Below are 113408 nucleotides of genomic sequence, written 5' to 3' on the forward strand. Positions count from 1 at the left end.
CGAGCCGCGCCCGACCAGACTCCGCCTTGGGCCAGATCAGACCGTCACCCCTGGGCCACTTCAAGTTGACATAGCCAAGATGGGCACCATCACCCCATACGAAACGGTGAAGGGTCGCCGGTACCGAGTGCGCTATCGGAAACCGGATCTTTCCGAGGCGCAGAAGCGCGGCTTCACGACGATGCGGGAGGCGGAGCTGTACCTGTCGATGGTGACGGTATCGAAGTCGAAGGGCGAGTACGTCGATCCGTCCACGTCCCGTGTTCCGGTGCAGATGTTCGCGGACAGTTGGTTGCGGTCCAAGCAGCCACCGATGACGAAGCCGTCGTATTACATGACGCTCGAGCGGGCGTGGAAGAACCACGTGGCCCCGGTGTGGGCTGACCGGGAGATCTGGTCGATCCGGCGCTCGGAAGTGCAGGATTGGGTGTCCGACCTGGCGACACGGAAGTCTCGTACGGTCGTCCTGCGCTGCCTCGGAATTCTCGCCGGCATTCTCGATGTCGCGATCGACGATCGCCGCCTCTCGAGCAATCCGGCCCGGCATATCCGCAGCCTTCCTCGGAAAGGGCCGGGCAAGCGCCGCGTGTACCTCACGCATGACCAGGTGGCGACGCTGTCTGCGTGCTCGGCGCATCCGACGCTCGTGCTGACGCTGGCGTATACCGGCCTGCGCTGGGGCGAGGCGACGGGACTGCGCGTGCGCAGCGTGAACCGGCTTCGTCGGCGCTTCGTCATCGAGGAGAACGCGGTGATGATTGCCTACGAGATCCACGTCGGCACGCCCAAGACACACGAGAAGCGCTCGGTCCCCTACCCCGAGCGTCTGGCCGCGATGATCGAGCAGGCGTGCGCCGGCAAGGGGCCCGAGGGGCTGCTGTTCGGCGACGGGACCAACCACATGCGCAACTCGGGTGCGCAGGGCTGGTTCGCGAACGCGGTCCGCCGGGCGCAGGAGATCGATCCGTCGATCCCGCGGCTCACCCCGCACGATCTTCGGCACACCGCCGCCTCGCTCGCGATCAGCTCGGGCGCCAACGTGAAGGCCGTGCAGCGGATGCTCGGGCACGCCTCGGCGGCGATGACGCTCGACACCTACGCCGATCTCTTCGACGACGATCTGGATGCCGTCGCGACCCGACTGAACGCCGCGATGCCGCTGATCGCGCTGCAGACAGGCCCACAGACTCGCTACTCTCGACCGAAATCAGCGCAGTGAGCAGATTGCTCAATTTCTCCGTCGAGGCCACGATGCCCCATGCACGCGATTTTGGCGTCCTGAGACGCCCGATGAAGCCCCTTGTCGGACCTTGTCGCCGACCGATTTTTTGGCTCATAGGAGATTCAAATGCGGCCAAAAAGCGGCCAAAAATGAGTTTTCTGTGGTCTGACCACGGAAAAAAGTCCTGGTCAGAGCCAAAAAGAGACTGTGCCCCTGGAGGGACTCGAACCCCCAACCGTTTGCTTAGGACGCAACTGCTCTTCCATTGAGCTACAGAGGCTGGCTCGACCAGTCTACCCAGCCGAAACGATGTCCTCGGTCGCGACGACGCGGGCGAAGTCGCCCTCCTGCAACACGAGGGCCGTCGTCGCCATGAGCTCGGCCGCGGTGCGCCGCACCGTACCGACCCCGGCGATGTGCGCCTCGAGATCGAAGGTCCTGGTCGCGTCGAGCACGACCGTGGTGTGGTACCCGAGATTGCCGGCCAACCGCGCAGTCGTCTCCACGCACATATTGGTCTGGATGCCGCAGAGCACGACCTCGTCGATAGAAGACACCCGCAACCACGCATCCAGATCCGGAGTCCCGTGGAACGCGGAGTTGACCGACTTCGTCACGAACAGCGCAGGGTCGACCGCCGCGACGAAATCCATGAGCGCGTTGCCCTGGTGCGTCGGGTGCAGCGGCGAGACCGCCGACCGGGAGTCATGACGCACGACGACGATCGGTTCGCCGTCGCGCTCCCACGCCGCGATGAGGCGCGCGATGTTCGCTTCGCACTCGGCATTGGCCGTCGGCCCCCAGAATGCGTCGTCCTCGAAACCGCGTTGCACGTCGATCACGATCAGGGCTCGGGTCATGAGCTCAGCCTAGGCCGCAAGCGCCAGATACGGCTCCCACCGCGGGTCGCTGCGCTCGGTTCCGCGCACGGTCCAGGCGGTGTTGTGCGGCGGGCGCGGTGCGAACCGCAGCTCCCACCCCATCTCCTGCGGCGTGCGGTCGCTCTTGACGTTGTTGCAGCGCAGGCAGCACGCGACGAGGTTCTCCCACGAGTCCGCTCCCCCGCGCGAGCGCGGCAGGATGTGGTCGATCGTCGAAGCGGCCTTGCCGCAGTACCCGCATCGGTGATTGTCCCGACGCAGGACCCCGCGTCTGGTGACGGGCACCCGTCTGCTCGACGGCACGCGGACGTAGCGACTCAGGATGATCACGACCGGGCGATCGAATCTGCCGTGGCTCGCCCAGACGGGATCCCCTTCGACGTGTTCGATCACGGTCGCCTTCTCGTTCATCACGAGCACGAGCGCTCGCTTGAAGGACACCACCGCAAGCGGCTCGTAGCCGGCGTTCAGAACCAGTGTGCGCATCATCTTCCTCTCGATACGCCGGGACGGCTTCCCGGCACTCTCGACTCACACGAGGCCGCACGGGCGGAGGAATTCTGTACGCAGGGACGAGAAAAGGCGCCGTCTCTAGAGACAGCGCCTTTCGCGCACGGCTGCACCGTGGCATCCCTGCGGGCAATGCCGAAGCACCAGAAGGCCGAGCGCATCCATGGTTCGGATGCTCGGTATTCGGTCCATCAGCGACTCCCGCCTGTGCGACAACGGGATCAGGCTAACCCATCGACCTGGGTGCGGGCGAAACAGCCGGTGAACGGGGGACGGCGTGTCGAGGAAGGATCAGGCCGGAGCGCCGTTGGCGTTCAGCCAGCCGATCGGCTCGACCAGGCTGCCGCCGATCCGCACCTCGAAGTGGAGGTGGTTCGCGGTCGAGCGTCCGGTGCTGCCCATGAACCCGATCAGCTGACCGGCCTGCACGGTCTGGCCCGCCTGGACCTGACGCGAACCGTAGATCATGTGACCGTAGAGCGTGGAGACCTGCTGACCGCCGAGGACGTGGTCGATCACGACGCCGACCCCGTAGCCGTAGTAGCTGTCGGTGGAGATGCGCACCGTGCCCGCAGCCGCGGCGTACAGCGGCGTGCGGGCGTCGCCGACCATGTCGGCGCCGTTGTGGCTGCCGCTGAGCGTGCGGCTGACGTAGTAGCCGCCGCCGACGGGGTTGCGGACCTCGCCGGATCCGGGAGCTACAAGAGGGATACCTGCTGTACTCACTCCGCCGCCACCGCCACGAGAGGCAGCGGCCTTCGCCGCGGCTTCGGCACGGGCTGCGGCCGCTTCTTCGGCCTTCTTCTGTGCGATCTCGTCCGGTGTGGTGGCCGAGTAGTTGCCGCGATCCATCGGAGCGGCCGTCGCTTCGGATGCCACGACGAGCGACTGCGCGTCATCCATGGCGACCTGCTGGAGCGTGGTGGCGACCTCGGCGGTCGGCGTGGTCGACGCGTACGCCGGCAGAGCGACAGCGGCGACGAGGGCTCCGACGGCGCCGAAGATGGCGATCGAGCGCAACGGCTTCTTCACGGACAGCTTGCGCCCGCTTCGACCCGCGCCACGACGGGCGGGGGTGCGATCTTCAGATGTCTTCTCGGGCGATTCGATGTCTGTGGCCAAGATCAGTGATCCTCCTGCGCCTCGCGCTCGGGTCGCGCTGGCTCGTCGGCACTCTGCTATCGGGGCACGTTTAGCTTCGGGCTTGTGCGATCGTCTCCCGCGAAGACGACGAGCCGGTGAGGCGATCTTCGCGGTCATCGCCCCCGGGCTTCCTTCGCGGGCGACTTGACCGAGGTTACCGGAAGATAACGATTCTGTCACCCTGCCAACCTGGCAATCCTCCGAAGGCGGATGCCGCGGCATCGGGATCCGCGAAGATCAGGCCTCGTCGCGCACGAGGAAGATGTGCGCCGCGAGTTCGACGGGAAGTTCGAGACCCTGGTCGTTGCCGTCCATCTCGATCAGCACGTAGCCCTCGTTGTAGCGGTAGCGACCGCGCGCGCCGGGAACGACGCCGGCATCGCGCAGCTGCTGCAGCAGTTCTGGATCGACCTGCGCGGGCTCCGCGAGGCGACGCACCGTGCCCTCCGTGGACTCCTCCGCGGCGTTCAGCTTCTGCACGAGACCGATGACGCCCTCATCGAACGTCCGTGCGGGCAGGTCGCCGAGCTGGTCGAGACCGGGAATCGGGTTGCCGTAGGGCGACTCGGTGGGGTGCCCGAGCAGTTCGACGAGGCGGCGCTCGACCTGCTCGCTCATCACGTGCTCCCAGCGGCACGCCTCGTCGTGGACGTACGCCCAGTCCAGACCGATCACATCGGAGAGCAGGCGCTCGGCCAGCCGGTGCTTGCGCATCACGTCGACGGCCTTGCGGCGCCCGGCATCCGTCAGCTCGAGAGTGCGGTCCTCGGAGACGACGACGAGACCGTCGCGCTCCATGCGTCCGACCGTCTGCGAGACCGTCGGGCCGGAGTGGCCGAGGCGCTCGGAGATGCGCGCGCGCAGCGGAACGATGTTCTCCTCCTCGAGTTCGAGGATGGTGCGGAGATACATCTCCGTGGTGTCGATCAGGTCGGTCATCTGCCCCTCCGAAGTTTCTTAGGCAAGCCTACATTCCTGCGCGGACATCAGCCCCGTCACGCGGGGAAACGCCCGCGCACGTCAGGCCTAGAATCGACGCATGGCGATCGAGATTCCCCGTGACCTCCTGCCCGTCGACGGCCGCTTCGGCTGCGGTCCGTCCAAGGTGCGCCCCGCGCAGCTCGAGGCCCTGGTCGCCTCCGGCGGCTCGATCCTGGGCACCTCGCACCGACAAGCTCCCGTCAAGAACCTCGTCGGCAGCGTCCGCGAGCAGCTCGCGACCCTGTTCCGCGTTCCGGACGGATACGAGATCATCGTCGGCAACGGCGGATCGACGGCGTTCTGGGATGCCGCGGCATTCGGCCTGATCCAGAACCGCTCGCAGAATCTCGTCTTCGGCGAGTTCGGCGGGAAGTTCGCCAAGGCCGCCGCCGCACCGTGGCTGCAGGCACCGGATGTCCGCAACGCCGAGCCGGGCTCGCGCACGGCCGCTGAGATCGTGGACGGCATCGACGTCTACGCGTGGCCGCACAATGAGACCTCCACCGGCGTCTCCGCCCCGATCGAGCGCGTCTCCGCGGAGGGCGCCCTCACCGTCATCGACGCGACGAGCGCCGCCGGAGGCATCGATTTCGACGCCGCGCAGGCCGACGTGTACTACTTCGCCCCGCAGAAGAACCTCGGCTCGGACGGCGGGCTGTGGTTCGCGGCTGTCTCGCCCGCCGCGATCGAACGGATCGAGCGCATCGCAGCATCCGATCGCTACATCCCCGAATTCCTCAGCCTGAAGAACGCCGTCGACAACTCGCGTCTGAACCAGACGCTGAACACCCCGGCGCTGACGACGCTCCTGCTGCTCGACGACCAGCTGCGCTGGATCAACGGCAACGGCGGACTCGCCTGGGCCGGAGCCCGCACTGCCGAGTCCTCGCAGGCGCTCTACGACTGGGCCGAGGCGTCCGACGTCGCGACGCCCTACGTCACCGACGCCGCGCACCGTTCCCCCGTCGTCGCGACGATCGACTTCGCCGACAGCGTCGACGCGGCCGCGATCGCGAAGACGCTGCGCGCGAACGGCATCGTCGACACCGAGCCGTACCGCAAGCTCGGCCGCAACCAGCTGCGCGTCGCGACGTTCGTCTCGATCGAGCCCGACGACGTGCGTCAGCTCATCCGTTCGATCGACTACGTGCTCGCGAACTCCGAGGCATAGGCCCCGACGAGAACTGCCCCGCATCTCTTCCGAGAGGCGGGGCAGTTCTGTGTACACAGTGCGTGACGCGCGTCACTCCTCTTCGTCGGAGTCGCCGTCCGTCTCGCCCTCGGACTCGTCATCCTCGGACTCGTCATCCTCGGTATCCTCGTCCTCGTCCTCGGCCTCTTCCTGGGCCTCGTCGTCTTCGTCGTCCGCAGCCGAGTCGTCGAGTTCGTCGATGTCGACGCCGTCCAGATCGCCGGCGTGCAGTCTCGGCGAGACGACCGCGTCTTCCTCGTCGTCGTCCTCATCGCCGTCGAAGTCCTCGTCCTCCGACTCGGCATCCTCGTCCTCGTCGTCGACGTCCTCTTCCGCGTCGTCCGCGACGACCGCATCGGATGCCTCGGCCGCCGCCTGCTCGGCGAGCTCGGCCTGGTGCGCGCGGTACTCAGCGAGGCGCTCGGCCCACGGAACCCAGTCCGGAGCCAGCAGCGCCCCGTCACCGGGGAGCAGTTCGACCTCGAGCACCGTCGGCTCCGCGCCGTCGACGACCGCGACCGTCACAGTCCAGTACCAGCCCGGATAGCCGCCGAGCCGATTCTCGAACCGGAGAGACACCGAACCGTCCTCCTCGGCCGTGTAACCGGCCGCAGGGCCGACGGCCGATGCGGGCGTGATCTCGTGCAGCGCGGCGAGCGCGAGATCACGGGCGTCGATCAGACGCGCATCGGGCTCAGGCATCGAGGTCATCAGCCACCTTGCGCAGCACTGCCGCGATCTTGCGACCATGACTGGAGGAGGGATAGCGGCCGCGGCGCAGGTCGCCGCCGATGCCGTCGAGGAGCTTCACGAGGTCCTCGATGATGATCGCCATGTCGTCGGCCGGCTTGCGCTTGGCCTTCGCCAGGCTCGCCGGGGCCTCGAGCACGCGCACCGAGAGCGCCTGCAGTCCGCGCTTGCCGTCGGCGACGCCGAACTCGACCCGGCTGCCCGGCTTCACTGCGGCGCCCGTCGGCAGGGCGGAGGCGTGCAGGAAGACGTCCTGGCCGTCATCGCTGGCGATGAAGCCGAACCCCTTCTCATCGTCGTAGAACCTGACCTTGCCGGTGGGCATGGAGAACCTCGCTGTGTTGCTGACGGAAACTTCGGGTGCGTCCACGCGCACCTGTCTCCAGCCTACCGGGGAACGAGGGACTAGGCTGAGACGGATGAGCACGCAGAGTTCCGGGTCGGACATCACGATCCGCGCAGTGGATCGGATCCTCGCCTTCACCGCGCTCGCACTGGCCGCGCTCTCGGTCATCTGCTTCTTCGCGATCATCATCGGCACCGCCGTCGGCATGAGCCACGAGGACTTCGCGAACGGCGCATGGCCCGTGGTCGCCGCCGTACCGCAATGGGGTCTCCCCGTCGCGTTCATCCTCATCCTGACGCTCTTGATCATGAGCTTCGTCCGGAAGGGACGCGCGAACAAGCGCTCCTGACGATGAGCACGCACGCCCGCCCGCTCGCCGTGTGGCTGGCCGCTGCCGCGGATGCGGAGCTCGAACTGCTGTTCGCCGGACGCGGCGTGCGCCCTGATGCGACATGGAACGACTTCTTCGACGCCGCCGAGGCGCTGCTCGACCCCGGCTCTGTGGAGCGCGCGATCTCCGCACTCCCCCTGGGGGATGCCGCCGCTCTCGCCCGCGCCGCCTCTGGTGAGGATGCCGGGCCGAACCGCGATCGCCTCACCGCCCTTGCGCTGCTCGATCAGGACGGCATGCCCTTCGCCCCGGTGGCCGATGCGCTCACGGATCGAGGGCTCGCCGCCGTCGCCGACAGTGCAGAACCGGAGTCCGCCTCGGATGAGGCCGCCGCCCGCGCCGCCGAGCGCGCCTTCGCGACGGTCGCGCGACTCGCCGACCTGCTGCTCGCCGCTCGCGAGTCGCCGCTGGCGCTGCTCGCCACCGGGCTGCTCGCCGCGGGCGAGAAGAAGCGTCTCGCCGAGGCCGGTGTCGACAGCGAGCATGCGGACGATCTGCGCGCTCTCGCCGCGGACGCCGCCCTCGTTCGCACCCAGGAGCGGCGCGTGGTCCCCACCGCCGCAGGCGAGGAATGGCTCCGGCTCGGGTTCGCGGACCGCTGGACGCGCCTGGCCATGGCCTTCCGCGCGGCGCTGCCCGCCGGCATCCGTTCGGGCGACGGATGGGTCCCGCCGTCCGCCTGGGTCAGTGCGTACCCGTGGGATGCCGGATGGCCCGTCGCCGAGCAGCACCTGCGGCGACGCGCCCATCTGCTCGGGCTGATCGCGGACGACGGCACGGAGCCCGTCTGGGCGGAGCGTCTTCGCCACGGTGAGGATGCCGATCCGGAACCGCTCACCCGGTCGGTGCCGGTGGAAGTCGACCGCGTTTTCCTGCAGAACGATCTCACGGCGATCGCACCCGGACCGCTCGTGCCCTCCCTGGACGTGCGCCTGCGCAGCATGGTCGAGCGCGACTCCGCACAGTCCTCGTCCTACCGGTTCACACCGGAATCGATCACGCGCGGCCTCGTCGAGGGCGAGACCGAGGCATCGATCCTCGAGTTCCTCGGTGCGCTCTCGCTGACAGGGATGCCGCAGCCGCTCGCCTACCTGGTCGCGCAGACCGCGCAGCGTCATGGCCTGGTCCGCGTGTGGACGTCCGATCACGGCACAACGGTCACGAGCAGCGATCCGCACCTCATCGAGACCATGAACGTCGATCGCGCGCTCCGCCCGCTGGCACTGACCGTCGAGGACGGCATGCTCATCTCTCGAGTGCGCGCAGAGACGGTCTACTGGGCCCTCGCCGATGCGCGCTATCCGGCGACCCTCGTGGATGCCGAGGGACAGCCGGTGTCCACGCAGCGCGCCCCGATGCCCGCCGAGTCGCCGACGCAGAGCACTCCGTCCTACGCGCCGCTCATCGCCCGGCTGCGCGAGCATCAGGGGCCGGATGCCGATGCCGCCTGGCTCGACCGCGAACTCGAAGCCGCCGTCCGCCAGCGCGCGGTCGTCGTGGTCGAGGTCGGCATGCCCGACGGCTCATCCCGCGAGCTGACGCTCGAGGCCAGCGGCCTCGGCGGCGGGCGGCTGCGCGGCCGCGACCGGGCCGCCGATGTCGAGCGGACCCTGCCCGTCTCCAGCATCCGATCCGCGCGCATCGTCGATGCCGGCGACCGCTGACGCCACGCCACCCGGAGCCGGGCGCAGTAGACTGGTCAGCTATGTCTGATGGCCCCCTGATCGTCCAGAGCGATCGCACAGTCCTGCTCGAGGTCGCGCACCCGGATGCCGAGAGCGCACGCCACGAGCTGGCCATCTTCACCGAGCTGGAGCGGGCGCCGGAGCACATCCACACCTACCGCATCACGCGCCTCGGGCTGTGGAACGCCCGTGCGGCCGGCCACACCGCCGAGGACATGCTGGACACGCTCGACCGCTGGTCGCGCTTCCCCGTGCCGCCTTCGGTGGCCGTCGACCTCAAGGAGACGGTGAACCGCTACGGTCGGCTGACGATCGAGCGCGATGACGAGGGAACCCTGATCCTCCGTTCGATCGACCCGGCCGTGCTCACGCAGGTCGCGAGCAACAAGCGCATTCAACCGCTCTTGGTCGGGCACCCCACTCCGGACACTTACGTCGTCGACGCGTGGGCGCGCGGACAGATCAAGCAGGAGCTGCTGAAGATCGGCTGGCCTGCCGAGGACCTCGCCGGCTACACGCCGGGCACCCCGCACGAGATCGATCTGGCCGAGGACGGCTGGCACATCCGTCCGTATCAGCAGGATGCCGTCGATGCCTTCTCGAAGGACGGCTCCGGCGTCGTGGTGCTGCCGTGCGGCGCGGGCAAGACGATCGTCGGCGCCGGAGCGATGGCCGCTACGAAGACGACGACGCTCATCCTCGTGACGAACACCGTCTCGGCACGCCAGTGGCGCGACGAGCTCCTCAAGCGCACATCGCTGACCCCGGAGGAGATCGGCGAATACTCCGGCCAGGCCAAAGAGGTCAAGCCGGTCACGATCGCGACCTACCAGATCCTCACCGCCAAGCGGAAGGGCGAGTACGCTCACCTCGCGCTGCTGGATGCCCTGGACTGGGGCCTGATCGTCTACGACGAGGTGCACCTGCTCCCCGCCCCGGTGTTCAAGCTCACGGCCGACCTGCAGGCGCGGCGCCGCATCGGTCTGACGGCAACGCTGGTGCGCGAGGACGGACGCGAAGGCGACGTGTTCAGCCTGATCGGTCCCAAGCGGTTCGACGCACCGTGGAAGCAGATCGAAGCGCAGGGGTTCATCTCCCCCGCCGCCTGCTACGAGGTGCGCGTCGACCTGCCGCCGAGCGATCGCCTGGAGTACGCCGCCGCGACCGACGACGACCGCTACCGACTGGCCGCGTCCGCGCCGGCGAAGATCGACGCGGTGCGCGAACTGATCGCCAAGCACCCCGGCGAGCAGATCCTCGTGATCGGTCAGTATCTGGACCAGCTCGAGACGCTCGCCGAGGCACTGAACGCCCCGCAGATCACCGGCGCCACCCCTGTCGATGAGCGCGAGGAGCTGTACCGCGCGTTCCGCGAGGGCGACATCTCGCTGCTCGTCGTCTCGAAGGTCGCCAACTTCTCGATCGACCTCCCCGAGGCTTCCGTCGCCATCCAGGTCTCCGGATCGTTCGGATCCCGGCAGGAGGAGGCGCAGCGTCTGGGGCGTCTCCTGCGACCGAAGCAGTCCGGTCACACGGCGAGCTTCTACACGCTGATCGCCCGGGACACGGTCGATCAGGACTACGCGCAGAACCGGCAGCGCTTCCTCGCGGAACAGGGCTACAGCTATACGATCCTCGACGCCGACGAGCTCGCCGCAGCCTGATCGACGCGCCCCGTTCGTCGGGGATGCGCTGGCCGGTGAACCGCCGCTCCGGCAGATAGTCAGCATCTGCATCGATGAAGTCACCATAATGGGGGCATGACTGATGCGCGCATCCTGGTCGTCGATGACGAGCCGAACATCCGTGACCTGCTGTCCACGGGTCTGAGCTTCGCCGGATTCCAGGTGAAGACCGTCGGGAACGGAGCCGCCACGATCTCGGCGGTCCTCGAGGAGGAGCCCGACCTCATCATCCTCGACGTCATGCTCCCTGACATGAACGGCTTCAGCGTCACCAAGCGCCTGCGCGGTGCCGGCTTCACGGCGCCGATCCTCTTCCTAACCGCCAAGGACGACACGCAGGACAAGATCGAAGGCCTCAACGCCGGCGGCGACGACTACGTCACGAAGCCGTTCGCCCTCGACGAGATCGTGGCCCGTGCGCAGGCGATCCTGCGACGCACGATGCAGGCCGACGAGGAGTCGATCATCCGCGCCGGCGAGCTATCGATGGACCAGGACACTCACGACGTGTATGTCGGCAAGGTGCCGATCGAGCTCAGCCCGACCGAGTTCAAGCTGCTCCGCTACCTCATGCTCAACCCCAACCGTGTGCTCTCGAAGGCGCAGATCCTCGATCATGTGTGGGAGTACGACTTCAACGGGGATGCCGGGATCGTGGAGAGCTACATCTCGTACCTGCGCCGCAAGATCGACCCGCACACCGAGGAATCGCTCATCCAGACCAAGCGCGGCTTCGGCTACATGCTGAAGGTCGGCGGCAAGTCCGCCTGAGCGCCGCTCGCCGCACGCCGTTCACAGGAGGGACCGCATGGCGCACAAGCCCGACGCGGTCACCAGCTGGTGGCGGCGCATCAGCCTGCGGGCGAAGGTCACCGGCGTCACGGTCGCGGTGCTCGCGCTCGGCCTGCTCGTCGCCGGTATCGGCACGGTGCCGATCATGCGCACGGCGCTGATCGGCAACATCAACGCACAGCTGCAACCGCTGGCCGGCACGGATATGGCCGACCGCTTCTTCGATGTGTCCTCGGACGGCGACGGCGGGCTCGTGCTCAACGCGCGGGATGACGCGGTTCGCAGCGAGGCCTTCGTCGCGTTCTACGACGCCGCGGGGAACTTCGTCGCGCAGGCGGGCGGTGCCCAGGATGCGGTGGCGCCGAACTTCCCCGATACCTACTCGCTCGCTCAGGCGAAGGTCGATGAGGACGCGATTCCGCTCGAGTTGACCAGCGCCGACGGCTCAGCGCAGTTCAACGGGGCGGTGAGCACGAAGCAGGGTCCCGACGGGATCGTCTACGTGCAGTATGTCGCACTGCCGCTCGAAGAGGTCGACCGCATCATCGGGCTCTACTTCGGGGTGTACACGACCGTCGCCCTGTTCACGATCCTCATCGCGGCTCTGCTGATCCGCGGCCTGGTCACCCTGACGTTCCGTCGTCTCGGCCATGTCGAGGCCACCGCCATGGAGATCGCCTCCGGCGATTTCAGCCAGCGCATGACGGACCTCGAGCCGACCACGGAGGTGGGCCGGCTCAACCTCGCGATCAACACCATGCTCGATCGCCTCGACCGCTCGATCGCCGACCGTGACCGCACGGTGCAGCACATGCGCCGCTTCATCGGCGACGCAAGCCATGAGCTGCGCACCCCGCTCGTGAGCGTGCGCGGCTACGCCGAGCTGTATCGGATGGGAGCCATCCGCGGCGAGGAGGACACCGCGCGCGCGATGGAGCGGATCGAGAAGGAGGCGATCCGGATGGGCGTGCTCGTCGAGGATCTCCTCGCCCTTGCCCGTCTGGACGAGGAGCGCGAACCCGAGATCACTCCCCTGGACCTGCGCCCGATCGCGAGGGATGCCGCACTGGATGTTCGTGCCGCGGCCCCGGGGCGCACCATCACCGTGGTCGATACGACGGCCGACCAGCCCCCGCTCAGAGCCCCCACCGTGCCGGTGCCGATCGATCCGCATCGTCCACCCCAGGCACCCCGCGGTCGTGCAGGCGCGACGCTGGCCAGGCTCCGGCGGCGATCGCGCACGCCGCAGGTCGAGCCGGTCTCCGAGATCGACTTCAGCGAGGTCATCGACAACCCGGTGAGCACGCCGCCGATCGTGCTCGGCGAGGAGAACAAGGTCCGCCAGGTCGTGGCCAACCTGCTGGGCAACGCCCGCCGCTTCTCGAGCGAGGAATCGCCGATCGAGATCGTCGTCGGCGCCGACCGGGTGGCGGGAGTCGGCACGATCTCGATCGCCGATCACGGCGAGGGCGTCCCCGAGCAGATCCGCGAGCAGATCTTCCAGCGGTTCTGGCGGGCCGACACCTCGCGCGCCCGCGAGACCGGCGGCTCAGGCCTCGGGCTGGCGATCGTGGCGTCCATCGTCGAGGCGCTGCACGGGAAGGTCTCGGTGTCCGAGACGCCAGGCGGAGGAGCCACCTTCACGGTCACCCTGCCACTCGCACCGGCCAGAGCGATCCCGGAGCATCTGCTCCAGGACACGCAGCCGATCGAGCCGCTCCAGCTCTGACGCACCCGCCCTGCACAGGCCCGCCCGGACGGCGGGTTCTGCACGGCGGCCGTGGATGCCGTCCGCGCGAGCGGCGCCCGTCACTGCTGGAGACCTACTCTCGAAGCTCCCGGCGGGCGACGTCGGGCAACGAAAGGAGTCCCCATGTCCGTCTTCAGCGTCGATACCGAAGCCGTCAACACCGTCACCGCCGCCACGCGCGGCACCGTCGAGCGTCTGCAGGCCGAGTCGACGGCGCTCACCGCACAGCTGACGCAGCTGCAGTCCTCGTGGACCGGCAACGCATCGGCCGCATTCCAGTCCTGCGGCGAGCAGTGGCGCGCCGCGCAGATGCAGGTCGAGCAGGTGCTGGCGTCGATCAGCATCGCGCTCGGCAACGCCTCGCGCAACTACGACGACGCCGACGCGTACTCCGCGAGCCTGTTCCGCTGATCCCCCCGCTGCGGAACGCAGAAACGCCCCGGCCGAAGCCGGGGCGTTTCTGTGTGAACCGCGAGGTTCTGAACCTGTCTGGACTCAGAAGTCCATGCCACCCGTCGGGTCGCCGGCCGGAGCCGCGACCTTCTCGGGCTTGTCGGCGACGACAACCTCGGTCGTGAGGAACAGACCGGCGATCGATGCGGCGTTCTGCAGAGCAGAGCGCGTCACCTTGGCCGGGTCGATGATGCCCGCTGCGAACATCTCGACGTACTCACCCGTGGCGGCGTTGAGGCCCTGACCCGTGGGCAGCTCCGCGACCTTGGCCGCGACGACGCCCGGCTCGAGACCGGCGTTGAGGGCGATCTGCTTCAGCGGAGCCGAGATGGCCACGCGAACGATGTTCGCGCCGGTTGCCTCGTCGCCGTCGAGCTCGAGAGCATCCAGAGCCTTGGTGCCGGCCTGGATCAGCGCGACGCCACCGCCGGGGACGATTCCCTCTTCGACGGCTGCCTTCGCGTTGCGAACGGCGTCCTCGATGCGGTGCTTGCGCTCCTTGAGCTCGACCTCGGTCGCCGCACCCGCCTTGATGACGGCGACGCCGCCCGCGAGCTTGGCGAGGCGCTCCTGGAGCTTCTCACGGTCGTAGTCGCTGTCGGTGTTCTCGATCTCGCGACGGATCTGGGTCACGCGACCCTCGATCTGGTCGGACTCGCCGGCACCCTCGACGATGGTGGTCTCGTCCTTGGTGATGATGACCTTGCGAGCACGGCCGAGCAGGTCGAGCGTCGTGTTCTCGAGCTTGAGACCAACCTCTTCGGTGATGACCTGACCACCGGTGAGGATCGCGATGTCCTGCAGCTGCGCCTTGCGACGGTCGCCGAAGCCGGGAGCCTTGACGGCAGCCGACTTGAAGATGCCGCGGATCTTGTTGAGCACGAGAGTCGCGAGAGCTTCGCCCTCGACGTCCTCGGCGATGATGACGAGCTCCTTGCCGTCCTGGATCACCTTGTCGACGACGGGGAGAAGATCCTTGATGTTCGAGATCTTCGAGTTCGCGATGAGGATGTAGGGCTCCTCGAACACGGCTTCCTGGCGGTCTGCGTCGGTGACGAAGTACGGGTTCAGGTAGCCCTTGTCGAAGCGCATGCCCTCGGTGAGCTCGAGCTCGGTGCCGAAGGTCTGCGACTCCTCGACGGTGACGACACCCTCCTTGCCGACCTTGTCGATCGCCTCGGCGATGAGCTCGCCGATCGAGGGGTCCGCAGCCGAGATGGACGCGGTGGCCGCGATCTCCGCCTTGGACTCGATCTCCTTGGCGCTGGAGAGGAGCTCTTCGGTGATGGCCGCGACAGCCTTCTCGATGCCCTTCTTGAGCGAGATCGGGTCGGCGCCGGCTGCGACGTTGCGCAGACCCTCGCGGACCAGAGCCTGAGCGAGGACGGTCGCGGTGGTGGTTCCGTCACCTGCGACGTCATCGGTCTTCTTGGCGACCTCCTTGACGAGCTCCGCGCCGATCTTCTCGTACGGGTCGTCCAGCTCGATCTCCTTGGCGATGGACACACCGTCGTTCGTGATCGTGGGGGCGCCCCACTTCTTCTCGAGCACGACGTTGCGACCACGCGGGCCGAGGGTCACCTTGACAGCGTCGGCGAGGATGTTCAGGCCGCGCTCGAGACCGCGACGGGCCTCCTCATCGAAAGCGATGATCTTTGCCATGAGTTTTGTCGTCCCTCCTGGACGTATACGTTCGGTTTAGCACTCGGAGTGATCGAGTGCTAACGCCCATTCTGGCACTCGACCACATCGAGTGCAAGCCGCGTACGCGCAGAGAGAAACACGTGCCGACCGGGAACCGGTGCGGCACCATGACCACCTACTCGGCGGGCGCTTCGCCGGTCCGATCGAGGCCGATGACGACGGTCAGCTGGGCCTGCCCCGTATCGTTCATCGCGGCGTAGTAATCGCTCTGCTCGACGACGGCGCCGCCGATGAGACCAGCGAGTCCTGTCGCGGCATCCGCATCGGCCTCGTCCACGTAGTAGACGGTGGTGTCGGCGAAATCGTCCGATGCACCGTCGACCGCGAACACGAGGTCGGCGTTGTACCCGGCGGTGATCAGCTCCTCGCGCATCTGGTCGTCCAGGCCATCGTCCGGCGTCGCGTTCAGGATCATCACCGAGTACGAGGTGTCCACGATCCCGGTGTCCTCGGGAACGGGCGCCACCGAAGCCTCGGGGGTCGGGAACAGCACGATGCGCCCCATGACGACGAGGGCGACGAAGATGCCGACGACGAGCAGGACGAGCGCGGCGACGACAGCCCAGAGCAGGACCATCCACCCGTTGCTTCCGGGGTTCTCGGCGCGGTGGGCTCCTACGCGGCCGGACGTGCGGGGGACATCGTCGAAACGATCACGAGCGGGCTTGGACACCCCTCGATGCTAGGGCATGCATCTCGGCATCCTCCGAAGCGACGTTCAGGATGCCGCGGCCGACGCTCTCAGCCGACGAAGCCCTGCATGCGCACGGTGCGCTGCGCGCCGCGGGCGTCCCGGATCCGACGCAGCCGCCGCACCAGGAGCGGGTCGTGCGCGAGCGCCTGCTCGGTGTCGATGAGTCGCCAGAGCAGCTGGTAGTAGCGCGCGGGGCTCATGCCGAGCTGCGTCCGGATCGCCTCTTCCTTCGATCCGCTGTGCCGCGGCCAGGAGACCTCGACCGCGAGAATCGCGCGGTCGCGGTCCGTCAGATCTCCGAGCATGCCCGAAGCCTACGCCGGGAGCGCCTCCGCTCCGGGGAGCCACTCCCGGTGTTCCGCATCCGCGCGCGCCGACCGCGTCCAGGCGCGTCAGAATAGAACATGACGACTCAGGAGGTCCGGATGTCATACAGCGTGAACAAGTCCGATGAGCAGTGGCGTGCCGAGCTCGGCGACCAGCAGTACGCCGTGCTCCGCGAAGCGGCCACGGAGCGCGCCTGGACGGGCGAGCTGCTCGACGAGGAGCGCGCGGGCCTGTACACCTGCGGCGCGTGCGGCGTCGAGCTGTTCAAGAGCGGCACGAAGTTCGACTCCGGCTGCGGATGGCCGAGCTTCTACGAGTCCATCCGCCCGGATGCCGTCGAGCTCATCGAGGACACGACCCTGGGCATGGTGCGCACCGAGGTGCGCTGCGCGAACTGCGGGTCGCACCTCGGCCACGTCTTCCCCGACGGCTTCGGCACACCGACCGGTGACCGCTACTGCATGAACTCGCTGGCGCTGAACTTCACGCCCGCGCCGCCCGACGCTCCGAAGAACCCGCAGTCGTGAGCGCGCTCGACGCCGTCCTCGCCCGGCAGTCCTGGTCGAAGGTCACGGACGCGGCACCGACCCACGCGGAGCTGCTGCCCCTCGTCGCCGCTGCCGGACGCGTCGCCGACCACTCCTCGCTGCGCCCGTGGCGGCTGATCGAGCTGCGCGGGGCCGACCGCGAGGTACTCGGCGCTGCCATAGCGAAGGCGGAGGGCGACAAGCATCCGTCGTCCAAGCCGCTGCGCGCGCCGCTGGTGATCGCGATCGTGGCCAGCTATCGCCGGAGCGAGAAGGTGCCGCGCTGGGAGCAGGAGGCCGTCGCCTCCGGCGTCGCGCACACGCTGAGTCTGCTTCTGGATGAGGCGGGGTGGGGCGTCATCTGGCGCACCGGTCATTACACGCGCGCGAAGGCGGTCGCGAAGGCGCACGGGCTGAAGAAGAACGAGGAACTGCTCGGCTGGCTCTATGTCGGCGGCAAGCCGACGAAGAAGCCGGGACGCCGCAAGCCCGTGGATGCCGGAGCCCTGCTGACCCGGATGCCGGCCGCGAAGACCAAGAAGAAGTAGCTCAGCGTCGGCGCTTGCCCAGGAGCGCGACGAGAACGCTCGTGACGGCGACCGCCACCATCGCGATGGTCTGCCAGAGGGCCGGGCCTGCGTCGGCGGGCCAGATCGCGTCGATGACCACCGCCGTCACGAGCTGTCCGAGCACGGATCCGAGCCCCAGCAGCAGCACCCCGGTCTGCGCGACCAGTCGCGCGCCGAGGAAGATGTACGAGACGCCGAGGAGTCCGCCCAGGTACATCCACGGTTCGGCGGGAAGCGGGTTCGGCGGTCCGTTGAGGACGACGCTGACGCCGGCGCCGATCGCGAGCACGATCGTCCCCGCGATGAAGCTCATCATGGTGGCGGCCACCGGCGATTCGACACGCTGCGCGAGACGACCGTTCGCCGCCTGCTGCCAGGCGATGCCGACACCGGCGGCAAAGGGCAGCAGCAGCATCCACAGCGGGGCCGAGGCGAGCACGTCGCCGCCGAGCGAGATGCCGACGGCGAGCAGCGCGAGCGCTCCCCCGGCCACGCGGCCCATGGTGACCGCCACGACGCCGGCCGGTCCGAACCCGATCCGGTCGAGGATCAGTCCGTGCAGCGTCTGGCCTGCCACGACGCCGACGGTGAACAGCGACACCCCGAGGACAGCGGCGGTCAGGCCCTGGGTCGTCACAGTCAGAGCACCGCAGGCGCCGCCCAGCAGCATCCATACCGGGACAGTCCGTGATCGGATGCCGAACCAGAGCCGCGCCATCCCGGCTCGCCCGGCGGGGAGCGCAGCGACCAGGACCGCCAGCAGCAGCAGGCCGGAGGAGAACGAGACGAGTCCCGCGACGACCCCGTCGCCGAGGCGGACGCCGAGCACGCCGTTGATGCGGGCCTGGATCGCGGTCATCGCTCCGATCGAGACCGCGCCGCCGATCGCGACGAAGGCGGGGATTCGACGACTGCGGGACACTTCTGTCACGCTACCCGACCGGATGTCGGTGGCCGGGGATACGCTTGCGGCATGTGCGCGAGCTACGGACTCGATCCCCGCTTCACCGATGCCGAGCTGCTGGCCGAGGCGGATGCCGACATCCTCGACGGCCTGCGGGAGTGGGCCGAGCGCAATGCCGGCGAGACGCTGCGGCCGACCGGCAAGAACCTGCGCAACCTGAACCCGATCGTTCTGGCACAGGACGGTGATGCGACGCTCGAACCCGCGTGGTGGGGGTTCCTCGTGAACGGCGAACCGGCGAAGTTCCCGTCGATCAATACGCGCTCCGAGCGTCTGCAGGATCAGCCGGGCAAGGCTCGGTCACGGGCGATCGTGCCGTCGACCGGATGGTTCGAGCTGCAGAAGCCCGATCGGGTGTGGCACGAGTTCGGGCTCGACACCGGAGCGCTGTTCGGCATGGCCGCCGTGACGCAGCGCGGCCGGACGGCGGACGGCGAATGGTTCACGTGCTTCTCGATCGTCATGCGCCCGGCACCGGAGCACCTGGTAGACATCCACGATCGGATGCCGGTGCTGATCCCGACCGACTACGCGCACGAGTGGCTGCTGGGCGAAGGCGGGCGCGAGGTGATCGACGAGGCGCTGGGGGCCGCGGCATCCCTGGACGACCGCGTCATCGCGACCCCGCGCAGCAACGACAAGGGCGCCGCGGAGAAACTGTTCTGATGGATGACGAGACGCTGTTGCAGACCGCCCAGGCGCGCGCGGACGAGCTGCCGGGTGCCGGCCTCGAGCATCCGTTCGGGCCGGAGTGGGATGTCTTCAAGGTCCGCGGCAAGGTCTTCATGCTGCAGACGCTCTACTCGGGCCGCGCCATGGTGACGCTGAAGTCGCACCCCGAGGATGCCGAGGCGCTGTGCGCGACCTTCGCCGACATCGCGCCGGGATATCACATGAACAAGAAGCACTGGATCTCGGTGACACCCGGCCCGTCCATCGAACCGGGGCTCGTGGAAGAGCTCGTGACGGAGTCCTACCGACTCGTGGTCGAGAAGCTCCCCCGCACTCAGCGCCCGGTCGATCCGGAACTGTTCGGCGTCACGTCACCTCACCAGGCGTAGGCCTCCGGAGCCTGGCCACCAGGACCGGGGAAGATCTCGTCGAGAGCGGCCAGGTCCTCTGCACCGAGCTTGATCTCCAGAGCGGTCACGGCGGACTCCAGCTGTTCGATCGTGCGCGGGCCGATGATCGGGCCGGTGACACCGGGCTGGTGCAGCAGCCAGGCGAGACCCAGCGCGGCCGGCTTCCAGCCGCGTTCCTGGGCGAAGCGCTCGTACGCCTCGACCTGATCCTGGTGCGCGGCCCTCGTCTCCGCCGCACGTCCGGTGTTCGATCGGGCGTTCGCATCAGACGATCCGCCGCTGAGCAGGCCGCCGCTGAGCGGCGACCAGGGCAGGATTCCCAGGCCGTAGTTCCGGGCCGCAGGGATCACTTCGAGCTCGATGGAGCGGTGCGCGAGGTTGTACAGGGACTGCTCGCTGACGAGGCCGAGGAAGTGACGCTGGCGCGCGATCTCATTCGCCTGCGCGATATTCCAGGCGGCGAAGTTCGAGCTGCCCGTGTAGACGACCTCGCCCTTCGAGACGAGCAGCTCCATGGACTGCCACAGCTCCTCCCACGGAATGTGGCGGTCGATGTGGTGGAACTGGTAGAGGTCGATCCGGTCGGTCTGCAGGCGGTGAAGCGAGCCGGCGGCTTCACGGCGCACCTGCCAGGCCGAGGAACCGCGGGCGTTCACGACGTCGCCGCCCACCATCGGCGAGTGCACCTTCGTGGCGAGCACGATGTCGTCGCGCACCCCAGGGCGGGCGGCGAACCAGCGCCCGACGATCTCCTCGGTCGCTCCGCGCCCCGCGCTGCCTCCGTAGGCGTTGGCGGTGTCGAAGAAGTTCACGCCCAGCTCGAGCGCACGATCCATGATCGCGAACGAGTCCTCTTCCGAGGTCCGATCGCCGAAGTTCATCGTCCCGAGGACGATGCGCGAGACCTGCGTGCCGGTGCGTCCGAGATACGTGTAGTCCATGCGAGACATCCTGGCACGCGAGCGCGGAGGTGAGGGCGGAATGGAGCCGACTGCGGGGTTCGAACCCGCGACATCCTGTTTACAAGACAGGTGCTCTACCAGCTGAGCTAAGTCGGCGAACGGCGCCGAGGCGCCGCATCAGAGAGTCTATGACACCGCACCGACCGGTCGACGACGGGTCGGCGGGTGATCACTCAGCGGGTGTTTCGGTGGGCGTCTCGGTCGCCGCGGGCGCCTCGGTCGTGGGCGTCGGCGTGGGCGTCGCTGTCTCGGCGGCTTCGTAGTAGGCGTCGCTGGACACCGTGAGCACGAACTGCGAGAACTCGGCCGGGTCGTTCAGCGATCCGACATACGCCTGACCGTTCACGACGACCATGGGCGCGGCGCTCAGGGCGAGGTCCTCGGATCCCGGCAGCGGGCCTTCCAGCGCGCGAGCCGTTGCGGCCTTCGCCCAGGAGACGAAGTCCTGGTCCTCGATGCACGCGCGCACCTTCTTGCCGGCGTCGACGCCGACCGCTCCGGCGAGATCAGCGAGCTCGACGTCAGAGCGACCGTCGCTGTCAACTTCGGGCTGCCCCACGAGGAGCTCGTGGTTGAACGCGTAGAACTGCGTCGGAGAGTACTCCGCGACGCACGCCGCAGCGGCTGCTGCGCGCAGCGAGTACTTTGTGCCGTTGGAGTTGGCGGTGAGCAGCGAGACTGGGTGGTACGTGACCGTCGCTGCGCCCTCGGTGATCCAGCCGGACAATTGGAGCGCATTGGCGCGCTCGAACTCACCGGCCCCCGGCGAGAGGTAGTCGACGTAGATGTGGATGTCGACGGCACCGGCCGCGGTCGGCTCTGGCGTCGGAGTCGCCTCTTCACCGGCCTCGGTCGGCTCGACGGACGGAGTCGCGGGGATCTCGGCGCTGCTGACCGTGGCACCCGTGATCTCGTGGACGACGACGCCGTCATCGTCCAGTCCGCCCGGATTCAACGTGGGCTCGGAGACCGACGAACCGACCGCCATCGCGACGGCGGTGCCCACGGCACCGACGGCGACGACAGCCACGAGTCCGATGATGACGCGACGCACGATGCGCGCGCGGGACTGCTTGGCATTGACCTGCTGGGCCTTCTCCCGAACCGCCTCGCGGGTGTTGCGTGCGGCGGGGACGTTCGGCGTTTCGTCGCTCGACATCGTTCCTCTTGAAAGTCTGCGGGGACGGGTTCCCCCATGGCCGCGTATGCGCAGCACTGACATCGATGCTAACGAGGCAGGCTGGGAAATACCCAGATGCGGCAACTCATGGCATACTGAACTCGGCCCAAAGGTGGGCCACGGTGGGTGTACCCACCGCTTCCATCACAACGGATCGTCCGGCACGTACCTGCCGGTGAAGGAGAAATGCAATGGCATCTGTCACGTTCGATGACGCCACCCGCCTGTACCCCGGCGGAACCCGTCCCGCTGTCGACAAGCTGAACCTCGAGGTCGCTGATGGCGAGTTCCTCGTCCTCGTCGGCCCCTCCGGTTGCGGTAAGTCCACGTCGCTGCGCATGCTCGCCGGCCTCGAAGAGGTCAACGCCGGGCGCATCCTCATCGGCGACCGCGACGTCACCGACGTCCCGCCGAAGGATCGCGACATCGCGATGGTCTTCCAGAACTACGCGCTCTACCCGCACATGACGGTCGCCGAGAACATGGGCTTCGCGCTCAAGATCGCCGGCGTCGGCAAGGAAGAGCGCGCTTCCCGCGTGCTCGAGGCTGCCAAGCTGCTCGACCTCGAGGAGTACCTGACCCGCAAGCCGAAGGCCCTCTCGGGTGGTCAGCGTCAGCGCGTCGCCATGGGTCGCGCCATCGTGCGCCAGCCGCAGGTGTTCCTCATGGACGAGCCGCTGTCGAACCTCGACGCCAAGCTCCGCGTCCAGACCCGTACGCAGATCGCGTCGCTGCAGCGTCGTCTCGGTGTCACCACGGTCTACGTCACGCACGACCAGACCGAGGCGCTCACCATGGGTGACCGCATCGCCGTGCTCAAGGACGGCCTCCTGCAGCAGGTCGGCTCGCCGCGCGACCTGTACGAGAGCCCGAACAACGTGTTCGTCGCCGGCTTCATCGGCTCCCCCGCCATGAACCTGTTCACCTCGAACCTCGCCGACGGCGGCGTGCAGTTCGGCTCCGAGGTCGTTCCGCTCGACCGTGACACGGTCGGCCGTGCGCACGGCAGCGAGATCACGATCGGCGTTCGCCCCGAGGACATCACCGTCGGCCCCGCCGATGGCAAGGGTCTCTCGGTCACGGTCGACCTCGTCGAGGAGCTCGGTGCTGACGGCTACCTGTACGGACACACCGACATCAACGGCAAGCGCACCGACATCGTCGCGCGCGTCGACGGCCGCAGCCACCCGAACGCGGGCGAGACGGTCACGCTGGCTGCGAACCCCGGCCACGTGCACGCCTTCGACATCGAGTCGGGCGAGCGTCTGAACGACAAGCCGATCGTCTCGGCGGCGTAAGCACACCACGCACGCGGCGCGGGCTGACCTTCTGGTCGCCCGCGCCGCGTCGTTTTCCCCGACCGCAGTCACACGAGGAGCACCATGCAGGATGCACTGCGCATCACCGCGAGCGCCGTCGATCCGGGCCTGCTCGGCCTGCCGTGGTCGACGTCCTTGGCGAAGTGGCCGTCGGAGCACATCGTCTCGCTGCCCAAGGGGCTCTCCCGTCACCTGGTGCGCTTCGCCGATCTCTCCGGACGCGTCGTCGCGGTCAAGGAGACCACCGCCGAGATGGCGCGGCGCGAGTACGAGATGCTCGGGAGCCTCGCCAGGCTCGATGTGCCCTGCGTGGCGCGGGTCGCGGTCATCGACGGCAGGACGGACGCCGAGGGCGAGATGCTCCCGGCAGCGCTGGTCACGTCGCACCTGCGCTTCTCGATGCCCTACCGCGCCCTGTTCACGCGCGTGCTGCGCCCAGACACCGCCACGCGCCTCGTCGACGCGCTGGCGCTGCTGCTCGTCCGGCTCCACAACGTCGGCTTCTACTGGGGCGACGTCTCACTGTCGAACACCCTCTTCCGACGGGACGCCGGGGCGTTCGCCGCGTATCTGGTGGACGCCGAGACGGGCGAGCTCCACGAGGAAGGTCTCACCGACGGCCAGCGCGCATACGACCTCGACCTCGCACGAACGAACATCGCCGGCGAGATCATGGATCTCGCCGCAGGCGGACGGCTCGAGCACGGAGTGGATGCCGTGGCGATCGCGGACGGCATCGTCTCGTCCTACCGTGCGCTGTGGGATGCCCTCACCGCCCACGAGTCGTTCTCGGCGAACGAGACCTGGCGGATCACCGAGCGCGTCGAGAGCCTGAACGCCCTCGGTTTCGACATCGACGAGATGTCGATGTCGACCACCGCGGACGGCACGCTGGTCGAGATCCAGCCGAAGGTCGTGGATGCCGGTCACCACCAGCGTCGACTCATCCGCCTCACCGGACTCGACGTCGAGGAGAACCAGGCGCGACGTCTGCTGAACGACCTGGACGAGTTCCGCGCCCGGTCGAAGAAGCAGTGGGCCGACGAGGAGATGTACGCGCACGAGTGGCTCACGCGCGTGTTCGAGCCGGTCGTGCGAGCGATCCCCTACGACCTGCGCGCGAAGCTCGAGCCCGCAGAGGTGTTCCATCAGGTGCTCGAGCACCGCTGGTACCTCTCACAGGCGCAGGGTCGTTCGGTCCCACTCGCCGAGGTGCTGACGAGTTACATCAACGAGGTGCTGCGTCATCGGCGCGACGAGGCCACCATCATGGGACCGCCCACCGAGACGACGGCGATCCCGGTGGTCACCGACGCTGTCCCCGTGTCGGACGACACCGCTGCGCTCGACTGGCGCGACCTGGTCTGACGTTGCTGCTCCAGCCGCTCCGGCAGTTCATCGAACAACGCCTTCGTGGGGAGGGGCCCCGCGCCCGAAGGCTCGAGGCGGCGCGCAGCGACGTCTCGAGCGGGCGTGGGGATCAGTAGCCGACGGTGAACCGCTCGCGGTGGTGGTTGCCCTGCTCGATCTCATCGACCACGGCGATCGCGAAGTCCGCGCCGGAGATGAAGGATTTCCCGTCGGCGTCGCGCACGAGGACATCGCCGCCATCGCGGTAGTGACCGGTCCGCTCCCCCTCGATCCACGGCCCGAACACCTCGGCGGGGTGGATGAAGAACCAGTCGAGACCGGCATCCGTGCTCTCCAGCAGGGCGAGCGAATCGATGCCGACCTGCGCCTCGTGCTTGTACTCCTCGGGGAAGTCCTGATCGAACAGCCGGGGGCCGCCCGGCGCCACCAGGCTGCCGCCCGCTCCGCCGACGACGCCGAGACGCGTCGGCGTTCCGCTGAGCTTCGCGGCCAGTCCCTGCAGCGCACCGAGGACGGCCTCCGACATGTCGCCGCGGGGCGAGAGCGCCGACACCACGGCATCCGCACCGTCGAAGACGTGGCCGAGAGCGTCGATGTCGAGCACGGAGCCCTGCACGGCCAGCGCCCCGTCGACCGGATTCGTCGGCGCCGTGCGCGACACCGAGATGACCTCGTGTCCGCGGCTCACCGCCTCCTGGACGATGTGGCGTCCGGCGTAGCCGGTTCCTCCGATGACGACGATGCGTGCCATGTGCTTCCCTCTCCTACTTCAGCGCGTTTCGTACGGTCGAGACCTGGTACAGCGCGACCGAGGTCGCGATGCCGGCGTTCAGCGATTCCGTCGCGGTCGAGATCGGGATCGAGACGATCTGGTCGCAGGTCTCGGTGACCAGGCGCGACAGCCCCTTGCCCTCCGAGCCGACGACGATCACGACCGGACGATCGGCGAGCTCGAGCTGCGGTAGCGAGACGTCGCCGTCGCCGTCGAGGCCGAGCACGAAGACGCCCTGCTTCTTGAACTCCTTGAGCTGCGTCGTGAGGTTCGTCGCCAGCGCGACAGGGATGCGTGCTGCGGCGCCGGCGCTCGTCTTCCACGCGGCGGAGTTCACGCCGGCCGATCGGCGCTGCGGCAGGATGATGCCCTGCCCGCCGAACGCCGCCGTCGAGCGGATGATGGCGCCGAGGTTGCGCGGGTCGGTCACGCCGTCCAGCGCCACGAACAGCGGGACCTCGTCGCGGGCGATGACCTGCTCGAGCAGGTCCTGCGGGTGCGCGTACTCGTACGGCGGCACCTTGAGCGCCACGCCCTGGTGCACACCGTCGAAACCGGCCATGCGGTCCAGTTCCTGCCGGGTGACCTCGAGCATCGGGATGTCGCGGTTCTTGGCGAGGGAGAGCATCTCCTTCACACGGTCGTCCATCTCGACGCGCTGCGCGATGTACAGCGCGGTGGCCGGGATCTTCGTGCGCAGCGCCTCGAGCACGGAGTTGCGCCCGGTGACCGTCTCGGTGTCTGCGGTGTTGTCCTTCGACCGAGCAGAGCGGTTGGGGTTGCCGCCGGAGGTCTGCCGCTTGCCCGCGACGCCTGGACGCCCCTTTCCGCCCGCTGCCGCGTAGCGCTCGGCCGCGGCCTTGCGCTTACCGGCGACGTGCCAGGCGCGGTCCTCGGCCTTCGGCGTCGGTCCGCGGCCTTCCAGCGCCTTGCGGCCGAGGCCGCCTGTGCCCTTGGTCGGGCCCTTCTTCTTACCCTTGCCCGCTGAGGGGTTGCCTGGCTTAGCCATCGATACTCCAATGTGTTCCGTCCGGAGTGTCCTCCAGAGTGATGCCTGCGGCCGCGATCGCATCACGGATGCGATCCGCTGCGGCCCAATCCTTGTCGGCACGCGCCTGCGTGCGCTGATCGATCATGGTGCGCACGAGGGCATCCAGGGCGGATGCTTCGCCTCCTGCGCCCTTCGTCTGCTGCTGCGCGCGCGGGTCGATGCCGAGCACATCGAGCATCGCCAGCACCGCACCGAGCGAGGCGCGCGCTGCCTCGGCATCGCGGGCGTCCAGTGCCGTGTTGCCGACGCGCACCGTTTCGTGCACGACGGCGAGCGCCTGAGGGATGCCGAGGTCGTCGTCCATGGCACGCGCGAAGGAGTCGGGGATCCCGCCGTCGAGCGCCGCATCATCGCCGACGACGCGTCCAGCGCGCTCGACGAACGAGCGGATCCGCCCGAGCGCCGCTTCGGCCTCGGCCCAGGAGGCCTCAGTGAGGTCGAGGCTCGAACGGTAGTGCGCTGCCGCGAGCGCGTAGCGCACCACGAGCGGGTCATGGGCGGCGAGGACGTCGGCGGCGAGCGTGAAGTTGCCCAGCGACTTCGACATCTTCTGCCCGTTCACGGTCACCAGGCCGTTGTGCACCCAGTACCGCGCGAAGCCGTCGCCCGCTGCAGTGGACTGCGCGAGCTCGTTCTCGTGATGCGGGAAGCGCAGATCCAGGCCTCCGCCGTGGATGTCGAACTCCGATCCGAGGTAGCGCTTCGACATGGCGGAGCACTCGATATGCCAGCCGGGGCGCCCCGCGCCCCACGGCGACTGCCATTCGGCCCCGGCGGGCTCGTCCGGCTTGGCGCCCTTCCAGAGAGCGAAGTCCTGCGGGTTGCGCTTGCCGCGGGGGTCCGCGTCCTCGGCGGCCTCCATCGCATCGACCGACTGCCTCGTCAGCGCGCCGTACTCCGGCCACGAGCGCACGTCGAAGTACACGTCGCCCGATCCGTCGGCGGCCGCGTACGCGTGCTCGCGCTCGATCAGCGTCCGGATCAGTTCCTGCATCTGCGGGATCGAACCGGTCGCACGGGGTTCGTAGGTCGGCAGCCGGATGCCGATGCCGGCGTACGCCGCCGCGAACTCCTGCTCCATCCGGTACGCCAGCGCCCACCACGGCTCGGTGTCCGTGTCGTTGGCGAGCACCTTGTCGTCGATGTCGGTGACGTTGCGCACAAGGGTGACGCGCCCGTAGCGGTATTCCAGCCAGCGCCGCAGGATGTCATAGCTCAGCGCACTGCGCACATGCCCGATGTGTGGGCCGGACTGCACCGTGGGTCCGCACACGTACATCGTGATGTTCTCGGGGTCGAGAGGCACGAAGTCGCGCAGCTGCTGTGCGCGGGTGTCGTAGAGGCGGAGTGTCACCGCACCAGCCTACCGGGGCGGTGCTGAACGGCCGCCTGGCTGCGACGAATCACGAACACTGTGACGAATCACGGACAAAGCGCACGAAATCGTCCGCGATTCGTCATCGGATTCGTGATCCGTCCGGCACGAGAACGGCGATCGCGGTCACGGAGATGCCCTCGCCTCGGCCGGCGAACCCGAGGCCGTCCGTCGTCGTCGCAGACACCGTCACCCGCGCTCCCCCGAGCGCATCTGACAGCACCTGCTCCGCCGCGGCGCGACGCGCGCTGAACCGGGGCCGGTTCCCCTGGAACTGCGCGGACACATTGCCGATGCGCCACCCCGCGTCCGTCACCAGCTCGTGCGTACGGGCGAGGAACACCTCGGCATGCGCGCCGGCGTATTCCGGATGCGAGGTACCGAAGTGCTGACCGATGTCGCCGAGGCCGGCCGCCCCGAGCAGCGCATCCACGATCGCGTGCGCGACGGCATCCCCATCGGAATGTCCCGAGAGGGCCGGCTCTCCCGGCCATTCGAGCCCGGCGAGCCAGAGGTTCCCCTCGCCCCCGAACGCGTGCACGTCCGTGCCGATTCCGACCACAGGGATAGCCGGAGCGGATGCCGTCATGAGCAGGTGTCGCGCGCGTTCGAGGTCGGCGGGGGTCGTGATCTTGAAGGCGCGCTCCGATCCGGCGATGTGGCGCACCTCGTGCCCCGCTGCGGCGTACAGCGCCGCGTCGTCGGTGTACTCGGCGTCCGAGGCGAGAGCGGTCGAATAGGCGGCTTCGAGAGGCAGCCGCGGGAATCCCTGGGGCGTCTGAGCGGCGGCGAGTTCGGAACGATCGACCGCACCGACGACGGATGCGCCGTCGACGCGCTTCAGCGTGTCGATCACCGGCAGGACCGGAAGGACTCCGCTGCTGCCTGCGACCGCGCGCGCGACCGCATCGATCTGAGCCGCCGGAGTCAGCGCCCTCGCGGCGTCGTGCACGAGCACCGTGGTGATCCCGCCCCACAGAGCACGGAGCCCGGCCGCGACGGAGAGCTGCCGGGTGGCGCCGCCCGTGACGACCCTGCCGAGATCGGCGCGATCGCCGGCTGCTGTCTGCAGCTCGGTCTCGACCTCGCCCTCGAAGCCGGGCGGCGCGACGACGATCACCTGCATGGGCGACGCCGCGAACACGCCGTCGAGCGCGTGGCGCAGGATCGAACGCCCGTCGATGCCGACGAGCGCCTTCGGCGCCCCAGCGCTCAGGCGCGTTCCGGATCCCGCCGCGACGACGATGATGGCGGTCTCGGGCACGGGCAGCACAGTCACGCTCTCACGTTACCGGCGCAGACGAGAAAAGGCGGATGCCGGAGCATCCGCCTTTCCCGGAGAACATCCGCTCAGGAAGCGAGCACCTCGTCGAGGAGGGTGCCGGCCTTGTCCTCGTCGATCTTCTCGGCGAGCGCGAGCTCGGAGATGAGGATCTGGCGAGCCTTCGCCAGCATGCGCTTCTCCCCGGCCGACAGGCCGCGGTCCTGATCGCGGCGCCACAGGTCGCGCACGACCTCGCTGACCTTGATCACGTCGCCCGACGCGAGCTTCTCGAGGTTCGCCTTATAGCGGCGCGACCAGTTGGTCGGCTCCTCGGTGAACGGAGCGCGCAGCACCTCGAACACGTGATCGAGCCCCTCTTTGCCGATGACATCGCGGACCCCGACGAGGTCCACGTTCTCGGCGGGAACCTCGATGATGAGATCCCCCTGCGTGACGTTGAGCTTCAGATACTTCTTCGTCTCGCCCTTGATGATGCGGTCTTTGACCTCGATGATCGTCGCGGCCCCGTGGTGCGGATAGACGACGGTCTCGCCAACCTCAAAAAGCATAAAAACGTGTCCTTTCGGCAAACTCCAGGATACCACAGCGGACATGCACTAAGGTTTGCGCCGCATGGTCCCGACGGCCGCCTCGGCGTACGCATAGAATGGACGTGCATTTCCCGCCGCATCTCAGGAGGACCCGTGAAATCGCGCCTTGTTGCGTCTGTCGTTCTCAGCGCTCTCGTGCTGACGGGTGCGACGGGGTGCACCTTCATCACCCCACAGGCGAGCACCATCGCCTATTCGGCATCCGACGGGGTGAACGTCGCCGACACCGCAGGCCCCATCGTCGTGCGCAACGCGATGGTCATCGCGGATGAGAGCGGTGAGCTGGGCAACCTCGTCGCCGCATTCATCAACCCGTCGCAGGACGACGCGGTCGTCACCATCGAGCTCCAGGGCCTCGAGCCGTTCGAGATCGAGGTCGCCGCCGGCGAGACCGTGAGCCTGGGCGCCAACGAGGAGCCGCTCCTGCTGGACGCGGCAGAGGCCGAAGGAGATGTGACGTTCGAGCCGGGCTCGACGGTCGAGATCTACTTCCAGTCCGGCGACGGCAGCGGCGCGACCGCGAACGTCCCTGTGCTGGATGGCGCCCTCCCCTACTACACCGACCTCGTGCCGGAGCCGGCCGAGGAGGAGATCGTCATCGACGATGAGGTCACCGTCCCCACCGAGACGCCGGTCCCCACGGACGAGCCGGACTCCGCGGAGACCGAAGAACACTGAGCCTCGGCATCCGACATCGAAGAAGGCCGGCCCCCACCCGGGGGACCGGCCTTCTTCGCACCTGCTGCGCTCAGCCCTCGAAACGGTAGCCGAGGCCGCGCACGGTCACGAGCATCGCGGGCTCCGACGGGTTCTCCTCGATGCGCGAGCGGATGCGCTTGATGTGCACGTCGAGCGTCTTGGTGTCGCCGAAGTAGTCGCTTCCCCAAACCCGATCGATCAGCTGCCCCCTGGTGAGGACGCGCCCCGAGTTGCGCATGAGCACCTCGAGCAGCTCGAATTCCTTGAGCGGCATGTTGATCTGATCCCCCGCGACCGTGACCGTGTGCCGGTCGATGTCAAGGGTGACGCGCCCGCCGTCGAGGACCCGTTCGTCGAGTTCGCTCTCGGCCTGCACGACCCGTCGCAGCACCGCGCGCATGCGGGCGAGCAGCTCGCGCGAGGAGTAGGGCTTGGTGATGTAGTCGTCGGCGCCGAGCTCGAGGCCCACCACGATGTCGACTTCGGAGTCCTTCGCCGTCAGCATGATGATCGGCACGGCCGAGGTGGAGCGGATCTGACGGCACACCTCGGTACCGGGCATGCCGGGCAGCATCAGGTCGAGCAGCACGATGTCCGCGCCCTGCTCGCGGAACGCGTGCAGGGCACCGGGCCCGTCCTCGGCGATCTCGACCTCGTAGCCCTCGCGGCGCAGGAGGTAGGCGAGGGGGTCGGCGAGGTCGGGTTCGTCCTCGACGAGCAGGATGCGGGTCATACACTCTCTCCAGTTCGTGCGCGCGGCGCTTTCGGGGCCTTCTTCGCGCGCTTCTTCTTTGTCTTGCGGCCGATGTCGTCCGGCTCGGGGGCATCGATCCGCGGCAGGCGGATCGTGAACGTGGATCCGCGGCCAGGGCGCGACCACACGCGCACCTCGCCGCCGTGGCGATGGATCGCATGCTTGACGATGGACAGGCCGAGGCCGGTGCCGCCGGTACGTCGGGAGCGCGCTTCATCCGCACGGTAGAAGCGCTCGAAGATCCGCTCTCGGTCGGCTTCGGAGATGCCGATGCCCTGGTCGGACACGGCGATCTCGACCACGCCTTCCTCGGCCTTCACGCCGACGCCGATGCGCGAACCGCGCGGCGAGTACACGATCGCGTTCGCGATGAGATTGCCGACCGCCTCGATGAGGATCTGCGCATCTCCGCGCACCCAGATGTCGCGGTCGCCGCCCCTGGCGAGATCCACCCCTGCGGAATCCGCTTGGACGGCGTGAGCTTCGACGGAGGCCGCGACCACCTCGTCGATGGACACCATCGCGACGTCGGACAATCCGTCGGCGGCCTGCAGCCGCGACAGGCTCATGATGCGCCCGGTGAGTTGACCGAGACGCGTCGCCTCTGCAGAGATGCGGCTCGCGAAGATCCTGACCTGGGCCGGGTCATCGGCGGCCGACTCGATCGCCTCGGCGAGCAGGCTCACTGCTCCGACCGGTGTCTTCAGCTCGTGACTCGTGTTGGCGACGAAGTCGCGGCGCATCTGATCCAGGCGCTCCTGCTCGGTGACGTCGCGGATGACGAGAAGCGTCAGGCGCGCACCGACGGCACTGGCGCGAGCCGAGACCAGGCGAGGATCCAGGGACGTGCCGCTGCGGCTGATGCGCATGGTCTCGGTCTCGGGAGACCCCGTCGAGCGGACGGTGCGCACCAGCTGACGCAGTTCCGGGTTCTCGAGGGTCGAGCCGTGGACGATCCCGAAGAGCCCGGCGGCCTGCGACGTCGCGAGCACCAGTCCAGATGCATCGACGACGCAGGCGGCATCCTCCATGCTGTGCAGCACGTCCGTGATTCCGGTCGGGACCATGGTCGAGGTCTCCGCCTCGGCCTGTGCGCGAGCGCGATAGGCGAGGTACACCAGGCCGCAGACCGCCGCTCCGATCAGCACGCCGATGGCGAGGGCGAGCAGCGCTACCTGCGGCGTGGACATAGGACCAGCGTAGAGTGCGTTCACCACGGCTTCGGCGAGTTTCCGCGCGAGAACGGGCTCCGTCGAACTACTATTCACGTTCTGGGCACCGTTCGTTAACCTTCGACGAACACAATCGCTTCGGGCCCGCGCAAAGCGCTGCGCCCGACGATCGGCCCTACCACGCCGCTGAGACCCGAAAGGTTGCGCCGCACATGCGCGAAGTCTTCCACCAGTCCCTCGAGGACCTCCAGTCCCGCCTCGTGGAGATCGCCGATCTTGTCACGGTCTCGATCGACAAGGCGACCAGGGCGTTCGCAACGAGCGATGTCTCCCTCGCCGAAGAGGTCATCGCCGATGACGCCAAGATCGACGAGCTCGCCGTGGCCCTCGACGAGCAGGCGATCGAGATCCTCGCCCGCCAGCAGCCCGTCGCCCGCGACCTGCGCATCGTCGTGACCGCACTGCGTGTGAGCGCGTCACTGGAGCGCATGGGCGACATGAGCGAGCACATCGCCCAGCTCGCCCGTCTGCGCTTCCCCGAGCGCGCCATCCCGAAGGGCTTGAAGAGCACGTTCCTGAAGATGGGAGAGCTCGACGTCGAGATCTCGCGCACGCTGAGCGAGCTGCTGCGCACCGAGGACCTGCGCTTCGCCGACGTGATCCGCAACGCGGACGACGATGTCGACGAACTGCACGCGAGCGTCTTCGAGAAGGTGCTCAGCGACAACTGGAAGGGCGAGGCGCACGCGACCGTCGACGCCACGCTCGCCAGTCGCTACCACGAGCGCTTCGCCGACCACGCGGTCGCCGTGGCGAAGAAGGTCGTCTACCTGTCGACCGGCGACTGGGACGTGCAGGAAGCGGACATCGTCCTCGCGCTCGAGGCCCAGGCGGCAGAGCAGCAGGAACTCGGGCACGCCTGACCCGTTCATGACGAAGGCCGGATGCTGCGACAGCATCCGGCCTTCGTCGTGAAGTCCTACTTCTTGCCCTGCGCGGCGACCGCAGCGGCACCGGCGGCGGCTGCCTCGGGGTCGAGGTAGCGACCGGGGCCGGTCGGGACGTTGTCGTCGTCGAGCTCGTACACCAGCGGAATGCCGGTGGGGATGTTCAGCTCGGCGATGTCGTCGTCGCTGATGCCCTCGAGGTGCTTGACGAGGCCGCGCAGCGAGTTGCCGTGCGCGGTCACGAGGACGGTCTTGCCGGCCTCCAGGTCAGGGACGATGGCGCTCTCCCAGTAGGGCAGCAGACGGTCGATGACCAGCTTGAGCGACTCGGTGCGCGGCACTTCGCCGTCGATGCCGACGTAGCGCGGGTCGTTCACCTGGCTGAACTCGCTGTCGTCGTCGAGGAGCGGCGGCGGGACATCGAACGACCGGCGCCAGAGCTGGAACTGCTCTGGGCCGAACTGCTCGAGCGTCTCGGCCTTGTCCTTGCCCTGCAGCTCGCCGTAGTGGCGCTCGTTCAGGCGCCACGACCGGGTCACGGGGATCCAGAGGCGGTCGGCCGCGTCCAGCGCGATGTTCGCGGTCTGGATCGCCCGGCTGAGCAGCGAGGTGTGGAGCACGTCGGGGAGGAGGCCCGCCTCGGCGAGCAGCTCGCCACCGCGGCGCGCCTCGGCTTCGCCCTGTGCGTTCAGGCGGACGTCCACCCAACCGGTGAACAGGTTCAGTTCATTCCATTCGCTCCGGCCATGGCGGAGCAGGATCAGGGTGCGCGTCATGATCCCAGCTTATCGAGCAGCCCTGCCAGGATTGACCCATGGCGTCATCTCCGCTCGGCAGACCGACGCGCGGCACCACCGGCACCAACCGACTGCGGCGCAACGATCGGTGGATCGCCGCATCGACCGCGTTCCGAGCGGCAGCGGATCCGCTGGTGGTCGATCTCGGCTACGGCGCGAGCGGGGTCACAGCGTTCGAGCTCGCCACCCGGCTCGCGCGCGTCCGCACGGATGCCGAGGTCCTCGGTCTTGAACTCGACCCCGCGCGCGTGACGACCGCCCGTGCGCAGCTCGCCGACGTCCGCACCGGCCGCACCCCGTTCGCCCCCGGCATCCGCGTGTCGTTCGAGCGGGGCGGGTTCGAGGTGCCGGTCCCGGGGGGACGGCGCCCAGCGGTGATACGGGCGATGAACGTGCTGCGGCAGTACGACGAGACGGATGTCGCACAGGCCTGGCGCACGGTCGCTTCCCGCCTCGCCCCCGACGGGCTGTTCATGGAGGGGACGTGCGATGAGATCGGCCGGATCGCGAGCTGGGTCGATGTGACCGCCGACGGCGAGCCCACCCGCTTCACGATCTCGCTGCGGTTGGCCGAGCTCGAGCGCCCCGGCATCGTCGCCGAGCGACTGCCGAAGGCGCTCATCCATCGCAACGTGCCGGGCGAGCCCGTGCACGACCTGCTCGTCGACCTCGACCGGGAATGGGACAGAGCCGCTCCCCTGTCGACGTTCGGTGCGACGCAGCGCTTCATCGCCGCAGCGACCGCGCTGAAGGCGCAGGGCTGGCCGGTGCTCGCCGGGCGCAGCCGCTGGCGTCTGGGAGAGCTGACCGTGCCGTGGTCGGCGGTCGCGCCCCGTTAGGAGCGGCGGGACAGCCGCGTGAGCTTGGGGACGTCGACGGTCGCGCCGGCGTCCGCGGGCACGATCACCTGCTGCGCGGCGGCGATGTCGACCCCGTCCGCGCGCACGATCAGATCGCCCTCCGGTGCGCGACGGGAGAGGATCGCCAGCGCGATCGGGCCGTCCTCGTGATGACGGGCGACCGACGTCACGCGCCCCACTTCGGACTCCCCCGCGAACACGGGCGAGCCGGGAGCGGGCAGCACGTCATCGCTGCCGTCCAGGTGGAGCGCTGCGAGCCGACGCGGCGGGTGGCCGAGGTTGTGCACCTTCGCCACCGTCTCCTGCCCGCGGTAGCAGCCCTTGTTCAGATGCACCGCGCTGCGGATCCAGTCCGTCTCGTGCGGCAGCGAGCGCTCGTCCACCTCTGCGGCCCAGCGCGGCCGCCACGCGGCGACCCGCAGCGCCTCGGCTGCGAGCAGCCCGGCGGCTTCGACCGTGTCGGCGAGGGATGCCGCGGCATCCGGTTCCACGATGGCGACCCGCCACGCGTAACCGGCCGACGGGTGCTCGGCGACGTGGGAGTACTGGTGGCCGCCGATCTGCACGCGCTCCCACGGATCAGCCCAGACCAGGGGTCCGGCGAGCGCGGCCTCGGCCGCGCCGCCGGCGAAGAATCCCAGCAGCGCGCGCTCCGGGCGCGGTTCGATCGTGACCTGCGCGCGGAAGACCATGCGCTTCAGCCACAGCAGCAGTGCATCGGCATCCACGGAGTCGACGATCAGCCAGGCCGATGCGCCGTCGTCGACGATGCCTGCGGCATGCTCGACGTGGCCCTGCGGGTCGAGGATCAGCAGTTCGCTGCTCTCCCCCGGCGCCAGCCGCGTCGTCGCCTGCGATGTGAACGAGTCCAGCCAGCTCAGCCGTTCGGGGCCGGCGACCTCGATGACCGTCCGGTCGCCGAGCAGCACCACGGCGTCGCCGGAGATCAGGCGCCGCTGCTCGCGCATCGGCTCGCCGAAGTGCGCGATGACGCCGTCGTCCAGCACCGCACCGGGAAGACCGGCGAAGCCCGTCATACCTTGGCCAGCCGCGCGGACGCGTGCGAGCCGAGCTCGGATCCGAGCGCCGCGATGTCCCATGCCCACAGCAGGTGGCCGTCCACGAGTCCGTACATGCGGCTCGCCGCAGCGTAGTCCTTGCCGCCCGCCCCGCGGACGATCGCGTCGGTCGCGATGTCGATGCGCGGGCCGGCGATCTCGCCCAGGTACAGTTCGAGCGCACCGTCGGAGTGCGCGATCGAGACCTCGAGCGGGAATCCGCCGGAGTCCGCGCGCAGCAGTTCGACGTCGTCGGCCGTGCGGGCCGGTGCGTCCTCGACCGGCGGCAGCAGGGCGGGTCCAGCGTCGGCGGCGCCCGCGGGTCGCGCGATGCGCCAGAACCCGGACTCGGCGACCAGCGGCACCGATTCCTCGCCCTCGGCGCGGGCGAGCCACCCGGTGGCGGAATAGTTCAGGTACGGCCCGCCGTCGTGGCTGAAGCTCACGCGGTGCGTGAACTCGCCCTCGTAGTGGTGATCACCGACCTGGTAGTCGATGACGCCCGTGCCCTCCCAGACGCCCAGCAGCCAGGACAGCGGAACGAGATCCGCTGGTAGGTCGGTCGGAAGCTCGAGCACGATCGATCAGCGCTGGCCGCGGAACAGGTTGCGCAGGACAACGGCGGACACGAACACGATCGCGAGGCTCGCGAGGCCGAGCAGACCGATGAAGAAGAGCTCGAGCGCGAAAAGATCCATGGCTCTACTCTATCCCGCGGTGCCGATGGCGGCGAGGCCGAAGCCCACCGAGATGACTCCCATGAGCAGAAGCGCGCCCAGAATGCTCGCGGACACGCGCACGATGAAGCCGTGCGTGCGCCCGTAGCCCAGCTGCATCGCGAACGCGAGGAGCACGATCCCGCCGAACGCCACGAGCAGCGCAGGCATGCGCCAGGGCTCGACGACGAAGATCCCGATCGCGACGGCCGCGAGCAGCGCGACCGCCCATACGACGAGCATGCCGGTGAGGGCGTTGCGCGGAGCCAGGGCTGGTTCGGACATGGCTTCATTGTCCCCCATCACCACCGTGCGCGTCATGCGCGCCACCGGCATCGGTATCATGGGGCGCACGGCGTCGTTCGCGATCGTCGTCAAGGGCGACGGTCTTCGGCGCCCGAAAGGACTTTGCGTGGCACTGCTTCTGGTTCTGACCTCCGCCCCGACTGCGGAGTCCGTTCTGCCCGCCCTCGATCTGCTCAGCCATCGGGTCCGACAGATCCCCGCCGAGCCCGCCCAGCTGGTCTCGGCGCCAGAGAGCGACATCGTCATCGTGGACGGTCGGCAGGACCTCGCCGGTGCCAAGTCGCTGTGCAAGCTGCTGCGCACCACGGGGCAGGATGCCCCGTTGCTGCTCGTCGTCACCGAGGGCGGCATGAGCGCCGTGTCCGGAGACTGGGGCATCGACGATGTCCTGCTCTCCACCGCGGGCCCCGCCGAGGCCGATGCCCGCATCCGCCTGGCGATCGCCCGCAGCGAGGAGAACTCCGAGCCGGCGCGCGTGCACGCGTCCGGCGTCACGATCGACGAGCAGTCCTACTCGGCCAAGCTGCACGGTCGCCCGCTGGATCTGACCTACAAGGAGTTCCAGCTGCTGCACTTCCTCGCCACGCATCCCTCGCGCGTGTTCACGCGTGAGCAGCTGCTCAGCGAAGTATGGGGATACGACTACTTCGGCGGCACCCGCACGGTCGACGTGCACGTCAGGCGTCTGCGCGCCAAGCTCGGCGATGCCGATCACATCATCGGGACGGTCCGCAACGTCGGCTACCGGTTCAACATCTATGAGGACGACCAGCTCGCCGGCGCGCGCTGACACGACTGAAGTTCACGCGCACGTCACCTGGCGATGCTTAGATGATTCCCATGATGGATCCCTCTCTTGCCGATGCCGGACTCGGAGATGCCGAGGACGACGATTTCGACGCTCTCGGCGTCGAGGACGCGCAGCTGCCAGACCACCGCTACCTCGACCGCGAGCTGAGCTGGCTCGCGTTCAACCAGCGCGTGCTCGAACTGGCCGAGGATCCGACGTTGCCCGAACTCGAGCGGGCCAACTTCCTGGCGATCTTCGCGAGCAACCTCGACGAGTTCTTCATGGTCCGCGTCGCCGGGCTCAAGCGCCGCATCCTCACCGGACTCGCCGTCCCGACCAACGTCGGCCGCGCGCCGACCGACGTCCTCTCCGACATCTCCCGCGAGGCCCAGGCGCTGCAGCTGCGCCACGCCGCCGTCTGGACCGACTCGGTGCGACCGGCACTGGCGGATGCCGGGATCGAGATCTCGGAGTGGAACGAGCTCACCGCCGGCGAACGCGAAGCCCTGGGCGAGTACTTCCAGGCTCAGGTCTTCCCGGTGCTCATGCCTCTGGCCGTCGACCCTGCGCATCCGTTTCCTTACATTTCCGGGCTGTCGCTGAACCTCGCGATCCGCATCCGCAACGCCCGCACCGGGCGGCAGGAGTTCGCGCGTCTGAAGGTTCCGCCCATGCTGCCGCGCTTCGTCGAGGTACCCGGCGCGAGCGAGATCAAGCGGTTCCTGCGACTCGAAGAGCTCATCGCCAACCACCTCGGCGATCTCTTCCCCGGCATGGAGGTGCTCGACCACCACGCGTTCCGCCTCACCCGCAACGAGGACGTCGAGATCGAAGAGGATGAGAGCGAGAACCTCATTCAGGCGCTCGAGGCCGAGCTGCTGCGGCGGCGCTTCGGTCCGCCCATCCGTCTGGAGATCACGGACGACATGGATGACGTGACCCTCGATCTGCTGGTGACGGAGCTCGACATCACCGATCAGGAGGTCTACCGCCTCCCCGGTCCGCTCGACCTGCGCGGTCTGTTCGACCTGAGCCGCATCCAGCGACCGGACCTGCGCTACCCGCCGCACCTGCCCACGACCGCGCTAGCCTTCCAGCCCGGCGACAACAACGAGCGCAGGGACATCTTCACCAGCATCCGCAAGCGCGACGTTTTGGTGCACCACCCGTATGAGTCCTTCGCGACCAGCGTGCAGGCCTTCCTCGAGCAGGCCGCGCGCGACCCGCATGTCCTCGCCATCAAGCAGACCCTGTACCGCACGTCGGGAGACAGCCCTGTGGTGCAGGCGCTCATCGACGCGGCGGAGGCGGGCAAGCAGGTGCTCGCGCTGGTCGAGGTCAAGGCACGTTTCGACGAGGCCAACAACATCGTCTGGGCGCGCAAGCTCGAGAAGGCCGGCGTGCACGTCGTGTACGGCCTGGTCGGCTTGAAGACGCACTGCAAGCTCGCCCTCGTCATCCGCGAGGAAGACGGGATGCTGCGGCACTACTCGCACGTCGGGACGGGAAACTACAACCCGAAGACCAGCCGGATCTACGAGGACTTCGGGCTCTTCACCGCCGATCCGCAGGTCGGCAAGGACCTCACCCGACTGTTCAACGAGCTCAGCGGCTACGCGATCGAGAAGAAGTTCAAGCGCCTGCTCGTCGCACCGCTGCACCTGCGCAAGGGGCTGCTGCGCCAGATCGATCACGAACGGCAGAACGCGCTGGACGGCAAGCCAGCGCACATCCGGATCAAGGTCAACTCGATGGTCGACGAGCAGATCATCGACGCGCTGTACCGCGCCAGCGCGGCCGGCGTCAGGGTGGATGTCTGGGTGCGCGGCATCTGCAGCCTGCGCACGGACCTGCCGGGCATCACCGACAACATCACGGTCCGCAGCATCCTCGGTCGCTACCTGGAGCACTCGCGCATCTTCGCGTTCCACAACGACGGCGACCCGCAGGTGCACATCGGCAGCGCCGACATGATGCACCGCAACCTCGACCGTCGCGTCGAGGCTCTGGTCCGGGTCGTCGACCCCGCCCACGTCACCGAGCTGCTCACGCTGTTCGACACGGCGATGGACGACGGCACCAACTCCTGGCACCTGGGTGCGGAAGGCGTGTGGTTACGCCACACCGTGGATGCGGAGGGCAAGCCGCTCATCGACCTGCAGGATAAGACGATGAACCAGATCCGCAGGCGGCGCCGGAGCCGTTCGGTGCGATGACCTTCGGGCGGACGCAGCACGGCACTCCCGTCGAGGTGGTGCGCGACGATCGCGCCGTGTACGCGGCCGGCGCGGTCGTGTGGCGCCTGGTCGAGGGCAGGCTGCGCATCCTGCTGATCCACCGGACCAAGTACCGGGACGTCACGCTGCCCAAGGGCAAGGTGGATCCCGGCGAGATGCTCGCTGAGACCGCCGTCCGAGAGGTGCATGAGGAGACCGGCATCCGGGTCGCCCTCGGAGTTCCCGTCGGGGTAAGCCGGTACTTCATGCGGCCCAAGCGTCAGAAGGTCGTGCACTACTGGTCCGCTGAGGCGACAGAGGACGCCATCCGGCGCTCGACGTTCGTGCCGAACGGCGAGATCGCTGCGATCGAGTGGGTGAGCCTGAAGAAGGCTCGCGCGCAACTGAGCTACCCCGTCGACACCGAGATCCTCGACGCGTTCGAGAAGCTCGTCGACGACGGAGTGCTGCACACGTTCCCGGTGATCGCGCTGCGCCACGCGAAGGCGCTGCCGCGGTCGGAGTGGGACGGCCCCGATGCCGGACGCCCGCTCACCGAGCGCGGCAAGCGGCAGGCGAAGGCGATCGTCGCACCTCTGCGCGCCTTCGGGGTGCGCAAGATCGTCACGAGCGATGCCGTGCGCTGCGTGCAGACCATCGCTCCCCTCGCGAAGGCGCTCGACCGCAAGCCGGTTGAGACCCCTCGTCTGAGTCAGGATGCGTGGGAGGACGGCTTCTCCGACGTCCGCGCTGTGATCGGCAAGCGGGTGCGCGCTCGCAAGCCAGCCGTGATCTGCAGCCACGGGCCGGTGCTGCCCGACGTCCTCACCGAGATCGCACTCGCCACCGGCACGCTGCGGGGCTCCTACGTGTCGACCGCTTCGGCCCTCGACGTCGCCGCATTCTCAGTCGTGCATCTGTCGGCGACGAACCCGGGGTCGGGAATCATCGCGATCGAGACGCACGTCCCGAACCTCTGACGGCGCCTGACGCCGCCTGGTGGCGACCCCAGAGGGTTGCCGCCCGTTCACCTCTCGTTTACCTGCGCGGGAGAGTCTCGTTAACCGTCACCCCTAGCGTCACTGTGTGCCCTGCACCGGGCCCCACCCATCATCGATCGAAGGATCCACAGTGAAGATCTCCCGAATCGCACGTATCGGCGCCATCGGCGCCGTCGCCGCTCTTGCGCTCGCCGGCTGTGCCGCGAACGAGGCGCCCGCGGACGACTCCTCGTCGGAGGCCCCCTCCACGTCGACGCTCTCCGGCACGGTCGAGGCCACCGGCGCCTCCTCGCAGGAAGCAGCCCAGCAGTCCTGGGTCGCCGCGTTCCAGACCGCGAACCCCGACACGACCATCAACTACACCGCGACGGGCTCTGGCACCGGCCGCGAGAACTTCATCGCCGGTTCGTCGAACTTCATCGGCTCCGACCGTGCGTTCAACGCCGAGGAGATCGCCGCTGGCGGCTTCGGCTCCTGCGCCTCCGACGACATCGTCGAGGTCCCGGTCTACATCTCGCCGGTCGCCGTCGCCTTCAACCTTGAGGGCGTCGACCAGCTCAACCTCGACGGCGAGACGATCGCGAAGATCTTCTCCGGCGCCATCACCAAGTGGAACGACGCCGCGATCGCCGACCAGAACCCGGACGCCACGCTGCCGGACCAGGCCATCATCCCGGTGCACCGCGCCGACGCCTCCGGCACGCAGGAGACGTTCACCACGTACCTGAACGCCGTCGCTCCCGACGTCTGGACCTACGAGCCCAGCGACGAGTGGCCGCTCTCCACCGGTGAGGCAGCCGACGGCACCTCGGGCGTGGTCAGCGCGATCACCAGCGGCGCCGGCTACATCGGCTTCGCCGACGCGTCGCAGGCCGCCGACCTGGGACAGGTCGCGATCGAGGTCGAGGGCGAGTACGTCCCCTACTCGGCCGAAGCCGCTTCCGCACTCGTCGCCGCCTCGCCGCTCGAGGAGGGCCGCTCGGCCCACGACCTCGCGTTCGCCGTCGACCCGGCCGCTGCCCCCGCCGGCTCGTACCCGATCGCCCTCGTCTCCTACCTCATCGGCTGCGTCGAGTACGACGACGCCGAGACGGCCGGTCTGGTGAAGGCGTACTTCGAGTACGTCGCCTCCGCCGAGGGCCAGGACGTCGCGGCCGAGGCCGCAGGCAGCGCCCCGATCTCGGACGAGCTGCGCGAGCAGGTCGTCGCCGCGATCGACGCCATCGTCACCGAGTGACGGAGCTCTCAGCGACACGCTGAGAGCCTCGCCACCGTCGCCCTCGCGGCGCAGGTCCAGTGAACGGCCAGCGCCGCGGGGGCACCCGCATGAAAACCAGCAGATCCCTACGATCACCTGTGGAGCCGCTCAGATGACCACCACCACGACGGGACCCGATCACACCCGTTCGTCCGCGTCGCGCTCAGCCCTGCAGCGCCCGGGAGACCGCATCTTCTCCGGCACCGCACTCGGCGCCGGCATCATCATCCTCGTGACGCTCGCCGCTGTGGCGGTGTTCCTCATCGTCCAGTCGGTCCCGGTGTTCGCGACGAACCCGGCCGACAACCACATCCTCGAGGGCGAGCCGTTCCTCAGCTGGGTGTGGCCGTTCGTCTTCGGCACGCTCTGGGCGAGCCTCATCGCTCTGATCATCGCGGCACCGATCGCGATCGGCATCGCGCTGTTCATCTCGCACTACTCGCCGCGCAGGCTGGCCGGCTTCCTGGGCTACGTCATCGACCTGCTCGCCGCCGTCCCCTCCGTCGTCTTCGGTCTCTGGGGCGCCCTGACCTTCGCGCCGATGCTTGTGCCCGTGTACCAATGGCTGAACACCAACCTGGGCTTCATCCCGCTGTTCGCCGGGACGCCATCCGGCAGCGGTAAGACGATCCTCACGGCATCCCTGGTCCTGGCAGTGATGATCCTGCCGATCATGACCGCCATCTGCCGCGAGGTCTTCCTGCAGACTCCGAAGCTCCACGAGGAGGCCGCTCTCGCCCTGGGCGCGACCCGCTGGGAAATGGTCCGGATGGCCGTCCTGCCGTTCGCCCGCAGCGGCATGGTGTCCGGCGCGATGCTCGGTCTCGGCCGCGCGCTCGGCGAGACCATGGCCGTGACGCTCGTACTGTCGCCGCTCGGTCTGGTCACGTTCCGGTTGCTCACCCCCGAGAACCCGACGACGATCCCGGCCATCATCGCGCTCCGCTTCCCCGAAGCCCACGACTCCGGCGTGAACACGCTCATCGCCGCTGGTCTGATCCTGTTCATCGTGACCTTCGCGGTCAACTTCGTCGCGCGCTGGATCGTGTCCCGCCGCGCCGAGTTCTCGGGAGCCAACTGACATGACTGCCACCGCCACCCCCGTGGTCGCCTCCACGCGCACCACCACTGCAGGTCACCTGCCGAAGTGGGCTCCGTGGGCACTGCTCGCCATCTGCCTGGCGATCTCCGCCGTCATCTTCGCGTTCGCCAACAGCAGCGGAGACCCGGCCGACTTCAACATCGTCCTGACCGTCGTGCTCGGCATGATCTTCTACCTGGTGCTCATCTTCGTGCTCTCGAGCGTTGCGGAGAGCCGCAGGCACGCGACCGATCGCCTGATGACCGCGCTCGTCTCGTCGGCGTTCGTCGTCGCTCTGCTGCCGCTGATCTCGCTCCTGTACACCGTCGTCGTCAACGGCCTCACCCGGTTCGATGCGGAGTTCTTCAGCTCGTCGATGCGCAACGTCGTCGGCGAAGGCGGCGGTGCGGTGCACGCGATCTGGGGCACGGTCCTCATCACGCTCGGCGCCACCATCATCTCGGTGCCGATCGGTCTGATGACCTCGATCTACCTGGTCGAGTACGGCCAGGGAAGGAAGCTCGCCCGCGGCATCACGTTCCTGGTCGACGTCATGACCGGCATCCCGTCGATCGTCGCCGGTCTGTTCATCTACTCGGTCTTCGCGCTGATCGTCGGGCCCGGTACCCGGATGGGCATCATGGGCTCGCTGGCGCTGTCGGTGCTGATGATCCCGGTCGTCGTGCGCGGCTCGGAAGAACTGCTGCGCATCGTCCCGAACGAACTGCGTGAGGCCGCATACGCGCTCGGCGTTCCCAAATGGCTGACGATCCTCAAGGTCGTGCTGCCGACGGCCATCGCCGGAATCACCACGAGCATCATGCTCGCGATCTCGCGCGTCATCGGCGAGACCGCTCCGCTGCTGCTCACGGTCGGCATGGTGCAGGGCATGAACCTGAACATGTTCAGCGGGCAGATGGCGACGCTGCCGGTGTTCTCGTACATGCAGGCCAAGTATCCCGGCATCCCTGCGGATGCCTACCTCGATCGCGCCTGGGCCTCGGCTCTCACGCTGATCGTGATCGTGATGGTGCTCAACCTCGTCGCACGCATCATCGCCAAGGTGTTCTCCCCCAAGACTGCCGGCCGCTGAGCCGCAAACCGACCCGACTGAAGAAGAAGGTTCCGCAGATGTCCAAGAGCATCGAAGTCAACGACCTCAACGTGTATTACAGCGATTTCCTCGCTGTGGAGGGCGTCAACATCGACATCAAGCCCAACACCGTGACCGCATTCATCGGCCCCTCGGGTTGCGGCAAGTCCACCTTCCTGCGCACACTGAACCGCATGCACGAGGTCATCCCCGGCGCGCGCGTCGAGGGCGAGGTGCTGATCGACGGCCAGAACCTCTACGGCGCGAGCGTCGACCCCGTGCTCGTTCGCCGCCAGGTCGGCATGGTGTTCCAGCGTCCGAACCCGTTCCCCACGATGTCCATCAAGGAGAACGTGCTCGCGGGCGTCAAGCTCAACAACTCCAAGATGGCCAAGAGCGATCAGGAAGCGCTCGTCGAGCAGTCGCTCCGCGGCGCGAACCTGTGGAACGAGGTCAAGGACCGTCTCGACAAGCCGGGCTCCGGGCTCTCCGGCGGCCAGCAGCAGCGTCTGTGCATCGCGCGTGCGATCGCCGTGTCGCCGGACGTCATCCTGATGGATGAGCCGTGCTCCGCGCTCGACCCGATCTCGACCTTCGCGATCGAGGAGCTCATCGGCGAGATCAAGAACGAGTACACGGTCGTGATCGTGACGCACAACATGCAGCAGGCGTCCCGCGTGTCCGACAAGACGGCGTTCTTCAACATCGCCGGCACGGGCCAGCCGGGCAAGCTCATCGAGTACGACGACACCGCCACGATCTTCACCACGCCCAGCGTGCAGGCGACCGAGGACTACGTCTCGGGCCGCTTCGGATGACCTGAGGCTCTTTCTCGGGTCGGCCTCGTGCCGACTTCCGGATGCTGCGGTGATCGAGCGGCGTGTCGCATCGGCGACACGCCGCTTTCGCGTCTGTCCGCCCGGTATTCGGCCCGGCTCACTCGCCGTGCACAGTATCGACGTTTGCACGACTTGTCCACGGATGCCGAGATTCGGTGGATCCCTGCGGATCACGACGCGGAATCCTCGTGGGATGTCGTTCCTTCTTGCCTCCGCGGCGATGCGTGCCATTGGCCCCCTCGCCCGTACGCATGAACTCCGCGCACGCGGAGTGACCAGACGCGAGATCGCGCGTGCCGCCGCGGCCGGAGAGATCCGCCGGGTGCGCCACGGCGTATACGCACGCGTAGATGCGTCGGATGCCCAGGTCCACGCGGCCGAACACGGTGGTGCGCCTGCCTGTTCGGACGCGGGGCGCATGCATGGGCTCTGGATCATCGACACGCCTGAGGAGAAGGAGGCGCCGTTGCATCTCTGGTTCGGCACTGCCGGAGAGCCCCGCTCGTGCCGGCGCCCGTCGTGCACGGATGTCACCGCGCATTGGGATGCCGGGCGCGTGATGCTCGGACACTTGCCGCCTGTGGAGAACGTCCTGCTCCAGATCGCCTTCTGCGCCGGCGAGGAAGCCTTCTTCGTCGCACTGGAGTCGGCGCTTCGACAGAGCCGCGTGTCGGCGCGCGAGCTGCGCTGGCTGGGATCGCGATTGCCTCCGCCGATGCGCTGGCTGCTTGGCTTCGCCCGGACCGATGCCGACAGCGGCTTGGAGTCGCTCGTGCGCCTGCGTCTGCACCGGGTCGGAGTCACCGTGCGCACGCAAGTTCAGATCGATGGCGTCGGCGAGGTGGACTTCGTGATCGGTGACCGTCTCATCATCGAGGCGGACGGCAAGGAGAACCACGACGATGCCGACAAGGACCGGCGGAGCGGGTCGCGTCGGCACAAGGATCTGCTGCGCGACGCTCGAGCCGCCGCGCTCGGATACGAGACTCTGCGATTCGACTACGCGATGATCATCCATGATTGGGGCACCGTGGAGACTGCGATCCTGGCGAGGATCGCGATCGGCGCGCATCTCCGGGGCTGATCCGCGTCTCGCGGACCGCGCCGTCCGTGCCGATTTCCGGATGCCTCGACTCCTCTCGGCGTGTCCAGATCGGCGGCCGATGCAACGCGCCGAACCGACGCCGTGCCGTCCGGAACTCGGTCCGCTGCACGCACTCAGTCGCGCGGGGACAGCAGGTAGCGGTTCAGCGCCGCCGTGAACTCGGGGTCGTTGGTGATCGCGCGTCCATCGATCGCGGTGATGGGCGCTGCCAGGCGGACGCTCGACACCAGCCACGCGGCATCCGCCGTCGCCAGATCGGATGCCGGGACCTGCACGTAATCCGTCGTGAACCCCTGAGCGGTGAGGTGGTCGTACACGCTGAGCTGCGTCGTGCCGTGCAGGATGCCGCCGTTCGGTGCGGGCGTCACGAAGCGGTCGCCGAATCGCAGGATCAGCGAGGCAGTCGGCGCTTCGAGCACGAATCCGTCGCTGGACAGGAAGATCGCGTCGTCCGCCCCGCGCCGGGCGGCCTCGCGGAGCGCCGCCATATTCACCGCGTACGACAGCGTCTTCGCTCCGAGCAGCAGCCACGGCGCGTTCTCCGCCGCGTCGAGCGCGTACCCGCGGTCGAGGGTCACGACCCGGATCCCTTCCGTGCGCACCCAGGAGAAATCGGACGCCGGGGCTGCCGTGACCCAGGCGGTCGGCGTCGGGCCGTGCTCGACGCCGCGGCTGAGGATGAGCTTGATCACGGACTCCCCCGGCGGGCAGGCCGCGGCGGCCACCTGAACGGCCTGACGCCACTGCTCGACGTGGGGCGCCGGGAGATCGCACAGCTGCGCGGAGTGCGCGAGCCTGTGCAGGTGCGGCACGAGCTCCTGCGGATGCCCGTCGATCACGCCGATGGACTCGAAGACCCCGTCTCCGCGCTGCGTGCTGAGCTCTCCGACGCTGAGCGCCGGGGCCGCGGCATCCACTTCGGTGAACGTATCGGAGTAGTCGGCGCGCTCCTCAGCGGCCGGTACCGGGTCGATGATCAGGGCGAAGCGCTGTGCCATGAATCGACTCTACGACCGATGCCGCCGCCAGGAATACCTGCCGCTCTCTCGCGTTACAATGGAATGGCCGGGCCGCATAACCCCGGGCTCCAACTTCTGCCGCTGCGAGCGGCCTTCCGCCGAGAGGCGTTTTTGCGGCCCGGTCTTCTCATGCCTGGACTCTGTCTGTGCGCGTGCCGACTTCCGGATGTCTCGGTGCGCGTACGGCGCGCCAGACAGCCCGAGAGCGCCGACACGCCGTCGAGCACGGGCGCCATCCGGAAGTCGGCACGGTGACGAAGCGAGATCAGGTGAGAATTCCGCTGCGCCAGGCGCTCGCGCTCGCGCTGAGGTCCTTGGCGTACGTGCTGAGGCGCAGGGCGCGCGTCGTCAGCTCGCTCGCGCGCTGCGGCTCGGTCGTCTCGTAGTCGTCGGCAATGTGCGTGGCGCCGGACGCATGCACGCGGCAGAAGGCGGCGGCCCGTTCGAGAGCAATCGCGAAGTCTCCGCGGAACGCGCCGCGCAGGATCTCATCGATCAGAATCACCAACTCCTCCGGAGAGGCGGGTGCGGGTGCGCCGGCGACGACCGTATCGGCCGTCGCGAGCTCGACGCGGCCGCGCTCGTAGAGCAGCGCGACGGTCTGCGGGTCGTTGTGGATGGCCAACTGCAGGAGGTAGAGCCGCCAGAGGGCTCCGGGCAGGGAGACAGCAGGAGCCGCCGCCCACAGCTCCGCGATCTCGTCGATCCCGTGGTCCGCGGTGAACGCGATCAGACGCTCAGTGCTCTCCCCGCTCTCGTCCGCTCTCGCGCGCGTGATGAGTGCGGATGCCGTGGCGTGCGCGATGCGCGATTTCTCGGCGGCTCCCGCCGATCCGGCGAAGTTGTCGAACGAAGCGGATGGGCGGCGGACCGGTCGGCGGAACTCGGACATCCCTCCAGGGTAGTCGCGGTCAGGCCGTCGGGATCACGATGATCGGGTTCGTCGTCGGCGCTCCGGTCGGAGAGCCACCGGAGGCTTCGACGGTGACCGCGATCGCGTCGCCCGCCTGCATCTCGCCGCTGAGCAGCGCGGTGCTGGTCTCGCCGTCGACGTCGAAGACTCCAGCGGAGACCGGGGCATCCCCTCGCACGTACCAAAGCTCGTATGTCAGATCCTCATCGAGCGGCTCCAGCCCGTCGGTGACGAGCACCACCTCGCCCAGCGATTCCGACCAGTGGGCTGTCGCGACGCCGCCGGATTCCAGGTCGACGGAGGCCTGCTGCGCGTCCGGCGCGCCCTCGATCTGTTCGAGCGCCACGACGGATGCGGGGCGCTGCAGCTGTCCGATGACCACGGCCGCCCCCGCACCGATACCGACGATGAGGACGAGGCAGGCGGCGAGCGCGAACAGCATCCGGCTTCGTCGTCGAGGTGCGGATTCGGCCGACGATGCGGCGGATGCGGTAGTGGCGGGCCCTGCGGGTTTCGCGACGGCAGGCTCGGTGGATTTCCGCGCATCCGACGCGATCTGCGGGGTCTGGGCGATCCGGGCCAGCAGGTCAGCACGCAGGGCTGCCGGAGGCGCGACGTCTTGGACTGCGGCTGCCAGGTGGGCCGCCGACTCGGCATCCGTCTCGGTCAGCCCCTGCCACTCCGGATGCGCACGGAGGGCGTCCGCGTATCGGCGCTCGTCCTCGGCGGACAGGGCGTTCAGCGCGTGTCCGGCCGACAGCTCGGCGAACTCCTGCTCGTTCATGCGATCACCCCCATCTCGCTCCGCAGTCGCGTGAGCCCGTCTCTCATCCGTGTCTTGATGGTCCCCAGCGGCGTCTTGCTGAGAACCGCGATCTCGCTCTGGCTGTAGCCGCCGTAGTACGCGAGAACGAGAGCCTCGCGCTGCGCTTCGGGAAGCATCCCGAGCGCCGCGACCACCTGTTCTCCTGCCATGCTCAACTCGACGTGCTCGGCGACACTGTCATGTGCGATCCCCAGATCGCGGATCCCCGCTTTCACGTCACGGTCGGTGCTCGCCTGCGAAGCGCGCACCCTGTCGACTGCTCGACGGTGGGCGATGGTGAGGATCCAGGTTCTTCCCTGCCCCTTGTTCGGAGCGAAACGCGCAGCGGATTGCCACACCTCCAGAAAGACCTCCTGGAGCACCTCTTCGCTCTGCGAACGGTTGACGAGGACGCGCAGGATGAGCCCGAAGACGCGAGAGGACAGCATGTCGTAGAGCTCGGCGAACGCTCGCTGGTCGCCATCGGCGACGCGAAGGAGGAGGTCGGCGGCGAGATCCCCCGCCGAGCCGTCCTCCGGCACATCCACGCCGTCGATCACCATCTCCATAAGCATGCCGCATCCACCTCCTCTCTCTCGCATCCCGCGCACCACTCACCCGAACGTGAACGAATACACCTCGACGCCGGCGGGTACCTCGACCGTGATGACGCCGCGGTCGGCGGCATCCGTCTTCACGGCTTCGTAGGAGCGCGGCGTCCCATCCACCGTGAGGGTCCGCTGCTCACCATCGGCATCGCGGATGGTGATCTCCCCCGAGCCGGCGAGGACCATACGGACCTCGGATGCCCGATAATCGAGCCGGATCGTCCCGCCGTCGTCACCCGGGGTCGCGTACTGCGTCGCGATCTCCCAGCTGCCCTCGAGCGCGAAGCTGTCCTCCGGCTGCTCATCAGGCAGCTCGAAATCGGATGTCCCCGCGCCGTAGCGTCCGTCGCCGCCGTAGTTGACGTCCTTCGACGAGCCGAGGAACGTCTCCCGCGTCGTCGAGCCGACCTCGGGGGTCGTGTCCTCGATCTCCGTCGGCTCGGGGAGCGAGACATCGGGGTCCGCCGTCTCGAGCAGCTCGCGGATCAGCTTCTCCGTCGCGGCGTAGTTGCCCTCGCCGAAGGAGATGTGCCGCACGACGCCCTCGGCGTCGATCAGGTAGTGAGCCGGCCAGTACCTGTTGCGGTAGTTCGTCCAGGTCGACAAGTTGTTGTCGAGGGCGACCGGGTACTCGATCCCGAAGTCGGCGATGCCGGCGGCGACGTTTCCCGGGTCCTTCTCGAACGCGTACTCCGGCGAGTGGACGCCGATGACCTGCAGCCCGGCATCCGCGTAGGCCTCATCCCAGGCCACGACGTGCGGGATCGATCGCTGGCAGTTGATGCAGGAGTACGCCCAGAAATCGATCAGCACCACCTGCCCGCGCAGGTCCTCGAGGTCGACGGCCGCACCATCCGGCGTGTTCATCCACTCCTGGATGCCGCGGATCGACGGCGCAGTGCCGCAGGATTCCAATTCCTCGGCGCCGTTGGTGCAGTTGTCCAGCTCGCGGTTCTCGTCCGTGACGAGACCGCCGAGGTCGAGAGCATCCGCCTGCTCCTCGGCCAGATCCTGCTGCAGCCCGGCGGTGTAGTCCGGCAGGAGGCGCTGCAGCAGCTGCGGCACGTTGAAGATGAGGCCGACCGCGAGGGCGATCATCGCGATGCCGGCGGCGATGCGCAGCCCGCGCTCGCGGGTGCGGAAGGCGCGGATCCGCTCGATGAGTCCGCGTCCGGCGAGGGCGAACACGAGAAGCGGGATCGCCACGCCGATCGCGAACGAGAGGGTCAGCAGCACCGTGCCGATGCCGATCTGCCCGGTAGAGCCGGCGACGATGATCGCCGCGAGCACGGGTCCGGCGCACGGCACGAAGACGGCACCGAGCGCGAGGCCGACGCCGAAGCCGCTCCCGCGATTCTGGACCTCCTTCTTTGGAAGCCATTGGAACGGCTTCTCCAGGATCCGTTCGAACTTCGGCACGAGCAGACCGATGCCGATGAGGATCAGCACGACGATTCCGACCCAGCGGATGATGTCCTGCGGCAGGTTGAGCAGTCCGAGGATCAGGGACCCGACCAGCGTCACGAGGCTGAAGCTCAGCACGAGTCCGGCGATCACGAAGTACGGACGACTCCGCCGAGCCGGCAGGAAGTCTCCTCCGCCTTCGAACCGCGCGGACTGCGCGCCTCCCGTGAGGAAGATGACCGGCAGCACCGGCAGGATGCAGGGTGAGATCCCCGTGATGAGGCCGCCCAGCAGCCCGATGATGATGAGGTCCATTTCCTCGCCTTCCGTCGCGAGTACTTCGGCTCAGACCCCTCGATCGGATTGGCCGGGAAGTTTTTTCGATCCGGTCCCATCCGATCGCGCAGAGGCTCCGAAGAAGCTGTGACGCCGCGGGAAGGCCGCGGCACCGATCTCCGGAGGTAGAGAGATGTTCAGCACCAAGAAGAAGATGACCGCAGCACTGTCGCTCGGCTTCGCCAGCGTTCTCGTGCTGGCAGGCTGTTCCATGAGCAGCGACACGGCGGACGAGTCGACCGAGCCCAGCGCACCCGAGACGTCCGAAGAGACGACCGAGACGCCCGACACCATGGATCCCGCCGCGAATCTCGTCGGCCCCGGCTGCGAGGCCTACGCGGAGGCCGTTCCGGACGGCGACGGCTCGATCCAGGGCATGTCCCAGGACCCCGTGGCGGTGGCCGCCTCGAACAACCCGCTCCTGACGACGCTCGTCGCAGCGGTGAGCGGCCAGCTCAACCCGGACGTCAACCTCGTCGACACTCTCAACGGCGACGAGTTCACGGTCTTCGCACCGGTGGATGACGCGTTCGCCGCGATCGACCCCGCGACCATCGAGGGCCTCAAGACGGACTCGGCCACGCTGTCGTCGATCCTGACCTACCACGTGGTCCCCGGTCAGATCGAACCCGCCGACATCGCCGGCACGCACACCACCGTGCAGGGTGCCGACCTCGAGGTCACCGGCGAGGGCGACATGTGGATGGTCAACGACGCCAACATCGTGTGCGGCGGCGTCCAGACCGCGAACGCGACCGTGTACCTGATCGACGCGGTTCTCATGCCCCCGGCTCAGTGAGCCAGGGCCGCGCCGTCTTCGGGGGAGGAACGGCGCGGGTCAGTCGCATGGGGATGCGCTGAACAACGAAGGGCCGTCGGCGAGCTGTGTCGCCGACGGCCCTTTGCCGCATCTAGGATGGAACCACGGGCCTCTAGCTCAGTTGGCAGAGCATCGGACTTCAACACAATAGGAGCGCCTCGAGGGAAACCTCGAGGATGACACCACTCAAAGTCGGGGAACCCTTCCTGGGAAACCAGTTGGCAATCCCGAGCCAAGCCGGACGCGAGTCCGGAAGGTGTAGAGACTGGACGGGTGGCACCTACAGCGAAAGCCATGGTGAAGGGACAGTCCAGACCACGAACATCCGTGAGGATGGCGGCGAAAGCCGAAGTGGCAGGTTAATCCGCGGGTCGTGGGTTCGAGCCCCACGGGGCCCACCGTATTCCGGCGCGTAGACGCAATGTCTGCGCCCGGCCTAAGCTCACCCCATGGGAAAGCTGACGTTCAGCATCAACGTCACCCTGGACGGGTGCGTCGATCATCAAGAGGGAATCGTCGACGACGAGACGCACGCGTACTACACGCGCCTTTTGGCCGCGTCGGGCGCCATGCTGTGGGGCCGCGTCACGTACGAGATGATGGAGAGCTACTGGCCGGCCGTCGCCCGCGGCGACGCGGATGCGCCGCAGGCACTGCGCGACTGGGCGGTCACGCTGGAGGGCAAGCCGAAGTACGTCGTCTCGTCCACGCGGACGGACTTCCCCTGGGCCGGCAGCCACCGCATCACCGGCGATCTGCGCACCGGCGTGCAAAACCTCAAGGACGCGACCCCGGATGGTGTGCTCCTCGGCAGCGGTGCGCTCGCAACTGCGCTCGACCGGATGGATCTGATCGACGAGTACCGGTTCCTCGTGCATCCCCGGATCGCCGGCCATGGACCGACTCTCTACCAGGGCGGGGTGAAGAGCACACGGCGGCTCGAGCTGGTCTCGGCTCAGCCGATGCGCAGCGGCGTCGTCGCGATGCACTATCGGCGCGCGGATTGATCATGCCCGAGCGCGGTGCCGCCGCACGGCGGCGCGATTCGCGCACCGCACCGAGCAGAACCGCTGGCGACCGTTGCGGGTGACGTCGACCACGACGTTCGTGCACGGCTGGGCCGCACACCGCCCGAGCCGGCTCATCCCCCGGGTGACCAGATGCAGAGACGTTCCGACGCTGATGACCGCCCGCAGCACGAACGGCAGAGAGTCGTTGTCGTCGCGATAGTGCAGGTGCCAGCCCTCGCCGTCGTGGTCGGTGAGGCGGGGATAGGCGGCGGCCTGCGCCATCTGCGCGTTCAGCAGCGACGCCCGCTGCTCCGGCAGCGGGGCATCCACGATCTCGAGCCAGTCGTCGATCACGCAGCGCACGGCGGCGTGATCGTCCGGCGCCGGCGGGAAAATCATCGTCATGCCCTGGTCCCGGGTGCGATCCTCGATCCCGGCGCGATCCGCCGGCCAGTCGTTCGCCAGGGATGCCGCGAGCAGCACCGGGTACTCACCGTAAGGGTTGAGATGCATAAGACCATTACATCACGATGGACTCATGACTTCACTGCACACGCGTCCGATCCCTCGCCCGGACCTCCGGCGCATTCACGAGCACGGCTGGATCACCGAGTCGCGTCACGCCACGAGCGAGGGCTTCGTGGCGTACGTGAGATGCGCCGATTGCGATGCCCGGCGGGTCGATCTGCAGCAGGATCCGCAGAGGCCTCCGGCGGCGATGACCCGCGTCGTGGGGATGCCGGCGTATACGCGCACCGTCGACCCATCGTGCTCAACGCGGCACGTCGACGATGCGCGAGAGTCCGGTGACCACCACGCGCCATATGCCGGATGACCACGCGGCCACGTCCGCCTCGAGATCCGCCAGCGCGCTCTCGGGCGCCCAGACCTCGAAGGCGGCATCCGCTGCGTACCGCGCCTCGCCGAGCGACGCCCCGTGCACCGCGACCCACTCGCGGATCAGATTGTCGAACCGGCCGGCATCACCGTGCGGCACCGTGATCGTCGCACGAGACAGCAGCATCCGATCCCGCAGGACCGCGGCATCCAACGCCTCCGAGACAGCCGACGAGTATGCCCTGACCAGCCCGCCTGCCCCGAGCTTCACCCCGCCGAAGTAGCGCGTCACGACGGCGACGACATCGGTCAGATCGCGCCGCCGCAGGACCTCGAGCATGGGGATGCCCGCCGTCCCCGATGGTTCACCGTCGTCCGAGGATCGCGCCCGATCCCCCGTCGTGCCGGTGACCTGCGCCGAGCAGTTGTGCCGCGCATCCCAGTACTGCTTCCTGATCCGCGCTATGACGGCATCCGCCTCCTCCGGCGATGCGACCGGCGAGACGTGCGCGATGAACCGGGACTTCTTGATCACGAGCTCGTGCTCGACGGCATCCGCGATCGTCGCGGGATAGGTCGTCATGCCGTCAGGTCGACGAGTGTGCGCACCGTGCGGAGGTTCCGGGCCGTGCCTGGAACGCCGAGCGCTCGATCGAAGACGGCCTTGGTGAGCTTCGTGTTCTGCACCCCGCCCGCGAAGTCGATCCACAGGTCGTTGCCGAGCAGGGCCAGCCGCTCCCCCGGGATCAGCCGCTTCTCCAGCGCCTCGACGGCGCCGGATGTGGGGGCTTCGGCGAGGAACATCGCGTGCACGAACTTCTCCACCCCGTCGTCGAAGGGCTGCGCCGTGACGGACGCGACCAGCTCGTCGTGCGAGCGCGCGATCACGGGAGTGTCGACCGAGAAGGCCTCAGCGATCGCCTTCCGCACCAGGGCGCAGGATGCAGCGGCATCCGTCGGCGCATCGCAGATGATGTTCCCACTGGCGATGTAGGTGCTCACGCCGGTGAGGTCGGTCTTCTCGGCGAGCACAGCACGCAGCTCCGCCATCGGCACGCGGTTGCGTCCGGAGACGTTCACGGCGCGCAGGAGCAGGACGCTGCGGGTCACGACGCCAGCTCGGCGCCGGCGTGGGCGAGCTCCGCCAGGGCCGCGTCGCTGGATTCCGCTCCGACGCCCGCGACGAGGTCGGTGAGGATCCGCACATGGACGCCGTGCGCGATCGCGTCGAGCGCGCTCGCTCGCACGCAGTGATCGGTCGCGATGCCGACGACATCCGCGGTGAGAACCCCGTGCGTGCTCAGGATCTCGGCGACCGTCTCACCGCTGGCGGAGACGCCCTCGAACATCGAATAGGCCGGCTTGCCCTGCCCCTTGCGCACATGGTGCGTCACGGCATCCGTCGCGAGAAGCGGGTCGTAGTCGGCTCCGGTCGTCCCGGCGACGCAGTGCTCCGGCCAGGTGTCCACGAAGTCCGGTTCGCCGGCGAAATGCCCGCCGTTGTCTCCGTCGGCGTCGTGCCAGTCACGCGACGCGATGATGACGTCGTAGTCTCCGGCACGCTCGGCGAGCAGCTCCGAGACGGCAGCGGCTACGGCATCCCCGCCAGCGACGGCGAGCGCACCGCCCTCGGTGAAGTCGTTCTGCACATCGACGATGAGAAGAGCCCTGGTCATACTCCGAGCGTACGCCGCGGGGTCCGTATGCGGGCAAAGAGAAAGGGGGACCCGGCTGACCGGGTCCCCCTGCTCCACGTGGAGCCGCCTGTCAGAATCGAACTGACGACCTTTTCATTACGAGTGAAATGCTCTGCCGACTGAGCTAAGGCGGCGTGCGCTGCGAACAGCGGCACGATCAACGATCTTACCCTGTCGACCGGCCTACTGCGAAATCACTCGCAGCGCAGACCGTCCTCCGGGACGGTGTCGTCGAGCAGGAACGCCTCGACCGCCTCATCGACGCACGCATTGCCCTTGTTGTAACCGGTGTGCCCCTCGCCGACCCGGGTGACGAGGACGCCCTCCTCGAGCTGATCGGCGAGCGCCTCCGACCACGCGTACGGGGTCGCCGGGTCGTTGGTGGTCCCCACGACGACGATGGGACCAGCGCCCTCGGCGTTGATCTCCTCGCGGGTGCCCGTCGGCGGGTACGGCCAGACCGAGCAGGCGTCCGGACCCGACCAGTACGGCGCAACCGTCGGCGCCTCGGCCGCGAGCAGCTTCTCGGCGGCCGCCTCGGCATCCGGATCGTCCTCCACCGGATAGTCGACGCAGTTGTACGCGCGGAACGCCTCGCTCGAGTTGTCGGTGTACGCACCGTCCTCGCGACCGTTGTAGAAGTCGGCGAGCACGAACAGCGTGTACGGGTCGCCCTGCAGCGCTTCCGTGAGCCCCTGGGTGAGATAGCCCCAGCTGTCCTGCGAGTACAGCGCGGAGATGATGCCCGTCATCATCGAGTCGGCACCCATCTCGCGGCCGTCGCCGTTGGGAAGCGGACTGCGATCCGCCGATGCGAGCAGCGCACCGAGGTCGGCCATCGCATCATCGACGGACCCGTTGAAGGGGCATTCGCCGGAGTCCAGGCAGTCCGCCATGTAGGCGCGCAGCGCGGACTCGAACCCGATCCCCTGCGTGGTGCTGACTTCGAGCCCCGGCGTGGACGGGTCGATCGCACCGTCGAGCACGAGACGTCCGGCCTTCTCCGGATACAGCTCCGCGTACGTTGCTCCCAGGAACGTGCCGTAGGAGTAGCCCAGGTAGTTCAGTTCCTTGTCGCCGAGCACGGCACGCAGTAGGTCCATGTCCCGCGCCGAGTTCACGGTGGTGATGTAGGGAAGGATGCCGCCGCTGTTCGCTTCGCACGCGTCGGCGAAGGCCTGGTGCGCACCGAGCAGTTCGTCCTCCCACTCCGTCGTGCCCCGAGGAGCGGACGGGATGTCGTAGAGGTACTTGTCCATGTTCGCCGCGTCGAAGCACGACACCGCCGTCGATTCGCCGACTCCGCGTGGATCGAACCCGATCACGTCGTAGTTCTCGATGAGGTCGGCTCCGACGGCGAAGTCCAGGCTCTCGTAGACGAGGCTGACGCCGCTCGCACCAGGACCACCGGGGTTGGTCAGCAGCGATCCGCGTGCGGTGCCCGTGGCCTGATGGCGCACGACGGACAGTTCCATGGTGTCGCCGGATGCCGGGTTCTCCCAGTCCAGCGGAGCCGTGACATAGGTGCAGTCGAACCCGTTGCCGCACTGATCCCAGGTGAGCTCCTGCCCGTAGAAGGGCAGCAGGTCGGCGGAGACGCCCTCGGTGTCCGGCGCCTTGGTCGTGGACGGACGCGGGGCGGTCTGCTCCGGGATGGCTGCGTACAGGCATCCGGACAGGACGAGGGATGCCGCGGCCAGCGCAGCCGTCGCCGCCGCGATGCGGCGCAGACGAGAAGTCGTTCGAGTGGTCACGGTTTCCTCCCGCTCGCGATCGTCACGAGCAAGCTCTCCAAGGCCAGGAGCGCGGCGACGTTGCGCTCCAGCGATTCCCTGGTCTCGGTCAGGTGGTCCAGCACGACCAGCGTACGTGCCACCGACCAGTCGGCGGCGAGCGCGCTCAGCTCGGCTGCGAGTTCGCGGTTGATCAGATCATCGCGTCGCCCGTACTGCAGCATGACGACGTCGCGGTACAGCGACTGCAGATCGGTGAGCACGCGGTCGATGCCGTCGCGCAGGCTGCGGGTCGCGCGCTTGCGCTGGTCGTCCTCAAGGGCTGAGATCTGCGCGCGCAGCGCCGGCGGGACCGACTGACCTTCGGCGACGCCGACCGTGCGCAGCAGCGATGCGCGTTCGGCCTCGTCGCGCTCGGCCGTCAGCGCCTTCGCGTCCTCGGTCGCGACCTGGATGATCGTGCCGGCGACATCGACGGCATCCCGCACGCCGCGCACCCCCAGCACCGACCGCAGCGTGTCGTCCCTGCGCCGCCGCGCCGCGTCATCCGTGGCCAGGCGCTGTGCCATGCCGATGTGGCGCTGCGCATGCCGCGCCGCCTGTTCGGCGGTGGCGTCGTCGACGCCGGTGCGCTGCGTGATGAGGCGCGCGACGTCGGCGACATCGGGTTCGCGCAGCCGCAGAGCGCGCGATCGCGAGCGGATCGTCGGCAGGAGATCGGCCTCGCTCGGGGCGCAGAGCACCCACACGGTGCGCTCCGGCGGCTCCTCCAGCGCCTTGAGCAGCACGTTGGAGGTGCGCTCGACCATGCGATCGGCATCCTCGACGACGATCACCCTGTACCGCCCGACCGACGGCGCGAAGTACGACCGCTCGACGAGCCCGCGGGCCTCGGCGATCGTGATGATGACTTTGTCAGTGCGCAGGGCCGTGACGTCGGGGTGCGTGCCGGCGAGCACCTGCCGCATGGTGTGCTCATCGTCCGGGCCGTCGGCGATGAGAGCCGCCGCGAACGCGTACGCGAGCGTCGACCGGCCGGACCCTGGCGGCCCGGTGATGAGCCAGGCGTGCGAGAGGGAGGCCGGATCGGATGCCGCGGCACGCAGCGTCTCGACCGCCTCCGGCTGACCCCACACATCCGCCCACGGGAACGGGGCGACGGATGCGGTGGTCATTGCTCCAGCCTAACGGCCGCCACCGACTCTCCCTCGTGCCCTGTCGGGTCAGATCAGGGCGGTGACACGAGCGCGCACGGCGGCGGCGATCTCGTCCGGGGATGCCGCGGCATCCAGGACCAGGAAACGACCAGGGTCCGCATCCGCGAGCGCCCGGAACCCCTCCCGCACCCGGATGTGGAACTCGAGCTTCTCGGCTTCGAGCCGATCGAACGGCTTGTCGTCCGCGTCGAGGCGCGCGCGGGCGATGGTCGGGTCGAGGTCGAGCAGCACCGTGAGGTCGGGAAGCGCGCCCTCGGTCGCCCAGAGCGACAGGTCGCGGATCTCGTCGGCATCCAGCACGCGCCCTGCGCCCTGATAGGCGACGGAGGAGTCGAGATAGCGGTCCTGGATGACGACCTCGCCGCGATCGAGCGCCGGCCGAACGACCGTGGCGACGTGGTGCGCGCGATCGGCCGCGTACAGCAGCGCCTCCGCGCGCGGGGCGATGTCGCCGCGGTGGTGCAGCACGATGTCGCGGATCAACTGGCCGACCTCGCTGCCCCCTGGTTCGCGGGTGCGCAGCACGATGCGGCCGGCGTCGGCGAGCCAGGTCTCGAGATGGTTCGCCTGCGTCGTCTTGCCTGCACCGTCGCCGCCCTCGAGCGTGATCCAGAGCCCGCCGCGAGCGGTCACGACTTCTTCGCTGCGGCGTTCGCGGCGCGCGTCGCCGCGGCCTTCTTCGCCGCTGCCGACCGCGCGGCCGCCTTCTCGGCATCCGTCTTCGCGGGCGCCTTCTTGGCGGCCGGCTTCTTAGCGGCCGGCTTCGCTGCCGCCTTCTTCGCAGGGGCCTTCTTGGCCGGGGCCTTCTTGGCCGGGGCCTTCTTGGCTCCGCGCTTGGGCGCCGGGCCCTTGGCACGCTTGTCGGCGAGCATCTGCACGGCGATCTCGAACGTGATGTCCTGCACCTGCTGGCCGCGCGGGATCGTGACGTTCGTCTCACCGTCGGTCACGTAGGCGCCGAAACGGCCGTCGCGGATGCGGATCGGTTTGCCGCTGACCGGGTCGGCCTCGAACTCGGCGAGCGCGCTGGACGCCCGGCGGGAACCGGCACCGTACTTCGGCTGCGCGTAGATCTCCAGCGCCTGCTCGAGGGTGACATCGAAGATCTGCGATTCGCTCTCCAGCGAGCGCGAATCGGTGCCCTTCTTCAGGTACGGACCGAACCGGCCGTTCTGCGCTGTGATCTCGTCGCCCGACTCCGGGTCGGTGCCGACGACGCGCGGGAGGCTGAGCAGCTGCAGAGCGCTGTCGAGCTCGATCGTGTCGACCGACATGGATCGGAACAGCGACGCGGTCCGCGGCTTGGGAGCCGCTTCCTTCTTCGCACCGCGCTTCGGCTTCGGCGCCTCTACGACCTCGCCGGTGGCCTCGTCGACCGCGGCGTCGTCTGCGACCGGATCGTTCTCCTGCACGTACGGACCGAATCGACCGTCCTTGACGACGATGACCTTGCCGTTCTCGGGGTTCTCCCCCAGAACGCGGTCGCCGGCGACCGGAGCGTCGATGAGCTCCTGCGCCTTCTCCGCAGTCAGCTCGTCAGGGGCGAGGTCCTCCGGGACGTTCACGATGCGCGGCTTGGCTTCGGGATTCGCGGGATCCGCGACCTCGAGGTACGGGCCGTACTTGCCGAAACGGAGCGTCGCGGTGTCGGTGATGCGCGTCGAGTTCAGCGCTCGGGCGTCGATCTCGCCGAGGTTGTCGACGACCTGGCGCAGCCCCACCTGGGATTCGGATCCGAAGTAGAAGTGCTTCAGCCACTCGACGCGGTTCTGCTCGCCACGAGCGATGGCGTCGAGATCGTCTTCGAGTGCGGCGGTGAAGTCGTAGTCGATGAGGTCGGCGAAGTGCTCTTCGAGCAGCCGGACGACGCTGAACGCGAGCCACGTCGGCACGAGCGCCTGACCGCGCTTGGTCGCGTAGCCGCGGTCGATCACGGTTCCGATGATGCTCGCGAACGTCGACGGACGCCCGATGCCGTGCTCCTCGAGCGCCTTGACCAGCGATGCTTCCGTGTAGCGGGGCTTCGGCGAGGTGCGGTGGCCCTTGGCCTCGGCATCCGACATGGCCAGCTCGTCGCCGACGGCGACGGCGGGCAGCGACTGGTTCTCAGCGGCATCCTGCGAATTGCGCTTCTCGTCGCGCCCTTCTTCATATGCCTCGAGGAAGCCCTTGAACGTGTAGACCGTGCCGGATGCGGTGAACTCGGCGCTCTGCACGCCTGCACCGCTCTGCGCCGACGTGTCGACGGCGATCGTGACCGTCGTGGTCTCGTACTTGGCGTCGGCCATCTGGCTGGCGACCGTGCGCTTCCAGATCAGGTCGTAGACGCGCAGCTCTTCGCGGTCGAGCTGGGAAGACACGGATGCCGGTGTGCGGAAGCTCTCCCCCGACGGGCGGATCGCCTCGTGCGCCTCCTGCGCGTTCTTGCTCTTCGACTTGTAGACACGGGGCTTCAGCGGCACCGCAGTGTCGCCGTAGAGCGAGACCGCCTGGCTCCGCGCCGCCTGCACCGCCTGGGTGCTCAGCGCCGTGGAGTCGGTGCGCATATAGGTGATGTACCCCTTCTCGTACAGGCGCTGGGCGACGCTCATCGCCTGCTTCGCACTCATCGAGAGCTTGCGCCCCGCCTCCTGCTGGAGGGTCGAGGTCGTGAACGGGGCGTACGGGCTGCGCGTGCCTGGCTTGGCTTCGACCTTGGTGACGGAACCCGTACCGGCGGAATCGACCGCGTGCGCGAGTGCCTGCGCCTTGCCCTCGTCGAGGACGATGACGGCCTTCTTCAGCTTTCCGTCGTCGTCGAAATCGGTGCCGCGCGCGAGCTGGCCGCCGTCGACGCGCACCAGGCGCACCTTGAAGGAGGAGGCGGAAGCGGCGAGCGCCTCGACGTCCCAGTAGTCAGCCGACACGAACGCCATGCGATCACGCTCGCGCTCGACGATCATGCGGGTCGCTGCGGACTGCACGCGGCCAGCGGAGAGACCGGACTTCACCTTGTACCAGAGCACGGGCGAGACGTCCCAGCCGTACAGGCGGTCGAGGATGCGACGGGTCTCCTGCGCGTCGACGAGTGCGAGGTCGAGTTCACGCGTATTGCCGATCGCCGCCTGGATGGCGTCCTTGGTGATCTCGTGGAACACCATGCGCTTGACGGGGACCTTCGGCTTGAGGGTCTCCAGCAGATGCCAGGCGATCGCCTCGCCTTCGCGGTCCTCATCAGTGGCGAGCAGGAGTTCGTCCGCGCTCTTCAGCGCGCGCTTGAGCTCGGCGACCGTCTTGGACTTGCGGTCGGAGACGACGTAGTAGGGGTCGAACCCGTTGTCGATGTCGATCGAGTACTTCCCGTACGCCTGCTTGTCTGCGGCGGGGATGTCCTTCTTGTCCGCGAGATCGCGGATGTGCCCGACGGAGCTGAGCACTTCGTACCCGTCGCCGAGGTAGCCCTGGATCGACCGCATCTTCGTCGGGGACTCGACGATGACGAGCTTCTTGCCTTCAGCCAAGGGTGCGTCCTTTCTTCGAAGCACACCATACACACCGCTGTTCCGATGTGTTCACAGCGGCAGTGTGGAATCGACCGTCAGAATCCCTCGGGTGGCCCGGCGCGGGCTCGGGAGACGGCTGCGAGTCCAGCGTACTTCGCCTGAACCGTGACGGTCGCCACGAGGCCCGCCACCTCGCACTGCGTGAGTTCTGCTCCGGATGCCGCGGCCACCCTCGCCGCGAGTGCGCACGCCCCGCCTGGTGCAGGCACCGCCCCCGACGCGGCGTCGGCCGCGGCGAGCGCTGCGGCATCGGCGGCCCCGGCAGCGCGCTGGGCCGTCACCGCGGCGCCGCCGACGGCGGCGAGCCCGAAGGTGAGGGTCGCCGCGACCGCGATGACGCCGGCAGCGATGCTCGTGCCCGCCATCAGAGTCCTCCGGCGAGCGCGCAGCTCGACGCCTGCAAGGGGATCGTGATGATCCTCCCCACCTGCACATCCGCGTGCGCGGTGACACAGGCGAGATCGCCCTGGGCGCCGGCATCGACGCGCGCGCCCGGTACGGCACGCGTGACCGCGGCGGACGCGGCCGCGGCGGACTCGCCCCGGCCGAGCAGACGGGCGGCGTCGGCCGCGGCATCCTGGAGCGTCACCTGGCGAGCCGCTGCTCCGAGCGCCGAGACTCCGAGGAGCAGGACGACGAGAACCGCGGGAATCGCGACCGCCAGTTCGGCGGCGACCGACCCCTCATCCCCCGACCGACGCCGGTTCATCACGACACCGTGAGCGCCCGACGCACCAGGTCGGTCAGGATGCCGCGCACCTCGTCCGAGCGCATGATCACGACGAGCAGCCCTGCGAAGGCGACGGCGGCCATCGTCGTGATCGCGTACTCGGCGGTCGCCGCTCCCGTCTCGTCGGCGAACAGCCTCGCCGCCCTGCCTCGGGTGAGCGCAGGGAGAGCCTCGTTCTTCTTCATGGTGTTCCTCTCTTTCTTTCCTCTGTGGGGTGGATCGCCGCGCGACCCTGGGTCACAGCAGCGGGATCGGCGTCGTGGCGAGCACGCTGAGCAGCAGGGGTGCGACACCGAGCAGCAGAAACGCCGGAAGCGTGCACACCCCGAGCGGGATGAGCAGGCGGCTCGACAGCTTCGCGGCCTTCAGACGTCCGTCGATCCGGGCGTCCTGCCGTTCCTGCGCTGACGACGCGCGCAGCAGCTCGATCGCGGGCACGCCGGCCGCCCTGGAGAGTTCGAGCACTCCCCCGGTGCGGGTCGACGCGTCGCCGGCATCGGAACCGGGCAGGCAGTCGGCGACGAGGCGCAGCGCCCGTTCGATCGAGACCCCGCCGGACAGCGCGACCGCCACGAGTTCGGTGTGAATGCCTGGCGTGCGCCCGTCCGGCTGCGCCGATCGGACCAGGCGTGCCGTCCACAGCCGGGCCGCCAGTACGAGCAGCAGACCGCAGACGACGCACACGATCCCCGCCGGCTGGGTGGTGATCACCCTCAGCGTGTCGAATCCCAGCGCGAACCCGAGCAGCAGTCCGAACGGCGGCATCCAGAGCAGCAGTCGCGCGGTGCCCGCCGGTTCGGCGAGCGCGATGCGCACGTCGTCGGCAGCGGAGGCGGCATCCTGCAGGGCCTCGGCCAGGGAGCGCAGAACCTCGGCGAGCGGGGCGCCGACGTGTGCGGCGATCTCCCATGCCGCGGCGACGTCCCGCCATGCCCCGCCTTCGGCCTCGATCGCCGCCGGCAGGGTGCCACCGGCGTCGCAGCGTTCGACGACGCGCTCGGCCCGCGCGTCGCCGGTCGACGCGAGGTGACGCCACGCGGTGACCGGTGCGGCGCCGGCCTGCAGGAGCACGGCGAGCATGCGGACGGTGACGGCGGCGTGCGCTGCGGATGCCCCGGCATCCGGAGCCTTCCTCCGAGTGAAGGTCACCATGGAGTCACCTCTTGAATGCCGAGCCGCTCCGCCATCAGCTCGAAGCGCCCGGCGCTCTCGATCCGACGGATGCCGTCGGTGCCGCGGGCGAGGTGCAGGACGATCGTGAAGGCGCTCACGACCTGACGCGCCAGCGCCGTGGCGTCCATGCCGGCGAGCGCGCCGAGGGCTTCGAGCCGCGCGGGGACGTCGGCGAGGCCGGAGGCATGCAGCGTTCCCGCACCACCGTCGTGTCCGGTGTTCAACGCCGTCAGCAGCTCGCGCACCTCTTCTCCTCGGCATTCGCCGACGACCAGACGGTCCGGCCGCATGCGGAGCGATTCGCGCACGAGCCGCGCGAGGGTGATGCCGCCCGCGCCCTCGAGATTCGCCTGCCGCGCTTCCAGAGCGACGTGATGCGGATGCCGTGGGCGCAGCTCGGCCACATCCTCGATCGTGACGATCCGGTCGCGTTCGGGCGCGGCAGACAGCAGCGCGCTCAGCAGCGTCGTCTTGCCGGTTCCCGTGCCGCCGGTGATGAGGACATTGGCCCGGCGTGCGACGAGGTCCTCCAGCCAGGCCCGACGGCGCTCGTCGAAGCATCCGAGTGCGGCGAGAGCCGTCAGATCTCCGGCGTGCACCCGAGGGATCCGGATCGAGACGGCCGTGCCGGATGCCGAGACGGGCGCGAGCACGGCGTGGACGCGGATGCCGTGTTCGAGACGGACGTCGACGCAGGGTGAGCGGTCGTCGAGGTGGCGCCCTCCGAGTCCGATGAGAGCGACGGCGAGGTCGCGCACCTCGCGTTCGGACGCACGCCACCCGCGAACCTGCTCCGCACCGTGCCCGCGGTCGATGAACAGGCCGTCAGCGCCGTTGAGGAAGACATCCGTGACCGACTCATCCGCGCAATGGGCCGCGAGCGGGCCGAAGGCGGGGTCGATCGCCACCGCATCGGATGCGGTCTCAGCGCCCAGCGGGGCGATCACGAACGGAGTGGCCATGCCTCGACGCTAGGAGCAGTCGAGGACGTCGGAAGGGCCGGAACCCAGGACCTGTGCACAAGATCTGCCACCGGAAATCCGTGCAGAACGAGTGGGCCGGGGACAGAGTGGGCGGCATCTCACGGGGGGAATGAGATGCCGCCCGCGACGTGTCCTGATCGGGGGGATGGAGGACACGCCAAGGCCAGAATGAGAATTCGGCTGTCGGCGAGTGTACATCGCGCCACCGTCCTGACAAAACCGGAACGTGTACCGACTTTCAGCGGTACTCGACGTCGCAGGTGCACACTAGATTCACCGTGTCCGGTCGTGTGTCCCGCACGATCACGTCCCGCCGCAAAGGAGCGCGTGCATGAGCAGTCAGATCGATCACCTCCTCGACGAGACCCGTCAGTTCCCGCCGTCCGCGGAGTTCGTTGCGGATGCCGTGGCCCGACCGGAGCTCTACGAACGTGCCGCGAGCGATCGCGAGGCGTTCTGGGGCGAGCAGGCCCGCGAGCTGCTGGACTGGAGCACGCCGTTTACGAACGTGCTCGACTGGTCGACTCCCCCGTTCGCGAAGTGGTTCGACGACGGCGAGCTGAACGTCGCCTACAACTGCCTCGATCGCCACGTCGAAGCAGGCAACGGCGACCGTGTCGCGCTGCTGTGGGAGGGCGAACCCGGCGACTCCCGCCGGATCACGTACGCCGAGCTGACCGAGGAGGTCAAACGCACAGCGAACGTGCTGTCCGGCCTCGGCATCGGCCACGGCGACCGCGTGGCGATCTATCTGCCGATGATCCCCGAGGCGGTCGTCTCGATGCTCGCGATCGCCCGTCTCGGCGCGATCCACTCCGTCGTGTTCGGCGGATTCAGCGCCGACAGCCTTCGTTCGCGCATCGACGACGCGGGCGCCAAGCTCGTCATCACGGCGGACGGCGGCTACCGCAAGGGACGCGTGTCCGCGCTCAAGCCGGCCGTCGACCAGGCACTGGCCGACCGCGGAAACGGCGAGCAGCAGACCGTCGAGCACGTCCTCGTCGTCCGTCGCGGCGAGAACGAGGTCGACTGGGTCGACGACCGCGATATCTGGTGGCATGACGCGGTGCCCGCGGCATCCGCAGAGCACACGGCCGAGGCCTTCCCCGCCGAGAACCCGCTGTTCATCCTCTACACCTCCGGCACGACCGGCAAGCCCAAGGGCATCCTGCACACCTCGGGCGGCTACCTCACCCAGGCCGCGTACACGCACAAGAACGTGTTCGATCTTCATCCGGAGACCGACGTCTACTGGTGCACGGCCGACATCGGCTGGATCACCGGGCACAGCTACGTCGCCTACGGCCCGCTCGCCAACGGCGCGACACAGGTGCTGTACGAGGGAACGCCGGACGCGCCGCACCCCGGCCGCTGGTGGGAGATCATCGAGAAGTACGGCGTCACGATCTTCTACACGGCGCCGACGGCGATCCGCTCGTTCATGAAGACAGGCCGCAGCATCCCGAAGAAGTTCGATCTGTCGAGCCTGCGTCTGCTGGGCTCGGTCGGCGAACCGATCAACCCCGAAGCGTGGATGTGGTACCGCGAGGTCATCGGCGCGGGCAAGACCCCGATCGTCGACACCTGGTGGCAGACCGAGACCGGCGCCATCATGATCTCGCCGCTGCCCGGCATCACGGCGACCAAACCGGGTTCGGCGCAGGTCCCGCTGCCCGGCATCACGATCGACGTCGTCGATGAGGCAGGCGCCGAGGTCGGGAACGGCAACGGCGGCCTGCTGGTGATCACCGAGCCGTGGCCGAGCATGCTGCGTGGCATCTGGGGCGACCCGGAGCGCTACGTCGAGACGTACTGGGAGAAGTTCGCCGCCCAGGGCTACTACTTCGCCGGCGACGGCGCCCGGTTGGACGACGACGGGGACCTCTGGCTGCTGGGCCGAGTGGATGACGTGATGAACGTCTCCGGCCACCGCCTGTCGACCGCCGAGATCGAGTCCGCCCTCGTCGCGCACGAGGCGACGGCCGAGGCCGCCGTCGTCGGCGCGGCCGACGAGACGACGGGCCAGGCTGTGGTGGCGTTCGTCATCCTGAAGGAGAGCTTCCTCGCGGAGCACACTCCTGAGGGCCTCGCCCAGCAGCTGCGGTTGTGGGTCGGCGAGCAGATCGGCGCGATCGCGCGTCCACGGGACGTCTATATCGTCGGCGAGCTGCCCAAGACCCGCTCGGGCAAGATCATGCGGCGCCTGCTGCGGGATGTCGCGGAGGGCCGCGAAGTCGGAGACACCACGACCCTCGCCGACACCGCGGTGATGAGCATCATCTCCGCGCAGGTGAAGTAGCCGCCCAGGCGTGAGAGACCTCTCCTGAGCTGCGAAACCCCGTCGTGTCCACGTGGATACGACGGGGTTTCGCAGCTCAGACGGGGTCTCGGAGGATCAGGCGAGGAGGAAAGTGACCTCGACCTCGACCGGGCTGTCCAGCGGCAGCACCGGGACGCCGACGGCCGCGCGGGCGTGCCTTCCGGCGTCGCCGAAGATCTCGCCGAGCACCTCGCTCGCGCCGTTGATGACGCCGGGCTGGCCGGTGAAGGACGGATCTGATGCCACGAAGCCGCCGACGCGCAGCACGCCAGCGATCTTCTCGAGGCCGCCAGCGGCATCCGCAGCCGCAGCGAGCGCATTCAGCGCGCACGTGCGGGCGTAGCCCTTAGCGGCATCCGCTTCAACACCGGCGCCCACCTTGCCGGTGGCGGGAAGCGCACCGGCGGTGAAGGGCAGCTGACCAGACGTGTACACGAGACCGTTGTGCGCGACAGCGGGGACGTAGGCGGCGACCGGCGCTGCGACGGCAGGCAGCTCGATGCCCAGCTCTTCCAGGCGCGCGGCGAGCGTCATGCGGCGCCGCCCTCGAACTGGCGGGCGGCCTGCTCGGCAGCGGCGAGTCCTGCGCTGTTCCCGCCGTCTCCTGCGGTCGGGCGCTTGAAGTAGGCGACGAGCCCCCCTTCGGGCCCCTGAACGACCTGGACCAGTTCCCAGCCCTGCTTTCCCCAGTTGTTGAGGATCGCTGCGGTGTTGTGGATCAGCAGCGGCGTGGTGAGATATTCCCACGTGGTCATAGCACTCCTGCACGTCGGCGACGCCGCGGCCGAAGCCCGCGTCGAGGTGGTTTTTCAGGGAACTCCCCTACGATCTAGCGTATGCCTCAGAACAACCGCACGCTGAAGGGCGTGCTCGGCGGCCTGCTCGGACTCGTCGGGCTCAGTGTCGTCGCCGGAGTTCTCGTCACGGCCACCGTGACCCCCGCGATCGCGATGACCGGCCTCACCGGCTCGGCCGCCGTCGACCTCTTCGAGGACATCCCGAACGACCTCAAGCCGGATGCCCCCATGGAGCCGACGACCATCTGGGCGTCGCACTCGGACGGCACGACCGAGAAGCTGGCGTCGTTCTACGACCAGAACCGTCTCCCGGTGACGTACGACCAAGTCGCCCCGATCCTCTACGACGCGATCCTCTCCAGTGAGGACAAGACGTTCTACGAGCACAGCGGCATCAACATCGGCGCTACCGCCAAGGCACTCGTGGACTACGCCAAGGGCACGTCCAGCCGTGGCGCGTCGACCATCAGCCAGCAGTACGTCAAGAACGTGCTCGTGCAGCGCTGTGAGAAGGACACCTCGCCCAACGACGAGGAGTTCAAGAACGAGGAGGGCGTCTATGACGCTCAGCTGTACCAGAAGGCTCTGCTGGAGTGCTGGACCGACGCGACCAACGCTTCGGGGACCGACGGCATGAAGCGCAAGCTGCAGGAGATGCGCTACGCCCTGCAGATCGAGAAGGAGTACTCGAAGAACGACATCCTGGTCGGGTACCTCAACCTGTCGAACTTCGGCGGCACCACCTACGGCATCGAAGCGGCGTCGCAGTACTACTACAGCGTCCCCGCCGCGAATCTGAACATCAACCAGGCCGCCACGCTGGCCGGCATGGTGCAGAACCCGAACTCTTACCGCATCGACATGCCCAACGGCTCGATGACGCACGACGACGGAACTCTTTACAACAGTGCCGCGGATGGCTACGCCGAGACGCTCGATCGCCGCAACTACGTGCTCGGCCGCCTCCTCGCGGACAGCAAGATCACCCAGGAGCAATACGACACGACGCTCGCCGAGCCCATCGTTCCCGCGATCACCCCCGCCACGCAGGGTTGCGCCGAGGCGGGCAAGAACGCGTACTTCTGCCAGTACGTGAAGTCGGTGGTCCAGTCCGATGAGGCCTTCGGCGCCACCGCAGAGGAGCGCCGCGACACGCTGCAGCGCGGCGGGCTGGACATCTACACGACGCTGAACTTGGACATCCAGCAGGCTGCCGTCGACACGATGACCCGCAACGTCGTCGCCTCGCACCCCAACCTGTACCTCGGCGCCGCGGGTGTGCAGCTCGAGGTCGGCACGAGTCGGATCCTCTCCATGACGCAGAACACCGACTTCAACGAGTCCGCCAACCCCACGCCAGGACAGTCCGCCCAGGTCTGGGCGGCAGACGCGTTGCACGGCAGCTCGACCGGCTTCAACGTCGGATCGACCTACAAGCTGTTCACACTTCTGGACTGGCTGGAACAGGGGCATTCGGTCAACGAAGTCCTGAACGGCACGTTCCGCCTCATCACGCCGTTCACGATCTGCGGCGACACCGTGACCAATACCCACAAGTTCGAGAACTCGGGCAAGGTGGGCGGCTACACCGGCACGCCGATGCGTTTCACCTCCTCATCGCTCAACACCGGATACCTCGCGATGGCGCAGCAGCTCGACATCTGCGACATCAACAAGATGGCCGACCGCCTCGGCGTGACGCTCGGCGGCGTCGATAAGGACACCGGCGAACTCGAGAAGGTCACCAAGTTGAACAACCAGGGCGACGTGATCGGGTCCAAGAACATCGCTCCGCTGGCGATGGCAAACGCCTACGCGACGGTCGCCAACAAGGGCATCTACTGCACGCCGCGCGCGATCGACAAGATCGTCAACCAGGACGGCAGCGAGCTGCCCCTGCCGGAGTCCTCCTGCGAGCAGGTGATCTCCCCCGAGGTCGCTGCGACCGCGGCCTATGCTCTCGCCGGCGTGATGAACGGCGGCACCGGTGGAGCGGCACGGCCCAACGACGGCATCCCCGTCATCGGCAAGACCGGTACGCACGAGACCACGCAGACGATGATGGTCGAGTCCAGCACCAAGGTCACGACCGCGGTCTGGGTCGGCAACGTCGAAGGCCCTGGGGTGCTGCGCAACTTCTCCTCCAACGGTACGCGTCTGAACAGCCTCCGGTTCCCGCTGGCGAAGGACATGCAGACCACCGCGAACGCCTGGTACCTCGGTGACTCCTTCCCGCAGCCGGACAAGAACCTGACGCGAACGATCCTGCGCGATCTTCCTGACGTCGTCGGCAAGACGATCGACGACGCCACGAGCACGCTCGAGGATGCCGGGTTCACCGTCACGCTCGGCGCTGCGGTCGACAGCAACCTGCCGACCGATCAGATCGCCGCGCAGACGCCAGGCGCGGGCAAGGTCGCCGGCGGTGCCACCGTCACGATCTCGCCGAGCAACGGCCAGGGCACCACCGTCCCCGACGTCGTCGGCGAGAAGGCGAGCAGAGCCCAGAGCGAACTGGCCAGCGCAGGCCTCAGCAACCTGAGCTGGGATGCGTCTTGCGGCCTTCCGAATGCCGAGGTTGAGTCGACCAACCCGGCAGCCGGCACCGCGGTGAACCGCAGCGTCAGCATCGCCGTCGTCTGCAACGGTGACGGTGAGAACGGCAACGGCAACGGCAACGGGAACGGCAACGACGACTGATGGCGAAGCCTTCTTCGGTTCACCCGGCCCTCATCGCGCTCGGCGCGGTGGGGGCCGCTGGGGTCGCGGCCGCCGTCTGGGGCATCGGCATCGAGCGCTACCTCTTCACCGTCCGCACCGTGAGCGCCCCGGCGCTCCCGGCCGGCTCTTCGCCCCTCCGCGTGCTGCACATCTCGGACGCGCACATGGCTCCCTGGCAGCACCGCAAGCAGGACTGGCTCGCATCGCTGGCCGAACTCGAACCCGATCTGATCGTCAACACGGGTGACAACCTCGGTCATGAGAAGGGGATCGACGGCATCCGTCGCGCGTTCGCGCCCCTGGCGGGCATCCCCGGCGTCTTCGTGCACGGTTCCAACGACGTGCTCGCGCCGTCCCCGCGCAATCCGCTGAAGTACTTCACCGGCCCTTCCGAGATCGCGGAGGAGCCGGAGCACCTCGACACCGAAGCGATGAACGACTACTTCACGGATGAGCTCGGCTGGGTGAACCTGAACAACACCGCAGCGCGCATGCAGGTCGCCGGATCCGACGTCGACTTCATCGGCGTGAGCGACGCGCACCGCGACTGGGATCGCCTGGACGTCCTCCCCGATGCCCTGAGCGCGCTCGGCACGCGCAGCGACGCCACTCCCCTGCTCGGCGTCACCCACGCCCCGTATCGACGCGTTCTGGACGCGTACGTCGACCTGGGCGCCGATGCGATCCTCGGCGGTCACACGCATGGCGGACAGGTCTGCGTACCGGGCTTCGGGGCGATCGTCGCGAACTGCGACATTCCGCTCACGCAGGCGAAGGGCCTGAGCACGTGGACGCACGGCGACCGTGCGATTCCGCTGAACGTCAGCGCGGGCTGCGGCCATTCGATCTACGCGCCGGTGCGCTTCGCGTGCCGCCCTGAGGCGACGCTGCTCACCCTGACCGCCCGCGGGTGAATCCGAGCCCGTCTCGATTCGGTCTCACGAGAGATTCGTTGTAGACTCGAACGGTTGTCAAACGGGGTGTGGCGCAGCTTGGTAGCGCGCTTCGTTCGGGACGAAGAGGCCGCAGGTTCAAATCCTGTCACCCCGACAACAGAGAGGGCCCGCCGCAAGGCGGGCCCTCTCGCGTATCACCTCACAGGAGAATGATGACCGCCACTCGCCTCGTCGCGTTCGACCTCGACGACACGCTCGCCCCCTCGAAGGGCGCCATCGATCCGCGGATCGCCGCCCTCCTGCTGGACCTGCTGCGCACGGTCGATGTCGCCATCATCTCGGGCGGGAACGAAGCCCAGTTCCGCTCCCAGGTCATCGCTCAGCTCGGCGATGCGGATGCTGCGGAACTCGGCCGCCTGCATCTGCTGCCCACCTGCGGGACCCGCTATTTGCGCCACGACGGCCACGACTTCGCCGCGGTCTATGCGCACGACCTCTCGCCGGACGAGAAGGATGCCGCCCTCACCGCCCTGCGCGAGGAAGCCGAGCGCCTCGGCCTGTGGGAGGCCGAGCCGTGGGGCGAGATCCTCGAGGATCGCGGATCTCAGATCACGTTCTCGGCGCTCGGCCAACGGGCACCGCGCGACGCCAAGCATGCCTGGGACCCGTCCGGTGAGAAGCGACTGGCTCTGCGGGATGCCGTGGCTGCACGCCTCCCCGGCCTCGAGGTCCGCGCCGGCGGTTCGACGTCGATCGACATCACCCGCGCCGGCATCGACAAGGCCTACGGCATGTCGGCGCTGACCGAGCACACCGGCATCCCGCTGTCGGACATGCTCTTCTACGGCGATCGATTGGATGCCGGGGGCAACGACTACCCGGTGCGGGCGCTCGGCGTGCGTTCGATCGCCGTCGAGGGCTGGGAAGACACCGCGGACAAGCTCGATCAGCTGCTCGCCGAACTCGCCCGCTGAGCGGCGCTCCCGCAAGAGCATCCCGACCGTCCGGACCCTCCGAACCGAGAACGGGGTGACAGCCGGTCGGCCATCACCCCGTCCCACTGCGCTCACTCAGCGGACGACGGCCTCCGCGCCGACGCCGGCGACGGGAATCAGACGCTGCAGCTGGGTGACATGACCCGGCTCCAGCTCCGCGAGCGACGACACTCCGAGCAGGCGCATCGTCCGCTCGATCTCGGTGCGCAGGATCGCGATCGTGCGATCCACGCCCTGCCGCCCTCCGGCCATCAGGCCGTACAGGTACGCGCGACCGATCATGGTGAAGTCGGCACCGAGTGCCATCGCGGCGACGATGTCCGCGCCGTTCATGATGCCCGTGTCGATCATCACGGTGAAGTCCTCCCCCACCGCCTGCCGCACCTTCGGCAGCAGATGGAACGGGATCGGGGCGCGGTCGAGCTGGCGTCCGCCGTGGTTGGACAGCACGATGCCGTCGACTCCGGCATCCTTCAACCGGACGGAGTCCTCGACGTTCTGCACGCCCTTGATGACGATCTTGCCGGGCCACAGGTCGCGGATCACCGCGAGGTCGTCGTAGCTAATCGTCGGGTCCATCGCGGCATCCAGCAGCTCGCCGACCGTGCCTCCCGTGGTGCTGAGAGAAGCGAACTCGAGCTTGGGCGTGGTGAGGAAGTCGTACCACCACCAGGGCCGCGGGATGGCGTTGATGATCGTGCCGAGCGTGAGCTGCGGCGGGATCGAGAAGCCGTTGCGCTTGTCGCGCAGCCGGGCGCCGGCGACCGGGGTGTCGACGGTGAACTGCAGCGTGTCGAACCCGGCGGCCGCGGCACGGCGGGTGAGCTCGTACGAGATCTCGCGGTCGCGCATCACGTACAACTGGAACCAGTTCCGTCCGTGCGGATTGGCCGCCTTCACGCCCTCGATCGACGTCGTCCCGAGGGTGGACAGGGTGAAGGGGATACCGGCGGCTGCCGCAGCTCCCGCCCCGGCCTCCTCACCCTCCGTCTGCATCAGGCGGGTGAAGCCGGTCGGCGCGATCGCGAACGGAAGCGCCGACGGCCCGCCGAGGATCTCGACGGACGTGTCGACCTCTGGAGCCGGCTTGAGGATGCCGGGGTGGAACTCGACGTCCTCGAACGCCTGCCGTGCGCGCGACAGCGACAGCTCGCCCTCAGCGGCTCCGTCGGTGTAGTCGAATGCCGCCTTCGGCGTGCGGCGCTTGGCGATCGCGCGCAGGTCGGAGATCGTCAGCGCGGCATCCAGACGGCGCTTGCGGCCGTCCAGTTCGGGCTTCTTGAACTTCATCAGGTCGAGGATCTCGACCGGGTTGGGCAGCTGGCGCGTGACCATCATGGTCCTTTCGGGGTGCTCGGGGTCGGGTGAGCGCGGGTGAGTCCCGCGGCGGTGTAGTAGCCGGTGATATGGGTCTTCAGGAGCGTGCGGGCATGATCGCCGTCACCGGCGTCGATCGCCTCGACGATCGCGTGGTGCTCAGCACGCAGGCGCACGGCCATCGCCGTCCAGTCGTCGATCCCCGCCACGCCCGCCTGCACGTAGGACTCGATCGCGGTGCGCAGCCCGGCCATCATCGCGGCGATCACGGCGTTGCCTGATGCCTCGGCCAGCGCGAGATGCAGCTGGGCGTCGAGCGCGAGGAACTCTGCGGGGGTGAGCGCATCCGAGTCCATCGCGGCGAGCATGCGATGCGCCTCGCCGGTGTCGCGGTCCGGGTCGGCGGCGAGAGCGGTGGCCACGGCATCCTCGAGGACCAGGCGGGTCTTCACGACATCCGTCAGCGGGAAGCCCTGAGCGGCCACCTGCAGGCGCAGCAGCGCCGACATTCCCCCGGTGGGCGTCGCGATCACGATCGCGCCGGCTTGGGGCCCTGAGCCGCTCGCGGTGCGGATCAGCCCCATGACCTCGAGGACGCGTAGCGCCTCCCGGACGCTGGAGCGCCCGACGCCGAGGTCGGCGGACAGCTCGCGTTCGGAGGGGAGGCGGTCGCCGGGGCCGAGCCTGCCCTCGAGCAGATCCGTCTCGATGTGCTCGAGCACGGTGCGCCAGGCGCGCGGCGTGGACTCCGGCATCCGATCCTCCTGTGGTCTGACCACAGGGTAGCGCGTGTGGTCAGACCACGCAAGCGGGTCTCGGGAGCTGTGCCAGAGTTCCGCACTGCTCAACGCGCCGGAGGCGCACACTGCACAGCCGCGTTCCGTGACGCGGGCACGCCGAGAGATACGCAGCGGCCGCGCACGCTCCGTGACCGAGGCGGTCAGCCCAGGCGGCCGCCGGATTCCTCGAGGTAGCAGTCGCCGCACAGCGACTCGTAGGTGACGACGTCGACGGGCGCGCCGCCACCGGCGCCCTCGTCGATCGCGACCTGGTCGCCGTCGAACACGAAGCACCCGCCGATGACCCGGCCGTTGAACACGGCCTTGCGTCCGCACCGGCAGATCGTCTTGAGCTCCTCCAGGGAATGCGCGATGGCGAGAAGTCGTGCAGATCCGGGGAAGGCGTGCGTGAGGAAGTCGTTGCGGATGCCGTAGGCCATCACCGGGATGCCATCGACGACGGCGATCCGGAACAGATCATCGATCTGGGCTGGCGTGAGGAATTGCGCCTCGTCGATCAGCAGGCACGCGACATCGGCCGGACGTTCGGCGGGGATGAGCCCCTCGTCGTCGCGCCGCCGCATCCGCTCGCGCTCGCGCCGGAACAGCTCACGCGCGTCGTCCTGCGGGCCGATCAGGAAGTCGACCTCGCGGGTGACGCCGAGACGGCTCTCGATCTGCGCTGCGCCCTTGGTGTCGATCGCGGGCTTCGCGAGCAGCACGTGCTGACCGCGCTCCTCGTAGTTGTATGCGGCCTGCAGCAGCGACGTGGACTTGCCCGAGTTCATCGCGCCGTAGCGGAAGTAGAGCTTCGCCACGGTCGCCTGCTAGCGGTTGATTCCGAGGGTGGTTGCCGTGGCTGTCATCGACTGCTCAGCGGCCGCGGCATCCGCGTTCAGCTTCTCGCCGTACGTCGGAATCAGGTCGCGCAGGACCGGCTCCCAGGACGGGTAGTCCTCGGGGAAGCACTTCTGCAGCAGCTCGAGCATGATCGGCACGGCCGTGGAGGCGCCCGGCGACGCGCCGAGGAGCCCGGCGATCGAGCCGTCGGCGGAGGAGACGACCTCGGTGCCGAACTGCAGGATGCCGCCCTTCTGCGGGTCCTTCTTCATGACCTGGGCGCGCTGGCCAGCCTGGATCAGCGTCCAGTCCTCGTCCTTCGCTGTCGGCATGAACGTGCGCAGACTGTCGACCTTCTTGCGGTGGTTCTTCATCAGCTCACCGACCAGGTACGTGATCAGATCGGGGTTGGCGAACGCCACGCGCAGCATCGGCCACAGGTTGTGCGTGCGGACCTGGCTGACGATGTCGAACATCGAACCGTTCTTGAGGAACTTCGGGCTGAACGTCGCGAACGGACCGAACAGCAGCGACTCCTCGCCGTTGACGACGCGCGTGTCGAGGTGCGGCACTGACATCGGCGGAGCACCGACCGAGGCCTGCGAGTACACCTTCGCCTTGTGCTGCGCGACGACCTTCGGGTTCGTCGTCTTGAGGAACTGCCCGCCGATCGGGAAGACGCCGTAGCCCTTGATCTCGGGGATGCCGGAACGCTGCAGGAGCTTCAGGGCCCACCCGCCCGCACCGACGAAGACGAACCGCGCCTTGACCTCGCTCGGCGTGCGGCCGAGCGTCGTGCGGTACTTGACGAGCCAGGTGCCGTCCTTCTGGCGCTTGAGGCTGCGGACCTCCTGATTGGTGCGCAGATCGACGCCGCCGGAGGTGAGGTGGCCGAAGAGCTGGTGCGTGAGCGCGCCGAAGTCGACGTCGGTGCCGGCCGGGACGCGGGTCGCGGCGAACGGCTCGCCCTTGCGGCGCTTCTGCATGAGCAGCGGCGCCCAGGTGTTGATGACGCGGGAGTCGTCGGAGTACTCGATGCCCTCGAACAGCGGCTGCTGCTTGAGTACCTCGTAGCGCTCCTTGAGGTAGGCGACATCCTTCTCGCCGCGCACGAACGTCATGTGCGGCGTGGCGTTGATGAACGTCGACGGCGCGTCGAGGACACCCTTGTCGACGAGAGCGGACCAGAACTGGCGGCTCTGCTGGAACTGCTCGTTGATCGACACGGCCTTCGCCGGGTCCAGCGGGCCGTTCGGGTTCTTCGGCATGTAGTTGAGCTCGCACAGAGCGGCATGCCCCGTGCCCGCGTTGTTCCACGGGTTGGAGCTCTCCTGCGCCACCTCGCTCAGTCGCTCGAAGGCGACGATCTTCCAGTCCGGCTGCAGTTCGTGCAGCAGCGTACCGAGGGTGGCGCTCATGATGCCGCCACCGATGAGGACGACGTCGACGGATTCAGTCACGCGTCCAGTCTAGTTCGCCGTGGCGGGCTCGCCGACCGGCTGCGGCGCCGCCCCGACCGGGATGCGGATGCCCGGGCGATCCGGGATCGCCCCGGCATCCGTTTCGCGGTGACGGATCAGGCCGGGACGGCGAGGCGCGCGGCGACGATCTCGGCGATCTGCACGGCGTTGAGCGCCGCGCCCTTGCGCAGGTTGTCGTTGCTGATGAACAGCACGAGGCCCTTGCCCTCCGGAGCGGACTGGTCTGCGCGGATACGGCCGACGAAGCTCGGGTCCTTGCCCGCGGCGTACAGCGGGGTCGGGACCTCGTCGAGTACGACACCGGGTGCCGCGTCGAGAACCTCGCGCGCGCGGTCGGGCGTGATGTCGCCCGCGAACTCCGCGTGGATCGAGAGCGAGTGACCGGTGAAGACCGGAACGCGCACGCAGGTGCCCGCGACACGGAGATCAGGAAGCTCGAGGATCTTGCGGCTCTCGTTGCGGAGCTTCTTCTCCTCGTCGGTCTCGTTGTCTCCGTCGTCGACGAGGTTGCCCGCGAACGGGATCACATCGAACGCGATCGGAGCGACGTACTTCTCCGGCTGCGGGAAGTCGACGGATGAGCCGTCGTGCACCAGCCGCAGCGTGTCCCCCTGCGCGAGGACGCCCTCGACCTGGCCGAGGAGTTCCTGCGCACCGGCGAGACCCGACCCGGAGACCGCCTGGTACGTCGACACGATGAGCCGCTCGAGCCCGGCCTCCGCATGCAGCGCCTTCAGCGCTGGCATGGCCGCCATGGTCGTGCAGTTCGGGTTGGCGATGATGCCCTTGGGGCGCTCGTCGATCGCGTGCGGGTTGACCTCGCTGACGACCAGCGGGACATCAGGGTCGTTGCGCCAGGCGCTGGAGTTGTCGATCACGACGGCGCCGGCCTCGGCGAAGCGCGGCGCGTACGCCCGGCTGGCGGTCGCGCCGGCGGAGAACAGGGCGATCTGGATGCCGGACGGGTCAGCGGTCTCGACGTCCTCGGCGATCACGGTGACGCCGCCGAAGTCGATCGCGCTGCCGGCCGAGCGTGCGGACGAGAACAGGCGCAGCTCGCGGATCGGGAACGACCGCTCGCTGAGAATCTGGCGCATCACCGTGCCCACCTGGCCGGTGGCGCCGACGATGGCGACGGAGAATCCTGAGTCGGAGATGCGGGTCATGGGGCTTTCCTCGGGCTGATGCAGAACTGCAGGCGAGGCGCTCGGCACGGCGTCGGAGTGCGGATGCCGCGCCTGGCGCCGATGTCAGGGTTTCGGCGAGTCTACCGCGCCCGCAGGGCCGTGGATGCCGCGGCATCCCCTGTCCGAAAGCAGGACGGATGCTTCTGCATCCCCCGCCCGAGAAGAGGAGCGCGTCCTGAAATCAGGACGAATCCGCGGGAAACGTCCTGATCTGGGGCAGAGGTCCTGATCTTGACAATGGGGGGCGGCGGCCGAGACCGGCGCGGATGCGAAATCCGGCCGGTGGTCAGCGGCCGGTGCCGGCGTGAACCGTGGCTTCGATCTCGTTGTCGAGCCCGTAGGCGGTGTGCACGGCGCGGGCGGCGTCGGCGAGCTCGTCACCACGCAGCACGACCGAGATGCGGATCTCGGAGGTCGAGATCATCTCGATGTTCACGCCCGTGACGGACAGCGCCTCGAACAGCTTCGCCGAGACCCCGGAGTGCGTGCGCATGCCGGCGCCGACGACCGAGAGCTTGCCGATCTGATCGTCGTGCACGAGGCTCTCGAAGCCCACGTCCGCCTGCTCGCCGGCGAGCGCCTTGAGCGCAGCCGAGGCATCCGCCTTGGGGAGGGTGAACGAGATGTCGGTGCGCCCGGTGGCCGCCGCGGACACGTTCTGCACGATCATGTCGACGTTGGCGCCGGACTTCGCGACGATCTGGAAGATCTCGGCGGCCTTGCCAGGGACATCGGGGACGCCGATGATCGTGATCTTGGCCTGGCTGAGGTCGGTCGCGACACCGGCGACGATCGGTTCTTCCATGACTTCTCCCTCGGATTCGCGGGGGTTGACCATCCCCCGACCCAGAACATATGTACCCTCCGCCGACGAGAACGACGAGCGGGCGTGGATCAGGACGCCATGACGGCGCGCGTACTCGACGGCACGGATGTACAGCACCTTGGCGCCGTTGGCCGCAAGCTCGAGCATCTCCTCGCTGGAGACATGGTCGAGCTTGCGTGCATTCGGGATCACCCGGGGGTCCGCGGTAAAGATGCCGTCGACGTCGCTGTAGATCTCGCAGACGTCGGCGTCGAGAGCCGCGGCCATCGCGACGGCGGTCGTGTCCGATCCCCCGCGGCCGAGCGTCGTGATGTCCTGTGTGTCGTCGTTGAGCCCCTGGAATCCGGCGACGATCACGATCGCACCCTCGTCGAGCGCCTCGCGCACGCGCTTGGGGTTGACCTCGACGATGCGGGCGGAACCGTACTTGTCGTCGGTGCGCATGCCCGCCTGCGGCCCGGTGTACGAGCGCGCGTCGAAGCCCATCGAATGGATCGCCATCGCCAGCAGCGCCATCGAGATGCGCTCACCGCTGGAGAGCAGCATGTCCATCTCGCGGGGTGCGGGAATGGGCGCGACCTCGGCGGCCAGATCGAGCAGCTCATCGGTCGTGTCGCCCATCGCGCTCACGGCCACGACGACATCGTGACCGGCACGGCGGGTATCGACGATGCGCTTTGCGACGCGCTTGATGCTCTCTGCGTCGGCGACAGACGAGCCGCCGTACTTCTGCACGATGAGGGCCACGGAACACTCCCAGGGATTTCGGGCGGATCCGCCCACCGCACATTCTACTTTCGCGCCGTATGCCGCATTGCGCATGTGACGCGGCAGCAGGACGAGACGTGGGAGGCCGCGGTCAGGGCGTCTGCGGCGGGCGCGGCGTCACGGCGGGTGTCGCACGCAGGCGGCCTCCGGTGGCCGCGAACCAGCAGCCGACGATCACGAGGGGGAATCCGATCAGGAGCCCTGGGGTGATCGGCTCGGACAGCACGATCGCGCCGAGGATGATCGCGACGACCGGGTTGACGTAGGTGAACAGCGGCGCTCTCACCGGGCCCACTTCGCGGATCAGCGCGAAGAACGCCAGGAAGGCGACGGCCGTGCAGATGACGGCGAGGACGAGCAGCGCACCCGTGGCTTCCCACGTCGGGGCCTCATGCTGCGTGGCGAACGCGATCGGGAGATAGATGATGCCGATCGCGAGAAGCGCGAGCGTGATCGTCCCCAGCGACGGCACATCGCCCAGCTTGCGCGCGACGATGAAGGGCGCGATCGCGTACAGCATGGCGACCAGCAGCACCTCGCCTGCCGCGACCAGGTCGCCCGCGGCAAGGCCGGGGCCGGCGACGACGATCGCCACGCCGGCGAAGCCGACCAGCAGGCCTCCGAGCCGCAGCGGGCGCAGCACTGTGCGGTCACCGCCGCCGAGCGCGATCAGCGACGCGAACAGCGGCACGGTCGCGACGAGCAGCCCGGTCGGCCCGGAGTGCAGCGTCTGCTCGGCGTGGCCGAGCAGCACGAACGGCCCGCCCATCTCGACCAGGCCGAAGGCCAGCACCCACGGCCACTTCTTGAGTGCCGGGCGCAGCGCACCGCTGCGGACCGCGAACGGCAGAAGGAGCAGTGCCGCGATCAGGGTGCGACCGGCGACGATCGCCGGCGGCGAGTACGACTCGACCGCGATGCGGATGAACAGATAGGGCACGCCCCACAGCAACGCCATGGCCCCGAAGAGCAGCCAACCCCGTCGGCTCACCGTGGCGTGCGCGTTCACGACCCCGCCTCGCCGTGGCGCATCACAACGTTCGACGGCCTTCGAAGGCACGGCCGAGGGTGACCTCGTCCGCGTATTCCAGGTCTCCGCCGACCGGCAGCCCCGACGCGAGCCGGGAGACAGTGATCTGCATGGTGGTCAGAAGCCGGCTGAGATAGCTGGCCGTCGCCTCGCCCTCGAGATTCGGGTTCGTGGCGAGGATGACCTCCTGCACCGTGCCGTCCGCAAGGCGCGTCATGAGCTCGGTGATGCGCAGCTCATCCGGCCCCACGCCGGCGATCGGACTGATCGCACCGCCGAGCACGTGGTACAGCCCGCGGAACTCTCGCGTGCGCTCGATCGCCGCGACGTCCTTCGCATCCTCGACCACGCAGATCAGTGCGCCGTTGCGTCGTGGATCACGGCAGATGGCGCAGCGGTCCTGCTCGGAGACGTTGCCGCAGATCTCGCAGAACCGCACGCGCTCGCGCACCTCGGTGAGCAGCTCCGACAGCCGCGCCACATCGAACGACGGGGTCTGCAGGATGTGGAAGGCGATGCGCTGCGCCGACTTCGGCCCGATGCCGGGGAGACGGCCGAACTCGTCGATCAGCTCTTGGACGATGCCGTCGTACATCAGCTGAACCTCGTCGCGGTCGGGGGTTCATACGGCTCTTCGCGCACGAACGTCGCACCGAGCACCTGGCGGACCACCGCCTCTCCGTAGCGCTGAATGCCCTCCGGCGCCGCGGAACGAGCCGTCACGACGGGAGCCGGCGGCGCGGGGCGCGTCACGGGGGCCTGTCCGGTCGGTGGGGATGCCGGGCGCGCGGGCGCGGATGCCGGCGAGGCAGCGGTTGCGGATGCCGGGTGCCCGGAACCGGATGCCGGCGAGGCAACAGATGCCGCCGAGGATGCCGGGGTCGGCACGGCCGCATACGCCGCACCGTGACCGGACGGATCGTACGGCGGCTCGTCCTCGTCCGGTGCGTCGTCGTCGTCGGGCAGCGGCGGTTCGTCATCGGAGACGCGTCCGTCGACGGGCGGCTGCGGCGCGGATGCGGCGGATTCGACCTCGGCCGGCTCATCGTCGACCGGCAGCGGCGTCTGCGGCGTCTCGTTCCCCTGGGGGATCGGGGCGACCGCCCACTCCGTCACCGGGGAGGACGATAACGCGCTCGGCCGGGGTGCGCGCTCGGATGGCGGAGCGGATGCCGGCGCGGGCGCTCCGCCTGCGGGAAGCGGTGCCGGCTTGTACTTCACCTTGACGCCGAGCTCCTGCTCGATCGCCGTGCGCAGGTGATCGGAGGGACCAGGACCCGGCGTGGGGCCCTTGAACCGCGAGACGTCCTGCGGGCTGACGAAGCCGAGGGTCAGCACCTCGGAACCGGTGTCGTACGCCAGGGGCTGGATCGTCGTCACCATGAGCCAGGCGGAGCGGTTGATCCCCTCCAGGCGTGTCAGCACGGCAGGCCACACGGCGCGGACGCGATCGAAGTCGATGACCGTCGGCGGGGTCGGCGCGCTCGCGGGCGTCGCCGCAGGATCCGGATCCTCGGAAGCGGGAACAGGAGTCGGCTCCGCGGGAACGGGCGCGGGGCTGACCGCCGCGGAAGCGGGCGTCGCCGCAGGATCCGGACCCGCGGCCGCGGGTGCAGCGCCCGGCTCGGCCGGGATCGCTGTCGACGGCGCGGATGCCGCAGGCGCGGAAGCAGAAGCAGGCGCACGGTCCGGCTCGGACGCCGCAGCGGGAGCGGCGGCCGGCGTCGACGGAGAGGCCTTGGGGGCCCGAGCATCCGACGGCGCCGCCGGAGCAGCAGCGGCCGCAGCTGGCTGAGCAACCGGAGCAACCGCCGTCTGAGCAGTCGGCGCAGTCGCCGGTACAGAACCCGCGGCCGGCGCAGCCCCGCCCGTCATCGCGGGCGCAAGCACTCGAGCGATCAGCAGCTCGAGATGCAGGCGCGGCGACGTGGCACCGGACATGTCGTCCAACGCCGCGCTCACGACGTCCGCGGTGTGCGACAGACGCGCTGACCCGAAACCGGCGGCCTGCGTCTGCATGCGCTGCATCTCGTCGGACGGGATGCCCCGAAGCACGGCGGAGGCTCCCTCTCCCACGGCGGCGATCACGATGAGGTCGCGCAGCCGCTCGAGCAGATCATCGACGAAGCGTCGCGGGTCCTGCCCGGTCTGGACCACGCGGTCGACCGCCGGGAAGGCGGCAGCCGCATCGCCTGCGGCCAGGGCATCGACGATCTCATCCAGCAGTGCCGCGTGCGTGTAGCCGAGCAGCGACACCGCGCGCTCATAGGCGACGTGATCGCCATCGGACCCCGCGATCAGCTGGTCCAGCAGCGAGAGCGTGTCTCGCGGTGAGCCGCCACCGGCGCGGACGACGAGGGGCAGCACGCCCTGCTCGACCTGGACGCCCTCCTCCGCGCACAGCTTCTCGACGTACTCGAGCATCGCGGCCGGAGCAACGAGGCGGAACGGATAGTGGTGCGTCCGGGAGCGGATCGTGCCGAGCACCTTCTCCGGCTCGGTCGTCGCGAAGATGAACTTCACGTGCTCCGGCGGCTCCTCGACGAGCTTGAGCAGCGCGTTGAACCCCTGCGGCGTCACCATGTGCGCCTCGTCGAGGATGAAGATCTTGAAGCGGTCGCGGCTCGGAGCGAAGGTCGCGCGCTCGCGCAGATCGCGGGCGTCGTCGACGCCGTTGTGGCTGGCCGCGTCGATCTCAACGACGTCGAGCGATCCGCCACCGTTGCGCGACAGCTCGACGCAGCTCGGGCAGACGCCGCACGGGGTGTCCGTCGGGCCCTCAGCGCAGTTCAGGCAGCGCGCGAGAATACGGGCAGACGTCGTCTTGCCGCAGCCACGGGGACCGGAGAACAGGTACGCGTGCCCGACCCTGTCGCCGCGGAGCGCCGTCATGAGCGGATCGGTCACCTGCGACTGCCCGATCATCTCCGCAAAGGTCTCGGGCCGATAGCGGCGGTAGAGGGCTGTGGTCACCCGACCAGCCTACGGCGTGCCGCCGACACGGGTTGCTGTTCCTCAGCATCCGTCCCCGGCCTCAGCTCAGGATGTCGAGCACCGACCCGATGCCCTCGATCGCGCCGCCCGCCGCATCCGCGAGATCTCCGACCGCCGCGACGAGTTCCACGGCGCCGCCGACGAGTTCGAGCACCACCAGCACGCCGTCCACCGCGAGGATCAGGTCGTCCGCCCCGTCCCGTTGCGCGAGCTCCTGCCCGTCGAGCCTGAGCATCCGGGACCAGCTCTTCTCCTCGCCGAACAGGACGGCGTAGGGCAGCAGCCGTTCGTTGAGCAGGAACCGCTGCAGTCGAGCATCCGAAGCCTCGACGGAGACGTCGTTGCGCAGCAGCGCGCCGTCCACGGACTGACCGAAGCGCAGCGGCTCGCGTTCCGCGAGCGCGACGTACTCGCGGATCCCCTCCAGGTGCGCGCGCAGCGGATCCGCCGCCGGCGAGAAACGGCGCCAGGGGCGCGGGATCAGCCGCATCGCCACGATCACGATCCCCGTCGAGACGAGCAGCAGGATGCCTCCCCCGACGTCCCGGTTCACGAACGAGCCGAGAGCGAGGAACCCCGTGACAGCGACTCCCGCCCAGCTCAGCAGCCACAGCGACACGACCGGCCAGGTCCGACGGCTCTGATCGACGAGGCCCTCATCGATCAGCCGCCGCTCGGCATTCGCGAGGAGCGTGCGCAGGCGTCCGGACAGCGCACGGCGATCCTTCGAGAAGCGTCGCACTCGACCGGGGGTGTGATCCGGTCCGAACAGCGCCTCGAGCACCGCGATCTCACCGGCCGTGAACTGCGCGCCTTCGACGACTTCGACACCGACCGGTGCCCGCTTGTCCGTACTGTCGGGGGCCAGCATCCGGATCTTGCGCCGCACCGCAAGGTCGACCAGGGCGGCGGCGATGGTCCGCCGGTCCGCGCGCAGCAGGAGTCCGTCCACCACGACATCCGCCCCGTCCGACGGAGCGAAGCGCGCCCCGGGGGACGCCGGCGTCGCACGCGAGAGCGCACGCGCCCAGAGCGCCCCTGCGAGCAGAAGGAGCGCGGGGATCAGACCGATCAGGATCGCGACGAGCACCCGATCAGTCTAGAAAGCGCGCGCCGCCACCTCAGTCCGGAAAGCTGGTGATCACCGGGATCGCGCTCGTGACCACCGGAACGGATGCCGACATCAGCGTTCCGTCGTCGCGTCGAGCATCCGCGAACTGACGCAGCGTCGGGCGCCCGGGGATCACCGGCCCCTGGCCGATCAGCGCCGCGACGGCATCCTGCCCTTCGGATGCCGTGTACGACTCGCCGCGCACCGTGAACGTCACGGGGTCGCCGACCCGCACCCGAACCCGCAGTTCGTCGCGCGTGAGCGTGACCTCGAGCGCCGTGCCCCGCCATTGCAGGGGGTACGACAGCGAGGGCCAGTCGACGGGAAGCCTCGGGTCGAAGCTCAGCTCACCCGCATGATCGCGCATACCGCCGAACCCGCTGACGAGCGCCGTCCAGACGCCGCCGGCCGACGCCACGTGCACGCCGTCGGCGGCGTTGTGGTGCAGGTCGCCGAGGTCGACGAAGAGCGACTGCTCGAAGTACTCCCTCGCGAGATCCTGATACCCCACCTCGGCGGCGAGGATCGACTGCACCACGGCGGACAGGGTGGAGTCGCCGGTGGTCAGCGGGTCGTAGTACTCGAAGTCGGCGAGCTTCTCCTCTGCCGAGAAGTGGTTGCCCTGCAGGAACAGGGCGAGCACGACATCCGCCTGCTTGAGCACCTGGAACCGGTAGATCACCAAGGGGTGGAAGTGCAGCAGCAGAGGACGCTGATCGTCCGGCGTGTGCGCGAGATCCCAGACCTCGCGCTCCAGGAACAGCGAATCCTGCGGGTGGATGCCGAGGCCGTCGCTGAACGGGATGTACATCGCATCCGCGGCGCGGTCCCAGGCATCCGCCTCCCCCGCATCCAGCCCGGTGCGATCCACGAGTGCATCGAAAGCGCGCGGATCGCTCGCCGCGAGCTCGCGCACCACGCGTGCCGCCAGGCGGAGGTTGAACCGGGCCATGACGTTGGTGAAGAGGTTGTCGTTGACGACGGTCGTGTACTCGTCGGGTCCGGTGACGCCGTGGATGTGGAAGGTGGCGTCGCCGTTGCGTCCGCGCCAGAAGCCGAGTGTCGCCCACAGCCGTGCGGTCTCGACCGCGATGTCGACGCCCTCGCGGTGCAGGAAGTCCACGTCGCCGGTGGCGCGCACGTACTTGCCGAGCGCGAAGCTCACGTCGGCGTTGATGTGGTACTGCGCAGTGCCGGCGGCGTAGTACGCCGAGGCCTCCTCGCCGTTGATGGTGCGCCACGGGAACAGCGCCCCCGCTTCGTTGAGCTGCGCGGCGCGGCGGCGTGCTGCCGGCAGCATGAGCACGCGGGCGCGGAGCGCGTTGCGCGCCCACTGCGGCGACGTGTACGTGAGGAACGGCAGGACGTAGATCTCGGTGTCCCAGAAGTAGTGCCCGCTGTACCCCGAACCGGAGACGCCCTTCGCCGGAACACCGGCGCCGTCGGCGCGAGCGGAGGCCTGCGCCAACTGGAACAGGCACCACCTGGTCGCCTGCTGCAGGGCATCCTGTCCGCCGATGCGCACGTCGCTGCGCTCCCAGAAGGCATCCAGCCACGCCTCCTGGATGCGGAACTGCAGGTCGACGCCCTCGAAGGCGACCCGATCGAGCGACCGGCGGCAGCGGTCGACGAGCTCCCGCGCCGGAACGCCGCGGGACGTGTGATAGCTGACGAGCTTCGTGATGCGGATCGGGACGCCCGCCTTCGCCTGCACACGGAACACGTTCTTCGCGATGTCGGGTTCGATGAGCTGGCGCGCGCTGTAGTCGTTGTCGGTCTCGATGATGTGATCCGCGACGACCGCCGCGGTCATGCCCGATTCGGTGACGCTGTACGAGAGCGCCGACCGGAGGCCGTCCTGCCAGTACTCGACCGGTTGCAGGACGCGCTCGGTGATCTTCTCGGCGCGACGGGGATCGAACCCCGCCTTCTTCGCGGCCACCGGAGTGCCGCCGTACACGGTGCCGCCGTCCTGCCGGTTGAGGATCTGGCAGCTGATCGTGACGGGAGCGTCGGCGTTCTCGACCGTGACCTCGAGGCGGATGATCGCGAGGTGGCGCTCCTCGAAGCTCACCATGCGCTCATCGCTCATCCGCACGCGCTTGCCGGACGGGGTCTCCCACACCAGCTCCCGGCTCAGGATGCCGGTGCGCATGTCGAGCGTCCGCGAGTACTCGCGGACGTCGGCCTCGTCGAACGAGATCGGTTCGTCGTCGACGTACACGCGCATGATCTTGGCGTCCGGCGCGTTGATGATCGTCTGCCCGACCTCGGCGAACCCGTACGCCTGCTCGGCGTGACGGATCGGCCAGGTCTCGTGCAGGCCGTTGATGAACGTGCCGTGCTCGTGGGCACCCCTGCCCTCGATGTGGTTGCCCCGCAGGCCGAGGTAGCCGTTGCCGATCGCGAAGAGCGTCTCGGAGACGCCGTCCTCGGTATAGCGCGTCTCGACCAGACGCCACGGGTCGACGGGGAAGCGGTCGCGATCGATCATGCGGTCTCCGAAGGGGTCGGGAGGAGTCGGGCGAGGTCATCGACGATACAGGTGGCTCCGGACTCCAGGAGCACATCGGATCCGGCACCGCGGTCGACGCCGATGACGGTCGCGAAGCCGGCGGCCGCGGCCGAGGCGACGCCGGCCACGGCATCCTCGACGGCCGCACCGGCGGCGGCGTCGATGCCGAGCGCTGCCGCGCCGGCGGCGAACATGTCTGCGGCCGGCTTCGACGCGAGCGCATCGCGCTCGGCGACGACGCCATCGACGACGATCTCGAAGAAGTCCCTGATACCGGCGCCGGCCAGGACCTCCTCGGCGTTCTTCGAGCTCGACACGACGCCCATGCGGATCCCGGCAGCGCGCAGGTTCTCGAGCAGAGCGAGCGAGCCGGGGTACGGGGCGATCCCGTCCGCCCGCAGGGATGCCGAGAAGGCGGCGTTCTTGCGATTGCCGATGCCGCAGATCGTCTCGGCGGACGGATCGTCGTCGACCTCGCCCCACGGGATCTCGACGTTTCGGCTGCGCAGCAGGCTCGCCACGCCGTCGTAGCGCTTCTTGCCGTCGACGTACGCGAAGTAGTCGTCGTCGGTGTACGCAGGCGCGATCCCCCACCGGGCGAAGACGTCGTCGAAGACGGCCTGCCACGCGCGCATGTGCACTTCGGCGGTCGGGGTGAGGACGCCGTCCAGATCGAACAGGACGCCGGGCATGGTGCGCAGGTCGGGCAGAGAGTCGGACACGCGGGCCTCCAAAAGAGCGGCGGAGTTCGGGCCGGCACCCCTGTGTGCCACTGCCAGCGTAATGGGCCGAGCGGGGCGCACGCTACGTCCGCGCCGCCACCCATGGCAGACTGACGTGCAGATCGAAAGGGGTCCCTGGTGCTCGCTGCCGAACGCCGCTCGCGCATCGTCTCCGAAGTGCGTCGCACCGGTGCCGCTGGTGTCGCCGACCTCGCGACCGCGCTGGACGTCAGCGAGATGACCGTCCGCCGCGACATCGACGTGCTCGCGATGCAGGGCGTGGTCGACAAGGTGCGCGGCGGGGCCACGACGCCGCGTCTGCCGGAGCGCACGGATGTCGACTTCACGTCGCAGGCCCGTCTCCGTCTCGCCGAGAAGAACGCGATCGGCCGGGAGGCGGCCGCGCTGGTCGAACCGGGGATGGCGATCGGCCTCTCCGGCGGCACGACCGCGTGGGCGCTCGCCCGTGCGCTGCGCGGCATCCCCGATCTGACGATCGTGACGAACTCGCTGCCGGTCGCCGAGGTCTTCGCGCGCCCCGACCGCGCCGACGAGCCGTACACGCAGACGGTCGTGCTCACCGGAGGAGTCCGCACCCCGGCTGACGCGCTGGTGGGTCCGATCGCGGTGCGCGCGCTGGACGTGCTGCACTGCGATCTTGTCTTCCTCGGCGTGCGCGGCGTCGACCTGCAGGCCGGCCTCACGACCTCGAATCTGCTCGAAGCCGAGACGGACCGCGCCCTGATCGCGGCGGGGAGCACCTCGGTCGTCCTCGCAGACCACTCGAAGTGGAAGGCCGTCGGGCTCACCACGATCGTCGACGTCGAGGACGTGGACCGCCTGATCATGGACGAGGCGCTGTCGTCCGAGGCCGCAGGCCACCTCGGCGAGCGCGTTCAGCTCACGCTCGCGCCGCTCGACGTCCCCGCCGACGCCTGATTCAGCGCGCGGTCGACGCGCGCGTGACGATCGACGATGCGACGACGACGTGCTGCACCGGCATGTCCATTCCCGGCGGCGTGCTCATCTGCCGCGCCAGCGCGTCCAGCGCGGCATCCACCAGCGCACCGTCGTCCGGCGCGACGGAGGTCAGGGTCGGCGTGGAGAACTGCGCCGCGTGCACGTCGTCGAATCCGATCACCGCCACCGTCTCGGGGACGCGGATCTCGGCGTCGTGGAGCGCCGCGAGCACTCCGAAGGCCAGCGAATCGTTGGAGCACACCACCCCGTCGCAGTCGACGCCCCGCGCGATGAGCTCCGCCATCGCGCGGCGCCCCTCTTCGGCAGTGAACGCGTCGACGGTCGCGATGAGCACGGCATCGTCGTCCAGCTCGAGCCTCTGCACGGCCGCACGGTAGCCGGCGAAGCGCTGATCCGCGGCATCCGACGGCACGGCATCCCTGCGGCCGACGAACGCGATGCGGCGGCATCCGGTCTCCGCGAGGTGCGCGGTCGCGGCATCCGTACCGGCCTTGTTGTCGACCGTCACGTGCGTGAACGGGCTCACCTGGATGTGCTCTCCCAGCAGCACGATCGGCCCCGGCGCCGTGCGCCTGGTGAGGTCGCCGACGGTCAGCGACCGCGGGATGTGGATGAGCCCGTCGATCGGAGGGAGCCCGACGCCGTTCGCGATGTCGACCTCGCGTTCGTGCAGGCCGGCGGTCTGCTGGATGAGGATCGACAGACCTCGCTCGTGCGCCCTCGTGACGAACAGCGAGGTGAGCTCGGCGAAGTACGGCTCGTTGAGGTCGGGGACGGCGAGCGCGACGATCCCCGTCCGCGCGCGCCGGGTCACCGGTGCGCTGCGTCGTGCGCGCGCTTCGTTCACGGCCACGCTCCTCATCGAGATGCTCTGAGCTCTCACGCTACCGCTCACCCGCGGCTCCCCTCTGCACCCGGAAGGCGATGACGCGCGCCTGTCGCGCCCCGTTGGTCGCGGAGACCACCAGTCGTGCTGCCGTGACCGGGCCGATGCCGTCTGGCAGGCCGTGCGTCCGCAGGCGACGGCGGTTGTCGCGCACGTCGGCGATCGCGATCCACCCGTCGGCGCCGAGGACCTCGAGCCGATAATCCCGCACGAGCTGAGGGATGACGCGATCGGGGCTGCGGTGGTGGTGCAGCGTGTTGAGCTCGAGATCGACGTCGTCGTCGAAGACGAGACGGATCTCACCGGCGACGACCGGCTGATCCCAGTCCAGCTGCAGCCACTCTTCGCGTCCGGCGATCAGCGGCTCCGACGCCCACATGTTCGGTCCGTCGAAGGGCCGGTTGTATCCGCTGATCGCGCGCTCAGGCGCCAGCACGCGGGATTCCCGGAGTGCCCGGAACAGCACCGACCGTCCGCGCAGCGGCTTCGTCGGCCACTGGACGATGAGCTCGTCCCGGCTGATCTCGACGTTCTGGTCGTCGTTGTCGAGCCGGTGGACGAGGGTGAGGACCCCCGGTGGCAGCTCGGTGGTCGTGAAGAGCGTGACCGCCGGCTCGTGCCGGACCACGACGATCACGTTGCGCGCGCGGTCGGCGGCGTACGCGAGCGGCACATCGACCCAGCGCGCCTCCCCCGCGGGAAGCGGAATGGATGCCGCGGCCACCCGCTCGACCGGGATCACGTTCTGCGGCAGATCGGACACGTACGCCTCGACGACGAGGGTCGTGTCGGCGGCGCTCGACGCGCGCAGGGCGATGCCGCCGAGTTCATCGGTCACCGGAACGACGATCCCGATGTCGTCGGTCAGTCGATACGGGATGCCGTCGTCACCGGCATCCGTTCCGATCGTGCGGGTGAATCCGGATGCCGTGACGGACGCGCTTCTGGCGAGATCGTCCGGATCCTCGTTCGCGACGCCGATCAGCGTCGCATCTGCGCGCAGCAGCGTCTGGCGCAGCTCCGACAGATGCTGCTCGTGCACTCCGCGCGGCGTCGTCGCCCGGCTGACGCTCAGCGCGGCAGCGGTGCCGGCGGCCTCCCCCATCGCTGCGCACGTGGCCATGACCCTGGCGGCGCCGAATGCGATGTGCGTCGCGGAGACGAGGCGACCGGCCATCAGCAGGTTGCTGACGTTCTGCGAGTAGAGCGAACGGTACGGGATCTCGAACACACCGTTCGAGAAGCGCTGGACGGCGCCGGCACCGGTGGCGTACATGCCGCCGGCCGGGTGCAGATCGATGGACCATCCGCCGAACGCGACGCTGTCCTCGAAGGAGGTCTGACCGACGATGTCGCCCTGATGCAGCGTGTAGTCGCCGATGAAGCGGCGGTACTCGCGCTTGCCGGGGATGTTGCCGATCCATTCGAGGTCGAGCGTCTCGGCGTCGAAGCGTCCGGAGTTCTTGATGTAGTCCCAGATGCCGAGGATCACCCCGCGCAGCTCGTCGCGGATGCGCTCGTTGTCGTCCACGATGTCGAGTTCGCCGCCCCACTCGACCCACCAGTACGCCGCGCCGCTGTCCCCCGAGCGGATGATGCGGGACTCGGGGATCGGGGTCGTGGTGATGTCGATGGTGGAATCGGGTGCGACGAAGTCGACAGGACGGCCGAGATCCTTGGAATAGAACAGCAGCGTCGAGCCGAGGAACTCCTTCTTGGGCTCCTCCGGAGCCCACTCCTCGCCGAACTCCGCCTTGCCCTCCTTGCCGAGGCGGTAGCGCGCGCCGGCCAGGTGGCCGACGAGCCCGTCGCCCGTGCAATCGAGGAAGATCGGCGCCGTGAAGGTGGTCGTGATCTCGGACCCCATGGTCCAGCCGGTCACCGAGTCGATGACCCGGTCATCCTCCGGTCCGCGCGCGGCGACCTCGCGGACATCCGTGTTGAGGAACAGCCTGATGTTCTTCTCCGCCCGCACCGCATCCAGCACGACGTCATCCCAGTGGATCGGGTTGCCCTCCGGGTTGCGGTACTGATTCTCGACGTAGAGCTCGCCGATGATTCCCGTCTCGCGCGCCCATCGCTGGTTGCCGTGCGCAGTCGCCCCGCACACCCACACCCGCACCTCGGACGACGAGTTGCCGCCGAGAACCGGCCGGTTGCCGATCAACGCGACGCGCTGTCCGAGCCGGGCGGCTGAGATGGCGGCCGAGACACCGGCGAGACCTCCTCCGACGACGACGACGTCGGTCTCGATCCTCTGGCTGCGCATGCTGATGGGTTCCTTCCGTGGGTGGGGTGTGCGGGGCGCGGGCGACGGCCTCAGCGGGTCGCGGCGATCGCTTCTATCTCGAAGACGCGCGCGACGTCGGTCTCGGATGCCGATGGATCGGAGATCTCCAGGCGAACGGCATCCGCGATGAGTCCTCCGGCGTCGACCCTGACGAGCCGATCCGTGTTGGCCGCATACGAGCCGACGTCGGTCCAGCCGTCCGCGGTGTGCACGAGGACCGTGAAGCCGCGCAGCACCGCCGCGGTGCCTGGATCGACGCTGTAGCCGCTGCGCACCCGGACCTCGTCGAGCGCCTGGGCCTCCGGCCAGGTGATCTCGACGGTGGGTGCGAGATCGCCGGCCGCGGAGATCCAGCGGCTGGCATCCGTGCAGACGCCGTCGACCGCGCGCTCGGGACCGGTGTCGGCGCGGAGCTGGGATGACGCGACGACGCTCGCCCCCTGGGCGATGTTGACGCCGCCGAGGTCGCCGCGCAGCGCCGCGACGATGTCCGCGAGCTCGCCGCTCTGGCGGAGCGGGGCGAGCCGGGGAACCTCGGCGTACGACAGCCGCGCCGGGTTGGCATTCGGTGCGCTGAGATACAGCAGGTCGGTGCCCGCGTTCGTCGTCGTGGCGCGCAGCCGCTGCTGGCCGCTGCGCTGCTCACCGATCGGCGAGTACGTCCAGCCGTCCTGCCCTGCGGACCGCTCGATCCTGACCGCCTGGCTGCGCAGCTCGCCGCAGACCTGGGCGGTGACGGCGGCGTACACCCGCACGGTCGAACCGTGTGCGGTCATGTCGATCGTCGCGCTGGTCGCGGTGTCTGCGCCGAGTTCGGAGACGTCGACGAGCATCTCACTGGACCAGGCGTCGCCGTCCCAGGACGCGTGCAGCACGTCGTACGCGGTCGCGTCCTTCTCGATGAAGCGGTACGTGATGCCGACGAGCCGGTCATCCCGCAGCGCCATCTTCGCCGTCTGGAGCGCCGGGGTGTAGCTCGAGATGTCCTCATCGACGCCGAAGTCGCGCCAGATCACCGCGCCGCCGCTGTCGGGTGTGACGGGCCCGGCGATCGTCTCCCCTGCGACATCCTCGATCGTCCCCGCGGCCGGGTCGTACACCGCGTACGAGCCGAGGTGTCGGGCCGGGTCGGCGGGCCACGGCCCCCATTCCCAGAGCACGTGCACTCGGCCGTCCTGGTCCACCTGCAGGTCATCGGGGTAGAACGAATACCCTGCGGCACCTGCGATCGTCGTCGCGCGCCGCCAGGCTCCGACATCCGGGTCGTAGTGGTACAGCACCCCATCGCGGCGGCGCTGCGCGTCGGCGCCACTGCGCACCAGCAGCCAGGCGTCGCCGTCCGCACCGTGCGCCGTGATCGGATACGTGTTGGTCGCCGTCTGATCGGGCATCTCCGCCGTGGCATCGACGAGGCTCGTGACATCGCCGGGCGTCTCGGAGCGGAAGTAGTTCCACTGCTCGTTGTGCATGGAGACGAAGGCGTGGATCGTGCCCGCGCCATCGACCACGATCGATGGCTGGTTGTGTCCGTTGTCGTCGACGAAGCTCACGCACGCGCCGGCGGCATCCTGCAGGCAGCCGTCGGTCCACGCGCCGTCCTGGGATCGCGCGGCGAGATGCACCTCGTGCGTCGCCGCGGTCGGGCCGGGGGCGTTGTACGCGAAGTAGGCGACACCGCCGACCTCGTCGATCGGGTTCCACCACCCGGCCTGGTTAGAGGAATCCACCCGGAAGGGCAGGTCCTCCACGATCTTCTGCGGCGGTGCGGCGACGGCGGGGAGGACCCCCGCCGTCGCGAGCACCGCACCGGCGAGCGCGCCGATCGCGATACGACGATGCATGGCTCAGCCGACGAGCTTCTGTGCAGCTTCTCCGGCGGCCTTCATCGCGTCGGCCGGCGTCGCCGATCCGACGAGCACGGCCTGCACCTGCTCGGCGATCTCGGTCTCGATCTGCGAGTAGGTCGTGAACGCCCAGAACGGGTTGGTCGTGGCCGTCGCCGTGATGCGCTCGCTGAACAGGCTGCCGAAGACGTCGTCCTTGACCACGTCGGACTCCTGCGCCTCCGTGGTCACCGGCGGCAGGCCGCGGACGGCGTAGTCCGCCAGGACGGTGTCCAGGTCGCTGGTCGCGAACTGCGCGAAATCGCCGGCGGTCGGCGCACCCTCGCCGTCGATGACGGCGATCGCGCCGCCCCAGACGAGCGCACGCGGGGTGTCGCCGTCCTTCAGCACCGGGCGCGAGACCGGCGCCAGCTTGCTCGCGAGGTCGGGGTCGGGCGACTCGCCGACCACCGCGTTGCGACCGACAGGCGCGTCGTCGTAGATCGCCGCGCGTCCCTGGGCGAACAGCGAACGTGCGTCGAAGCGGTCGACGTCGGCCGCGATGAGGCCCTGGTCGTACAGGCTCTTGTACCAGGTGACGGCCTCGATCGAGGCGTCGTCGCCGATCGTCACGGTGTCGCCCTCGACGAGCGGGCTGCCGAAGGTCTGCATCCAGATCAGGATGTCCTTCAGTTGCGCTGCCTTCGTGGATGCCGCGTAAGGGATGAGGCCCCCACCGAGGCCCTTCAGGTCCTTCAGAGTCGTCTCATAGGCGTCGATCGTGGTCGGGAACTCCTCGGGCGTCACCCCGACCTTCGCGAGCAGCTCGGAGTTCGTGACGAGCCCGATCGCGCCGATCGTCCACGGCAGGGCGTACTGGGTGCCGTCGAACTGCGCGGCCTTCAGCGCGGCATCCGTGTAGCCGCGTCCTTCGGTGAGCGACGAGAGGTCCTGGAGCTTGCCGAGCGCGGCCAGCGACCCGAGCCAGGCGACATCCACGTGCGCGGCTCCGGTGAACTGTCCGCCGCGCACCTGCAGCAGCAGCTGGTTGAAGTACTCGTTGTACGGGAACGAGACGTCGTCCACCGTCACGGACTGCTTGTCCTGGTACGAGGCGACAATCGCCTCCAGCGCGGGGGCCGCGGCCTCCTCGGTGAACGACCACGAGGCGAACGAGAAGTCCGTCGGGTCTGCGCCGTTGAGTCCGGCCGTCGAACCGCCGCCAGCGGCAGGAGCGGTGCCGGTACCTGTTCCGGTCGGCGCGCAGGCCGCCAGCGTGACTGCTGCGGCGCCGATGCCGAACAGCTGCAGCGCACGGCGTCGGTTGAACTCGAGGCTCATGAGAGGGGAAACGGACATATCGTCCTCCTTGTCGATCTGTCTGATGAGTGGGAATGCGTGAAGCGGATCAGCCCTTGACCGCACCGGCGGTCATGCCGCCGACGAGGAAGCGCTGGAGCAGGATGAAGGCGATCGCGACGGGGAGCGAGACGACGAGGGATGCCGCCATGAGCTCCGGCCACGCGGTGGATGCCTCGCCGACGAACGTGTTGACGAGCCCGGGCGGAAGCGTCTGCTTCTCGGGGCCGGCGAGCGTCAGCGCGAAGATGAAGTCGTTCCAGCCGCGGACGAACGCGAACAGCCCGGCGGCGACGAGTCCTGGAGCCGACAGCGGCAGCACGATCGAGTGGATGATGCGCAGCCGCGAAGCACCGTCGACGCGTGCGGCTTCGATGAGCTCGTCGGGGATCGTGTCGAAGAACCCCTTCAGCATCCAGACGCACAGCGGCAGGGTGAAGGTCGTGAAGGACAGGACCAGCGCGGTGTACGTGTTCAAGAGGTTGTAGGCCGCGAACACCGTGTACAGCGTCACCAGCAGCAGCGCCTGCGGGAACATCTGCGACGCGAGGACGAAGTACATCAGGGCGCGGCGGCCCGTGTAGCGGAACTTCGAGAACGAGTACCCCATGTACGCCGACACGAGCACCGACAGGACCGCCGTGATGACGGAGACGATCACGCTGTTCTGCAGGTACACGAACAGCTGCGGGTTGGAGAACAGCGACGTGTAGGCGTCGAACGAGATCTCGGTCGGGAAGAACTGGGGCGGGTACGCGAAGACATCGGTCTTCGGCGTGAGCGACGTCACGAGCAGCCAGTACACCGGCAGCAGCGCGAAGCCGCCGAAGACGATGATCGCGAGCCAGGCCGCGATGCGCACCCCCGGCCGTTCGCGCCGCTCGGCAGATGGCGGGCGCGGCTTGCGGACCTTGCGGGGAGGAAGCACCTGGGCGGCGGTCGCCCCCACCGAGGAGGCCGGGTTCTCCGGCAGCAGCGTAGCGGTCATTTCTTCTCTCCCTTCTCCGAGAAGCGCACATAGACGACGACGAGGATCATCAGCAGCAGGAGCCAGAGCAGGCCGAGCGCGCCGGCGTGGCCGAGGTCGAAGCTGTGGAAGGCGGTCTCGTAGACCGCGGTCGCGAACGTCTGCGTGCTCCCGGCCGGCCCACCGCCGGTGAGGACGTAGATGATGTCGAAGTGCTGGAAGTTCCAGATGAACTCGAGCAGCAGGACGAGCCCGATGATGCCCTGCATCTGCGGGACGGTGATCGAGAAGAAGCGCCGGATGGTGCCTGCGCCGTCGATCTCGGCGGCTTCGTGCAGCTCACGAGGCACGGTCTGGAGTCCGGCGAGGAGCATGACCATCATCCAGGGGAACGACTGCCAGGTCTTCGCGATGATCACGGCGAGCATCGCGGTGCCCGGCTGCGCGAGCCACGCCTGCGGCTCGTCGATCAGGCCGATCCCCTGCAGCAGCGCGTTCATCACGCCGTAGTTGGCGTTGAAGATCCACATCCACAGGAACGACACGACGACGCCCGGCACCAGCCACGGGATGAGCATGAGTCCGCGCATGACCTTGGATCCGGCGATGCGGGTGTTGAGCGCGAGCGCCAGCGCGAAGCCGATGATGAACGGCAGCACCGTGGTCCCGATGGTGAAGACCATTGTCTGGCCGAACAGCGTCATGAACTCGCCCTGCAGGACATCGATGATGTTCTGCAGACCGACGAACTCGCGGCCGGGGTAGAGCAGACTCTGCTCGAAGAACGCCGTGACGAGACTCGTGATGAGCGGATAGACGACGACCGCTGCGAGCAGCGCGAGACCTGGGACGACCAGGAGGAACGCGAAGAGCTTGTCCGAGATGCGTCTCGGCTTGTTTACTTCTGTTGCTAATTGTGAAGTCATGTTTCCCACGTCTCTGTGCGGACTCTGTCGCCTTTGAGCAGGCAACCCAGCAGGGGTGCGGAATAAGCTTCGCCGAGCAGGACTCCCTCGTCAATTCGCCGCGGTAACGCTTAGGTAACAGGAAGTTGGCTTCTGTGCTTTTTAGTTACCTTGGCGTGTGATCTGCAGACGCGACGACAAGCACCCCGCGGAGCGGGGGAAGCCGAACAGGGCGTCAGGCCAGACTCAGCGCCTGCCGCGCGATCTCGAGCTCTTCGTTGGTCGGCACGACCAGGACGTCGACGGCGGACGCCGCCGCCGAGATGCGACGGATGCCGGGTCGCCGCTGCTCGTTCGCCTCGGCATCGACCTCGACGCCCAGGAATCCGAAGGTCGCGAGCGCTTCCGCGCGCACCCGAGCGGCGTTCTCGCCCACGCCGGCGGTGAACGAGATGACGTCCACTCCCCCGAGCTGCGCGATGTACGCGCCGAGGTAGGCCCGCAGCCGGTGGATGTACACGTCGAACGCCAGCGTCGCGGCATCCTCTCCGTCCTGCACTCCGGCGAGGATGTCGCGCATGTCGCTGCGCCCGGCCAGCCCGAGCAGGCCGCTCCGCTTGTTCAGCAGCGCGTCGAGATCGTCGGAGCTCATGCCTGCACGACGGGAGAGGTGGATCAGCACCGCTGGATCGATGTCCCCCGAACGCGTGCCCATCACGAGCCCCTCGAGCGGCGTCATGCCCATCGACGTCTCCACGGATCGGCCGCCGTCGATCGCCGTCATCGACACGCCGTTGCCGAGGTGCAGCACGATCTGGCGCAGGTCCTCGAGCGGACGGCCGACGAACGCCGCCGCCTGCTCGGAGACGAACTTGTGGCTCGTGCCGTGGAAGCCGTAGCGACGCACCCGGTGCCGCTCGGCGAGCGCCTTGTCGATCGCGTAGGTGTAGGCGGCCGGTGGCAGCGTCTGATGGAAGGCCGTGTCGAAGACGGCGATGTGCGGCACCGCGGCGAACGCCCGTCTCCCCGCGCGGATGCCGGCGACAGCGCCGGGGTTGTGCAGCGGAGCGAGATCGGCCAGGTCTTCGATGTTGATCTCGACGAGGTCGTCGATGAGCGTCGGAGCGAAGAAGCGCGCCCCGCCGTGCACGACGCGGTGTCCGACCGCGACCGGCGGCTCGTCCGTCAGCTGCGGGCCGTGCTCGGCGAACTGCTCCAGCATCACCTGGAACGCTTCGTCGTGGTTCGCGATGCGGCGCGAATCGCGGTGCTTCTCATCCAGCACCGCCGGCGCCGCCACACCATCGGAGGAGACGCGTCGGACGGTGTGCGTGATGTCGCCGGCATCCTGTCCGATGCGCTCGATCAGTCCCTCACCGAGCGGAAGCTCGCGGTCCATGTCCATCAGGCTGTACTTCAGCGACGACGAGCCGCTGTTGACGACGAGGACGACGCTCATGCCGCACCGCCCTGCGCCTGGATCGCCGTGATCGCGACGGTGTTCACGATGTCCTCCACGAGCGCGCCGCGGCTCAGGTCGTTGATCGGCTTGTTCAGCCCCTGCAGGACCGGCCCGATCGCGACCGCGCCGGCCGACCGCTGCACTGCTTTGTATGTGTTGTTGCCGGTGTTGAGATCAGGGAAGACGAAGACCGTCGCGCGCCCTGCCACCGCCGATTCGGGCAGCTTCGCCTTCGCGACGGCAGCGTCCGCGGCCGCGTCGTACTGGATCGGCCCCTCCACGAGGAGCTCGGGGGCCCGCTCGCGCACGAGCGCGGTCGCCTCGCGCACCTTGTCGACGTCTGCCCCCGATCCGGATTCCCCCGTCGAGTACGACAGCATCGCGACCCGTGGGTCGATGCCGAACTGCCGGGCGGTCTCGGCCGACGAGATCGCGATGTCGGCCAGCTGCACGCTCGTCGGGTCCGGGATCACGGCGCAGTCGCCGTACACGAGCACACGGTCGGAGAGCGCCATGAGGAACACGCTCGAGACCACATCGACGCCCGGTCGGGTCTTGATGATCTCGAACGACGGACGGATCGTGTGCGCCGTCGTGTGCGCGGCACCCGAGACCATGCCGTCGGCGAGCCCGAGGTGCACCATCATCGTTCCGAAGTACGACACGTCCGTGACGGTGTCGGCCGCCTGCGCGAGCGTGACGCCCTTGTGCGCCCGCAGCCGCGCGTACTCCGCGGCGAACCGCTCGACGTGCGACGGATCGGTCGTGCTGATGATCGCGGCCGCCGCGATGTCGACGCCGAGCTCGACGGCTCGCGCTCTGATCGCCTGCTCCTCCCCCAGGATCGTGAGTTCGGCGACGTCGCGCGCGAGCAGCGTGGCCGCCGCCCGGAGGATGCGGTCGTCACCGCCCTCCGGCAGCACGATGCGCTTGCGGTCCGAACGCGCGCGTTCGATGAGTCCGTACTCGAACATGAGCGGGGTGACGACCGTCGCCTCAGCCAGACCGAGCAGGCGCGTGAGCTCCGAGATGTCGACGTGGGTCTGGAAAAGTCCGAGCGCGGTGTCGTAGCGGCGGCGCGAATCGGCCGCCAGCCGCCCGCGCGCGCCCATGACGCGTACCGCGGTGTCGTACGTGCCGAGATCGGTCGCGATGATCGGCACGCGCGATGCGAGTCCGTCGAGCAGGGTCTCGATCGCCTCCGGCAACGGGAAGGGCCCGTTCAGCACGATGCCGGCGATCGAAGGGAACGTACCGGAGGCATCGGCGAGAAGCGAGGCCAGCAGCACCTCGGTGCGGTCGGCGGGGATGATGACGACCGCATCGGCCGTGAGGCGAGGCAGTACGTTCACCATCGACATGCCGGCGACGACCACGCTGAGCGCCTCCCGCGCGAGCAGATCGTCGTCGCCCTTGACCAGGCGGCCGTCGACCGCGGTCAGGATGCCGCGGATCGACGGTGCGACGAGCGAGCGGTCCTCGGGGATCGCCCAGACCGGCGTCGCGTCCGCCTGCACGGCGTGGACGGCATCGATCGTGTCTGTCGCGGCATCCGGATCCGCACGGTTGACGATCACTGCGAACAGCTCGGCCCGCTCGGCGGCGAGCTCGGACAGCGCGAGCGCCGCCAGCTGGCTCACGGCCGCGGGCGTGCGAGCGGTCGTCGTGCCGAGCTGCTCTGCGCGGTGCTGCTGGTCGCGACCGGACAGCACGAGCAGCACCGGTGCCCCCAGGTTCGCCGCGATGCGGGCGTTGTACCCGAGTTCGGCCGGACTGCCGACATCCGTGTAGTCGCTGCCGATGACGACGACCGCGTCGCACTGCGCCTCGACCGCCTTGAAACGGGCGATGATCGTCGACAGCGCGCGATCGGGATCCGCACGGACGTCGTCGTACGTGACGCCGACGCAGTCCTCGTAGTCGAGCTGGACGCCGTCGTGCGCGAGCAGGAGCTCGAGGACGTAGTCGCGTTCCGCGGACGAGCGCGCGATCGGGCGGAACACCCCCACGCGCGGCGTCACGCGCATGAGCGCGTCGAGCACCCCCAGGGCGATCGTGGATTTGCCGGTGTGCCCCTCAGCCGAGGTGATGTAGATGCTCCGCGCCACGAGCCCAGCCTACGCGCGAACGCTGATCAGTCGTCGACCTCGCAGGAGCCGGAGAGCGCGTCGACGACGGCCTCGGCATCCGCGTGGAATCGGGCGTAGTGCTGCGGGTCGCTGTTGATCTGCACCCGGTGGATCGCGATCGACGGCTCCAGCTCCTGCCAGTCGGCGAGGCGCGCGAGCCGGTCGAAGAACAGCCCGGCTGAGGATGCGGCGTCCATGCGCTGATCGACGCTGCCCCACCAGTCCTGCTGCTGGAACAGCCCGATGCTGCTGGTGCGGGAGCCGTCAGGGTTGGTGACGCCGGAGGTCTCCCAGTCGCCGTAGTCGATCGCCTGCAGCGAGCTCTCGCCCATCGCCGCCATCACGCCGATGACCTGACCATCGCGATCGAAGCCCCTCTCGCGCGCGGTGAGCACGATCGTGGCGGCGTTCTCGAGCTGCTCGCCCTGCCAGCCGGCGATCCCCGCGGCCGGGAAGCTCGCCGGCTCGGCGGCGCAGACCGGCGCCTGCGCAGTCGTCATCGGCAGCAGGATGGCGAGAGCGGCGATGGCCGTCACCGCTGCCGTCCCGATCAGCACGCGCCGCGCGACGAGCCTCCGCTGCCGCCGCAGCGCGGCGCGCTTGCGGGCGCCCGGCCTCCGACGCCGAGCGCGGCGGCGCGCGACCGGACGACGACGCGCCGTCGTGCGGCTGCTCACGGGCTCCGCCCTGGCGTCCGTCCGACGAACACCGCGAGCCCGCCGCCGATCGCACCGAACAGATGCGCCTGCCACGAGACGCCCTCCGCAGCTCCGAACACTCCGGTGAACATCGCCGTGCCGTACAGCACGATGACGATCAGGGCGATGAGCGCGTACCCGATCCGATGCGCCACGCGCCCTGGAGCGAACACGCGCATGACGACGTAGCCGAAGTACCCGAACACGAGAACCGAGGCGCCGACGGTGAGCGTGCCCGGCGCGTTCACGAGCCAGGTGCCTGCGCCGCCGACGACCGCGATGGTCGCGGTGACGAGCCAGAATCGCGCGGCGCCCTCGATCGCGACGAGGCATCCGAGCACCAGGAAGGGCAGCGAGTTCGCGATCAGGTGCGTCCAACTCGCGTGCAGCAGGGGGCTGAGGACGATCCCGCCGAGTCCGGAGACATCCCACGACCGGAGTCCGAACCCGGTGAAGGACCCTGGCAGCACGGCATCCGCGAACTGGATCGCCCACATGAGCGCCAGCAGGATGACCGGGGAGGCGAAGCGCGCCACGGCGCTCTTCCTGGCGGGGGTCGCTGGGGTGGTCACATCCAGATCCTGTCAGGGCGCGCCAGAAGGATGCTGGGAGACCCCGCATCCGGAGACGGAAAGACCCTCCGCGCACCCGACAGAGCCCGGTTACCCTTGCTACGTTTCCGTCCTGGGGGAATTGGCCTGGATGCCGTCACGCGGAGGGCTTGAAACAGTCTACCCGGCTTCAGCGGGTGCTTTCGCCCTCGCCCACCTGGCGGGGGTGTGCGGCCCGTCCCAGACCTGGATCACACCCCACAGCGCCGCGGTGATCGGCACGGCCAGGATCGCCCCGACGATGCCGCCGAGGACGGTGCCCACGGTCAGGGCGACGAGGATGACGAACGCGTGCAGCTTCATCGAACGCCCCATGAGGAACGGCTGGAGGAAGTTGCCCTCGAGCTGGTTGACGAGCACCACGACGCCGACGACGAACAGTGCGTTGACCCAGCCGTTCGCCACGAGGGCGACGAGCGCGGCGAGGATGCCGGCCACCGTCGCACCGACGATCGGGATGAACGCCAAGAGGAAGACGAGCACCGCGAGCGGGATGTACAGCGGAACCTGAAGGATCATGAGACCGATCAGGATGCCGATGGCGTCCACCGCCGCGACGGTCGCCGTCCCGCGGACGTACGAGCCGAGCGTGCTGACGGTCTTGTCGCCGATGCGGCGAGCGCGCAGGTAGTTCTCGCCGCGGAACGGGCGCAGCAGGAACTCCCACATCTGCGGACCGTCCTTGAGGAAGAAGAACAGGATCGTGACCATCAGCACGAACCCGGTGACGAAGTTGGCCACGGCACCGACACCGGCCAGCGCTCCGGAGCCGAACTGGGCGCTCGTGACGAAATCGGTGAGCGTGGCGATCCACTCGTCGATCTGCTCGGGCTGGAGGAAGTCGAACGGCAGCGTCTGCACCCACGTCATCAGATGCTGGAACCCCTCCTCCGCCTGCGCGTAGAGCTCATCCCACTGGTCGCGGACGGCCCACACGATCAGCCAGCCGAGCAGACCGAGGAGGACGACGATCGCAAGAAGCGTGATGACCGTTGCGAGCACCGACGGCACGCCGCGTCGGCGCATCGCGTTCATGACGGGCGTGAACGCACAGGCGAGGATGAGCGCGATCATGAGCGGAATCGTGACGAGCGTGAGCTGCTGGATCGCGAAGATGATCCCGGCGGCGACCACCAGGACGACGATGATCTGGATCGATCGGATGCCGAGCTTCCCGAATCCGTCGGCCCAGAGGCTCCACGGGGCGCGTGTGGCCTTCAGCTCGACGTCCTGCGACTCCAGTCGCACACGCTGTGGATCGTTGCGGAACAGTCCCATGCCCCGAGGGTACCGGTTAAGATCGGTTCACAACCCGATGTGGGGTGGCAGGGCGAGAGGGGACGCATGCATCAGGACGCATCCGCCATGACGGCCGAACGATTCGCGGAGCAGACCTCCGCCATTCTCGGCTCTGTCGGCAAGGTCATCGACGGCAAGGCGGATGCCGTGCGCAGCGCCCTGGTGTGCCTCCTCGCCGAAGGGCACCTTCTCATCGAGGACGTCCCTGGGGTCGGCAAGACCATGCTCGCCCGTGCCCTGGCCGCGAGCGTCGATGCGACCGTGCGGCGCATCCAGTTCACTCCCGATCTGCTGCCCGGCGACGTCACAGGCGTCAGCGTCTACAACCCGGTCGAGCGCGAGTTCGAGTTCAAGCAGGGCGCGGTGTTCGCCCACATCGTCATCGCCGACGAGATCAACCGCTCCTCCCCCAAGACGCAGTCGGCTCTGCTGGAGGCGATGGAGGAGAAGCAGGTCACGGTCGACGGGCGCACGCATCCGCTGCCGGATCCGTTCCTCGTCGTCGCGACGCAGAACCCGCTCGAGATGGAGGGCACGTACGCCCTGCCGGAGGCGCAGCGCGACCGCTTCATGATGCGGATCTCGATGGGCTATCCGGACCCTGCCGCCGAGGCGCTCATGCTGCGCCAGCGCGACGCCGTCAACCCGCTCGCGGCGATCCGCCCCGTGGTGGGTTCGCAGGACGTGAGCGCCCTCATCGAGGCCGCGCGCGCCGTGCACGTCGCACCGAGCATCGAGGAGTACGCGGTCGCGCTGGCTCAGGCAACGCGGTCGGATCCGAGTCTGCATCTGGGGGCGAGCCCTCGCGCCACGCTGCAGCTCGTCCGTGCGGCGAAGGTCTGGGCCGCGCTGGACGCCAGGGAATTCGTCATCCCCGACGATCTCGCAGCGCTCCTCGTGCCGGTGTTCGCGCACCGGCTGCTGCCGGCGCGCGGCGTGCATCGGGCGGGAGCGCAGCCCGTCGAGGCGGCGCTCGCGCAGATCATCGATCGGGTGCGCGTGCCCGTCGCGACCCGCGCCTGACCGGCTCCCTCATGTCCGAGCGCCGTCGACGTCCTCTCACCGCCCGCGGGCTGGGCGCCTTCGTGCTCGGGGTGCTGTTCACGATCGCGGCGAACATCGTGTCCGCGCCGATCCTCCTCTACGTCGCGGTGCTGCTGTTCGTCCTCACCGCGCTCGCGGTGCTGGTCGTGCACGTGCCGCGTCGCAGCGGAACGGTCACCCGCCAGGTGTCGACGGATCTGCTGACGGTGGGCGAGGAATCGCGTGTGACGGTGCGCTTCGCGCTGCGCTCGCTGCGCATCCCGCACGGCCGCTGGCGCGACGTGCTGCCGGATGCCGTGACCGGCGAGGCCGCAGGCGAGTACCCGCCGGATGCCGGGGTGCTCCGCTACCCCATCACCGGCGTGCGCCGCGGGATCTGGCCGGTCGGTCCGCTCGTGCTGCACACCGTGGATCCGTTCGGGCTCGCCCAGCGCGAGCAGACGTTCGGCGAGACCAGGACCGTCACGGTGGTGCCGGAGGTGATCCCGCTGGCTCCGCTCTCCGCGCACTGGGGGGCCGCAGGCGGCACGGCGCACATCTCGTCGAGCCGTCTCGGCCAGGGCAGCGACAATCTCTCCCCGCGCCACTACGTGTCGGGTGATTCGATGCGGCGCATCCACTGGCGCGCCACCGCGCATCGCGGCGAGCTGATGGTGCGCCAGGAGGAAGAGGAGTCCAGCCCTGACGCGATCGTCGTGATCGATCGCGCAGCCAAGCGGTGGGCACGCCCGGATCGCGGCGTCGACACCGCCTTCGAATCCGCTGTGTCGGCGTGCGCCTCCATCGCACTGCACCTGGCGAGCGAGGGGTACAGCGTCGACGTCGTCGACAGCGCCGGGACGACGATCGGCACGCTCCGTGGCCACGAGGACGACCGCGACGAACTCCTCGTGGCGCTCGCGATCCTCGCCCCGCGCGGGGAGGCGCGCGACCTGGCGTCCATCGTCGGCGGCACCCCGCCCGGGCCTCTGGTGGTCCTCACCGGCCGCATCTCCGCGTCGGATCAGGAGACGCTGCACCACGGTGGCGCCGCGGTGCCCATCCTGCTCGCCACCGATCCGGAATCTGACCTGCTCACCATCGCTGCGACCGCCGGGTGGACCGGTGCCGTCCTCACCGACGACATCGCCGCATCGTGGGAGCTCGCTCTGCCGGAGCGCATGCTGGCTGGGGGCGGCCGTGTCCCGCGTTGAGACGCCGACCGGCGCCTGGGCGATGGACGTCGAACCGCGCCGTGAGGGGATCGTGGGGCGCTCGCTGCTGGCGGCGTTCGCCGCGGCCATCGCCCTCTGGCCGTACGTCCCCGTCGTGCAGGCCGGTGAGTGGAGCCTCATCGCCGGCACGCTCATCTTCCTCCTCTGCCTCATCGGGGCGATCGCGCGCGTGTTCCTCGCCGAACGCTCGGCGTGGTCCCGGACGCTGATCACGGCGCTCGTGCAGGTCGCGGCATCCGTGTTCCTGCTGACGGCGATGCTGCTGCCGCAGACGGCTCTGCTCGGCATCCTTCCGACGGCGACGACGGCGACGGCGTTCGCCGAGCTGGTGGCGCAGGCCGGCGCCGAGGTGTACAACGGATCAGCGCCGCTCGAGGACACACTGGCGCTGCGGACGGTGATCGGCGCGGCGTTCGCCGTCGTCATCATCGTGATCGACCAGCTCGTCGCGCACCGACGTGCACTGCCCGCCGCCGTGCTCGTCACGGTCGTCGGCGCGCTGCCCATGATCATCACGCTCGGCGATGCCAACGTGATCTGGTTCATCGCGCTCGCGGCGCTCATTCTCATGCTGCTGCGCAGCAGTGCAGGCAGCGACCGCCGTTCAGCGCAGCGCACGTCGATCGCCGTCATGGCGGGAGTGGGCGTCACGGCCATCGCACTCACCGTCATCGTGGCGCCGACGCTTCCCGTGTCCGCATCGTGGGTCGGCGCCGGATCCGGCGTGACGATCGACGCGTCACTGCGCCTGGGCGATGACCTCCGACGACCCAACGCCACGCAGGTGATGTCGCTCGCGACGAGCGACGAGACAGCCCCCTATCTGCGCATCGCCACGCTGTCCCGCTTCAACGGCGACGTGTGGCGCCCCGACCAGGAGGAGACGCAGCCGCTGGCCAGGGGCTTCGGCGATCCGGAATGGGACGACGAGCTCACCGGAGACGACCGGCAGACCTCGATCCGCATCCTCGGGCTGTCGAGTTCGCGCCTGCCTGTCCCATATCCGGCCGAACGCCTCGTCGGCGTCTCCACGGGGTGGGATGTGATGACCTCCAATCGCACCGTCGTCTCGGATGTCGCCGACGCGTCGGGGCGCGATTACACGGTCACCTCGGCACTCGTGCAGCCCACGTTCGAGCAGATCGTGGCGTCCAGCGCCGCGGGCGGCGACGTGGTCGTCGACGATGTGTCCGAACTGCCGGGGATCATCGCCGACACGGCGAGCGAGGTCACCGCGGATTCCGTCAGCGATTACGAGAAGCTCATCGCCCTGCAGAACTGGTTCCGCAGCGAGTTCGAGTACTCGATCGACACCCCGGTCGAAGAGGACTTCGACGGCACCGGCGCCGACGCGGTGGCGACGTTCCTGGAGGTGCGCTCCGGCTACTGCGTGCACTTCGCGGGCGCCTTCGCACTGATGGCCAAGACGCTCGGGATGCCGGTGCGCATCGTCGTGGGCTATCTGCCCGGCGAACTCACGGACGAGACGCGCGGCGACGAGACGGTCTACGCGGTCATGAGCGACCAGCTGCACGCCTGGCCGGAGGTGCACTTCGAGGGGATCGGGTGGGTGCCGTTCGAGCCGACGGCGACCCTGGGCACGCCGACCGCCTTCGCCCGCGGCGAGACCACCGGCGGATCGGGCAGCGGACCGGGGCAGACGCCAACGCCGACGACCGCGCCGTCGGCCCCGCCCACCGATGTTCCGACGATCGCGCCGGAGAACCCGGACCAGGCGCTCGGCGGTGACGTCGTCCGACAGCGGCTGAATCCGACGCCGGTGCTACTGACGGTCGCTGCCGTCTTCGTCGTCCTGCTTCTGCCGTTCCTGGCGAGGAACGTGCGCCGCGCCATCCGGGTCGGCCGCGCGCGCACCGGCGATGCGGCGAGTGCATGGGCCGAGTTGCGCGACACCATGATCGATCTCGGCCTGAACCCGTCCGATGCGCAGAGCCCGCGAGCGCGCGCGGCGCAGCTGGTCTCCGAGCGCGGTGCGGATGCCGAAGCCCTCGGCGTGCTGGTCGGGGCGATCGAGCGTGCGAGTTATGCGCGCGCAGGGGATCGCTCCGGCCGAGCCGGGTTCGACGTCGACCTCGCCGAGCCGCTGCGGCACGTGCTCGGGCAGCTGCGGTCATCCGTCGACGTCCGGTCCCGCTGGGTGGCGGCGCTCGCGCCGCGATCGCTGTTCCTGCAGCGCCCGTCGGCGACGCAGGTCAGCGCCTGAGCTCAGGACGTGTGCGCCGGCGCCACGTGTGCGGGCGCCGTGGGTGCTGGCTCGGTGTGCGAGTGCTGCGCGTGTGCGGTGCAGGGCAGCGCACCGCAGTCGTCGCAGACGACCTGCTGAACACGGCAGGACGGATCAGGGCAGTTCGCCGTGCGCTTGGTGGGGCGACGACATCCGACGCACTGCCCGATGACGGCGGCGTGATCCGAGAAGTCGACCGAACCGCGGCCGTCGAACACGTACAGCGAACCGTCCCAGAGCCCGTCGTCCCCGTAGGTCTCGCCGTAGCGGACGATGCCCCCTTCGAGCTGGTACACCTCGCCGAAGCCGCGCGCCGTCATGAGGCTGGACAGCACTTCGCAGCGGATGCCGCCCGTGCAGTAGGTGACGAGCGGCTTGTCCTTGAGATCGTCGTACGCGCCGGAATCCAGCAGTTCGACGAAGTCGCGTGTGGTCTCGGCATCCGGGACGATGGCGTTCCTGAACCGGCCGATCTCGGCTTCGAGCGCATTGCGGCCGTCGAAGAACACGACGTCGTCGCGCTCGGCGACCAGCTCATGCAGGGCTTCGGGGGTCAGGCGCGTGCCTCCGCCGACGACGCCGTCCGAGTCGACGCGCAGTTCGCCCTGGGCGCCGAACGAGACGATCTCATCGCGCACCTTGACGCTCAGCTTGGGGAAGTCGAGGCTGCGTCCGGTGCCGTCGAGTCCGGTCCCCTCGCTCCACTTGATGTCGACGCCCGCGAACGGGGCATACGAGCGGAACGAGCGCGCCCACTTCTTGAGCGCCGGGAGGTCGCCGCCGAGAGTGCCGTTGATGCCGTCCTGGGAGATGATCAGGCGGCCCCGAAGACCCAGCGCCTCACCGAGGTCGCGCTGCCAGAGCCGGATCGCCTCGGGGTCGGCGAGCGGGGTGAACACGTAGAACAGCACGATCTTGGGAGTTGCCACCCCAAGATCTTAGGCGGCATCCCTGGATGCCGAGGCGGTTGGCCTGACTGCGGCTGCCCGCCCCATTCCGCGATGGCGAGGCGAGGGCCACGGCGGCGTGGTCACGACAGCGTGGACGATCGGATAAGATGGACAGGTTGTTCCCTGGTGACGTGTCCGAGCGGCCGAAGGAGCACGCTTGGAAAGCGTGTGTTGTGCAAGCAACCGCGGGTTCGAATCCCGCCGTCACCGCCAAAATGCTGAAGGGCCTCACGAAGTGGGGCCCTTCAGCATTTCTCGCTGACGGCTGGCACGTCGATACCCAGGCCCCCACGCCGCCAGAGGCTCCGCGCGGCGCTTCCGCTCAGCTGGCGGACTCGCCGAACCGGATGCCGTACATGCAGGACGCCTCCGGTCCGGGCAGCCGGTGCATGCCGACCCGGTCGTAGAACGCACCGGCTCCTGTGTTCGCCGGGTTCATGCCCAGGTGCAGCGCGGGAACCCCGCGACGACGCAGCTCGGCGAACAGGGTCTCGAGCAGGCGGCGCCCCAGTCCCTTCCCCTGGGTTTCCGGCAGCAGGTCAATGTGCAGATGCGCGGGGTACTCCCCCGCGTTGTCCTCGCGCCCTGGTCCGCGGCTGTACGCGTAGTCGAGCATCTTCTCCTCGGGGCTCTGCGCCTCGACCGGCTTCGGGAAGCGGTCGGCGTAGCGCGGCCACCATTCGTCGCGGAACCACTCCTCGAAGGCATCCGTGTCATCCGTCCCGACGATGTAGCCGATGACCCGGCCGTCCTCGGATTCCACGACCCAGCAGAGTCCAGGGTCGCGCTCCGCGTACGGCACAGCGAACAGCAGACCCCAGAGCTCGTCGTCCGAGAAGGTTCCCGTGGCGTCCGCCCCGGCATCCGCCGTCTTCACGCACACGTCGAACAGCCCGTCGCGGTCCTCGGGTCGATAGGGGCGGATCTGCGGCACGGCTGGCTCCTTCGCGATGGACGTGCGGCCGGCAGCGGAGTCGGTCGGAACCACCCTATCCGCCCGGCCGAGGCCGTTCGGCGCAACGGCCACCGCATCGCGCCGTATCCACGGCAGCAGCACCGCTGCGACCAGCAAGCCGGCCGCGGTGCCCACCAGTGCACCGCCCACCGTGTCGCTGAGCCAGTGCACCGCGAGCACCGTGCGCGACAGCGCCATCGTGATCACCCACAGCGCCCCCAGGACGAACATCCACACCCGAGGGAACAGCACGCACATCACCACCGCGATGGTCGCGGCGTTCGCGGTGTGCCCTGAGGGGAACGAGCCGTAATCGCTCAGCACGAGCATGTCCTCCGGACGCGCGCGACCGAACACCTGTTTGAGCACCTGCACGAGCAGTGCACTGATGGCGAAGGCGGCGAGTGCGAACACCGCCGACCGCCAGCGGCGCGCGATCAGCAGCCCGACCGCCACGACACCCGGCACCACGAGGATCGCGATCCACCCGCCGCCGATGCGGTTCATCAGGTGCGAGAACGCGACCAGCGCACTCGGTGCGGAATCGACCATCAGGTCGTGCCACCACGTGTCCAGCGCCGACGGTTCGTCGGCGCCGCCGTCGAGCGTCAACACCGCCCCCATCGCGATCGCCACCAGAAGGGCGCCGATCCCCCACCATGCCAGGTTCCGTCGCATCCGCCCATTCTGCCGTGCGGCGCCGCGGAAACCCGGCATCCGGATCAGGGAGTCAGCATGCCGACCGTACGCGGACGCACGATCACCCACAGCGAGAGGATGCCGATGATCGCGCACCCCACCATGACCGATGCCATCGTGGTCGCCGTGACGCCTCCGCCGCCGGCGATCAGGAACACGATCGGCGAGATGATCGCGGCAACGCCGTTGTTGCACGCGCCGAGCACTGATGCCGCGGTGCCGGCCGCTTTGCCATGCCGGTCGAGGGCGAGCACCTGCACGCACGGGAAGGTGAAACCGCACGAGGTCATGAACAGGAACAGCGGGATCACGGTGCCCCACAGGCCGAGGCCGAGCTGGTCGGTGACGATGATCGCGACGCCGGAGATCAGCAGCGCGACCGTCGAGAACGCCAGCACCCACTGCGGACCGAATCGAGCAGCGAGGCGCGATGACGTCTGGACGCCGATCACGAGCCCGATCGAGTTCGCCGCGAACAGCAGACCGTACTGCTGCGCGTCGAGACCGTGCGTCTGCTGGAACAGGAACGAGGATGCCGAGAGATACGAGAACAGGCCGGAGAACGTCATGCCCCCGATGATCAGCACGCCGACGAACACGCGGTCCGAGAAGACGCTCTTGTAGCGCTGCAGCACCGTCGACGACCCGCGGTCGTGACGGCGCTCCTTCGGCAGGGTCTCGGGGATGAAGAACAGACCGGAGACGAGCATCACCCCGCCGTAGCAGGCGAGCACGACGAAGATGCCGCGCCAGTCCATGACCGCCAGCAGCGCGGAACCGGCGAGCGGGGCAACCACAGGGGCGACGCCGGAGACGAGCGCGAGGCGCGACAGCATCACGACGAGTCGACGCCCGCCGAACAGGTCGCGCACGATGGCCATGGCGACCACACCGCCGGCCGCGGCGCCGATGCCCATGAACACGCGTGCGGTTCCGAGCAGGAGGAGATCGGGGGCGAGGGCCGCCGCGACGCTGGCGATCACGTGCAGCGCGGTCACCGAGATCAGCGGGATCCGCCGACCGACCTTGTCGCTGAGGGGGCCGACGACGAGCTGCCCGATCGCGAAACCGATCATGGTGCCGGTGAGCGTGAGCTGGATCGCGGCCGCCGTGGTCTGGAAGTCGCTCTCCAGCAGCGGGAATGCGGGAAGGTAGAGGTCGATCGTGAACGGTCCCAGCGCCGTCAGGGCGCCGAGCAGCAGGATGTAGAGCGTGCGGCGGCGCGCGGAGATCGCGTCGCCGGGGTGCAGCATGATCGGCGCGGTCGCCGGATTCGAGCCGAGCGTGCGGATGGCGCCGGTGGGCGTCGAGGTACGGATGCTGCCGGTGATCGTGCGGATCGTGCCGCTGGGGGTGAGATCGGATGACGGAGCAGGGAGCGAGTCGGTGTGCGTATGAGGCGTACTGGTGTCGTGGCGAGATGAGTCGGTCAAGAGAGCTTTCCGGGGCGCGGGGGATCGAATCGATTCGAGTGCATCGATCCGACCATGTTACTCCCCGCCGGACGAACGCCGAAGGCCGCGAGCGCGCGCAACGGTGCAGGTCTCGCGGCCTCGGGGCGACGTCAGCCGGCGATGCGCTCCAGGCCGGCCTCGAGGTCGGCGATCAGGTCGCGCATGTCCTCGATGCCGACGGACAGCCGAACCAGGTTCTCGGGCACCGCCAGGGCGGTCCCCCGCACGGATGCGTGCGTCATGTCCGGCGGGTAGCTGATCAGCGATTCGACGCCGCCGAGCGACTCGGCGAGCTGGAAGACGCTCGTGCTCTCCACGAAGGCGCGGGCGGACTCGGCACCGCCAGCCAGCGCGAGCGACAGCATCCCGCCGAAGCCGCTCATCTGACGCGCCGCGATCTCGTGGCCGGGGTGCGTGGCGAGGCCGGGGTAGAACACCGTCTCGAACTCCGGACGCTCGGCCGCCCATTCTGCGATCGCCTGCGCGTTCTCGCTGTGCTGGCGGACGCGCACCGCGAGTGTCTTGATGCCGCGGGTCGTGAGCCAGGCGTCCAGGGGTGCCGAGACCGCGCCGACGGCGAACTGCTGGAACTTGATCGGCTCGTAGAAGCGGTCATCGCCGAAGACGACGGCGCCGCCGAGCACGTCGGAGTGCCCGCCGAGGTACTTGGTCGTCGAGTGCACGACGAGATCAGCGCCCAGCCCGAGCGGCTGCTGCTGCGCCGGGGAGGCGAACGTGTTGTCCACGACGACGATCGCGTCCGCCGCGTGCGCGATCTCGGCGACGGCCGCGATATCGACGATCTTCAGCAGCGGATTGCTCGGCGTCTCGAGCCAGACGATCTTCGTCTCCGGCCGGAGGGCCGCGCGGATCGCATCGGCATCCTCCAGCTGGACCGTCGTCGTGTCGATGCCCCACGGCGCGAGCACCCTCGTGAGCAGGCGGTACGTTCCGCCGTACACGTCGTTGCCGAGGATCACATGGTCGCCGGGCTTCAGGATGCCGCGCAGCAGGGCGTCCTCGGCGGCCAGCCCTGAGGCGAACGACAGCGCGGCAGAGCCGCCCT

General features: G+C 68.7%; 105 protein-coding genes, 5 tRNA genes, 1 other RNA gene and 1 pseudogene (1 of these 112 running past the window's edge). 38 read left to right on the plus strand and 74 right to left on the minus strand.

The annotated features are described in order from the left end of the window. Nucleotides 1–79: 79 nt before the first annotated feature. Nucleotides 80–1219 carry a tyrosine-type recombinase/integrase gene (locus ACWAT3_RS15180; RefSeq protein WP_460799761.1) on the plus strand — a complete coding sequence of 380 codons (1140 nt, stop codon included), beginning with the start codon at nt 80–82 and terminating at the stop codon, nt 1217–1219. A gap of 211 nt (nt 1220–1430) precedes the next feature. Here the strand turns inward: ACWAT3_RS15180 and ACWAT3_RS15185 are convergent. The 5 genes from ACWAT3_RS15185 to ACWAT3_RS15205 form a co-directional block, all read right to left on the minus strand. Further along, nucleotides 1431–1502, minus strand: a tRNA-Arg gene (locus ACWAT3_RS15185). 13 nt (nt 1503–1515) lie between these two features. Beyond that, complete coding sequence (locus ACWAT3_RS15190) at nt 1516–2082, minus strand: cysteine hydrolase family protein (RefSeq protein WP_460799762.1); 567 nt, start codon at nt 2080–2082, stop codon at nt 1516–1518. 9 nt (nt 2083–2091) lie between these two features. After that, nucleotides 2092–2589 (minus strand): HNH endonuclease, encoded by a 498-nt coding sequence (locus ACWAT3_RS15195; protein ID WP_460799764.1) that lies wholly within the window; start codon nt 2587–2589, stop codon nt 2092–2094. Nucleotides 2590–2904: 315 nt separating this feature from the next. Then, nucleotides 2905–3735, minus strand: a complete 831-nt coding sequence (locus ACWAT3_RS15200; RefSeq protein WP_460799765.1) for a M23 family metallopeptidase — start codon at nt 3733–3735, stop codon at nt 2905–2907. Nucleotides 3736–3993: 258 nt separating this feature from the next. Then, nucleotides 3994–4695, minus strand: a complete 702-nt coding sequence (locus ACWAT3_RS15205) for a metal-dependent transcriptional regulator (protein WP_460799767.1) — start codon at nt 4693–4695, stop codon at nt 3994–3996. 100 nt (nt 4696–4795) lie between these two features. Here ACWAT3_RS15205 and serC point away from each other — a divergent pair, with 100 nt between their 5' ends. Beyond that, on the plus strand, nt 4796–5908 hold the full coding sequence (gene serC / locus ACWAT3_RS15210; protein WP_460799768.1) for a phosphoserine transaminase: 1113 nt from the start codon (nt 4796–4798) through the stop codon (nt 5906–5908). 72 nt (nt 5909–5980) lie between these two features. Here serC and ACWAT3_RS15215 read toward each other — a convergent pair whose 3' ends face one another. Both ACWAT3_RS15215 and ACWAT3_RS15220 read right to left on the minus strand, forming a co-directional pair. Then, entirely contained in the window at nt 5981–6640 is a 660-nt protein-coding gene (locus ACWAT3_RS15215; RefSeq protein ID WP_460799770.1) for a DUF3027 domain-containing protein, read from the minus strand. Continuing rightward, the gene (locus tag ACWAT3_RS15220; protein ID WP_460799772.1) at nt 6624–7004 is read right to left on the minus strand and encodes a cold-shock protein; all 381 of its coding nucleotides are present in this window, start codon (nt 7002–7004) and stop codon (nt 6624–6626) included. Before ACWAT3_RS15220 ends, ACWAT3_RS15215 begins: the two co-directional genes overlap by 17 nt. A gap of 94 nt (nt 7005–7098) precedes the next feature. On the opposite strand from ACWAT3_RS15220, the gene ACWAT3_RS15225 reads away from it, so the two are divergent. From ACWAT3_RS15225 to ACWAT3_RS15250, 6 genes are all read left to right on the plus strand, one after another. After that, complete coding sequence (locus ACWAT3_RS15225) at nt 7099–7374, plus strand: multidrug ABC transporter ATPase (RefSeq protein ID WP_460799774.1); 276 nt, start codon at nt 7099–7101, stop codon at nt 7372–7374. 2 nt (nt 7375–7376) lie between these two features. After that, nucleotides 7377–9080, plus strand: a complete 1704-nt coding sequence (locus tag ACWAT3_RS15230; protein ID WP_460799776.1) for a helicase-associated domain-containing protein — start codon at nt 7377–7379, stop codon at nt 9078–9080. Nucleotides 9081–9121: 41 nt separating this feature from the next. Next, complete coding sequence (locus tag ACWAT3_RS15235) at nt 9122–10765, plus strand: DNA repair helicase XPB (protein WP_460799778.1); 1644 nt, start codon at nt 9122–9124, stop codon at nt 10763–10765. 96 nt (nt 10766–10861) lie between these two features. Next, a complete protein-coding gene (locus tag ACWAT3_RS15240; protein ID WP_120229555.1) occupies nt 10862–11557 on the plus strand; it encodes a response regulator transcription factor in 696 nt (231 codons plus the stop codon). Nucleotides 11558–11594: 37 nt separating this feature from the next. Continuing rightward, nucleotides 11595–13307, plus strand: a complete 1713-nt coding sequence (locus ACWAT3_RS15245) for a sensor histidine kinase (protein WP_460799780.1) — start codon at nt 11595–11597, stop codon at nt 13305–13307. Nucleotides 13308–13451: 144 nt separating this feature from the next. Next, entirely contained in the window at nt 13452–13739 is a 288-nt protein-coding gene (locus tag ACWAT3_RS15250) for a WXG100 family type VII secretion target (RefSeq protein WP_460799781.1), read from the plus strand. Between the two features lie 84 nt (nt 13740–13823). Here the strand turns inward: ACWAT3_RS15250 and groL are convergent, their stop codons facing one another. The 3 genes from groL to ACWAT3_RS15265 form a co-directional block, all read right to left on the minus strand. Then, the gene (gene groL / locus ACWAT3_RS15255; protein ID WP_460799783.1) at nt 13824–15443 is read right to left on the minus strand and encodes a chaperonin GroEL; all 1620 of its coding nucleotides are present in this window, start codon (nt 15441–15443) and stop codon (nt 13824–13826) included. Between the two features lie 157 nt (nt 15444–15600). After that, the gene (locus ACWAT3_RS15260; RefSeq protein ID WP_460799785.1) at nt 15601–16158 is read right to left on the minus strand and encodes a LytR C-terminal domain-containing protein; all 558 of its coding nucleotides are present in this window, start codon (nt 16156–16158) and stop codon (nt 15601–15603) included. A 68-nt stretch (nt 16159–16226) separates the two neighbouring features. Continuing rightward, nucleotides 16227–16484, minus strand: coding sequence for a DUF3263 domain-containing protein (locus ACWAT3_RS15265; RefSeq protein ID WP_460799787.1), 258 nt, complete (start codon nt 16482–16484; stop codon nt 16227–16229). A 120-nt stretch (nt 16485–16604) separates the two neighbouring features. Here ACWAT3_RS15265 and msrB point away from each other — a divergent pair, with 120 nt between their 5' ends. Both msrB and ACWAT3_RS15275 read left to right on the plus strand, forming a co-directional pair. Then, nucleotides 16605–17033 carry a peptide-methionine (R)-S-oxide reductase MsrB gene (gene msrB / locus ACWAT3_RS15270; protein WP_460799937.1) on the plus strand — a complete coding sequence of 143 codons (429 nt, stop codon included), beginning with the start codon at nt 16605–16607 and terminating at the stop codon, nt 17031–17033. Beyond that, nucleotides 17030–17581: a nitroreductase family protein gene (locus tag ACWAT3_RS15275; RefSeq protein ID WP_460799789.1), complete on the plus strand. Its 552-nt coding sequence runs from the start codon at nt 17030–17032 to the stop codon at nt 17579–17581. Before msrB ends, ACWAT3_RS15275 begins: the two co-directional genes overlap by 4 nt. 1 nt (nt 17582) lies before the next feature. On the opposite strand, the gene ACWAT3_RS15280 is transcribed toward ACWAT3_RS15275, so the two are convergent. Beyond that, nucleotides 17583–18533 carry a DMT family transporter gene (locus ACWAT3_RS15280; protein ID WP_460799791.1) on the minus strand — a complete coding sequence of 317 codons (951 nt, stop codon included), beginning with the start codon at nt 18531–18533 and terminating at the stop codon, nt 17583–17585. Between the two features lie 42 nt (nt 18534–18575). Here ACWAT3_RS15280 and ACWAT3_RS15285 point away from each other — a divergent pair, with 42 nt between their 5' ends. Then, complete coding sequence (locus ACWAT3_RS15285) at nt 18576–19232, plus strand: SOS response-associated peptidase family protein (RefSeq protein WP_460799792.1); 657 nt, start codon at nt 18576–18578, stop codon at nt 19230–19232. Beyond that, nucleotides 19232–19627 (plus strand): MmcQ/YjbR family DNA-binding protein, encoded by a 396-nt coding sequence (locus tag ACWAT3_RS15290; RefSeq protein ID WP_460799794.1) that lies wholly within the window; start codon nt 19232–19234, stop codon nt 19625–19627. Before ACWAT3_RS15285 ends, ACWAT3_RS15290 begins: the two co-directional genes overlap by 1 nt. Here ACWAT3_RS15290 and ACWAT3_RS15295 read toward each other — a convergent pair. From ACWAT3_RS15295 to ACWAT3_RS15305, 3 genes are all read right to left on the minus strand, one after another. Next, nucleotides 19615–20589 carry an aldo/keto reductase gene (locus ACWAT3_RS15295; protein ID WP_460799795.1) on the minus strand — a complete coding sequence of 325 codons (975 nt, stop codon included), beginning with the start codon at nt 20587–20589 and terminating at the stop codon, nt 19615–19617. The two genes, ACWAT3_RS15290 and ACWAT3_RS15295, sit on opposite strands and share 13 nt — an antisense overlap. 41 nt (nt 20590–20630) lie before the next feature. Continuing rightward, nucleotides 20631–20706 (minus strand) — tRNA-Thr (locus tag ACWAT3_RS15300). 73 nt (nt 20707–20779) lie between these two features. Next, nucleotides 20780–21769 carry a DsbA family protein gene (locus ACWAT3_RS15305; RefSeq protein ID WP_460799797.1) on the minus strand — a complete coding sequence of 330 codons (990 nt, stop codon included), beginning with the start codon at nt 21767–21769 and terminating at the stop codon, nt 20780–20782. A 212-nt stretch (nt 21770–21981) separates the two neighbouring features. Here ACWAT3_RS15305 and ACWAT3_RS15310 point away from each other — a divergent pair, with 212 nt between their 5' ends. Further along, nucleotides 21982–23088, plus strand: a complete 1107-nt coding sequence (locus ACWAT3_RS15310) for an ABC transporter ATP-binding protein (RefSeq protein WP_460799799.1) — start codon at nt 21982–21984, stop codon at nt 23086–23088. 84 nt (nt 23089–23172) lie between these two features. Further along, nucleotides 23173–24477 (plus strand): DUF4032 domain-containing protein, encoded by a 1305-nt coding sequence (locus ACWAT3_RS15315; RefSeq protein ID WP_460799801.1) that lies wholly within the window; start codon nt 23173–23175, stop codon nt 24475–24477. A gap of 112 nt (nt 24478–24589) precedes the next feature. Here ACWAT3_RS15315 and ACWAT3_RS15320 read toward each other — a convergent pair whose 3' ends face one another. The 5 genes from ACWAT3_RS15320 to ACWAT3_RS15340 form a co-directional block, all read right to left on the minus strand. Further along, nucleotides 24590–25231: an NAD(P)-dependent oxidoreductase gene (locus ACWAT3_RS15320; protein WP_460799803.1), complete on the minus strand. Its 642-nt coding sequence runs from the start codon at nt 25229–25231 to the stop codon at nt 24590–24592. A 13-nt stretch (nt 25232–25244) separates the two neighbouring features. Next, nucleotides 25245–26261: a 23S rRNA (guanosine(2251)-2'-O)-methyltransferase RlmB gene (rlmB, locus tag ACWAT3_RS15325; RefSeq protein ID WP_460799804.1), complete on the minus strand. Its 1017-nt coding sequence runs from the start codon at nt 26259–26261 to the stop codon at nt 25245–25247. Next, nucleotides 26254–27657: a cysteine--tRNA ligase gene (gene cysS / locus ACWAT3_RS15330; RefSeq protein WP_460799806.1), complete on the minus strand. Its 1404-nt coding sequence runs from the start codon at nt 27655–27657 to the stop codon at nt 26254–26256. The genes rlmB and cysS overlap by 8 nt, the downstream gene beginning before the upstream one ends. Nucleotides 27658–27760: 103 nt before the next feature. Further along, complete coding sequence (ispD, locus tag ACWAT3_RS15335) at nt 27761–28957, minus strand: 2-C-methyl-D-erythritol 4-phosphate cytidylyltransferase (RefSeq protein ID WP_460799808.1); 1197 nt, start codon at nt 28955–28957, stop codon at nt 27761–27763. Nucleotides 28958–29028: 71 nt separating this feature from the next. Continuing rightward, nucleotides 29029–29511 carry a CarD family transcriptional regulator gene (locus ACWAT3_RS15340; protein WP_460799809.1) on the minus strand — a complete coding sequence of 161 codons (483 nt, stop codon included), beginning with the start codon at nt 29509–29511 and terminating at the stop codon, nt 29029–29031. 135 nt (nt 29512–29646) lie between these two features. Here ACWAT3_RS15340 and ACWAT3_RS15345 point away from each other — a divergent pair, with 135 nt between their 5' ends. Then, on the plus strand, nt 29647–30231 hold the full coding sequence (locus tag ACWAT3_RS15345) for a DNA modification methylase (protein WP_460799811.1): 585 nt from the start codon (nt 29647–29649) through the stop codon (nt 30229–30231). A gap of 70 nt (nt 30232–30301) precedes the next feature. Here ACWAT3_RS15345 and ACWAT3_RS15350 read toward each other — a convergent pair whose 3' ends face one another. Together ACWAT3_RS15350 and ACWAT3_RS15355 are read right to left on the minus strand one after the other, a co-directional pair. Further along, nucleotides 30302–30985: a response regulator gene (locus ACWAT3_RS15350; RefSeq protein ID WP_460799812.1), complete on the minus strand. Its 684-nt coding sequence runs from the start codon at nt 30983–30985 to the stop codon at nt 30302–30304. Then, nucleotides 30982–32196 carry a sensor histidine kinase gene (locus tag ACWAT3_RS15355; RefSeq protein WP_460799813.1) on the minus strand — a complete coding sequence of 405 codons (1215 nt, stop codon included), beginning with the start codon at nt 32194–32196 and terminating at the stop codon, nt 30982–30984. The genes ACWAT3_RS15350 and ACWAT3_RS15355 overlap by 4 nt, the downstream gene beginning before the upstream one ends. 194 nt (nt 32197–32390) lie before the next feature. Between ACWAT3_RS15355 and phoU the strand changes: the two genes are divergently transcribed. After that, complete coding sequence (gene phoU, locus ACWAT3_RS15360; RefSeq protein ID WP_460799815.1) at nt 32391–33101, plus strand: phosphate signaling complex protein PhoU; 711 nt, start codon at nt 32391–32393, stop codon at nt 33099–33101. 56 nt (nt 33102–33157) lie between these two features. Here phoU and ACWAT3_RS15365 read toward each other — a convergent pair whose 3' ends face one another. Continuing rightward, entirely contained in the window at nt 33158–33901 is a 744-nt protein-coding gene (locus ACWAT3_RS15365) for a phosphoglyceromutase (protein ID WP_460799816.1), read from the minus strand. Nucleotides 33902–33939: 38 nt separating this feature from the next. Here ACWAT3_RS15365 and ACWAT3_RS15370 point away from each other — a divergent pair, with 38 nt between their 5' ends. Beyond that, nucleotides 33940–34761 (plus strand): class I SAM-dependent methyltransferase, encoded by an 822-nt coding sequence (locus ACWAT3_RS15370; RefSeq protein WP_460799818.1) that lies wholly within the window; start codon nt 33940–33942, stop codon nt 34759–34761. Here ACWAT3_RS15370 and ygfZ read toward each other — a convergent pair. The 3 genes from ygfZ to ACWAT3_RS15385 all read right to left on the minus strand — a co-directional run bounded on the left by ygfZ (nt 34758) and on the right by ACWAT3_RS15385 (nt 36841). Next, nucleotides 34758–35819, minus strand: coding sequence for a CAF17-like 4Fe-4S cluster assembly/insertion protein YgfZ (ygfZ, locus tag ACWAT3_RS15375; RefSeq protein WP_460799819.1), 1062 nt, complete (start codon nt 35817–35819; stop codon nt 34758–34760). The genes ACWAT3_RS15370 and ygfZ overlap by 4 nt on opposite strands. After that, nucleotides 35816–36418, minus strand: a complete 603-nt coding sequence (locus tag ACWAT3_RS15380; RefSeq protein ID WP_460799821.1) for a heme-binding beta-barrel domain-containing protein — start codon at nt 36416–36418, stop codon at nt 35816–35818. Before ACWAT3_RS15380 ends, ygfZ begins: the two co-directional genes overlap by 4 nt. Nucleotides 36419–36547: 129 nt before the next feature. After that, complete coding sequence (locus tag ACWAT3_RS15385; RefSeq protein WP_460799822.1) at nt 36548–36841, minus strand: hypothetical protein; 294 nt, start codon at nt 36839–36841, stop codon at nt 36548–36550. Between the two features lie 127 nt (nt 36842–36968). Between ACWAT3_RS15385 and ACWAT3_RS15390 the strand changes: the two genes are divergently transcribed. From ACWAT3_RS15390 to ACWAT3_RS15430, 9 genes and pseudogenes are all read left to right on the plus strand, one after another. Beyond that, complete coding sequence (locus tag ACWAT3_RS15390; protein WP_460799938.1) at nt 36969–37652, plus strand: winged helix-turn-helix transcriptional regulator; 684 nt, start codon at nt 36969–36971, stop codon at nt 37650–37652. Nucleotides 37653–37702: 50 nt separating this feature from the next. Then, nucleotides 37703–39868: an RNA degradosome polyphosphate kinase gene (locus tag ACWAT3_RS15395; RefSeq protein WP_460799823.1), complete on the plus strand. Its 2166-nt coding sequence runs from the start codon at nt 37703–37705 to the stop codon at nt 39866–39868. Continuing rightward, nucleotides 39865–40848, plus strand: coding sequence for an NUDIX hydrolase (locus tag ACWAT3_RS15400; protein ID WP_460799825.1), 984 nt, complete (start codon nt 39865–39867; stop codon nt 40846–40848). Before ACWAT3_RS15395 ends, ACWAT3_RS15400 begins: the two co-directional genes overlap by 4 nt. Nucleotides 40849–40999: 151 nt before the next feature. Beyond that, a complete protein-coding gene (locus ACWAT3_RS15405; protein ID WP_460799826.1) occupies nt 41000–42106 on the plus strand; it encodes a phosphate ABC transporter substrate-binding protein PstS in 1107 nt (368 codons plus the stop codon). Nucleotides 42107–42239: 133 nt separating this feature from the next. Further along, the gene (gene pstC, locus ACWAT3_RS15410; RefSeq protein ID WP_460799827.1) at nt 42240–43208 is read left to right on the plus strand and encodes a phosphate ABC transporter permease subunit PstC; all 969 of its coding nucleotides are present in this window, start codon (nt 42240–42242) and stop codon (nt 43206–43208) included. 1 nt (nt 43209) lies between these two features. Further along, nucleotides 43210–44301: a phosphate ABC transporter permease PstA gene (gene pstA, locus ACWAT3_RS15415; RefSeq protein WP_460799829.1), complete on the plus strand. Its 1092-nt coding sequence runs from the start codon at nt 43210–43212 to the stop codon at nt 44299–44301. A 38-nt stretch (nt 44302–44339) separates the two neighbouring features. Then, nucleotides 44340–45119, plus strand: coding sequence for a phosphate ABC transporter ATP-binding protein PstB (pstB, locus tag ACWAT3_RS15420; protein WP_460799831.1), 780 nt, complete (start codon nt 44340–44342; stop codon nt 45117–45119). A gap of 241 nt (nt 45120–45360) precedes the next feature. Then, a pseudogene (locus tag ACWAT3_RS15425) lies at nt 45361–45474 on the plus strand (type IV toxin-antitoxin system AbiEi family antitoxin domain-containing protein); the annotation flags it as partial. A gap of 84 nt (nt 45475–45558) precedes the next feature. Beyond that, nucleotides 45559–46224 carry an endonuclease domain-containing protein gene (locus ACWAT3_RS15430; RefSeq protein ID WP_460799940.1) on the plus strand — a complete coding sequence of 222 codons (666 nt, stop codon included), beginning with the start codon at nt 45559–45561 and terminating at the stop codon, nt 46222–46224. Nucleotides 46225–46358: 134 nt separating this feature from the next. On the opposite strand, the gene ACWAT3_RS15435 is transcribed toward ACWAT3_RS15430, so the two are convergent. The 5 genes from ACWAT3_RS15435 to ACWAT3_RS15455 form a co-directional block, all read right to left on the minus strand. Further along, nucleotides 46359–47243 carry an aminodeoxychorismate lyase gene (locus ACWAT3_RS15435; protein WP_460799833.1) on the minus strand — a complete coding sequence of 295 codons (885 nt, stop codon included), beginning with the start codon at nt 47241–47243 and terminating at the stop codon, nt 46359–46361. A gap of 286 nt (nt 47244–47529) precedes the next feature. After that, complete coding sequence (locus ACWAT3_RS15440; protein WP_460799834.1) at nt 47530–48156, minus strand: DNA-directed RNA polymerase subunit beta; 627 nt, start codon at nt 48154–48156, stop codon at nt 47530–47532. 19 nt (nt 48157–48175) lie between these two features. Next, nucleotides 48176–48961, minus strand: coding sequence for an anti-sigma factor (locus tag ACWAT3_RS15445; RefSeq protein WP_460799835.1), 786 nt, complete (start codon nt 48959–48961; stop codon nt 48176–48178). Further along, nucleotides 48958–49557 (minus strand): ECF RNA polymerase sigma factor SigK, encoded by a 600-nt coding sequence (gene sigK, locus ACWAT3_RS15450; RefSeq protein WP_460799837.1) that lies wholly within the window; start codon nt 49555–49557, stop codon nt 48958–48960. The genes ACWAT3_RS15445 and sigK overlap by 4 nt, the downstream gene beginning before the upstream one ends. A gap of 39 nt (nt 49558–49596) precedes the next feature. Continuing rightward, nucleotides 49597–51309 carry a cytochrome c biogenesis protein DipZ gene (locus ACWAT3_RS15455; RefSeq protein ID WP_460799838.1) on the minus strand — a complete coding sequence of 571 codons (1713 nt, stop codon included), beginning with the start codon at nt 51307–51309 and terminating at the stop codon, nt 49597–49599. A 154-nt stretch (nt 51310–51463) separates the two neighbouring features. On the opposite strand from ACWAT3_RS15455, the gene ACWAT3_RS15460 reads away from it, so the two are divergent. Further along, entirely contained in the window at nt 51464–52129 is a 666-nt protein-coding gene (locus tag ACWAT3_RS15460; protein WP_460799840.1) for a fasciclin domain-containing protein, read from the plus strand. Nucleotides 52130–52599: 470 nt separating this feature from the next. Further along, on the plus strand, nt 52600–53157 hold the full coding sequence (locus tag ACWAT3_RS15465; protein WP_460799842.1) for a dihydrofolate reductase family protein: 558 nt from the start codon (nt 52600–52602) through the stop codon (nt 53155–53157). On the opposite strand, the gene ACWAT3_RS15470 is transcribed toward ACWAT3_RS15465, so the two are convergent. From ACWAT3_RS15470 to ACWAT3_RS15535, 14 genes are all read right to left on the minus strand, one after another. After that, the gene (locus ACWAT3_RS15470) at nt 53158–53673 is read right to left on the minus strand and encodes a CGNR zinc finger domain-containing protein (protein WP_460799844.1); all 516 of its coding nucleotides are present in this window, start codon (nt 53671–53673) and stop codon (nt 53158–53160) included. Nucleotides 53674–53932: 259 nt separating this feature from the next. Then, the gene (locus ACWAT3_RS15475; RefSeq protein WP_460799845.1) at nt 53933–54580 is read right to left on the minus strand and encodes an IMPACT family protein; all 648 of its coding nucleotides are present in this window, start codon (nt 54578–54580) and stop codon (nt 53933–53935) included. Further along, entirely contained in the window at nt 54577–55107 is a 531-nt protein-coding gene (locus ACWAT3_RS15480; protein WP_460799846.1) for a DUF1697 domain-containing protein, read from the minus strand. The genes ACWAT3_RS15475 and ACWAT3_RS15480 overlap by 4 nt, the downstream gene beginning before the upstream one ends. Next, a complete protein-coding gene (locus ACWAT3_RS15485) occupies nt 55104–55673 on the minus strand; it encodes an isochorismatase family protein (RefSeq protein ID WP_460799848.1) in 570 nt (189 codons plus the stop codon). Before ACWAT3_RS15485 ends, ACWAT3_RS15480 begins: the two co-directional genes overlap by 4 nt. Before the next feature lie 79 nt (nt 55674–55752). Then, a tRNA-Thr gene (locus ACWAT3_RS15490) sits at nt 55753–55828 on the minus strand. Nucleotides 55829–55888: 60 nt separating this feature from the next. Then, a complete protein-coding gene (locus tag ACWAT3_RS15495; protein ID WP_460799849.1) occupies nt 55889–57448 on the minus strand; it encodes an alpha/beta hydrolase in 1560 nt (519 codons plus the stop codon). Beyond that, nucleotides 57445–58602 (minus strand): DNA polymerase III subunit delta', encoded by a 1158-nt coding sequence (locus ACWAT3_RS15500; protein ID WP_460799850.1) that lies wholly within the window; start codon nt 58600–58602, stop codon nt 57445–57447. Before ACWAT3_RS15500 ends, ACWAT3_RS15495 begins: the two co-directional genes overlap by 4 nt. 48 nt (nt 58603–58650) lie before the next feature. Beyond that, entirely contained in the window at nt 58651–59277 is a 627-nt protein-coding gene (tmk, locus tag ACWAT3_RS15505; RefSeq protein ID WP_460799851.1) for a dTMP kinase, read from the minus strand. Beyond that, a complete protein-coding gene (topA, locus tag ACWAT3_RS15510) occupies nt 59274–62144 on the minus strand; it encodes a type I DNA topoisomerase (RefSeq protein WP_460799852.1) in 2871 nt (956 codons plus the stop codon). The genes tmk and topA overlap by 4 nt, the downstream gene beginning before the upstream one ends. A gap of 77 nt (nt 62145–62221) precedes the next feature. Continuing rightward, nucleotides 62222–62551, minus strand: coding sequence for an Rv3654c family TadE-like protein (locus ACWAT3_RS15515; protein WP_460799854.1), 330 nt, complete (start codon nt 62549–62551; stop codon nt 62222–62224). Continuing rightward, entirely contained in the window at nt 62551–62895 is a 345-nt protein-coding gene (locus tag ACWAT3_RS15520; protein WP_460799856.1) for a TadE family type IV pilus minor pilin, read from the minus strand. The genes ACWAT3_RS15515 and ACWAT3_RS15520 overlap by 1 nt, the downstream gene beginning before the upstream one ends. Continuing rightward, nucleotides 62895–63101, minus strand: a complete 207-nt coding sequence (locus tag ACWAT3_RS15525) for a DUF4244 domain-containing protein (RefSeq protein ID WP_460799858.1) — start codon at nt 63099–63101, stop codon at nt 62895–62897. Before ACWAT3_RS15525 ends, ACWAT3_RS15520 begins: the two co-directional genes overlap by 1 nt. Before the next feature lie 52 nt (nt 63102–63153). Then, nucleotides 63154–64068 (minus strand): type II secretion system F family protein, encoded by a 915-nt coding sequence (locus ACWAT3_RS15530; RefSeq protein WP_460799860.1) that lies wholly within the window; start codon nt 64066–64068, stop codon nt 63154–63156. Then, entirely contained in the window at nt 64062–65051 is a 990-nt protein-coding gene (locus ACWAT3_RS15535; RefSeq protein WP_460799862.1) for a TadA family conjugal transfer-associated ATPase, read from the minus strand. The genes ACWAT3_RS15530 and ACWAT3_RS15535 overlap by 7 nt, the downstream gene beginning before the upstream one ends. A 352-nt stretch (nt 65052–65403) precedes the next feature. Between ACWAT3_RS15535 and acs the strand changes: the two genes are divergently transcribed. Further along, nucleotides 65404–67371 carry an acetate--CoA ligase gene (gene acs, locus ACWAT3_RS15540; protein ID WP_460799864.1) on the plus strand — a complete coding sequence of 656 codons (1968 nt, stop codon included), beginning with the start codon at nt 65404–65406 and terminating at the stop codon, nt 67369–67371. Between the two features lie 96 nt (nt 67372–67467). Here acs and ACWAT3_RS15545 read toward each other — a convergent pair whose 3' ends face one another. Continuing rightward, a complete protein-coding gene (locus tag ACWAT3_RS15545) occupies nt 67468–67926 on the minus strand; it encodes a RidA family protein (RefSeq protein WP_460799866.1) in 459 nt (152 codons plus the stop codon). Continuing rightward, the gene (locus ACWAT3_RS15550) at nt 67923–68147 is read right to left on the minus strand and encodes a DUF4177 domain-containing protein (RefSeq protein WP_460799868.1); all 225 of its coding nucleotides are present in this window, start codon (nt 68145–68147) and stop codon (nt 67923–67925) included. The genes ACWAT3_RS15545 and ACWAT3_RS15550 overlap by 4 nt, the downstream gene beginning before the upstream one ends. An 81-nt stretch (nt 68148–68228) precedes the next feature. On the opposite strand from ACWAT3_RS15550, the gene ACWAT3_RS15555 reads away from it, so the two are divergent. The 4 genes from ACWAT3_RS15555 (at nt 68229) to ACWAT3_RS15570 (ending at nt 72780) form a co-directional block, all read left to right on the plus strand. Next, entirely contained in the window at nt 68229–70889 is a 2661-nt protein-coding gene (locus tag ACWAT3_RS15555) for a transglycosylase domain-containing protein (protein ID WP_460799869.1), read from the plus strand. After that, on the plus strand, nt 70889–71824 hold the full coding sequence (locus ACWAT3_RS15560) for a metallophosphoesterase (protein WP_460799871.1): 936 nt from the start codon (nt 70889–70891) through the stop codon (nt 71822–71824). Before ACWAT3_RS15555 ends, ACWAT3_RS15560 begins: the two co-directional genes overlap by 1 nt. Before the next feature lie 62 nt (nt 71825–71886). Further along, nucleotides 71887–71960, plus strand: a tRNA-Pro gene (locus ACWAT3_RS15565). A gap of 58 nt (nt 71961–72018) precedes the next feature. Beyond that, on the plus strand, nt 72019–72780 hold the full coding sequence (locus ACWAT3_RS15570) for an HAD-IIB family hydrolase (RefSeq protein ID WP_460799873.1): 762 nt from the start codon (nt 72019–72021) through the stop codon (nt 72778–72780). Nucleotides 72781–72876: 96 nt separating this feature from the next. Here ACWAT3_RS15570 and ACWAT3_RS15575 read toward each other — a convergent pair whose 3' ends face one another. The 12 genes from ACWAT3_RS15575 to ACWAT3_RS15630 all read right to left on the minus strand — a co-directional run bounded on the left by ACWAT3_RS15575 (nt 72877) and on the right by ACWAT3_RS15630 (nt 88341). After that, nucleotides 72877–74136, minus strand: coding sequence for an alpha-hydroxy acid oxidase (locus tag ACWAT3_RS15575; RefSeq protein WP_460799942.1), 1260 nt, complete (start codon nt 74134–74136; stop codon nt 72877–72879). Next, nucleotides 74136–74873, minus strand: coding sequence for a FadR/GntR family transcriptional regulator (locus ACWAT3_RS15580; RefSeq protein ID WP_460799875.1), 738 nt, complete (start codon nt 74871–74873; stop codon nt 74136–74138). The genes ACWAT3_RS15575 and ACWAT3_RS15580 overlap by 1 nt, the downstream gene beginning before the upstream one ends. Before the next feature lie 185 nt (nt 74874–75058). Beyond that, nucleotides 75059–75715, minus strand: coding sequence for a thymidine kinase (locus ACWAT3_RS15585; RefSeq protein ID WP_460799877.1), 657 nt, complete (start codon nt 75713–75715; stop codon nt 75059–75061). A 9-nt stretch (nt 75716–75724) separates the two neighbouring features. After that, on the minus strand, nt 75725–77155 hold the full coding sequence (gene mqo, locus ACWAT3_RS15590; RefSeq protein ID WP_460799943.1) for a malate dehydrogenase (quinone): 1431 nt from the start codon (nt 77153–77155) through the stop codon (nt 75725–75727). A gap of 158 nt (nt 77156–77313) precedes the next feature. Further along, nucleotides 77314–78384 carry an aspartate-semialdehyde dehydrogenase gene (locus tag ACWAT3_RS15595; RefSeq protein ID WP_460799878.1) on the minus strand — a complete coding sequence of 357 codons (1071 nt, stop codon included), beginning with the start codon at nt 78382–78384 and terminating at the stop codon, nt 77314–77316. A gap of 307 nt (nt 78385–78691) precedes the next feature. Continuing rightward, nucleotides 78692–79978, minus strand: a complete 1287-nt coding sequence (locus tag ACWAT3_RS15600) for an aspartate kinase (RefSeq protein ID WP_460799880.1) — start codon at nt 79976–79978, stop codon at nt 78692–78694. Between the two features lie 112 nt (nt 79979–80090). After that, nucleotides 80091–81008 carry a DMT family transporter gene (locus tag ACWAT3_RS15605; protein ID WP_460799882.1) on the minus strand — a complete coding sequence of 306 codons (918 nt, stop codon included), beginning with the start codon at nt 81006–81008 and terminating at the stop codon, nt 80091–80093. A 22-nt stretch (nt 81009–81030) separates the two neighbouring features. After that, nucleotides 81031–81624 (minus strand): recombination mediator RecR, encoded by a 594-nt coding sequence (gene recR / locus ACWAT3_RS15610; RefSeq protein WP_460799883.1) that lies wholly within the window; start codon nt 81622–81624, stop codon nt 81031–81033. After that, nucleotides 81624–84002 (minus strand): DNA polymerase III subunit gamma and tau, encoded by a 2379-nt coding sequence (locus ACWAT3_RS15615; RefSeq protein ID WP_460799885.1) that lies wholly within the window; start codon nt 84000–84002, stop codon nt 81624–81626. The genes recR and ACWAT3_RS15615 overlap by 1 nt, the downstream gene beginning before the upstream one ends. Before the next feature lie 61 nt (nt 84003–84063). Continuing rightward, complete coding sequence (locus tag ACWAT3_RS15620; protein ID WP_460799887.1) at nt 84064–85113, minus strand: DUF2207 family protein; 1050 nt, start codon at nt 85111–85113, stop codon at nt 84064–84066. A 31-nt stretch (nt 85114–85144) separates the two neighbouring features. After that, nucleotides 85145–87628, minus strand: a complete 2484-nt coding sequence (locus ACWAT3_RS15625; RefSeq protein ID WP_460799889.1) for a glycoside hydrolase family 65 protein — start codon at nt 87626–87628, stop codon at nt 85145–85147. Further along, nucleotides 87625–88341 (minus strand): HAD-IA family hydrolase, encoded by a 717-nt coding sequence (locus ACWAT3_RS15630; RefSeq protein WP_460799945.1) that lies wholly within the window; start codon nt 88339–88341, stop codon nt 87625–87627. The genes ACWAT3_RS15625 and ACWAT3_RS15630 overlap by 4 nt, the downstream gene beginning before the upstream one ends. Before the next feature lie 168 nt (nt 88342–88509). On the opposite strand from ACWAT3_RS15630, the gene ACWAT3_RS15635 reads away from it, so the two are divergent. Continuing rightward, nucleotides 88510–89310, plus strand: a complete 801-nt coding sequence (locus tag ACWAT3_RS15635) for a DeoR/GlpR family DNA-binding transcription regulator (RefSeq protein ID WP_460799890.1) — start codon at nt 88510–88512, stop codon at nt 89308–89310. Between the two features lies 1 nt (nt 89311). On the opposite strand, the gene ACWAT3_RS15640 is transcribed toward ACWAT3_RS15635, so the two are convergent. The 12 genes from ACWAT3_RS15640 to ACWAT3_RS15695 all read right to left on the minus strand — a co-directional run bounded on the left by ACWAT3_RS15640 (nt 89312) and on the right by ACWAT3_RS15695 (nt 103760). Continuing rightward, on the minus strand, nt 89312–90199 hold the full coding sequence (locus tag ACWAT3_RS15640) for a LacI family DNA-binding transcriptional regulator (RefSeq protein WP_460799892.1): 888 nt from the start codon (nt 90197–90199) through the stop codon (nt 89312–89314). Nucleotides 90200–90236: 37 nt separating this feature from the next. Beyond that, the gene (locus tag ACWAT3_RS15645; RefSeq protein ID WP_460799893.1) at nt 90237–92507 is read right to left on the minus strand and encodes an FAD-dependent oxidoreductase; all 2271 of its coding nucleotides are present in this window, start codon (nt 92505–92507) and stop codon (nt 90237–90239) included. A gap of 50 nt (nt 92508–92557) precedes the next feature. Next, on the minus strand, nt 92558–94369 hold the full coding sequence (locus ACWAT3_RS15650; protein WP_460799895.1) for a BNR-4 repeat-containing protein: 1812 nt from the start codon (nt 94367–94369) through the stop codon (nt 92558–92560). A 3-nt stretch (nt 94370–94372) separates the two neighbouring features. Further along, on the minus strand, nt 94373–95710 hold the full coding sequence (locus ACWAT3_RS15655) for an extracellular solute-binding protein (protein ID WP_460799897.1): 1338 nt from the start codon (nt 95708–95710) through the stop codon (nt 94373–94375). A 49-nt stretch (nt 95711–95759) separates the two neighbouring features. Then, nucleotides 95760–96698: a carbohydrate ABC transporter permease gene (locus tag ACWAT3_RS15660; RefSeq protein WP_460799898.1), complete on the minus strand. Its 939-nt coding sequence runs from the start codon at nt 96696–96698 to the stop codon at nt 95760–95762. Then, nucleotides 96695–97603, minus strand: coding sequence for a carbohydrate ABC transporter permease (locus tag ACWAT3_RS15665; protein ID WP_460799899.1), 909 nt, complete (start codon nt 97601–97603; stop codon nt 96695–96697). Before ACWAT3_RS15665 ends, ACWAT3_RS15660 begins: the two co-directional genes overlap by 4 nt. Before the next feature lie 214 nt (nt 97604–97817). After that, nucleotides 97818–99041: an acetate/propionate family kinase gene (locus ACWAT3_RS15670; protein WP_460799901.1), complete on the minus strand. Its 1224-nt coding sequence runs from the start codon at nt 99039–99041 to the stop codon at nt 97818–97820. Further along, a complete protein-coding gene (gene pta, locus ACWAT3_RS15675; RefSeq protein ID WP_460799902.1) occupies nt 99038–101152 on the minus strand; it encodes a phosphate acetyltransferase in 2115 nt (704 codons plus the stop codon). Before pta ends, ACWAT3_RS15670 begins: the two co-directional genes overlap by 4 nt. A gap of 26 nt (nt 101153–101178) precedes the next feature. After that, nucleotides 101179–101850 carry a hypothetical protein gene (locus ACWAT3_RS15680; protein WP_460799904.1) on the minus strand — a complete coding sequence of 224 codons (672 nt, stop codon included), beginning with the start codon at nt 101848–101850 and terminating at the stop codon, nt 101179–101181. Further along, nucleotides 101847–102443, minus strand: a complete 597-nt coding sequence (locus ACWAT3_RS15685; RefSeq protein WP_460799906.1) for a rhomboid family intramembrane serine protease — start codon at nt 102441–102443, stop codon at nt 101847–101849. Before ACWAT3_RS15685 ends, ACWAT3_RS15680 begins: the two co-directional genes overlap by 4 nt. A gap of 54 nt (nt 102444–102497) precedes the next feature. Continuing rightward, nucleotides 102498–102597, minus strand: an RNA gene (ffs, locus tag ACWAT3_RS15690) — signal recognition particle sRNA small type. A gap of 5 nt (nt 102598–102602) precedes the next feature. Next, nucleotides 102603–103760, minus strand: a complete 1158-nt coding sequence (locus tag ACWAT3_RS15695) for an AI-2E family transporter (protein ID WP_460799907.1) — start codon at nt 103758–103760, stop codon at nt 102603–102605. A 66-nt stretch (nt 103761–103826) separates the two neighbouring features. Here ACWAT3_RS15695 and ACWAT3_RS15700 point away from each other — a divergent pair, with 66 nt between their 5' ends. From ACWAT3_RS15700 to ACWAT3_RS15710, 3 genes are read left to right on the plus strand one after another with little or no spacing between them, the layout of a single operon-like run. Continuing rightward, nucleotides 103827–104804: an AAA family ATPase gene (locus ACWAT3_RS15700; protein WP_460799909.1), complete on the plus strand. Its 978-nt coding sequence runs from the start codon at nt 103827–103829 to the stop codon at nt 104802–104804. 11 nt (nt 104805–104815) lie between these two features. After that, nucleotides 104816–106018: a DUF58 domain-containing protein gene (locus ACWAT3_RS15705; protein WP_460799910.1), complete on the plus strand. Its 1203-nt coding sequence runs from the start codon at nt 104816–104818 to the stop codon at nt 106016–106018. Beyond that, nucleotides 106005–108263 (plus strand): transglutaminase family protein, encoded by a 2259-nt coding sequence (locus tag ACWAT3_RS15710; protein WP_460799912.1) that lies wholly within the window; start codon nt 106005–106007, stop codon nt 108261–108263. The genes ACWAT3_RS15705 and ACWAT3_RS15710 overlap by 14 nt, the downstream gene beginning before the upstream one ends. Before the next feature lie 2 nt (nt 108264–108265). On the opposite strand, the gene trhO is transcribed toward ACWAT3_RS15710, so the two are convergent. Further along, nucleotides 108266–109213, minus strand: a complete 948-nt coding sequence (trhO, locus tag ACWAT3_RS15715) for an oxygen-dependent tRNA uridine(34) hydroxylase TrhO (RefSeq protein ID WP_460799913.1) — start codon at nt 109211–109213, stop codon at nt 108266–108268. A 146-nt stretch (nt 109214–109359) separates the two neighbouring features. On the opposite strand from trhO, the gene ACWAT3_RS15720 reads away from it, so the two are divergent. Continuing rightward, nucleotides 109360–109447 (plus strand) — tRNA-Ser (locus tag ACWAT3_RS15720). 109 nt (nt 109448–109556) lie between these two features. Here the strand turns inward: ACWAT3_RS15720 and ACWAT3_RS15725 are convergent. The 3 genes from ACWAT3_RS15725 to ACWAT3_RS15735 all read right to left on the minus strand — a co-directional run. After that, nucleotides 109557–110867: a GNAT family N-acetyltransferase gene (locus ACWAT3_RS15725; protein WP_460799915.1), complete on the minus strand. Its 1311-nt coding sequence runs from the start codon at nt 110865–110867 to the stop codon at nt 109557–109559. A 44-nt stretch (nt 110868–110911) separates the two neighbouring features. Continuing rightward, nucleotides 110912–112141, minus strand: a complete 1230-nt coding sequence (locus ACWAT3_RS15730) for a multidrug effflux MFS transporter (RefSeq protein ID WP_460799947.1) — start codon at nt 112139–112141, stop codon at nt 110912–110914. A gap of 311 nt (nt 112142–112452) precedes the next feature. Continuing rightward, nucleotides 112453–113408 carry the 3' portion of a cystathionine gamma-synthase gene (locus ACWAT3_RS15735; protein WP_460799917.1) on the minus strand. It continues 199 nt past the right edge of the window, so the window shows 956 of its 1155 coding nt (coding positions 200–1155); its start codon lies off the right edge, out of view; the stop codon is at nt 112453–112455.

This window comes from Microbacterium sp. GXF0217 (genome assembly GCF_054798195.1).

Coding starts and splice junctions, on each gene's coding strand:
- ACWAT3_RS15285 (WP_460799792.1), top strand. CDS start 18,576: ATGTGCGCGAGCTACGGACTCGATCCCCGCTTCACCGATGCCGAGCTG.
- ACWAT3_RS15560 (WP_460799871.1), top strand. CDS start 70,889: ATGGCGAAGCCTTCTTCGGTTCACCCGGCCCTCATCGCGCTCGGCGCG.
- ACWAT3_RS15665 (WP_460799899.1), bottom strand. CDS start 97,603: ATGACTTCACAATTAGCAACAGAAGTAAACAAGCCGAGACGCATCTCG.
- pstB (WP_460799831.1), top strand. CDS start 44,340: ATGTCCAAGAGCATCGAAGTCAACGACCTCAACGTGTATTACAGCGAT.
- ACWAT3_RS15520 (WP_460799856.1), bottom strand. CDS start 62,895: ATGAACCGGCGTCGGTCGGGGGATGAGGGGTCGGTCGCCGCCGAACTG.
- ACWAT3_RS15370 (WP_460799818.1), top strand. CDS start 33,940: ATGGCGTCATCTCCGCTCGGCAGACCGACGCGCGGCACCACCGGCACC.
- ACWAT3_RS15460 (WP_460799840.1), top strand. CDS start 51,464: ATGTTCAGCACCAAGAAGAAGATGACCGCAGCACTGTCGCTCGGCTTC.
- groL (WP_460799783.1), bottom strand. CDS start 15,443: ATGGCAAAGATCATCGCTTTCGATGAGGAGGCCCGTCGCGGTCTCGAG.
- ACWAT3_RS15430 (WP_460799940.1), top strand. CDS start 45,559: ATGCATGGGCTCTGGATCATCGACACGCCTGAGGAGAAGGAGGCGCCG.
- ACWAT3_RS15245 (WP_460799780.1), top strand. CDS start 11,595: ATGGCGCACAAGCCCGACGCGGTCACCAGCTGGTGGCGGCGCATCAGC.
- msrB (WP_460799937.1), top strand. CDS start 16,605: ATGTCATACAGCGTGAACAAGTCCGATGAGCAGTGGCGTGCCGAGCTC.
- ACWAT3_RS15235 (WP_460799778.1), top strand. CDS start 9,122: ATGTCTGATGGCCCCCTGATCGTCCAGAGCGATCGCACAGTCCTGCTC.
- ACWAT3_RS15240 (WP_120229555.1), top strand. CDS start 10,862: ATGACTGATGCGCGCATCCTGGTCGTCGATGACGAGCCGAACATCCGT.
- ACWAT3_RS15550 (WP_460799868.1), bottom strand. CDS start 68,147: ATGACCACGTGGGAATATCTCACCACGCCGCTGCTGATCCACAACACC.
- ACWAT3_RS15545 (WP_460799866.1), bottom strand. CDS start 67,926: ATGACGCTCGCCGCGCGCCTGGAAGAGCTGGGCATCGAGCTGCCTGCC.
- acs (WP_460799864.1), top strand. CDS start 65,404: ATGAGCAGTCAGATCGATCACCTCCTCGACGAGACCCGTCAGTTCCCG.
- ACWAT3_RS15230 (WP_460799776.1), top strand. CDS start 7,377: ATGAGCACGCACGCCCGCCCGCTCGCCGTGTGGCTGGCCGCTGCCGCG.
- ACWAT3_RS15660 (WP_460799898.1), bottom strand. CDS start 96,698: ATGACCGCTACGCTGCTGCCGGAGAACCCGGCCTCCTCGGTGGGGGCG.
- ACWAT3_RS15470 (WP_460799844.1), bottom strand. CDS start 53,673: ATGCATCTCAACCCTTACGGTGAGTACCCGGTGCTGCTCGCGGCATCC.
- ACWAT3_RS15525 (WP_460799858.1), bottom strand. CDS start 63,101: ATGAAGAAGAACGAGGCTCTCCCTGCGCTCACCCGAGGCAGGGCGGCG.
- ACWAT3_RS15365 (WP_460799816.1), bottom strand. CDS start 33,901: ATGACGCGCACCCTGATCCTGCTCCGCCATGGCCGGAGCGAATGGAAT.
- sigK (WP_460799837.1), bottom strand. CDS start 49,557: ATGCTTATGGAGATGGTGATCGACGGCGTGGATGTGCCGGAGGACGGC.
- mqo (WP_460799943.1), bottom strand. CDS start 77,155: ATGAGCGCCACCCTCGGTACGCTGCTGCACGAACTGCAGCCGGACTGG.
- ACWAT3_RS15670 (WP_460799901.1), bottom strand. CDS start 99,041: ATGAGCGTCGTCCTCGTCGTCAACAGCGGCTCGTCGTCGCTGAAGTAC.
- ACWAT3_RS15595 (WP_460799878.1), bottom strand. CDS start 78,384: ATGACCCGCATCTCCGACTCAGGATTCTCCGTCGCCATCGTCGGCGCC.
- ACWAT3_RS15445 (WP_460799835.1), bottom strand. CDS start 48,961: ATGAACGAGCAGGAGTTCGCCGAGCTGTCGGCCGGACACGCGCTGAAC.
- ACWAT3_RS15570 (WP_460799873.1), top strand. CDS start 72,019: ATGACCGCCACTCGCCTCGTCGCGTTCGACCTCGACGACACGCTCGCC.
- ACWAT3_RS15725 (WP_460799915.1), bottom strand. CDS start 110,867: ATGCGACGGAACCTGGCATGGTGGGGGATCGGCGCCCTTCTGGTGGCG.
- ACWAT3_RS15195 (WP_460799764.1), bottom strand. CDS start 2,589: ATGCGCACACTGGTTCTGAACGCCGGCTACGAGCCGCTTGCGGTGGTG.
- pstC (WP_460799827.1), top strand. CDS start 42,240: ATGACCACCACCACGACGGGACCCGATCACACCCGTTCGTCCGCGTCG.
- ACWAT3_RS15315 (WP_460799801.1), top strand. CDS start 23,173: ATGCAGGATGCACTGCGCATCACCGCGAGCGCCGTCGATCCGGGCCTG.
- recR (WP_460799883.1), bottom strand. CDS start 81,624: ATGTACGACGGCATCGTCCAAGAGCTGATCGACGAGTTCGGCCGTCTC.
- pstA (WP_460799829.1), top strand. CDS start 43,210: ATGACTGCCACCGCCACCCCCGTGGTCGCCTCCACGCGCACCACCACT.
- serC (WP_460799768.1), top strand. CDS start 4,796: ATGGCGATCGAGATTCCCCGTGACCTCCTGCCCGTCGACGGCCGCTTC.
- ACWAT3_RS15355 (WP_460799813.1), bottom strand. CDS start 32,196: ATGTCCACGCCGCAGGTAGCGCTGCTCGCCCTCGCCATCGGCGTGCTG.
- ACWAT3_RS15535 (WP_460799862.1), bottom strand. CDS start 65,051: ATGGCCACTCCGTTCGTGATCGCCCCGCTGGGCGCTGAGACCGCATCC.
- rlmB (WP_460799804.1), bottom strand. CDS start 26,261: ATGGCTAAGCCAGGCAACCCCTCAGCGGGCAAGGGTAAGAAGAAGGGC.
- ACWAT3_RS15250 (WP_460799781.1), top strand. CDS start 13,452: ATGTCCGTCTTCAGCGTCGATACCGAAGCCGTCAACACCGTCACCGCC.
- ACWAT3_RS15320 (WP_460799803.1), bottom strand. CDS start 25,231: ATGGCACGCATCGTCGTCATCGGAGGAACCGGCTACGCCGGACGCCAC.
- ACWAT3_RS15625 (WP_460799889.1), bottom strand. CDS start 87,628: ATGATCGATCGCGACCGCTTCCCCGTCGACCCGTGGCGTCTGGTCGAG.
- phoU (WP_460799815.1), top strand. CDS start 32,391: ATGCGCGAAGTCTTCCACCAGTCCCTCGAGGACCTCCAGTCCCGCCTC.
- ACWAT3_RS15310 (WP_460799799.1), top strand. CDS start 21,982: ATGGCATCTGTCACGTTCGATGACGCCACCCGCCTGTACCCCGGCGGA.
- ACWAT3_RS15180 (WP_460799761.1), top strand. CDS start 80: ATGGGCACCATCACCCCATACGAAACGGTGAAGGGTCGCCGGTACCGA.
- ACWAT3_RS15645 (WP_460799893.1), bottom strand. CDS start 92,507: ATGCGCAGCCAGAGGATCGAGACCGACGTCGTCGTCGTCGGAGGAGGT.
- ACWAT3_RS15265 (WP_460799787.1), bottom strand. CDS start 16,484: ATGCTCGGAGATCTGACGGACCGCGACCGCGCGATTCTCGCGGTCGAG.
- ACWAT3_RS15350 (WP_460799812.1), bottom strand. CDS start 30,985: ATGACCCGCATCCTGCTCGTCGAGGACGAACCCGACCTCGCCGACCCC.
- ACWAT3_RS15440 (WP_460799834.1), bottom strand. CDS start 48,156: ATGTCCGAGTTCCGCCGACCGGTCCGCCGCCCATCCGCTTCGTTCGAC.
- ACWAT3_RS15730 (WP_460799947.1), bottom strand. CDS start 112,141: ATGCTGCACCCCGGCGACGCGATCTCCGCGCGCCGCCGCACGCTCTAC.
- ACWAT3_RS15475 (WP_460799845.1), bottom strand. CDS start 54,580: ATGACGACCTATCCCGCGACGATCGCGGATGCCGTCGAGCACGAGCTC.
- ACWAT3_RS15700 (WP_460799909.1), top strand. CDS start 103,827: ATGCATCAGGACGCATCCGCCATGACGGCCGAACGATTCGCGGAGCAG.
- ACWAT3_RS15385 (WP_460799822.1), bottom strand. CDS start 36,841: ATGTCCGAACCAGCCCTGGCTCCGCGCAACGCCCTCACCGGCATGCTC.
- ACWAT3_RS15630 (WP_460799945.1), bottom strand. CDS start 88,341: ATGCCCGGCGTCCTGTTCGATCTGGACGGCGTCCTCACCCCGACCGCC.
- ACWAT3_RS15225 (WP_460799774.1), top strand. CDS start 7,099: ATGAGCACGCAGAGTTCCGGGTCGGACATCACGATCCGCGCAGTGGAT.
- ACWAT3_RS15400 (WP_460799825.1), top strand. CDS start 39,865: ATGACCTTCGGGCGGACGCAGCACGGCACTCCCGTCGAGGTGGTGCGC.
- ACWAT3_RS15455 (WP_460799838.1), bottom strand. CDS start 51,309: ATGGACCTCATCATCATCGGGCTGCTGGGCGGCCTCATCACGGGGATC.
- ACWAT3_RS15530 (WP_460799860.1), bottom strand. CDS start 64,068: ATGGTGACCTTCACTCGGAGGAAGGCTCCGGATGCCGGGGCATCCGCA.
- ACWAT3_RS15305 (WP_460799797.1), bottom strand. CDS start 21,769: ATGTCGAGCGACGAAACGCCGAACGTCCCCGCCGCACGCAACACCCGC.
- ACWAT3_RS15205 (WP_460799767.1), bottom strand. CDS start 4,695: ATGACCGACCTGATCGACACCACGGAGATGTATCTCCGCACCATCCTC.
- ACWAT3_RS15655 (WP_460799897.1), bottom strand. CDS start 95,710: ATGTCCGTTTCCCCTCTCATGAGCCTCGAGTTCAACCGACGCCGTGCG.
- ACWAT3_RS15190 (WP_460799762.1), bottom strand. CDS start 2,082: ATGACCCGAGCCCTGATCGTGATCGACGTGCAACGCGGTTTCGAGGAC.
- ACWAT3_RS15500 (WP_460799850.1), bottom strand. CDS start 58,602: ATGACCACCGCATCCGTCGCCCCGTTCCCGTGGGCGGATGTGTGGGGT.
- ACWAT3_RS15580 (WP_460799875.1), bottom strand. CDS start 74,873: ATGCCGGAGTCCACGCCGCGCGCCTGGCGCACCGTGCTCGAGCACATC.
- ACWAT3_RS15215 (WP_460799770.1), bottom strand. CDS start 6,640: ATGACCTCGATGCCTGAGCCCGATGCGCGTCTGATCGACGCCCGTGAT.
- ACWAT3_RS15295 (WP_460799795.1), bottom strand. CDS start 20,589: ATGGACTACACGTATCTCGGACGCACCGGCACGCAGGTCTCGCGCATC.
- ACWAT3_RS15695 (WP_460799907.1), bottom strand. CDS start 103,760: ATGGGACTGTTCCGCAACGATCCACAGCGTGTGCGACTGGAGTCGCAG.
- ACWAT3_RS15465 (WP_460799842.1), top strand. CDS start 52,600: ATGGGAAAGCTGACGTTCAGCATCAACGTCACCCTGGACGGGTGCGTC.
- ACWAT3_RS15395 (WP_460799823.1), top strand. CDS start 37,703: ATGATGGATCCCTCTCTTGCCGATGCCGGACTCGGAGATGCCGAGGAC.
- ACWAT3_RS15650 (WP_460799895.1), bottom strand. CDS start 94,369: ATGCATCGTCGTATCGCGATCGGCGCGCTCGCCGGTGCGGTGCTCGCG.
- ACWAT3_RS15290 (WP_460799794.1), top strand. CDS start 19,232: ATGGATGACGAGACGCTGTTGCAGACCGCCCAGGCGCGCGCGGACGAG.
- ACWAT3_RS15575 (WP_460799942.1), bottom strand. CDS start 74,136: ATGGTCACGCGCCAGCTGCCCAACCCGGTCGAGATCCTCGACCTGATG.
- ACWAT3_RS15485 (WP_460799848.1), bottom strand. CDS start 55,673: ATGACCAGGGCTCTTCTCATCGTCGATGTGCAGAACGACTTCACCGAG.
- ACWAT3_RS15435 (WP_460799833.1), bottom strand. CDS start 47,243: ATGGCACAGCGCTTCGCCCTGATCATCGACCCGGTACCGGCCGCTGAG.
- ACWAT3_RS15220 (WP_460799772.1), bottom strand. CDS start 7,004: ATGCCCACCGGCAAGGTCAGGTTCTACGACGATGAGAAGGGGTTCGGC.
- ACWAT3_RS15705 (WP_460799910.1), top strand. CDS start 104,816: ATGTCCGAGCGCCGTCGACGTCCTCTCACCGCCCGCGGGCTGGGCGCC.
- ygfZ (WP_460799819.1), bottom strand. CDS start 35,819: ATGACGGGCTTCGCCGGTCTTCCCGGTGCGGTGCTGGACGACGGCGTC.
- ACWAT3_RS15515 (WP_460799854.1), bottom strand. CDS start 62,551: ATGGCGGGCACGAGCATCGCTGCCGGCGTCATCGCGGTCGCGGCGACC.
- ACWAT3_RS15340 (WP_460799809.1), bottom strand. CDS start 29,511: ATGCTTTTTGAGGTTGGCGAGACCGTCGTCTATCCGCACCACGGGGCC.
- ACWAT3_RS15555 (WP_460799869.1), top strand. CDS start 68,229: ATGCCTCAGAACAACCGCACGCTGAAGGGCGTGCTCGGCGGCCTGCTC.